This is a genomic window from Mesorhizobium sp. WSM4814 (assembly GCF_055811595.1).
The window spans coordinates 183698-297094 of record NZ_JBVVQT010000001.1 but is presented as its reverse complement, the minus strand read 5'-3'; the positions used below and the strand labels follow the sequence as shown (position 1 = coordinate 297094).

General features: G+C 60.6%; 104 protein-coding genes, 2 tRNA genes and 7 pseudogenes (2 of these 113 only partly in view). 55 read left to right on the top strand and 58 right to left on the bottom strand.

Annotated elements, in window-relative coordinates; genetic code table 11:
- The 6 genes and pseudogenes from AC0L2V_RS01310 to AC0L2V_RS01285 form a co-directional block, all read left to right on the top strand.
- Positions 1-515: pseudogene (locus AC0L2V_RS01310) on the top strand (helix-turn-helix domain-containing protein); it begins 462 nt to the left of the window's first position.
- 309 nt (positions 516-824) lie between these two features.
- Positions 825-1310: a type II RES/Xre toxin-antitoxin system antitoxin gene (gene parS, locus AC0L2V_RS01305; protein WP_473494936.1), complete on the top strand. Its 486-nt coding sequence runs from the start codon at positions 825-827 to the stop codon at positions 1308-1310.
- Positions 1307-1816: an RES family NAD+ phosphorylase gene (locus AC0L2V_RS01300; protein WP_473508294.1), complete on the top strand. Its 510-nt coding sequence runs from the start codon at positions 1307-1309 to the stop codon at positions 1814-1816. The genes parS and AC0L2V_RS01300 overlap by 4 nt, the downstream gene beginning before the upstream one ends.
- A 156-nt stretch (positions 1817-1972) precedes the next feature.
- Entirely contained in the window at positions 1973-2434 is a 462-nt protein-coding gene (locus AC0L2V_RS01295; RefSeq protein ID WP_473519229.1) for a DUF4126 domain-containing protein, read from the top strand.
- Complete coding sequence (locus AC0L2V_RS01290; protein ID WP_473508293.1) at positions 2431-3807, top strand: FAD-containing oxidoreductase; 1377 nt, start codon at positions 2431-2433, stop codon at positions 3805-3807. The genes AC0L2V_RS01295 and AC0L2V_RS01290 overlap by 4 nt, the downstream gene beginning before the upstream one ends.
- 133 nt (positions 3808-3940) lie before the next feature.
- Positions 3941-4996, top strand: a complete 1056-nt coding sequence (locus AC0L2V_RS01285) for a peptidase M14 (RefSeq protein ID WP_473508292.1) — start codon at positions 3941-3943, stop codon at positions 4994-4996.
- Between the two features lie 43 nt (positions 4997-5039).
- On the opposite strand, the gene AC0L2V_RS01280 is transcribed toward AC0L2V_RS01285, so the two are convergent.
- Entirely contained in the window at positions 5040-5219 is a 180-nt protein-coding gene (locus AC0L2V_RS01280; RefSeq protein ID WP_473508291.1) for a hypothetical protein, read from the bottom strand.
- Positions 5220-5294: 75 nt separating this feature from the next.
- Here AC0L2V_RS01280 and AC0L2V_RS01275 point away from each other — a divergent pair, with 75 nt between their 5' ends.
- Together AC0L2V_RS01275 and AC0L2V_RS01270 are read left to right on the top strand one after the other, a co-directional pair.
- Positions 5295-7484 carry an anthranilate synthase gene (locus tag AC0L2V_RS01275; protein ID WP_473508290.1) on the top strand — a complete coding sequence of 730 codons (2190 nt, stop codon included), beginning with the start codon at positions 5295-5297 and terminating at the stop codon, positions 7482-7484.
- Between the two features lie 28 nt (positions 7485-7512).
- The gene (locus tag AC0L2V_RS01270) at positions 7513-8442 is read left to right on the top strand and encodes a cation diffusion facilitator family transporter (protein WP_473508289.1); all 930 of its coding nucleotides are present in this window, start codon (positions 7513-7515) and stop codon (positions 8440-8442) included.
- A gap of 396 nt (positions 8443-8838) precedes the next feature.
- Here the strand turns inward: AC0L2V_RS01270 and AC0L2V_RS01265 are convergent, their stop codons facing one another.
- Entirely contained in the window at positions 8839-9948 is a 1110-nt protein-coding gene (locus AC0L2V_RS01265; RefSeq protein ID WP_473519227.1) for a hypothetical protein, read from the bottom strand.
- A gap of 111 nt (positions 9949-10059) precedes the next feature.
- On the opposite strand from AC0L2V_RS01265, the gene AC0L2V_RS01260 reads away from it, so the two are divergent.
- The 3 genes and pseudogenes from AC0L2V_RS01260 (at position 10060) to AC0L2V_RS01250 (ending at position 11662) form a co-directional block, all read left to right on the top strand.
- On the top strand, positions 10060-10497 hold the full coding sequence (locus AC0L2V_RS01260) for a DsrE family protein (protein WP_473519393.1): 438 nt from the start codon (positions 10060-10062) through the stop codon (positions 10495-10497).
- A gap of 166 nt (positions 10498-10663) precedes the next feature.
- Positions 10664-11313, top strand: a pseudogene (locus AC0L2V_RS01255) (SDR family NAD(P)-dependent oxidoreductase).
- A gap of 46 nt (positions 11314-11359) precedes the next feature.
- Entirely contained in the window at positions 11360-11662 is a 303-nt protein-coding gene (locus AC0L2V_RS01250; RefSeq protein WP_473519226.1) for a putative quinol monooxygenase, read from the top strand.
- A 214-nt stretch (positions 11663-11876) separates the two neighbouring features.
- On the opposite strand, the pseudogene AC0L2V_RS01245 reads toward AC0L2V_RS01250, so the two are convergent.
- Positions 11877-12223, bottom strand: a pseudogene (locus tag AC0L2V_RS01245) (ISAs1 family transposase); the annotation flags it as partial.
- A 177-nt stretch (positions 12224-12400) separates the two neighbouring features.
- Between AC0L2V_RS01245 and AC0L2V_RS01240 the strand changes: the two are divergent.
- The 3 genes from AC0L2V_RS01240 to AC0L2V_RS01230 all read left to right on the top strand — a co-directional run bounded on the left by AC0L2V_RS01240 (position 12401) and on the right by AC0L2V_RS01230 (position 15620).
- The gene (locus AC0L2V_RS01240; protein WP_473519225.1) at positions 12401-13135 is read left to right on the top strand and encodes a methyltransferase domain-containing protein; all 735 of its coding nucleotides are present in this window, start codon (positions 12401-12403) and stop codon (positions 13133-13135) included.
- Positions 13136-14022: 887 nt separating this feature from the next.
- The gene (locus AC0L2V_RS01235; RefSeq protein ID WP_473519223.1) at positions 14023-14367 is read left to right on the top strand and encodes a hypothetical protein; all 345 of its coding nucleotides are present in this window, start codon (positions 14023-14025) and stop codon (positions 14365-14367) included.
- A complete protein-coding gene (locus AC0L2V_RS01230) occupies positions 14367-15620 on the top strand; it encodes a hypothetical protein (RefSeq protein ID WP_473519222.1) in 1254 nt (417 codons plus the stop codon). The genes AC0L2V_RS01235 and AC0L2V_RS01230 overlap by 1 nt, the downstream gene beginning before the upstream one ends.
- Here AC0L2V_RS01230 and AC0L2V_RS01225 read toward each other — a convergent pair.
- The 18 genes from AC0L2V_RS01225 to AC0L2V_RS01140 form a co-directional block, all read right to left on the bottom strand.
- Complete coding sequence (locus AC0L2V_RS01225) at positions 15601-17325, bottom strand: hypothetical protein (protein ID WP_473519220.1); 1725 nt, start codon at positions 17323-17325, stop codon at positions 15601-15603. The genes AC0L2V_RS01230 and AC0L2V_RS01225 overlap by 20 nt on opposite strands.
- A complete protein-coding gene (locus AC0L2V_RS01220; protein WP_473519218.1) occupies positions 17319-17768 on the bottom strand; it encodes a hypothetical protein in 450 nt (149 codons plus the stop codon). The genes AC0L2V_RS01225 and AC0L2V_RS01220 overlap by 7 nt, the downstream gene beginning before the upstream one ends.
- A 150-nt stretch (positions 17769-17918) precedes the next feature.
- The gene (locus AC0L2V_RS01215) at positions 17919-19118 is read right to left on the bottom strand and encodes a glycosyltransferase family 4 protein (RefSeq protein WP_473519216.1); all 1200 of its coding nucleotides are present in this window, start codon (positions 19116-19118) and stop codon (positions 17919-17921) included.
- Positions 19119-19128: 10 nt separating this feature from the next.
- Entirely contained in the window at positions 19129-20241 is a 1113-nt protein-coding gene (gene wecB, locus AC0L2V_RS01210; protein WP_473519214.1) for a non-hydrolyzing UDP-N-acetylglucosamine 2-epimerase, read from the bottom strand.
- Positions 20242-20411: 170 nt separating this feature from the next.
- A complete protein-coding gene (locus tag AC0L2V_RS01205) occupies positions 20412-21314 on the bottom strand; it encodes a dTDP-4-dehydrorhamnose reductase family protein (protein WP_473519212.1) in 903 nt (300 codons plus the stop codon).
- A gap of 125 nt (positions 21315-21439) precedes the next feature.
- Complete coding sequence (locus AC0L2V_RS01200; RefSeq protein WP_473519211.1) at positions 21440-22468, bottom strand: polysaccharide biosynthesis protein; 1029 nt, start codon at positions 22466-22468, stop codon at positions 21440-21442.
- Positions 22469-22481: 13 nt separating this feature from the next.
- Positions 22482-23660 carry a glycosyltransferase family 4 protein gene (locus tag AC0L2V_RS01195; RefSeq protein WP_473519209.1) on the bottom strand — a complete coding sequence of 393 codons (1179 nt, stop codon included), beginning with the start codon at positions 23658-23660 and terminating at the stop codon, positions 22482-22484.
- A gap of 194 nt (positions 23661-23854) precedes the next feature.
- Complete coding sequence (locus AC0L2V_RS01190; protein WP_473519208.1) at positions 23855-25369, bottom strand: capsular polysaccharide export protein, LipB/KpsS family; 1515 nt, start codon at positions 25367-25369, stop codon at positions 23855-23857.
- Positions 25366-26427, bottom strand: coding sequence for a pseudaminic acid synthase (pseI, locus tag AC0L2V_RS01185; RefSeq protein WP_473519206.1), 1062 nt, complete (start codon positions 26425-26427; stop codon positions 25366-25368). The genes AC0L2V_RS01190 and pseI overlap by 4 nt, the downstream gene beginning before the upstream one ends.
- 20 nt (positions 26428-26447) lie before the next feature.
- Positions 26448-26954 carry a UDP-4-amino-4,6-dideoxy-N-acetyl-beta-L-altrosamine N-acetyltransferase gene (gene pseH, locus AC0L2V_RS01180; RefSeq protein WP_473519205.1) on the bottom strand — a complete coding sequence of 169 codons (507 nt, stop codon included), beginning with the start codon at positions 26952-26954 and terminating at the stop codon, positions 26448-26450.
- Positions 26947-28068, bottom strand: a complete 1122-nt coding sequence (pseG, locus tag AC0L2V_RS01175; protein WP_473519203.1) for a UDP-2,4-diacetamido-2,4,6-trideoxy-beta-L-altropyranose hydrolase — start codon at positions 28066-28068, stop codon at positions 26947-26949. The genes pseH and pseG overlap by 8 nt, the downstream gene beginning before the upstream one ends.
- Entirely contained in the window at positions 28053-28841 is a 789-nt protein-coding gene (locus tag AC0L2V_RS01170; protein WP_473519201.1) for an SDR family NAD(P)-dependent oxidoreductase, read from the bottom strand. Before AC0L2V_RS01170 ends, pseG begins: the two co-directional genes overlap by 16 nt.
- Positions 28841-30478 carry an aldo/keto reductase gene (locus AC0L2V_RS01165; RefSeq protein ID WP_473519199.1) on the bottom strand — a complete coding sequence of 546 codons (1638 nt, stop codon included), beginning with the start codon at positions 30476-30478 and terminating at the stop codon, positions 28841-28843. The genes AC0L2V_RS01170 and AC0L2V_RS01165 overlap by 1 nt, the downstream gene beginning before the upstream one ends.
- The gene (pseC, locus tag AC0L2V_RS01160; RefSeq protein ID WP_473519198.1) at positions 30475-31632 is read right to left on the bottom strand and encodes a UDP-4-amino-4,6-dideoxy-N-acetyl-beta-L-altrosamine transaminase; all 1158 of its coding nucleotides are present in this window, start codon (positions 31630-31632) and stop codon (positions 30475-30477) included. The genes AC0L2V_RS01165 and pseC overlap by 4 nt, the downstream gene beginning before the upstream one ends.
- A gap of 53 nt (positions 31633-31685) precedes the next feature.
- Positions 31686-32921 carry a lipopolysaccharide biosynthesis protein gene (locus AC0L2V_RS01155; protein WP_473519197.1) on the bottom strand — a complete coding sequence of 412 codons (1236 nt, stop codon included), beginning with the start codon at positions 32919-32921 and terminating at the stop codon, positions 31686-31688.
- A 575-nt stretch (positions 32922-33496) separates the two neighbouring features.
- Positions 33497-34774: a sugar transferase gene (locus AC0L2V_RS01150; RefSeq protein ID WP_473519196.1), complete on the bottom strand. Its 1278-nt coding sequence runs from the start codon at positions 34772-34774 to the stop codon at positions 33497-33499.
- 169 nt (positions 34775-34943) lie between these two features.
- Entirely contained in the window at positions 34944-35504 is a 561-nt protein-coding gene (gene nusG / locus AC0L2V_RS01145; protein ID WP_473518251.1) for a transcription termination/antitermination protein NusG, read from the bottom strand.
- 407 nt (positions 35505-35911) lie between these two features.
- Entirely contained in the window at positions 35912-36496 is a 585-nt protein-coding gene (locus tag AC0L2V_RS01140; protein WP_473519195.1) for a biotin transporter BioY, read from the bottom strand.
- A 110-nt stretch (positions 36497-36606) separates the two neighbouring features.
- On the opposite strand from AC0L2V_RS01140, the gene AC0L2V_RS01135 reads away from it, so the two are divergent.
- Positions 36607-37515: an MBL fold metallo-hydrolase gene (locus AC0L2V_RS01135; protein WP_473519194.1), complete on the top strand. Its 909-nt coding sequence runs from the start codon at positions 36607-36609 to the stop codon at positions 37513-37515.
- Between the two features lie 37 nt (positions 37516-37552).
- Here AC0L2V_RS01135 and AC0L2V_RS01130 read toward each other — a convergent pair whose 3' ends face one another.
- From AC0L2V_RS01130 to AC0L2V_RS01110, 5 genes are all read right to left on the bottom strand, one after another.
- A complete protein-coding gene (locus tag AC0L2V_RS01130) occupies positions 37553-38401 on the bottom strand; it encodes a phosphorylase family protein (RefSeq protein ID WP_473519193.1) in 849 nt (282 codons plus the stop codon).
- A gap of 115 nt (positions 38402-38516) precedes the next feature.
- On the bottom strand, positions 38517-39308 hold the full coding sequence (locus tag AC0L2V_RS01125; RefSeq protein ID WP_473519192.1) for an ABC transporter permease: 792 nt from the start codon (positions 39306-39308) through the stop codon (positions 38517-38519).
- The gene (locus tag AC0L2V_RS01120; protein WP_473519191.1) at positions 39301-40188 is read right to left on the bottom strand and encodes an ABC transporter permease; all 888 of its coding nucleotides are present in this window, start codon (positions 40186-40188) and stop codon (positions 39301-39303) included. Before AC0L2V_RS01120 ends, AC0L2V_RS01125 begins: the two co-directional genes overlap by 8 nt.
- Complete coding sequence (locus AC0L2V_RS01115) at positions 40185-41222, bottom strand: ABC transporter ATP-binding protein (RefSeq protein WP_473519190.1); 1038 nt, start codon at positions 41220-41222, stop codon at positions 40185-40187. Before AC0L2V_RS01115 ends, AC0L2V_RS01120 begins: the two co-directional genes overlap by 4 nt.
- A 28-nt stretch (positions 41223-41250) precedes the next feature.
- The gene (locus AC0L2V_RS01110) at positions 41251-42291 is read right to left on the bottom strand and encodes an ABC transporter substrate-binding protein (protein ID WP_473519189.1); all 1041 of its coding nucleotides are present in this window, start codon (positions 42289-42291) and stop codon (positions 41251-41253) included.
- Positions 42292-42437: 146 nt separating this feature from the next.
- On the opposite strand from AC0L2V_RS01110, the pseudogene AC0L2V_RS01105 reads away from it, so the two are divergent.
- Positions 42438-42572: pseudogene (locus tag AC0L2V_RS01105) on the top strand (hypothetical protein); the annotation flags it as partial.
- Positions 42573-42731: 159 nt separating this feature from the next.
- Positions 42732-43487 (top strand): substrate-binding domain-containing protein, encoded by a 756-nt coding sequence (locus AC0L2V_RS01100; RefSeq protein ID WP_473519392.1) that lies wholly within the window; start codon positions 42732-42734, stop codon positions 43485-43487.
- Between the two features lie 89 nt (positions 43488-43576).
- Here the strand turns inward: AC0L2V_RS01100 and AC0L2V_RS01095 are convergent, their stop codons facing one another.
- Entirely contained in the window at positions 43577-44359 is a 783-nt protein-coding gene (locus tag AC0L2V_RS01095) for a DUF1499 domain-containing protein (protein WP_473519188.1), read from the bottom strand.
- A 78-nt stretch (positions 44360-44437) separates the two neighbouring features.
- A complete protein-coding gene (locus tag AC0L2V_RS01090; protein WP_473519187.1) occupies positions 44438-46066 on the bottom strand; it encodes a fatty-acid--CoA ligase in 1629 nt (542 codons plus the stop codon).
- 196 nt (positions 46067-46262) lie between these two features.
- Between AC0L2V_RS01090 and AC0L2V_RS01085 the strand changes: the two genes are divergently transcribed.
- A complete protein-coding gene (locus tag AC0L2V_RS01085) occupies positions 46263-46619 on the top strand; it encodes a hypothetical protein (RefSeq protein ID WP_023797902.1) in 357 nt (118 codons plus the stop codon).
- A gap of 163 nt (positions 46620-46782) precedes the next feature.
- The gene (locus tag AC0L2V_RS01080) at positions 46783-47172 is read left to right on the top strand and encodes a DUF427 domain-containing protein (RefSeq protein WP_473519186.1); all 390 of its coding nucleotides are present in this window, start codon (positions 46783-46785) and stop codon (positions 47170-47172) included.
- A gap of 86 nt (positions 47173-47258) precedes the next feature.
- Here AC0L2V_RS01080 and ppdK read toward each other — a convergent pair whose 3' ends face one another.
- Positions 47259-49937, bottom strand: coding sequence for a pyruvate, phosphate dikinase (ppdK, locus tag AC0L2V_RS01075; RefSeq protein WP_473519184.1), 2679 nt, complete (start codon positions 49935-49937; stop codon positions 47259-47261).
- 143 nt (positions 49938-50080) lie between these two features.
- Between ppdK and AC0L2V_RS01070 the strand changes: the two genes are divergently transcribed.
- Together AC0L2V_RS01070 and AC0L2V_RS01065 are read left to right on the top strand one after the other, a co-directional pair.
- Positions 50081-50284, top strand: a complete 204-nt coding sequence (locus tag AC0L2V_RS01070) for a hypothetical protein (RefSeq protein ID WP_473519183.1) — start codon at positions 50081-50083, stop codon at positions 50282-50284.
- Between the two features lie 54 nt (positions 50285-50338).
- Positions 50339-50413 (top strand) — tRNA-Gln (locus AC0L2V_RS01065).
- A gap of 75 nt (positions 50414-50488) precedes the next feature.
- On the opposite strand, the gene AC0L2V_RS01060 is transcribed toward AC0L2V_RS01065, so the two are convergent.
- On the bottom strand, positions 50489-52864 hold the full coding sequence (locus AC0L2V_RS01060) for an aminotransferase class III-fold pyridoxal phosphate-dependent enzyme (protein ID WP_473519181.1): 2376 nt from the start codon (positions 52862-52864) through the stop codon (positions 50489-50491).
- Between the two features lie 73 nt (positions 52865-52937).
- Positions 52938-53990, bottom strand: coding sequence for an agmatinase (gene speB / locus AC0L2V_RS01055; RefSeq protein ID WP_473519179.1), 1053 nt, complete (start codon positions 53988-53990; stop codon positions 52938-52940).
- Positions 53991-54148: 158 nt separating this feature from the next.
- Between speB and AC0L2V_RS01050 the strand changes: the two genes are divergently transcribed.
- The 6 genes from AC0L2V_RS01050 to AC0L2V_RS01025 all read left to right on the top strand — a co-directional run bounded on the left by AC0L2V_RS01050 (position 54149) and on the right by AC0L2V_RS01025 (position 61118).
- Positions 54149-55249 (top strand): ABC transporter substrate-binding protein, encoded by a 1101-nt coding sequence (locus tag AC0L2V_RS01050; protein WP_473519178.1) that lies wholly within the window; start codon positions 54149-54151, stop codon positions 55247-55249.
- 72 nt (positions 55250-55321) lie between these two features.
- Positions 55322-56362, top strand: a complete 1041-nt coding sequence (locus tag AC0L2V_RS01045) for an ABC transporter ATP-binding protein (RefSeq protein ID WP_473519176.1) — start codon at positions 55322-55324, stop codon at positions 56360-56362.
- Between the two features lie 2 nt (positions 56363-56364).
- Positions 56365-57216, top strand: coding sequence for an ABC transporter permease (locus AC0L2V_RS01040; protein ID WP_473519175.1), 852 nt, complete (start codon positions 56365-56367; stop codon positions 57214-57216).
- Entirely contained in the window at positions 57216-58010 is a 795-nt protein-coding gene (locus AC0L2V_RS01035) for an ABC transporter permease (protein ID WP_473519391.1), read from the top strand. The genes AC0L2V_RS01040 and AC0L2V_RS01035 overlap by 1 nt, the downstream gene beginning before the upstream one ends.
- Before the next feature lie 130 nt (positions 58011-58140).
- The gene (locus AC0L2V_RS01030) at positions 58141-59811 is read left to right on the top strand and encodes an amidohydrolase (protein ID WP_473519174.1); all 1671 of its coding nucleotides are present in this window, start codon (positions 58141-58143) and stop codon (positions 59809-59811) included.
- Between the two features lie 344 nt (positions 59812-60155).
- Positions 60156-61118 (top strand): LysR family transcriptional regulator, encoded by a 963-nt coding sequence (locus AC0L2V_RS01025; protein ID WP_473519173.1) that lies wholly within the window; start codon positions 60156-60158, stop codon positions 61116-61118.
- Positions 61119-61225: 107 nt separating this feature from the next.
- On the opposite strand, the gene AC0L2V_RS01020 is transcribed toward AC0L2V_RS01025, so the two are convergent.
- Positions 61226-62998, bottom strand: coding sequence for an SLC13 family permease (locus tag AC0L2V_RS01020; RefSeq protein WP_473519172.1), 1773 nt, complete (start codon positions 62996-62998; stop codon positions 61226-61228).
- Positions 62999-63487: 489 nt separating this feature from the next.
- Here AC0L2V_RS01020 and AC0L2V_RS01015 point away from each other — a divergent pair, with 489 nt between their 5' ends.
- On the top strand, positions 63488-64057 hold the full coding sequence (locus AC0L2V_RS01015) for a peroxidase-related enzyme (protein WP_128174323.1): 570 nt from the start codon (positions 63488-63490) through the stop codon (positions 64055-64057).
- Between the two features lie 2 nt (positions 64058-64059).
- Positions 64060-64449 (top strand): rhodanese-like domain-containing protein, encoded by a 390-nt coding sequence (locus AC0L2V_RS01010; protein ID WP_287219980.1) that lies wholly within the window; start codon positions 64060-64062, stop codon positions 64447-64449.
- 19 nt (positions 64450-64468) lie between these two features.
- On the opposite strand, the gene AC0L2V_RS01005 is transcribed toward AC0L2V_RS01010, so the two are convergent.
- The 4 genes from AC0L2V_RS01005 to AC0L2V_RS00990 form a co-directional block, all read right to left on the bottom strand.
- A complete protein-coding gene (locus AC0L2V_RS01005) occupies positions 64469-65005 on the bottom strand; it encodes an RES family NAD+ phosphorylase (RefSeq protein ID WP_473519171.1) in 537 nt (178 codons plus the stop codon).
- A gap of 48 nt (positions 65006-65053) precedes the next feature.
- The gene (locus tag AC0L2V_RS01000; protein ID WP_473519170.1) at positions 65054-65743 is read right to left on the bottom strand and encodes a hypothetical protein; all 690 of its coding nucleotides are present in this window, start codon (positions 65741-65743) and stop codon (positions 65054-65056) included.
- A gap of 256 nt (positions 65744-65999) precedes the next feature.
- Positions 66000-66257, bottom strand: a complete 258-nt coding sequence (locus tag AC0L2V_RS00995) for a hypothetical protein (protein WP_473519169.1) — start codon at positions 66255-66257, stop codon at positions 66000-66002.
- Between the two features lie 108 nt (positions 66258-66365).
- Positions 66366-67259, bottom strand: a complete 894-nt coding sequence (locus AC0L2V_RS00990; protein WP_473519168.1) for a complex I NDUFA9 subunit family protein — start codon at positions 67257-67259, stop codon at positions 66366-66368.
- A gap of 665 nt (positions 67260-67924) precedes the next feature.
- On the opposite strand from AC0L2V_RS00990, the gene leuA reads away from it, so the two are divergent.
- The 4 genes from leuA (at position 67925) to AC0L2V_RS00970 (ending at position 73274) form a co-directional block, all read left to right on the top strand.
- Complete coding sequence (leuA, locus tag AC0L2V_RS00985; protein ID WP_473519167.1) at positions 67925-69661, top strand: 2-isopropylmalate synthase; 1737 nt, start codon at positions 67925-67927, stop codon at positions 69659-69661.
- 182 nt (positions 69662-69843) lie between these two features.
- Positions 69844-71616 (top strand): hypothetical protein, encoded by a 1773-nt coding sequence (locus tag AC0L2V_RS00980; protein WP_473519166.1) that lies wholly within the window; start codon positions 69844-69846, stop codon positions 71614-71616.
- 104 nt (positions 71617-71720) lie between these two features.
- Complete coding sequence (locus AC0L2V_RS00975) at positions 71721-72524, top strand: alpha/beta fold hydrolase (protein WP_473519165.1); 804 nt, start codon at positions 71721-71723, stop codon at positions 72522-72524.
- 126 nt (positions 72525-72650) lie between these two features.
- Positions 72651-73274, top strand: coding sequence for a hypothetical protein (locus AC0L2V_RS00970; RefSeq protein WP_473508238.1), 624 nt, complete (start codon positions 72651-72653; stop codon positions 73272-73274).
- A gap of 110 nt (positions 73275-73384) precedes the next feature.
- Here AC0L2V_RS00970 and AC0L2V_RS00965 read toward each other — a convergent pair whose 3' ends face one another.
- Positions 73385-74299, bottom strand: a complete 915-nt coding sequence (locus tag AC0L2V_RS00965; RefSeq protein ID WP_473508236.1) for a metallophosphoesterase family protein — start codon at positions 74297-74299, stop codon at positions 73385-73387.
- A gap of 53 nt (positions 74300-74352) precedes the next feature.
- On the opposite strand from AC0L2V_RS00965, the gene AC0L2V_RS00960 reads away from it, so the two are divergent.
- A complete protein-coding gene (locus AC0L2V_RS00960; RefSeq protein ID WP_128174317.1) occupies positions 74353-74853 on the top strand; it encodes an NUDIX domain-containing protein in 501 nt (166 codons plus the stop codon).
- Position 74854: 1 nt separating this feature from the next.
- Here AC0L2V_RS00960 and AC0L2V_RS00955 read toward each other — a convergent pair whose 3' ends face one another.
- Positions 74855-75844: a glutathione S-transferase family protein gene (locus AC0L2V_RS00955; protein ID WP_473519164.1), complete on the bottom strand. Its 990-nt coding sequence runs from the start codon at positions 75842-75844 to the stop codon at positions 74855-74857.
- Positions 75845-76154: 310 nt separating this feature from the next.
- Between AC0L2V_RS00955 and AC0L2V_RS00950 the strand changes: the two are divergent.
- The 7 genes and pseudogenes from AC0L2V_RS00950 to AC0L2V_RS00920 all read left to right on the top strand — a co-directional run bounded on the left by AC0L2V_RS00950 (position 76155) and on the right by AC0L2V_RS00920 (position 81271).
- Positions 76155-76647: pseudogene (locus tag AC0L2V_RS00950) on the top strand (GNAT family N-acetyltransferase).
- A 215-nt stretch (positions 76648-76862) separates the two neighbouring features.
- Positions 76863-77624 (top strand): 3-hydroxyacyl-CoA dehydrogenase, encoded by a 762-nt coding sequence (locus tag AC0L2V_RS00945; RefSeq protein ID WP_473519163.1) that lies wholly within the window; start codon positions 76863-76865, stop codon positions 77622-77624.
- 6 nt (positions 77625-77630) lie between these two features.
- Positions 77631-78260, top strand: a pseudogene (locus AC0L2V_RS00940) (CaiB/BaiF CoA transferase family protein); the annotation flags it as partial.
- A gap of 134 nt (positions 78261-78394) precedes the next feature.
- A pseudogene (locus tag AC0L2V_RS00935) lies at positions 78395-78778 on the top strand (CoA transferase); the annotation flags it as partial.
- A gap of 105 nt (positions 78779-78883) precedes the next feature.
- Positions 78884-79645, top strand: a complete 762-nt coding sequence (locus AC0L2V_RS00930; RefSeq protein WP_473519162.1) for a HugZ family pyridoxamine 5'-phosphate oxidase — start codon at positions 78884-78886, stop codon at positions 79643-79645.
- A gap of 173 nt (positions 79646-79818) precedes the next feature.
- Entirely contained in the window at positions 79819-80157 is a 339-nt protein-coding gene (locus tag AC0L2V_RS00925) for an ArsR/SmtB family transcription factor (protein WP_091594634.1), read from the top strand.
- A gap of 310 nt (positions 80158-80467) precedes the next feature.
- On the top strand, positions 80468-81271 hold the full coding sequence (locus AC0L2V_RS00920) for a TrmH family RNA methyltransferase (protein ID WP_091594637.1): 804 nt from the start codon (positions 80468-80470) through the stop codon (positions 81269-81271).
- A gap of 29 nt (positions 81272-81300) precedes the next feature.
- Here AC0L2V_RS00920 and AC0L2V_RS00915 read toward each other — a convergent pair whose 3' ends face one another.
- Both AC0L2V_RS00915 and AC0L2V_RS00910 read right to left on the bottom strand, forming a co-directional pair.
- Entirely contained in the window at positions 81301-82449 is a 1149-nt protein-coding gene (locus AC0L2V_RS00915; RefSeq protein WP_473508230.1) for a coiled-coil domain-containing protein, read from the bottom strand.
- A gap of 148 nt (positions 82450-82597) precedes the next feature.
- A complete protein-coding gene (locus AC0L2V_RS00910) occupies positions 82598-83206 on the bottom strand; it encodes a DUF1134 domain-containing protein (RefSeq protein ID WP_023797936.1) in 609 nt (202 codons plus the stop codon).
- A 357-nt stretch (positions 83207-83563) separates the two neighbouring features.
- On the opposite strand from AC0L2V_RS00910, the gene chpT reads away from it, so the two are divergent.
- Positions 83564-84193 carry a histidine phosphotransferase ChpT gene (chpT, locus tag AC0L2V_RS00905; RefSeq protein ID WP_091594641.1) on the top strand — a complete coding sequence of 210 codons (630 nt, stop codon included), beginning with the start codon at positions 83564-83566 and terminating at the stop codon, positions 84191-84193.
- Positions 84194-84439: 246 nt separating this feature from the next.
- Positions 84440-84808, top strand: a complete 369-nt coding sequence (locus AC0L2V_RS00900; protein WP_473508229.1) for a response regulator — start codon at positions 84440-84442, stop codon at positions 84806-84808.
- Positions 84809-84933: 125 nt separating this feature from the next.
- On the opposite strand, the gene ctrA is transcribed toward AC0L2V_RS00900, so the two are convergent.
- Positions 84934-85629: a response regulator transcription factor CtrA gene (ctrA, locus tag AC0L2V_RS00895; protein ID WP_006203583.1), complete on the bottom strand. Its 696-nt coding sequence runs from the start codon at positions 85627-85629 to the stop codon at positions 84934-84936.
- A gap of 450 nt (positions 85630-86079) precedes the next feature.
- On the opposite strand from ctrA, the gene AC0L2V_RS00890 reads away from it, so the two are divergent.
- Complete coding sequence (locus AC0L2V_RS00890; RefSeq protein WP_029349790.1) at positions 86080-86457, top strand: flagellar export protein FliJ; 378 nt, start codon at positions 86080-86082, stop codon at positions 86455-86457.
- A gap of 413 nt (positions 86458-86870) precedes the next feature.
- On the opposite strand, the gene sciP is transcribed toward AC0L2V_RS00890, so the two are convergent.
- Positions 86871-87146, bottom strand: coding sequence for a CtrA inhibitor SciP (gene sciP, locus AC0L2V_RS00885; RefSeq protein WP_006203587.1), 276 nt, complete (start codon positions 87144-87146; stop codon positions 86871-86873).
- Between the two features lie 273 nt (positions 87147-87419).
- On the opposite strand from sciP, the gene mnmA reads away from it, so the two are divergent.
- A complete protein-coding gene (gene mnmA / locus AC0L2V_RS00880; protein WP_473508228.1) occupies positions 87420-88610 on the top strand; it encodes a tRNA 2-thiouridine(34) synthase MnmA in 1191 nt (396 codons plus the stop codon).
- Positions 88611-88664: 54 nt separating this feature from the next.
- Here the strand turns inward: mnmA and AC0L2V_RS00875 are convergent, their stop codons facing one another.
- Positions 88665-89630 (bottom strand): Gfo/Idh/MocA family protein, encoded by a 966-nt coding sequence (locus tag AC0L2V_RS00875; protein WP_023797942.1) that lies wholly within the window; start codon positions 89628-89630, stop codon positions 88665-88667.
- A gap of 329 nt (positions 89631-89959) precedes the next feature.
- Between AC0L2V_RS00875 and AC0L2V_RS00870 the strand changes: the two genes are divergently transcribed.
- Positions 89960-90036 (top strand) — tRNA-Met (locus AC0L2V_RS00870).
- A 244-nt stretch (positions 90037-90280) separates the two neighbouring features.
- On the opposite strand, the gene AC0L2V_RS00865 is transcribed toward AC0L2V_RS00870, so the two are convergent.
- Positions 90281-91207, bottom strand: coding sequence for an ABC transporter substrate-binding protein (locus AC0L2V_RS00865; protein WP_473508227.1), 927 nt, complete (start codon positions 91205-91207; stop codon positions 90281-90283).
- A gap of 263 nt (positions 91208-91470) precedes the next feature.
- Here AC0L2V_RS00865 and AC0L2V_RS00860 point away from each other — a divergent pair, with 263 nt between their 5' ends.
- Positions 91471-92334 carry a hypothetical protein gene (locus AC0L2V_RS00860; RefSeq protein WP_473508226.1) on the top strand — a complete coding sequence of 288 codons (864 nt, stop codon included), beginning with the start codon at positions 91471-91473 and terminating at the stop codon, positions 92332-92334.
- 47 nt (positions 92335-92381) lie between these two features.
- On the top strand, positions 92382-92969 hold the full coding sequence (locus tag AC0L2V_RS00855) for a YceI family protein (RefSeq protein WP_473519161.1): 588 nt from the start codon (positions 92382-92384) through the stop codon (positions 92967-92969).
- Positions 92970-93101: 132 nt separating this feature from the next.
- Here the strand turns inward: AC0L2V_RS00855 and AC0L2V_RS00850 are convergent, their stop codons facing one another.
- The 10 genes from AC0L2V_RS00850 to AC0L2V_RS00805 all read right to left on the bottom strand — a co-directional run bounded on the left by AC0L2V_RS00850 (position 93102) and on the right by AC0L2V_RS00805 (position 102585).
- Positions 93102-93836 (bottom strand): FCD domain-containing protein, encoded by a 735-nt coding sequence (locus AC0L2V_RS00850; RefSeq protein ID WP_473508224.1) that lies wholly within the window; start codon positions 93834-93836, stop codon positions 93102-93104.
- Between the two features lie 107 nt (positions 93837-93943).
- On the bottom strand, positions 93944-94798 hold the full coding sequence (gene fghA / locus AC0L2V_RS00845) for an S-formylglutathione hydrolase (protein ID WP_473519160.1): 855 nt from the start codon (positions 94796-94798) through the stop codon (positions 93944-93946).
- Positions 94799-94927: 129 nt separating this feature from the next.
- On the bottom strand, positions 94928-95656 hold the full coding sequence (locus AC0L2V_RS00840) for an ABC transporter ATP-binding protein (RefSeq protein WP_473519159.1): 729 nt from the start codon (positions 95654-95656) through the stop codon (positions 94928-94930).
- Positions 95649-96383, bottom strand: a complete 735-nt coding sequence (locus AC0L2V_RS00835) for an ABC transporter ATP-binding protein (RefSeq protein ID WP_473508221.1) — start codon at positions 96381-96383, stop codon at positions 95649-95651. The genes AC0L2V_RS00840 and AC0L2V_RS00835 overlap by 8 nt, the downstream gene beginning before the upstream one ends.
- Positions 96380-97348: a branched-chain amino acid ABC transporter permease gene (locus AC0L2V_RS00830; RefSeq protein WP_473508220.1), complete on the bottom strand. Its 969-nt coding sequence runs from the start codon at positions 97346-97348 to the stop codon at positions 96380-96382. The genes AC0L2V_RS00835 and AC0L2V_RS00830 overlap by 4 nt, the downstream gene beginning before the upstream one ends.
- On the bottom strand, positions 97348-98214 hold the full coding sequence (locus AC0L2V_RS00825) for a branched-chain amino acid ABC transporter permease (protein WP_473508219.1): 867 nt from the start codon (positions 98212-98214) through the stop codon (positions 97348-97350). The genes AC0L2V_RS00830 and AC0L2V_RS00825 overlap by 1 nt, the downstream gene beginning before the upstream one ends.
- Positions 98215-98275: 61 nt before the next feature.
- Positions 98276-99484, bottom strand: a complete 1209-nt coding sequence (locus tag AC0L2V_RS00820; protein WP_473508218.1) for an amino acid ABC transporter substrate-binding protein — start codon at positions 99482-99484, stop codon at positions 98276-98278.
- A 316-nt stretch (positions 99485-99800) separates the two neighbouring features.
- The gene (locus tag AC0L2V_RS00815; RefSeq protein ID WP_473508217.1) at positions 99801-101060 is read right to left on the bottom strand and encodes an NAD(P)/FAD-dependent oxidoreductase; all 1260 of its coding nucleotides are present in this window, start codon (positions 101058-101060) and stop codon (positions 99801-99803) included.
- 15 nt (positions 101061-101075) lie between these two features.
- Entirely contained in the window at positions 101076-101393 is a 318-nt protein-coding gene (locus tag AC0L2V_RS00810; RefSeq protein WP_473508216.1) for a 2Fe-2S iron-sulfur cluster-binding protein, read from the bottom strand.
- Between the two features lie 10 nt (positions 101394-101403).
- On the bottom strand, positions 101404-102585 hold the full coding sequence (locus tag AC0L2V_RS00805) for a cytochrome P450 (protein WP_473508215.1): 1182 nt from the start codon (positions 102583-102585) through the stop codon (positions 101404-101406).
- 101 nt (positions 102586-102686) lie between these two features.
- Between AC0L2V_RS00805 and AC0L2V_RS00800 the strand changes: the two genes are divergently transcribed.
- The gene (locus AC0L2V_RS00800; RefSeq protein WP_091594674.1) at positions 102687-103628 is read left to right on the top strand and encodes a LysR family transcriptional regulator; all 942 of its coding nucleotides are present in this window, start codon (positions 102687-102689) and stop codon (positions 103626-103628) included.
- A 106-nt stretch (positions 103629-103734) separates the two neighbouring features.
- Here the strand turns inward: AC0L2V_RS00800 and AC0L2V_RS00795 are convergent, their stop codons facing one another.
- The gene (locus tag AC0L2V_RS00795; protein ID WP_091594910.1) at positions 103735-104277 is read right to left on the bottom strand and encodes a cupin domain-containing protein; all 543 of its coding nucleotides are present in this window, start codon (positions 104275-104277) and stop codon (positions 103735-103737) included.
- A gap of 61 nt (positions 104278-104338) precedes the next feature.
- On the bottom strand, positions 104339-105493 hold the full coding sequence (locus AC0L2V_RS00790) for an alcohol dehydrogenase catalytic domain-containing protein (protein WP_091594912.1): 1155 nt from the start codon (positions 105491-105493) through the stop codon (positions 104339-104341).
- Between the two features lie 245 nt (positions 105494-105738).
- On the opposite strand from AC0L2V_RS00790, the gene AC0L2V_RS00785 reads away from it, so the two are divergent.
- The 5 genes from AC0L2V_RS00785 (at position 105739) to AC0L2V_RS00765 (ending at position 111258) form a co-directional block, all read left to right on the top strand.
- Complete coding sequence (locus AC0L2V_RS00785; protein WP_473519158.1) at positions 105739-106587, top strand: fumarylacetoacetate hydrolase family protein; 849 nt, start codon at positions 105739-105741, stop codon at positions 106585-106587.
- Between the two features lie 104 nt (positions 106588-106691).
- A complete protein-coding gene (locus AC0L2V_RS00780; RefSeq protein WP_473508212.1) occupies positions 106692-107591 on the top strand; it encodes a VOC family protein in 900 nt (299 codons plus the stop codon).
- 79 nt (positions 107592-107670) lie between these two features.
- Complete coding sequence (locus tag AC0L2V_RS00775; RefSeq protein WP_473508211.1) at positions 107671-108552, top strand: alpha/beta hydrolase; 882 nt, start codon at positions 107671-107673, stop codon at positions 108550-108552.
- A 32-nt stretch (positions 108553-108584) separates the two neighbouring features.
- Positions 108585-109622 (top strand): Ldh family oxidoreductase, encoded by a 1038-nt coding sequence (locus AC0L2V_RS00770; protein WP_473519157.1) that lies wholly within the window; start codon positions 108585-108587, stop codon positions 109620-109622.
- A 64-nt stretch (positions 109623-109686) separates the two neighbouring features.
- Positions 109687-111258, top strand: coding sequence for a bifunctional 3-(3-hydroxy-phenyl)propionate/3-hydroxycinnamic acid hydroxylase (locus tag AC0L2V_RS00765; protein WP_473508209.1), 1572 nt, complete (start codon positions 109687-109689; stop codon positions 111256-111258).
- A 73-nt stretch (positions 111259-111331) separates the two neighbouring features.
- Here AC0L2V_RS00765 and AC0L2V_RS00760 read toward each other — a convergent pair whose 3' ends face one another.
- Positions 111332-111949, bottom strand: a complete 618-nt coding sequence (locus tag AC0L2V_RS00760; RefSeq protein WP_473508208.1) for a TetR/AcrR family transcriptional regulator — start codon at positions 111947-111949, stop codon at positions 111332-111334.
- A gap of 56 nt (positions 111950-112005) precedes the next feature.
- Positions 112006-112362 carry a DoxX family protein gene (locus tag AC0L2V_RS00755; RefSeq protein WP_419694531.1) on the bottom strand — a complete coding sequence of 119 codons (357 nt, stop codon included), beginning with the start codon at positions 112360-112362 and terminating at the stop codon, positions 112006-112008.
- Positions 112363-112632: 270 nt separating this feature from the next.
- Between AC0L2V_RS00755 and AC0L2V_RS00750 the strand changes: the two genes are divergently transcribed.
- Positions 112633-113397, top strand: partial view of an alcohol dehydrogenase catalytic domain-containing protein gene (locus tag AC0L2V_RS00750; protein ID WP_473519390.1) — the 5' portion only. Its footprint extends 345 nt past the window's final position; the window shows 765 of its 1110 coding nt (coding positions 1-765); its start codon is at positions 112633-112635; the stop codon falls past the right edge of the window.

Here is a 113397-nt window from a genome sequence, read left to right as displayed (position 1 = left end):
TCGTGACCTCGGCCGGTGTCGCCGCCGGGCTCGACTGCTGTCTCCACATCATACGGGCTCGCTATGGCGCGGAGGCGGCACTCCGGCTTGCCCGGCAGATCGTGCTTTCTCCTCATCGTCAGGGCGGGCAGGCGCAGTTCATAGAACGCCCCATCGCCAGGACCGGCAATGCCGACCGCTTCGCACAGGCTCTCGACACCGTGCGCAAGACGTTGCACGCGACGCACAGCCTGGACAGTGTCGCCGCTACCGCCGGCCTCACCCGCCGGACCTTCACGCGCCGCTTCCAGAAAACAATCGGCACCAGCTTCGGCGACTGGCTGACCGATCAGCGCGTCGCGCTGGCGCAGCGGCTGCTGGAAGCAACGGAAAAATCAATGGACATGATTGCCTTCGAGGCCGGCTTCGGCAGCGCAACCTCGCTGCGCCAGCATTTTGCGGCGCGGCTCAGAACCACGCCCGCGCAGTACCGCCGCGAATTCTCGAAGAACGCTCAGGAGCGCGTCGCAAGATAGCTCCAACTCATGTTGGAAATCACCGTCGATGTCGGCGCTGCCCCTCATCTGCCTGCCGGCATCTTCTCCCCGTTTAGTGACGGGAGGCTGGCCGCAACCTCGGTACCCTTTCTGCAACGCTGGTGATTGGCGAAATCGCCGATGACGGCATCTTTCTCCCCGTCACTATACGGGGAGAAATGCCCGGCAGGGCAATGAGGGGCAGCGCAAGCCTGAAGCATTATCTCTGCTCTCGATCCTGCTCGCCCTTGAAAGCGTCGCGTCACCTGTCATATATTGAAGCGACAGATGACGTTAGGAGGCGAGCCCGTGGCGACGGCATCGAAAAAAACACCTGCAGCGCCAAGAAACAATGAACTGCAGAAGGTGGCCAGATTGCTCGGTGGCGCCCGCATCCTGTCGCGGCATCTCCGGAGCGCATTGGACGCCCATGAGTTGCTTGTTCACGGCCTGCCAGGTTCGGCGCTGGACCATCTGCTTGGGCAACTCGTCTTCATCCAGAAGACTGATTCGCTCGAGAAGGCCGTCGGCATGAGCTTGCGCACCTACCAGCGTCGTAAGGACGCCCCCTCCAAGCCGCTCAGCCAGGACCAGAGCGGACGAACCTGGAAATTCGCCGAGATCCTGTCGAAAGCGACCGACGTGTTCGGTTCACAGGCGGAAGCCGAGCAATGGCTGGAGCGCCCGGCGATCGGGCTCGACCAGTGCCGTCCCATCGATCTTCTGGCAACCCCGGCCGGTGTCGAGCTTGTGCAAGACTATCTCGAGCGGCTTGAATACGGCGTTTATGCATGACGCCGCTGCCGGCGGCACTTGGCGGCTCCGACCTCGTTGGCTGGCGTCTCGATCAGGCTGCGTTTGCGCCCACATGGGACAGTGGCGAGGGCGCATACAGGGTCGGCGGACGATGGAACAGCAGGGGCGTGCGCGCAGTCTACTGCTCAATCGATCCTTCGACGGCGATTCTCGAGGTCGCAGTCCACAAAGGTTTTAGGGCGCTCGACACGATTGCGCATGTGATGACGGCGGCGATAGTCAGCGATGTCACGGATGTGCATATCGTCGACCCTGCCGCCGTTCCGAACCCTAACTGGCTGCGTCCGGGCATTCCGAGTTCCGGGCAGCAGGCATTCGGCGACGATCTTCTCAAACGGCACCGGTTCGTGGTGATTCCGAGCGCAGTATCCCTGAATAGCTGGAATCTGATCTTCGAGGCGAACGTCGCGAAGGGCGCCTATGGCATGAGGACCCAGGAAGCCTTTGCGCTCGATACGCGATTGCATCCGCCTCCTGCTAAATGACCGTGCTTATCTCGCTGCTTCGCTACCCTGCTGTTTCAATAGGGTGTCCATGAAAATCGTATAACGTCAGAGATCGCAGGCCTCTGGTCAAATGCCGAACCTATGCTAGCCTGCCCCGGCTGGGCTGTCCCAGGCCGTGTGATCGAGGGGTCAATCATGCTGTACATCCTTGCACTTCTGATCGGCGTCGTTGCCGGTCTTCGCGCCATGACCGCGCCTGCCGCCGTCGCCTGGGGCGCCTGGCTTGGCTGGCTGCCGGTCGCCGGAACCTGGGCCAGCTTCATGGGCCACTGGATCACCGTCGGCATCTTCACCATCCTGGCCATTGCCGAACTGGTCACCGACCAGTTGCCGTCCACGCCGAGCCGCAAGGTGCCGCAGCAGTTTGGCGCGCGCATGGCTGTCGGCGCCTTCACCGGCGCGGTGATCGGCGCGACCGGCGGCGCCACCGTCGGCGGCCTGATCGCCGGCGCCATCGGCGCGGTGATCGGCACGCTGGGCGGCGCCGAGCTGCGCAAACGCCTGGCGCTGGCTTTCGGCAAGGACCAGCCCGCCGCCTTCATCGAAGACGCGGTGGCGATCGTCGGCGGTCTGCTGATCGTGGCGGCGGTGGCATGACGGCAAAGCCATTCGACGCCATCATCATCGGCGCCGGCCAGGCCGGCCCGCCGCTCGCCGGCCGGCTGACGGCGGCTGGCATGAGCGTGGCGCTGATCGAGCGAAAGCTGGTCGGCGGCACCTGCGTCAACACCGGCTGCATGCCGACCAAGGCCATGGTCGCCAGCGCCTATGCCGCGCATCTCGCCCGCCGCGCCGCCGACTACGGCGTGACGCTCTCCGGTCCGGTCGGCGTCGACTACAAGGCGATCAAGGCCCGCAAGGACAAGGTGTCGGACAACGCCCGCGGCAACCTCGAGAGCTGGATTGCCGGCATGGACAGATGCACGCTTTTTCGCGGCCATGCCCGCTTCGAGACGGCCGATACCGTGCGCGTCGGCGACGACCTGCTGAGCGCCGGGAAAATATTCATCAACACCGGCGGCCGCGCCTCGGTGCCTGATCTGCCGGGCGTCGACGACATTCCGTTCCTGACCAACTCGTCGATGATGGATCTCGACGTGCTGCCGCGCCATCTCGTCGTCGTCGGCGGCAGCTACGTCTCGCTCGAATTCGCGCAAATGTTCCGCCGTTTCGGTTCACAGGTCACGGTGATCGAAAAGAGCCCGCGGCTGATCGGCCGCGAGGACGAGGATGTCTCGGCCGCCATCCTGTCCATCCTCGAAAACGAAGACATCACGGTTCATCTCGGCGCCGGCGACATCGGCTTCGCCAGGCAGGGCAGCGACATCGTCGTGACTTTCACCGCCGGCAAGGCGCCGGCTGTCGGCTCGCATGTGCTGCTGGCAGTAGGCCGGACCCCCAACACCGACGATCTCGGCCTCGACAAGGCCGGCGTCGAGGTCGACAAACGCGGCTTCATTGTCGTCGACGACCAGCTTCGCACCGGCGTGCCCGGCATCTGGGCGATGGGCGACTGCAACGGCAAGGGCGCCTTCACCCACACCTCCTACAATGACTACGAGATCGTCGCCGCCAATCTGCTCGACAACGACCCGCGCAGGGTGAGCGACCGCATCGAGGCCTATGCGCTCTATACCGACCCGCCGCTCGGCCGCTGCGGCATGACCGAGGCAGCGGTCAGAAAGTCCGGCCGCCGCGCGCTGGTCGGCCAGCGGCCGATGACCCGCGTCGGCCGTGCCGTCGAGAAAGGCGAGACGCAAGGTTTCATGAAGATCCTGGCCGATGCCGACACCAACGAAATCCTCGGCTGTTCGGTGCTCGGCCCCGGCGGCGACGAGGCGATACACTGCGTGCTCGGTCTGATGTACGCCAAGGCGCCGATCAGCACGCTGGCGCGCGCCATGCACATCCACCCGAATGTCTCGGAACTTCTGCCGACGATCGCCCAGGAGTTGAAGCCGCTGGCGTAGGCCGGGCAGGCGTTGGACCAGTATGTCCGCGCCCGGCCGAGGAGAGCCTTGCGCCCATAGCGCCGAAAGCTGGACCAATCGACAGCGTAGCGGCGAAAGGGCATGTGTTCGGCTTCTTTCCAGGAGTCGTATCATGCAGAAATCGATCGAGCGCATTGCCGGCGACAGCGAGGGCGTTTCCTACGAATTCCCAGTGTTTCGTTTCGAAGGAACGGACAAGGCGGCATCCTCGGCCTATCTGCAGGCCGCACTCCATGCCGGCGAACTGCCGGGCGTCGTCGCCATCGACGCGCTGATGCCGATGCTTGAAAAGGCCGAAGCCGAAGGCCGCATCAAGGGCAATATCACCGTCGTGCCGCAAGCCAATCCGATCGGCCGCGCCCAGTATCATTTCGGCGAGCACCAGGGCCGTTTTCACCTGGGCACGCGCACCAACTTCAACCGCGGCTTTCCGCTGCTGGCCGCGCCTGACGTAAAATTGTTGCCCGACACCACGCTTGGCACTGCCGATCAGCGGCTGAAGAGCCGGCTGCTGCAGCTGTCGATCGGCCACGACATCGTGCTTGACCTGCACTGCGACGACGAGGGCCTTGCCTACCTCTATGTCCACACCAGCCTGTGGCCGGCGAGGGCGGATTGTGCGGCGGCCATGGGCGTCGATGCGGTGATCCTGTGGGATGAAGATACTGACGGCACCTTCGAAGGCGCCTCAATCACGCCGTATCTGAACCTCCCTGCCGAGGTGGCGCGGTTCGACCGGCGCGTCGCCACCACGGTCGAGTATCGCGGCATACTCGATGTCGACGGCGCTCTGGCCGGCACCGATGCCGAAGGGCTCTATCGGCTGCTGGTGGGGCGCGGCGTGGTCCTGGACCAGGCCCTGTCCACGTCCGGCAGCTTCACCGGTTTCGTTGCGCCGCTCGAAAACATCGACATGATGCCGGCGCCGCGGGCGGGCGCGGTCCTCTATGCCGTGAAGCCCGGCGACCGTGTGGCAAAAGGCGCACTGCTCGCCACCATCGTCCATGCGCCGGGTGAAGCCGGCGGCCGCACCGAGGTGCTCGCGCCCCAGGCAGGCATCATCCTGACACGGCGTTCCCGGCGCATCATCCGCGCCGGCGAAGATCTGCTAAAACTGGTCGGCGACAGGAAAAGCGCCGATGCACGGTCGGGAACGCTGGAGGATTGAGGGCTCATGCCCTTCTCCATGCCCTCGCCCTTCTCCAGCCCCCTCATTGAATCCAGTTGCGCGGCCGTTCAATCGCCGCTATTGGAATCGCCATGAACATGCGCTCGATCAAGACCGTTTGGTGGTGGGCTCGCTGACAGCGGCCTGTTCGAACGCGTGCGCGTGAAAAATGGAAGATGGCCGCAACGGAATGTCCGGGCGGCCATTTGTTTTTCAAAGCCATGCCCCGGGTCCGTTGCCCCCAAGACGCTGAACTATCCAAGACGCTGAAAAGCCCAAGACGCTGATGGAGACGGCAATGACGACGAAAATTCTGGAGAACGGGGCGGAGCGCTTCGTCACGGCGGGTGGCGTGACGATTACCCGCGAGCGCCATGACCGGCCTTACCAAGGCGCGATCGACGCCTATGTCGACGGGCTGAATTCGCGCCGCGGCGCCGTGTTTTCCTCGAATTACGAATATCCCGGCCGCTATACGCGTTGGGACACCGCCATCATCGACCCGCCGCTGGTGATCTCGGCGCGTGGCCGCGCCATGCGCATCGAGGCGCTGAACAGCCGTGGCGAGATGCTTCTGCCGGTGGTCGGCAAGGCGCTCGACGGCCTTGACGAGGTGACGATCGCCGAGGCGTCGAAGCGACTGATCCGCCTCGACGTGGCCATGCCAGGCCGTGTCTTCACCGAAGAAGAACGCAGCCGCGTTCCCTCCGTCTTCACCGTGCTGCGCGCCATCACCGCTCTGTTCAAGACGGAGGAAGACGCCAATCTCGGTCTCTATGGCGCCTTCGGCTACGATCTCGCCTTCCAGTTCGATCCGGTCGACTACAAGCTCGAGCGCCAGCAAGGCCAGCGCGACCTCGTGCTGTTCCTGCCCGACGAGATTCTGGTCGTCGACCACTATTCGACAAAAGCCTGGACCGACCGCTACGACTATTCCAGCGATGGGTTTTCGACGCAGGGATTGCCGCGCGACGAAATCGTCGAGCCGTTCAGGACCGCCGACCGCATCCCGCCGCGCGGCGACCATGAGCCGGGCGAATATGCCAATCTGGTGCGCAAGGCGATGCAGAGTTTCAAGCGCGGCGACCTGTTCGAGGTGGTTCCCGGCCAGATGTTCTACGAGCGCTGCGAGACGCCGCCCTCCGACATCTCCCGCAAGCTGAAGGCCATCAACCCCTCGCCCTATTCCTTCTTCATCAATCTCGGCGAAGGCGAATATTTGGTCGGCGCCTCGCCCGAGATGTTCGTGCGCGTCAACGGCCGCCGTGTCGAGACCTGCCCGATCTCCGGCACGATCAAGCGCGGCGGCGACGCCATTTCCGACAGCGAGCAGATCCTGAAGCTGCTCAATTCGAAGAAGGACGAATCCGAGCTGACCATGTGCTCCGACGTCGACCGCAACGACAAGTCGAGGGTCTGCGACCCGGGCTCGGTACGCGTCATCGGCCGCCGCCAGATCGAGATGTATTCACGGCTGATCCACACCGTCGACCACATCGAGGGGCGGCTGCGCGAAGGCATGGACGCTTTCGACGCGTTCTTGTCGCATGCCTGGGCGGTCACCGTCACCGGCGCGCCGAAATTATGGGCGATGCGCTTCATCGAGCAGAACGAGAAGAGCCCGCGCGCCTGGTATGGCGGGGCGATCGGCATGGTCAATTTCAACGGTGACATGAACACCGGCATGACGCTTCGCACCATCCGCATCAAGGACGGCATCGCCGAGGTGCGCGCCGGCGCCACGCTGCTCTTCGACAGCATTCCCGAGGAAGAAGAAGCCGAAACCGAACTGAAGGCATCCGCCATGATCTCCGCCATCCGCGACGCCAAATCAGGCAATGCCGCCGACACCGAACGCGCCACCGCGCGCGTCGGCGACGGCGTCAACATCCTGCTGGTCGACCACGAGGACTCCTTCGTCCACACGCTGGCCAATTATTTCCGCCAGACCGGCGCCAACGTCTCGACCGTGCGCACGCCTGTGCCGGACGAGGTCTTCGACCGGCTGAAACCCAATCTCGTCGTGCTGTCGCCCGGTCCCGGCACGCCGAAGGATTTTGACTGCGCCGCCACCATCAAGCGGGCCCGCGCGCGCGACCTGCCGATCTTCGGCGTCTGCCTCGGCCTGCAGGCGCTGGCCGAAGCCTATGGCGGAGAGCTGCGGCAGCTGCACGTGCCGATGCATGGCAAACCGTCGCGTATCCGCGTGTCGAAGCCGGGCATCATCTTTTCCGGCCTGCCCAAGGAGGTGACGGTCGGCCGCTATCACTCGATTTTCGCCGATCCGGTCCGCCTGCCCGACGGCTTCGTCGTCACCGCCGAGACGGAAGAAGGCGTCATCATGGCCTTCGAGCACAGCAAGGAGCCGATCGCCGCGGTGCAGTTCCACCCGGAATCGATCATGACGCTCGGCCACAATGCCGGCATGCGCATCATCGAGAACATCGTTGCGCATCTGCCGCGCAAGGCCAAGGAAAAGGCGGCTTAGCTCCGGTTTCGGCGGCCGGAAGCAATCGATGACCGCTATTGATTCGAAAAACACCGCCAAGCGCAAGGTCGCCAGCCTCGCCTTCTGGTCGATCATCGTCGCCTTCGTCGTGCTCGGCCTGAAGCTGGCGGCCTGGTACGTCACCGGCTCCGTGGCGCTGTATTCGGACGCGCTGGAATCGATCGTCAACGTCATTGCCTCTGCCGCCGCCTACTGGGCGATCCAGGTCAGCCACAAGCCGGCCGACCAGGATCATCCTTTCGGCCATCACAAGGCCGAATATTTCTCGGCTGTTTTGGAAGGCGTGCTGATCGTGCTGGCAGCCCTGCTGATCCTCAACGAAGTGTGGTGGTCCCTGCGGCATCCCGTTCCGCTCGAACAGCCCTGGACCGGCCTCGCCATCAACGGCGTCGCGACGGTGATCAACGCCTTCTGGGCCATGACGCTGATCCGTGCCGGCCGTGCCGAAAAATCACCGGCACTGGTCGCCGACGGCAGGCACATCATGACCGACGTGGCGACCTCGGTCGGCGTGTTCATGGGTGTGGTCGGCGCCGTGCTGACCGGCTGGCAAGTCCTCGATCCCGCTCTTGCCGTCATCGTCGCGCTGAACATCCTGTGGCAGGGCTGGCACGTCATCGGCTCGTCGATGAACGGACTGATGGACCGCGCCGTCGACACGCAGGAGCACATGCGCATTCGCGACATCATCTCGGCCAATTGCAAAGGCGCGCTGGAAGTCCACGATCTGAAGACGCGGATTGCCGGCCGCGCCACCTTCATCGAGTTCCACCTGGTCGTCGACGCCGACATGTCGGTGGGCGCCAGCCACGTCATCTGCGACCGCATCGAGGATGCGCTGAAGGCGGAAATCCCCTCGGTGCGCGTCACCATCCATGTCGAGCCCGATGACGAGGCAAAACTGCCCAGGGGCACGACCGCCGTGCCGTTCGCGTGAGATGGTTCACGCAGTAACGCTGCACAGGGGATTTGAGGGGTTGGAGGCTTGCCGACAGGCAACAGCCATCGTTCGTTTCAGCGGACTATCGCAAACGCTGGAGATTGGCCGAAGCCTCCCCAACTTCGTCATCCTTGGGCGAAGCAGGAGCGAAGCTCCGTCGCGGAGACCCTGGGATCCATGCCGTAACCTTAGTCGGCAGCGGAGCAGAATTCAGCAGCGCAGCAGCGCTCTGAAGTCACGGCATGGATCCTGGGGTCTGCGCCGCGTCGCTTCGCTCCTTGCTTCGCCCCAGGATGACGAAGCGATGGCTGTTTTCCGCCGATCACCACCTGCGAGCGGCCTGACCAGAACACCTTTGCCTTGTTCATACGCCGTCCTTTCTGGCCCGAAATCTCAACGCGCGCAGGCAGCCTGCGGCATCGGCTCCAGCCGATAGACCTTGTCGTCGGATGCGGTCTCGCCGTCGGCCGCCTTCGAGCACAGGTCGACGATCGGCAGGCTGCTGTTGGGATTGGCCAGCATCATCGTGCCGTTGGCGCCGCGGCGCAGATAAATCTCCCTGGCCGCGATGTCGCAGGAAAAGTCGCTCGTCTTTCCGCTCGCCACACAGCGCCACTGGTCCGCTTCGCCGTCACAACTGTAGCTCTGCGTGACCTCTACGGCATTCTGGCGCGTGGTGACGGAAACTTCTATGTCGGCGCCATCAGGCCAGCTTGCCGTCTCGCCGTCCTTGGCGAAGGCGGCCAGTTCGATCGGGCCCCGGAAAACCCGGATGCTGTGGGTAAGCTGATCGGGATGCGAGCCGAGATGCGCGGCATCGTAGTCGCGCCCGTAGCAGAACGGCTGGTCCGGTTTCAGCCGCTCGCGCAGCGGTGCTCCCAGCCCCGGATCGACCGGATCGATGCGCGCGAATTCGGCCTTGCAGGTCTCACCCGGCATGCGGTCGAGCCGGAAGCCGTCGTCTTCCGTGCCGAGTGCCTGCCTGGAAAACTCCGTTTCGCCAAGTTCATCCTCGGCGCCGGCATCGAGATAAAGCTTGCGATGCACGCCGGAGACGATCAGCCGGCCTTTTTCGTCGACGTTCACCAGGGCCATGGTGCGGTCGCATTCCATGCCGCAATGGATCTCGCCCGATTGCGGATCATCCTTGCCGCACCAGCCGCCGACCCATTCGGGCTTCTTGGCGCCGCGCACCGTCGTCGCCAAAAAACCGTTGTAGCCGGACGGACCACTGCTCGGCTCCTCGTTCGGAGGGCTGACCGGATCGCCGCCAAAATAGAAGAAAATCCGTCCCACCTTCTGGTTCGGGTGCAGCTTGAGATGCGCGGCATCGTAGATACGCCCGAAACAGCCATCCTTGCCGTCCGGGCTGAGTTCGGTGAGTTCAGGCGTATCGTCGGCAAGGGCCGTGCCGGCGACAGCGGCCAGCAAGGCGCCAGCAAGCCCGGCGCCCACAATGGTCTTCCCCACAATGGTCTTCCCCCGAATGGTCTTCGATGTCATGTGCCCCTCCTCGCCCGACCCCTCTTCGCCCGACCACGACGTAACGTCAATTTATGCTAGGATCGAGGCCGAAGCCACGCAATTTGCGCGGACATGCTGGAGAACGACATGATGCGACGCCGCGATATTTTCCGCGTGGCCCTTGCCGGCGCCGCCGGTCTTCTCGGGCTGCGCCAGGTCGAGGCGGCGGCCATGGCAGAGGAAAGGCAAAAGGTCGCCTATCACCTCAGCGATCTCGACAAGGTCGGCTTCGTGCTTGGCAATATCAGGAACCACTATGACGGCACCGGCGGCAAGGTCGACATCGTGCTGGTCGTGCACGGACCGGCACTCGCCGCCTTCAAGTCGAAGAGCGCGTCGGCTGCCATTTCCAGCCGTTTTTCCGGCCTGGTCCGCGACGGGCTGGCCCCGCATGCTTGCGCCAACACCATGCAGGGCATGGACGTTGCGCTCACCGATCTGCTCGACGGCTTCCATGCCGCCGAGACCGGCGGCGTCGTCAAGCTCGCCGAATTGCAGCGCCAGGGCTACGCCTATTTGCGGCCCTGAACCTCTACGGACTCGGACATGAGCACGGCGAGCCCTACGAAGAGCAGGAGAGCCCCGGAGGAATGCCAGCCACCACAACCGCCCCAGACACCGCCACACGTGTCACCTCCGCCCCTGTCACCTCAACCCTTGTCGCCCCCACTTTGGCGACCTCGCCGGCAAGGCGGTGCTGGTCACCGCGACCGGCATCGGGGCGGCACTTGCACTGGCTTACGCTGCGCAGAAATGCCGCGTCGCGCTGCATTACAATTCAAGTCGGCGAAAACCTGGCCAAAACCATCCGCAACGGCGGTGGCGAGGTGTTCCCGGTCCAGGGCGATTTCTCGTTTCCTGCCGATGTCGAGCGCGTCGTCGACGCGCACCATTTCGGCCGGCTCGATGGCCTGGTCAACAATGCCGCCTCGGCCGCGTGCCCTAGGCCGAACTGAGCGAGGCGCATTGCGACGCGGACCTCAACGCCCGCTCCGTGCTGACCGCATCACGCCAGGCGATGCCATGGCTGAAGCGCCAGGGCGGCTTCATCGTCAACACCTCGTCGATCGCGGCACGCAATGGCGCCGGCGGCGGCGCCGGCCTTTATGGCTCGGCTCTCTCCAATGTGACCCGCGGCCAAGGAACTGGTCGGCTCGCGTCAACGCGGTGGCGCCGGGCACCATCGCCTTCCATGAGCGCTATTCGACCGAGGAGCAGGCCATGGTTGCCACATTCCGCAGGGCCGCGCCGGCACGCCGCAGGATTGCGCCGGCGCCGTTCCTCTCCACCGCCCTGTTGAGCGGTTACATCACCGGGCACGACGGTGGCCAGTTGATGCCGTGAGCGGCGGCCTGCATACTTGTCGCAGCAAGCAACGGAGAAACCGGCAATGTATGGTCTGATCGGCAAGAGGCGGGCGACGCGCGGCCAGCGCGACGCAATGATGGACGTCCTGCTGGCCAGCACCGGCGCCATGCCGGGCTGCCTGAGCTACATCATCGCCACCGATCCGGCCGATGCCGACGCGATCTGGGTGACCGAGGTATGGACCGACCAGGCAAGCCACAAGGCTTCGCTGCAATTGCCGGAAGTCCAGGCGGCGATTGCCAAGGCGCGACCGATCATCGCCGGGTTTGAGTTCCAGGTCGAAACGCATCCTGTTGGTGGGTTTGGGTTGGCTGAGGCGGGATAGGCTGACGGGACAGCGCCCCCCTCTGTCCTGCCCTCTTTGCCAAGACATCTCGCCCACTTGGGGGGAGATCGGCCGCCGTCCCGGCTTTCGCCAATCTCTGATGGTGCAAGAGTGGGCGGGACACTGAAGCTGCCAATCTCCCCCCTCGTGGGGGAGATGTCCGGCAGGACAGAGGGGGGCGCGAAGGATCGCTACGCAAGGCGACGCGTGCGTTGAAGACGACGTCGAGGGTCCAGTGCAGAGCGTTCTCCAGTGGCCGCGCACGGCATGAGCGGCCCGTTCGGCTCGGGGAGCGATAAGGTACTGCGTGTCGAAGCGGGTTTGTCCTTCAGTCCAGTGCGCGAGCTGACTCGCACGATGGTTGGTGCGTCTGGCAGGCGCAGTTCGCGGGAAAGCGGCGCTGGCCTTGGAGCCAGCCAGCTCGCGGGAGACGGTGACGGTGCGCTGCTTGATGCGGCCATGGCACTTGTCGAGATCGACGAAGCTGTCGAGGCAATCGGCGGGAGCGTCGTCGAAATAGCCCTCGATCTCGGCTCTGAGCGCCGGTTGGTTGGCCTTGACAAAGCGACCTGTTAGAGAACGGCGAAAGTATGCCCGTGCCTGGACACCGCGTGGCCAATCATACGAGTTTGTGTCGGAGATTGAACTTGCCGCGAATTCTCTCGGATTTCCTTCGGGTGGCAATTGACTAGATGATCTTCGGCGAGATAGGCCGATGCGACTGTGAGGAGAATTTCGATGAGCCAAAATTTCCTGCACCGGACTTATCCAGAGATGATCGCGGGGGGCTTCTCACGCGTCGACGGGACCATACAGTTCTATACAAGGGTTAATGCTCTGCTTTCGGAGGATATGGTCGTCGTTGACTTTGGGTCCGGGCGCGGCGGATGGTTCTCTGATAGCGACCTGACATATCGAAAATCGTTACGAACACTTCGGGGCAAGGTCAAGGAGGTTGTGGGTGTCGATGTCGATCCAGTCGTGAAAGACAATCCGTCGGTTGATCGTGCCCTTGTGTTCGACGGCCATCGCATCCCTTTGGCGAATGCGTCTGTTGATATCATCGTAGCAGACCATGTCTTTGAGCACCTCCCGGATCCCGCCGTAACGGCTGCTGAACTGGACCGCATACTCGTGCCAGGCGGCTGGATTTGCGCCAGGACGCCGAACAGGTTCGGCTATGTGGCCGTAGCCAATCGAATTATCCCAGAGAGCATAAAATCAGGGATTCTTCATTTCGCACAGCCCGACCGCAAGGATGAGGATGTCTTTCCAGCCCACTACCGATTGAACACTGAACAGGCGTTTCGAAAGCACTTTCGTGACTATGAGATAGCCGTATTCGCATGGGATGCCGAACCTAACTATCATGGTGGCAAGGCGCTACTCTTCCATCTAATGCGTGCGTGGAGTGCGGCGGTGCCGACAGCCATGGGTAATGCGCTGATGGCCTTTATGCGGAAACCACTTTAGCTTCAGGCCGTGCTAGCTGCGATCTTGCCGCCTTTGATGATGACGACCTTCGGCCGGTTCAACGACACCGTTGCTTCGAATAGTGTGCCCGAGTAAGGTCGTCAGGGTCTCGGTCTTGAATGGAGAAACGCGGTGAATTGCCGAAGCCTTCCGGGAAATGAGCACAGTGGCTAAGGCGGGGGGTAGTGGCCGTTGTTCGCTCGACGGCTTTGCAACCCCCGAGTCGCCCGCACAATTTTGTCGCCAGCAGGATCACATATGTCAGACGAGCCACATGCAGTTAAGCAGACTGAGAATCTTCGAGAAAAGAAGCGGCCCGACGTGGTCTTTTTCGACCCTTGGGAGAAGCACTTCGTTTCCCAGAACGGACGTAGTGATTTCCAGAAGGCTCTAGAATCATCGGTAAGAAACGAGTTTTAGTTTCTGTCCCCGATTCGGATCACGTTTGGTGTCGCTGCGGGTAGCGTGATATCAAAGCCCGACAGTAACTAACCGCGGCCTGGTCGTTCCACCTTACGCCTGCCGACAGGTTGTGCGGTTTCGGATTTTGGGCAAGGATCTGCGCCGCGGTGAGGTGCCGATGGGGGATACAAGGTCGAGACGATAGAAGGCGAAGCCGTGCTGAAAAGCACGGAAGTACAATCCTGCGAAGCCGGCTGCGACCCGGCCGGTCGTACCGGGCCGTGCTGGCAACGGAATTTGGCTACGGGTCGCCCATACCGCCAGCGGCCGGACCAGCGAGTCCCTGTCTGCGTGAACTGCCACCTTTGATGATGACGACCTTCGTCAGATTCAACGACTCTGTTGCTTTCGAACGGTGTGCCCGAGTAAAAGGTCGTCGCGGGTCTCAGTCTTTAATGGAGAAACGCAGAGGATTGCTGGACCGAATGAGGAATACCGACCAAGAAGAACCCCGCGCAAAGGCGGCTGAACGTGCCATGTTTTATGTGGTGGTCGCGATGCTTGCCGCGATGGTAGGCTGGAGCTTTGTCCCTCAGAACCCAACTGCTCCAAGTGAAAAACGGCCCGGGTCCGTCTATTCCGAGGCTAGTCTCAACGAAATGCAGGGCAAATTGGTGAGCCGGGGTTCACGTTGCGACAAGATCGAAACAGCCGATCCGGTTAGCGAGACCTTGGACACAGTGACCGTCACCGTCGCCTGCGAGGGCGACAGGTCATACAATCTCACGCTGTGGTATAACGGTTCATTCAGCGTCGATGAGATCGACTGATGCCGACTACATCGAGCCCCATGCACTACTTTTATTGCCTGGTTTTGTTGTCTGTGGCAGCGCTGGCAAGCCTTGCGGGTTACGATCAGCTGTTTCTTGCCGTCATAATTATGGTGACGGTCTACCTGGCTTTCCTGTGTGACCGGGACAACATCTTCCAGATGACGTTCATGTGCGGACACTGCGCCTTCTTCGCGTATCCGGTGATCCTCTATGGCTATTTCGGCGTCCCGATCAGCGGCTACGCTGTCGTTCTCTGTTCAGTCGGCACACTCGCCGCCATCATGATGTCGAACGCCGCGCCAGCCTATGCCAGAACATACGATCGCTTTAACGTGAGCCTGCGCACCTATCTGGTGCTATTCGCGGTCTACATCGCGCTGCTCTTCGCCACGAATGGTTTTTCCTACCTTTACACGATCCCCTATCTGGTGATCGCGTTTCACCTGCTCTCGCTTGGCAGTCCGCGCCGTCTTGTCGTCGGTGTGGCCTACGCTTTGGGGGTGGCAGCCGTTGTGGCTTACTTCGTCCTCTTCTCGTCCGGTTTCGGTCGGCTCGCGCTTGCGGCACCAATCTTCATCATGACCCTCATGCTGCTGAACTGGCTGGGAATGCCGTTCAGGAAAACCGCGCTGCTGGGGACAGTGTTCGTCGGCGCCTTTCTAGGCAGCCTGATCCGTTCTGATATCTCGTGGAATCTCGACTTGATCGCTGATGTCGCGCTCAAGGATTCGATTGCCACCCCGATCACGATCCTCGACGTGATCTATCACCGAAGCCTTACCGGATATGAAGTTCGGCTCGCCGGCTGGTTTGATCAAGTGTCTCTCTTCTTCCTCGCTGCCGTCCCTAGGGCATTATGGGATGGCAAGCCAAACGGCTTCGGCTTTCAATACACGCTCGACAACCTATCTCAGGATCTTGTGAACGCTGGCTACTCGATTGCCGCAATCTTTCCCGGTGAGCACGTATACTATCTGGGGCCGGTTCTTGGCGTCGCCGGCATGCTGGTGGCAGTAGCCATGATCTGTGGCCTGTGGCAGTTCCTGTGCCGGTACATGAACGGATATCTAGCCGTTGGCATCGCCATCCACCTGCCTACCTTTTATTGGGGCGGGCTTCAGGCTTATGCGGGAAGAAACCTGTTCTGGCTATTGCCGATCCTGGCGGTCGCAGTCCTGCTCCAATTTCTGCAGCGTCCGAAAGGGCTCTTCAGCCCACGACATCAGAAGGTCAGATATACCTTACCTTAACGACGCCCTTTACCATTTCAGCGGTCCCGGTGAACTTCAACATCAAAGCTGTTCCGCTCGGAATCTGGTAGCCCATTTCCTTTCCGATCAAGATGCGCTTGTAGCTCTCCGCAGCCAGGATCGTGCCGCTGCCATAGCTGGTCGTGTCGGCCTGGTCCCGGAGGTCTGCCGTCAGGTCGTGCGCCGCAGCGACGTAGCGCTCGATCTCAATGCATGAAATCTGGGTGTGGTCACCCAAAGCCGGGAGGTTGACCGTTGTCATGGCTTTCGGAAGTGACCCCGTGTCGCCGCGGACCGCAATGATCTGCTCCATCATCGTGACGGGCTTGGTGATATCGCCCATCCGGGTTTGGATATTGGCCATGTGGTCAAGATCCTGGCCGCGAAACTGAATGTTCACATTGTGCTGGTGGTGGGTCTGGTCGCGATCGGTGACGTCTTCTTCGTAGGTGAAGCCCCACACCTCTCGCGCGTCAAGGAACCCAGGCTGCCCAGCAGTGACAGCGTCGAGTACGCCAACGATCTTCCCGCCCTCGGACTCGACATTTTCAAGCACAAAACGGCATCCATTCCACAGCTTGAACTGCGTCAGCGTGTTTGGGATTTCACCATTGTTGACGATCACGATGTTTTTCAAGGTAACCTGGGGAAAGTTGCTGCCGTTTATATAGGCGGCTGAACGATCCAGGAGAGGGGCATGGCCACCGGCCCCATTGTCCCACAGTTCCATCTTTTGACCTTCGAAGTGGATACCGGTGCCGACACGCTGCCACACCCCAGGGCTGGTTAGTTCAAACTGGACGAGCTTGCCATGGAAGACGAAGCTCCCGCCTTTCCAATTCGCGAGAAATCCCGCCTTGCACAGGAAAACCGCTGCCTCGTCCTTGTTCTTGATGGTGGCCAGCTCTGGATTTTCGTAGCGACAGTTCCAGAAATTCCAGTTCACGGCCTGTTGATTGGCGCATTCAAAACCGTAGTAGCATTGCGCAAAGGTGCAATCCATGAAGGTGAATTCGGAACACATCACCGTGCCGCCGATCGCAAATACCTTGAAGAAGTTGTAGAAATTCACGCGGTAGAAAAACCACGAGCGCAGCATTCCACCACCTTCTGCCCCGCTCTCTGTGACGGTCAGCCCTACCTGCTCATCATCGACCCCGCTCGATCGGAGGGTCAAATCCATCCAAACGACGAACTGCGAATGACGGCAGGAGAGAGTGGCCGAGGATCCAGCAAATTCGATGATCGTGTTGTCAATTCCAGAGCCGCGAATTGTAAGACCAGTCAGACCGGTAAGGGGCGCGAGCTCAGTTGCCCCGTCTATGACCAACACTCCCGGGGGGAGAACAACCGTGCGGCACTTGAGGCGCCCAACCCCGTCCACAAGGCCGGTCTGGGCAGCGCCGACAGCGGCGGCGAAGAGCGCGCCGTCCCTCGCGTTACCGTCCATCCTCGGGTTGAAAGCTGCGAATTCTATCTCATCCCGGGCATTCGGAAGGACGTACAGCTTCACGCCGTCGTCTGTTTTCAAGTGATGGTCGGCCGCCCCGGAGGCGGCCACCCGGTACCGAAAGCCCCGCACTTCCACCACGTCGCCGGCGCGGGCGCCAGCATTATTGGTCGAGGCTTCGGATGAAGTCGGACCCAATCCAGCGGCTATGGCTGCCCCTGCCGATAGTGCACGGCGGCGGGTGACTTTCAACACGCTTGATAAGCCGTCCCCTGGCTAGGCTGGCCGCAGAGAAAGCCCCTTTGAGTGAGAACAGCAGCCAGGTCACCACCGTCCGGCATGAAACACTGGACGACCACTTTATCCCCCAGCTTCGATCCGGTCTTGCCGTCGCATGGGGTGCCTGAACCAACCGGTTTACAAGTCACAACCATCCCTTGGAAATCTCGTCGCGCCGCTTCTGTTACCATGTCACGCAAAGCCGGAGACTTTGTCGACGCAGCACCGCACAGCACGATCTTATGGCCCCCCATCCGCAGATCGTCTATCGAAGAGATACCGAGCTTTCCGGTGAAAGGCGCAAGCGCCGCACTCGGCGGTGGGCGTCGATTGTAGGCCTTGTGCTGCGAGGCGGTGAAAGCCATGTAGCCGACGGCAAATACCAGTGCGACAACAGGAATGACGATAAATTTGTTCATCGATCTTTGTAGACCCTCAATCACCATAGTGCCGTACGCCCATCCGACAAATACATGCGACCGCCAGTTCGGCCAACTATTTTACGAGAGGGAAAGGCGCTCCCACCTGGAACGGGAACTCAGCGCCCTCCCAAGGCGCAGATCTCGGCATTATGAAGATGGCGTGGAAAGCGCTTTTACGATCTGCGACACCGTCTGCTCAGCGGAGAACTGGCTATCGAACAATCGCCTACAGCGTTCGGGCAGATCGGCGTCAGTCTCTACTTGCACCAGCAACATTTCAGCCTTTGCCACCAGTTCATCCATCCGATCGTTCTGGCACACTTCGCCAACCCGCTCACTTCGGATCATATCGACCAGGTCATTGCCGGGGTTCAGTCGCACGAGCGCGGGAAGGCCACTTTGCATATAAGTCAGGAACTTGCCTGGTATGTTGTGTGATTTGTGGCGGAGATCCAACGAGACAATCCCAATCCGACACTGTGCGTAAAGGTCGGGGATTTCATCGGGGTGGATCTCATCGAAAAACAACACATTAGTGAGACCGCGAGCCTGCGCGATTTCTCTAAGTTTTCGAGCCTCACTCCCTCGACCGACCAGCAGGAAACCCACGTCAGCCCGGAAGGCCATTCTCTGAGCCAAGTCCAGTACAATGCCGACGCTTTGGGCCACACCCATGTTGCCCGCGTACACGAACAGCTTGCGCCCGGCCAACGGCGTCTCACTGACGCGGATCGAACAACTCACGTGTGAAGGTTTTCCCAGCCAGTTCTGCAATACCTCGAGGACGCGACCCGACTTCCGCCGCCAGCGATCGAAGTAAACCAGGTTGCCCGGCGTCTGTACGCCGATCACATCAGCCACCGAATACTGGTAGCGCGCGACGGCATCGAAAAACCGGTAAGGTAGACCGCGCCCCATCAGGCCCATATCAACCGCCCATTCGGGAAAGATATCGCGAATGATCAGATACCCCTTGCAGCCACTTTCGCGCTTTAGCGCGCTCGCCATTGGCCCATGGAAGATGGAAGGGGAATACCAGACAATTCCGTCCCATTGCTGCCCCGCCAGGGGACTTCTGCGCAAACTACGCAACATAACAAAAGGCATGACGAACTCATTCCAAGTACGCCGCACATAGCCAATTTCCTTTGTCGGCGGCGCTCGCAGGCGCAGAACCGTCACCCCATAAAGCTCTTCAATTGCCCAGGGGCAATCCAAACCGGCCTCTGGCAACATGACCGTCAGGCTGTGCCCTTGTCGTGCGAATTCTCGCGAAAGATCCCTCAGCTGCACCGCACCCGACGTTCGCAGTGGCGGAAAAGTATCGGCAATCAAAGCGATCCGCATCTATCGCCGCTCAGTACTTCTTCCACACAACACGGTTTATGTAATCAGTATAGCTGTGGATGATGCGCACCACCTTTTCGCTGACGTTGGGCACGTTATAGTCGGGAACCAGGCGAAGGCCGCGCTCGGCGCCACGCGGCTGGCTTTCCAGGATTGCAAGGCCTTGAGATACCCTGTCTACATCCAAGCCCACCATCATTACCGCCCCCTCCTCCATTCCCTCCGGACGCTCGTGGGCTTCGCGCAAATTGAGCGCTGGGAAATTCAAGATGGAGGACTCTTCCGTAATCGTACCGCTGTCGGAAAGAACCGCTTTCGCATTCATCTGCAAATGCACATAATCTAAGAAGCCGAAGGGCTTCATAAAATGGATCCTAGAGTTCACCTCCAACTGCAACGCGTCCAATCGCGCACGGGTTCGCGGGTGCGTCGAAACAATGAGTGGAACGTCGTGATCCTGCGCTATGCGATTGGCGATCTCGGCAATCCGGGTCATTTTATCTGGTGCGTCAACGTTTTCCTCGCGATGAGCACTCATAACGAAATACTTCCCTCTTTCAAGAGAAAGCTGCCTCAGGATATCCGATTTGTTGATCTCATCTATATAGTAATTCATGACCTCAAGCATCGGGCTGCCCGTCTTTATAATTTGATCGGGTGCAATCCCTTCTCGTAGCAGGTAGTCTCGCGCGATGTCGCTGTACGTCAAATGAATGTCAGCAACATGATCAACTATTTTTCGGTTTATCTCTTCCGGCACCCGATAATCGAAACAACGATTTCCCGCCTCCATATGAAAAACAGGAATTCTCAATCGTTTGGCGGCAATAGCGGCGAGACAGCTATTTGTGTCTCCAAGCAGCAAAACCGCTTCCGGCCGCCGTTCCCGAAGCAACTTGTCGGTCGCCGTGATCACGCGGCCAATGGTTTCAGCAGCGGTGCTTCCAGAGGCTTTAAGAAATACATCAGGGCCGCGAATTTTAAGTTGCTCGAAGAAGACTTCATTCAACTCATAGTCATAGTTCTGACCCGTGTGCACGAGACATTGGTCACACGATTGATCCAACCGCTCGATAACACGTGACAATCTGATGATTTCGGGGCGCGTCCCGACGATCGTCATAACCTTTAGCCTATTCACCAATCCACTCCGCACATTAAAATTCTTAGGGCTGAACAATGCCTTGGTCTACTACCTAAGGCCGCTTTGAGCAAGATACTTGCCTCTGTTTTACAGTAAATCCGCGCAATACATCCGCCCGAAAAACTCTCTCAAAAGTGGAACCAAATCACCTACTTTTCAATGATTGATTCTTTGTATTTGAGATAGCCTTTGTGCATTTTTGATATAAGTTCTGGCCATGGGTCTGGTGAAAATCCCGTCTTACTTCTAAATTTCTCGGAGTTCAAAGAACGATTGACTATAACATTACCATCCGGAATTATTTCTATTTCCTTCTGGTAGACCTTCGCAATTAAGGATAAAAGCTCAAACTTGTTAATTGGATCGGCCGACACATGAAAGAGGCCACTCAATTCGTCACTTGGAATTACAAAATCGCTGATCACTCGCGCAATCTCGACCGCGGGCAGGCCAGAGAAAATAGCATTCTTGTAGCCCTTGACTTGGCCGTTCTGACTCAAGAACCAGTCTACAAGACTTTTTGCACTGTCCAGTTCGTGGCCGATTATTGACGTGCGGAGCGTCACCGCATTCGGGTAGTCAACCTCACCCAGAAACTTCGTTCTGCCGTACAAATCGTTCGCATCGGGAAAATCGGTTTCTAAATAATCTCCCTTGCTGCCCGAGAACACGCAATCCGTGCTCACATGCACCAAACGGGCACCGGCCACGCGGCAAAATTGAGCTAGGCGATGAGGGAGAGACGCGTTGATTGACAGCGAAGTGAGATGGTTACGCGAAGCGTCAAGCTGCTTGATGACACCAACACAATTTACCACGATGTCCGGTTTGGTGTCGGCAAACACGAGCACCAGATCCCCATCGTTTCCAACATCGATGTTGGAAATTAGCCCATCATGCTCGTGAGGGGCAAAATAAGACTTTTTGGACGGGGATCGGAGGGTTCCAAAGGTCACATAACGATGATCGGCGAAGAAGAAGCGGAAGACCGCATTTCCAAGCATTCCTCCAGCGCCCAGGACTAAGATTCTATTCGACTTCATGTCACGCATCGTCTTTCTGGTGCGAGCCTTAACCATACCGCTCAGAAATCTGTGCCTTGGACCGCCTATTCAGAGCAAAACAGACAGTTTTTCACCGGTCATTACAAATGGGGGCGAAGGTCAGTCCGTCCGCATCACTCTTCAGGTTCGACATGCTCACCACGGACAATAGCCTGCACAAACCGCAGCTTCATCAATAGCGCCTGCATTCCCTTGACATCCAACCTTGTGGTGTTGTGCGAGTTGTAGTCCGTCGAGTGCGAAATCTTGATCTCGCCCTGCTCGAAGAACTTTCCATAATTCAGATCGCGCAAATCCGGCGGCACTCGATAGTAGTCACCCAAATCTTCTGCAGCAACCATCTCCTCTCGGCTGAGCAAGCCCTCGAACAGTTTCTCGCCATGGCGCGTACCTATTATACTGATTGGGTGATCGGGAACTCCTAGCAGTTCAGTCAAGGCGATGGCCAAAGTTTCGATTGTTGCGGCCGGAGCCTTCTGCACGAAGATCTCGCCGGGATTGGCGTGCTCGAAGGCATAGAGCACCAAGTCGACGGCGTCGTCCAATGTCATCATGAAACGCGTCATAGTGGCATCGGTGATGGTGATCGGCCGCCGGGCACGAATTTGAGTGGCAAACAGCGGAATTACCGAACCGCGAGATGCCATCACATTGCCATAGCGGGTGGCACATATGACGGTATTGTTGCTTGAGCGCGACTTGGCAACGACGACCTTCTCCATCATTGCTTTGCTGATGCCCATGGCATTGATCGGATATACCGCCTTGTCCGTGCTCAGGCAGACCACGCGCTTCACATTGCAGTTTATGGCTGCTTCCAAGGTATTTTCTGTGCCGAGCACGTTCGTCTTGACGGCCTCAAGCGGGTAAAATTCGCAGGAGGGTACCTGCTTGAGTGCGGCAGCGTGATAAATGAAATCGACTCCGCGGACGGCGTTGAGAACCGATTGGTAATCGCGTACGTCCCCGATATAGAACTTGACCTTGGGACTGTTGTACTTCTTGCGCATGTCATCTTGCTTTTTCTCGTCCCGACTGAAGATGCGAATTTCAGCCAAATCGGAATCGAGAAAACGCCGCAGAACAGCGTTTCCGAATGAACCGGTACCGCCGGTGATAAGTAGGGTCTTGCCGGTGAACATCAAACGTCCTTTTCTAACTTTGATTGGCCGCGACAGAACGGAACATCTTCAAGGTGTCCGATCGTGCCTCGTCAGATCCGACGTAGCGTTTCGCGTATTCGATCGTAGCCATTTGGACCGATCGTTGCTGTCGAGTATCTCTGTCCGCTGCGACCGCTATTTGCTGTCGCCATACATCGATTGATCCGAGGGGGGCTACAGTGATTACCCCGGATGAGACCTCCCGCCAAGGTGTTCGATCACTTACCAGGACGGGCGTGCCGGCGCGCAAAGCTTCAAAGATGATATGCCCGAAATTTTCCCCCAGCGTAGGAAACGCGAACAGGTCATATGCAGCAAACATTGCGGAAACACCACCAGGCTCCAGCATTCCACGATATTCGACGCTGATATGGGAAGGGAGGCGTTCAATCATCGCCTGACAATTCCGCCAATAGCTCGCGTCCTCTATAGGGCCAAAGATCGCGAGTTTGACCTTGCGATCCACTCCAGAGAGAATCTCAAGGAGGCCAACCAAATTCTTCATCGGCGAAATACGAGATATGAAGGCAATCGCCAGTTCGCCGGCCATTTTAGACGTACGTTCCGACACATTGTAACAAACATCTCCCGCGGACACCGGATCGGCGGCGAGATGAATCTTGCTTCCCGCATGTCGAAACTGACGCAAGATATCTTCTGCTTCCGACGCGGTGGAGGCATGCCAATGCACATCCCGATACAGTCCAACCAGCCTGACGAAATCCAGATAGGTCCTTTTCTTGAGGCGCTTGATTGAGAGTGCGCCCGCAGAGAATTCGCCTCGCGGTGCAATGCAGATGTTCGCGCCATTTTTCCGGACCGCGCGTTGGTCGAGATAGATCGAAATAGATGACCTGTATCCAAAGAAACTGTTGAGATACAGAACGTCGAAACTGTGTGGCGCGGCCGCCTTTGCCATGCCCCTCGCGCCAAATGTGCTAGGCTCGGCATAGTATATTGGACCACTCGGGGTATGCACCCATTCATTCGCACGGATTCCCGAATACGGCTCATCCGACCCTAAATCACGATCCCTGGTGAAGATTGAAAACTCAACGCTACCGGCCAGAGCCTCGCGCATGTTGGCAAGCGTGCGAATCGGCCCCCCCCCTTTGAAGCCTGGCAAATAGAAATCCGCTACACACAGAACTTTAATTTCGTTCGACGTCATGCTCACACACGGACGATACGGCTGCAGGGTGATTTCGATCCGCCCTTTCAAAAAGATGACATAGAACGCCGCTCACGATCTCACCAATGCTCTCATCAGAGTTTCCCTGCCGGAAGTCGCGCGAAGCCACTTGCCGGAGTTCGTTTCACGAACAACGCCATCATCGTTCCGAAGTGCAGCTTGTGACCCGGCGTTTAGCCATCGCAAATATTCTCGCTCAGTTCAGGAGCTCGGTCCACATGGCCCGGTACGGCTATCTCTTTCCGTTTCAAATTGTTCAAATGTCCGAATTTTAGCAACTCACCATAGACATGCTTGGCAGCCTGAGCGGCGCCCTCGTGGCCAATCATAAGATTAAGTGTTCCCGGCAAGGTAGACAGCCAGTAGGCGCAGACGAAATCATGATTGTATTTTTCATCCCAACTTGTCGCCGAGGCCAGGCCATCCAAAATGGTGCGACGCAAGTCTGCAGGATTAACTACCCGGATGACGCCCTTATGAAACTCGTAGAATACCCGACCATACAGAAACACCCGCTTTTTAAGCAAAAGCGCTTCGTAGCCAACGGTGCTGGTGAGGGTGATGATCCCGGCCGATTGTTTGATCAACTGCTTGGTTGGCTCGTCAGGCCCCAGCAGCCTTACATTGGGAAGGGACCGGACGCGACGATAGAATTCGAGCGACGGGTACGCCCACGCGCTGATGTGATCCTTAACGTACAAGCGAACGCCTTCGGGCAGACTAAAGGCGATGTTGCGGATCACTTCATATTCATCGAGGTAAGCCCCAGCCAAGATGGATGTTGAGGCCTCAGGGTGGAAGTGGATCGGGTATAGCAGAAATCGCTCTCCAGTTACCGGTTTCTGGTACATGCGGCGAACCCTGCCGACTTTGAATCGACGACGCACATTGCGCAGCAAGAGGCCTATGTGCGTGCGTAGGGGGTTGCCGATCTGGAACGAATTGATACGACTGTCGAGCAAGTGACGAATCAGGGCCTTGATCCTGCCGATACGGTCACGCCTGAAATAGCGCTTAATCAATGCGACACGTTCCAGGCCATTGATTTTCATGTAATCGGGAACGATCGTCTCGATATTGGCGATGTAATTGTCCACCCAGTGGTGAACATTCGGTTCCACGGTCTTCTGCCCATTTTGGATTGCGGCAAACGCTTTCTCAACCGAGTCATCCGCTAACGGATCTGCAGAAACGGAGAACCGACCGGGCAGGCGAGAGCCGCCTAGGCCAATATAGACAGCCTTCCGTTTCTGGGCCACGAAGAGCGCGAAGTGCGCGAATGCATTGGAGACATTCTCATATAGAACGAAATCCGTTCCATGCTTGTCGAATATTTCCTCGAAATAGGTCAGCAGAGCACTTTTAAGTCGATCGAAGAAATCGAGATCGGCACAGTCTCCCCAGATCCCATAGGCCAGCGCACGCTCGAAATCGGAAAGCAGGGCAGAGTTCAGATCATATTCAGCATAGCGGGTAAGAATATCAAAATCGACATGATGGTTCGCAAAGAAGGAAGAAAAGTCGTAGATCTCGGTGAAGCCTACGGAATCCAAGCCGTTCTCCTCACGAGAAAACGCGCTATCGACAGCCACGACTACTATGGCGCCATCACTACGGAATTGCGCGGCGAGCGCGTTGAAAAAATGAAAGTAGTTCGGTCCGCTATTTGATAGAAACAATACGTTCATCTTGGGGGCCAGCCTTCAATCAATTCGGGGAGCACGGCCGTTGCGGAACGAATGTCCTGTGTCACTGTACGGCCCAATACTATTTCAAGATTTTTGGGCGCAAGTCCAAATCCTGGACGCACGCTGCGTATACTGTCTCGGGTGATGACATCACCTGCCTTCAGATCTCTCACAAAATACAGCGATCTGCGAAACTTGACATTCGCTTGCTCGCTCGATTTACGCCCATAGTCCACCTTGCCGAGCGCCTGCCACGCCGTTTTCGCGCTAGCGCACAATGCGGCCATTTCGGCAGGCTCCAGCGAGAAACTGTCGTCTGGCCCACCTCCGCTGCGGTCGAGGGTGAAGTGCTTTTCTATGATCGAGGCGCCTAAGGCCACGCTGGTGATGGCAGTAGTATTGTCGAGCGTATGGTCTGAAAGGCCCGTAACCAGCCCGAACCGCTCAATCATGTCGGATACGGTGTGTAAATTATAGTCTTCCGCCGGAGCCGGGTAACCGCTGACGCAATGCAGGATCGCCAGTTCCGTGCAGCCGCCTCCACGGGCGGCGTCGATTGCCTCTTGTATCTCTTCGGCGTCGGCCATGCCCGTCGAAATGATCATGGGCTTGCCGGTGCTGGCAGCGTATTTGATCAAGGGCAAGTCAACCGCCTCAAATGAGGCGATTTTGTAAGCGGGCGTGTTCAAGTCCTCTAAGAGATCAATCGCCGTACTGTCAAAAGGCGAACTGAAGATGGTAATGCCCAGCTTGCGGGCATGATCAAACAAAAGCTCATGCCAATCCCATGGCATATGAGCCTCTTCGTAGAGTTCATACAGCGAGCGCCCATTCCACAAACCGCCCTTAATCTGGAACTCCTCGCTGTCGCTGTCGAGGGTGATCGTGTCGGGCTTGTAGGTTTGGAGCTTGACGGCGTCCGCTCCGGCCTTTTGGGCCTCTCCGAGTATGCGTAACGCCGTTTCGATCTTGCCGTTGTGGTTCGCGGACACTTCGGCAATTACATAGGGTGGCTGATCCCTCCCGATCCGACGTCCGGCGATCTGGATAGAGGTCATTTGTGTTCTCCCAAGACGTTTCACTCGGCTTTCCAGTCGTTTCTGAGCAGCCCGAAGCAAATAAGGGAATGATACAATCCCTGGATGCGTTGTTGGTCGCGCAATATGCCCTCCTGGGTGAAGCCCAGGCGTTCGTGAAGCGCAATAGAGGCTTTGTTGAAATCAACGGCCTGGCCGCAGACCTTATGGAGGTTCAATTCGCGAAAAGCAAAACTTAGCGCTGCGGAGCCAAGTCTTTTCCCAGTTCCTTTCGCTGCGTCTGGGCCCGCGTAAAATCCCCAGTTCGACACCCCCCCGTCGGCAACATTGTCAAACTGCACATAGCCGATAGGGACTTCTCCATCCACAACTATCATCAGCCGCCGCGTTTTATCATTGCGCGCTTGGAAGAACCAATTGCGGTGCTCGTCCAGGCCGATTTCGTGCTGCGTAAACATGAAACGACGCACGTCCCAATGGTTTCGCCATGCCAGCACCATCGGCAGATCGTCAACAATCATGGGCCGAACGAGATAAAGCTCAGACATATCCACCGACCATCCGATCTGCAATCCGGGAAACGCCTTCTCCGTCCGTGATCTTTGCGGTTGCGTTGCTTAGGTCAAGGAGGAACTGACCAACTGTCCCTGACAACAGATGCTCTTGCAAACGGGTCGCAATTTGCGAAGCCTTCTGGACAGCCACAGCCGCGCCTGACCTTTGGAGTGCCGCGGCCACGGCATGCTGGTTGTCCGCCAATACCAATACGAAGCTGGGCAGGCCCATGCAGCAGCGCTCCCAAGAAGTGCTCCCAGCGGCGCCAATGGCAACGTCACTTTCGACCATCAAGCGAGCCATGTCGTTCACGCCGACCAGAACCTGGGTCGGGCGGCGCATTCCGGCCGCATGGACCAGCACTTGATCCAGCCAAGGAGCGTGAGGACCCATCACCACGACAATATGCAGATCGGGCGGCAGGTCGCAGGAATTGAGGGCATCAAGGACGTGTCCCGTTGCATTGTCCTTGTCGACGCCACCCATGGCAACCAGCAGCTGCCGTAGCCGGGGGACGTGTCGGCGGGCCAGACTCTCAGCGCGCAGCCGCGCGAACTCCGGGCGCAGCAGGGCAAAATGCGGGCCAAGAAGCGTGCGGGCTTTTGGCGGCAGAAGACTCGTATAGTCGGCTACATTTCGCCCCAGGCCCGGGTCCAGCAGCAAATCACAGTCATGCGGTCGATCAGCCAGATCGTCCATGACCATCAGCCGTCGGCAGTACGGGCGCAGCGCCTGTTCCCAGCGCCTGTCCAGAGCGTAGTGATCCACCACCAGCCAGTCGACCGCTCTCTGCAGGACATGGTGCGTGTGTTCAGCATCGGCCGCCCAGTCGGTTCCAAGCCAACAAGCATGGGCTGGGTCCTCAATTTTCCGCGCCGTATTGGACGGCATCAATACAGGCAGAGCTACTGTCGTATGGCCTCGCTGCATAATGGAGTCCAGAAGATTCCCATGGTGCGGCCGACAGATGAACAGGCATTCCGCCCCGCGCTCGCGAAGCGCATCGGCTAGCGTCAGGCAGCGCATCACATGGCCTGTCCCGATCTGAATCGAAGCATCGGCCCGAAAGCCGATGCGAAGTCGGCTTGCCATCACCAGGCGGTCCACCCGCCATCCACCCGGATGTCCGCGCCATTGATGAAAGTTGACGCCTGCGAAGCAAGCAACAGAACAGCTCCCTGGATTTCTTTGGCGTTGCCCACCCGCCTCAGCGGCACTTTATCAGCCAAGCGGCTCACAAAAGCTGATGACTTTTCCTGCACGGAAGGCGACGGAAAAGGTCCTGGTGAAACGGAATTCACCCTTATGCCTTCGGATCCAAACTCGCAGGCTGCATACTTCGTCCATTGCACGAGCGCCGCCTTCGCAGCTCCATAGAAGGGAGGGTTTGCTGTTCCTTCCGCATCGTAAACTCTGAAGTCGGGACTCACCGATGCATACATGGAAGCCACATTGATCACCGACGCATCACCTGAAGTGCGCACCGCGTTGCGTAGGCACGGGAGGGCAGCTTGCAGCAGGCTTTGCGCCGCCACCACGATAATTTCGTAGCTCTGCCGGTACGGCGTCTGACTAGAGGTCTCGATCGTTCCCGCGCCACCTAGATACGCATTGTTGATCAAGCAATGCAGTGGATTTGTGCCTCGGCGTTCGAAAAATTCCCTAACCGCTAATTCATCCAAAATGTCAAAAGCAGCAGTCCGTGCCTGGTAGCCGGCCTCTGACAAAGCAGTTACCAACTCCTGGCTCCGCTGCTCGGAGCGTGAATTCACAAGCACGCAGGCTCCTGCTTCTGCTAGGCCCCACGCCATCGCACTGCCAAGATGGCCCGTTGCCCCGGTAATCATGATATCGCGGCCTGACAACGAAAATCGTTCCATCAAACGCATAGCCTGTCCCGCATCCAAAGGGCAGGGTCTATGCTTCGAGCATCAATCTGCGGACGCGTTTCGCGTGCATACTGCACTTCTGAGACGTCGAGCGGCGGATTCGCAAGGCAGCCCAGATTTTGCGAAAGTTGATCAATCGTCTCCACGCCAATGACAATGCCATCCACCCAAGGAATCCCAGCAGCGAAAGCAATACTTAGATCTACCAGGGAAATCCGGCGGAACTTCTTTTGCATTTCATCCAACCAATTCCATAATATTTCTGGATTGCAAACGTGAGCCTTCCTCCAATGCTCAATGTCTCGACTGTTGATCAACCCTTGCAATAGAACGCTCCGGACGTGAACTGTTATATTTCTATCAGCCTTTGCTCGTTCGATATTCGCATCGTTGGCGTCCCATCGATAATCTAGAATGTTAAATGGAATTTGAAGGTGAGAAACGTCTTTATCATGTAGAGATAAATTCAGCTCTTCTGCGTTCTGGATTGAAACCCCTAATTTTTTTATTATCCCGCTATCACGATGTTCGATCAATCGTTTCCAAACGTCACCATTCCAGGCGTGCAGATGACTCGCGCGATGCAACAGCAAGGTGTCGAGTTTCTGAACACCCAAAGCGCTCATCGAGCGAAACAGGCTACGATCAACAAAGGCATTGATAGTCGCAGTTGACGCATCTTGGGGACAATCGTCGAGGGGTGCCAGTTTGGTAATAACGTGAACTCGATCTTGCCATCCACCAAGAAGGACATGCCTTATGACTTCCTCACTGTCGCCATAAGCTCTCGCCGTATCGATATACCTCACGCCATTGGCGATAGCAGTCCTGATAAGCTTGCGACTGACTTCCGAGCTGGGCTGGCCATTCGCGTTGGCGATACCATACTTAAAACCAAGCTGAGCCGTCCCCAATACGAGTTTGTTGCTAGGCCCATCGACTTGCGGTTGCAGGCCTGCCCCCTTCAGCCACCGACTAAGCTCTATTGCCCCTACGTCAATTGGATCGGCTATATCTCTGAATAGCTGCTCAACATGAAGGTAATCGTCCAGAACGTCGACAGTACACCGGCGATCTCCCATTTCTTCCTTTATGTACTTTTCAAAATAAGCCGGCCCAAACTTCCTTATTACGTATGGCGTAACATGCTCCAAATCATGCATTTCTTGGGCAAATCGATGAGCTTCTCTCAAATGGCATAAGCGCGTGACCTCTACGCTTACTCCATAGGGTAGGCCCGACCTGCTGCCGTTGCAGGCAAGATATTCAAGTTCTCGATTCAGAAAATCTGCTTCAATTTCATCTATGAGACTGCCGTCTGGAACGATGTTGTCCGCCGTCAAACGAAACACAATCGTCTCGTCCTCAAACTCACTTAGCGCCTCAACGTAACGCGCCAATGTATTTTCCAAGCTGCCTCTGTAGTACGGAAGGCCATAGCGTCGCAAAATACCGATAAGTACATCATCGCTCTCATGCGTCGAAGTGGCGACGATAACTTTTCGCCCCGTATTGGCGGCCCTTTTGGCCGCCAATACAACGATGGGCAGCCCTGCGATGGGTAACAAGACTTTCGCAGGCAACCTGACAGAACTGGTCCGCGCCTGTATAACGACAATACTGGTCATGCCAGGATCTGCTTCAAGGTCCCAACTACCTCGTCCAGTTCAGTATGGGTCAACGTCGGGTGCATTGGGATGCTGATAGCTTCCCGATAGTAGCGTTCGGCCTCCGGAAAATCGCCGTTTCGGAAGCCCATCTTCTGGTAGTAGGGTTGAGTGTGCACCGGAATGTAATGCAGATTGACCATAATCTGCCTGGCACGCAACGCCTCGAAAACCTCCCGATGGGAGGCGCCGATATTCTCCAGTTGCAGGCGGATCACATATAGATGATAGGCCGAATAGCCGTCGGGATGCTGCCACGGCAGGTTAAGTGGCAAATCGGCGAGCAGAGTATTATAATAGTCGGCGATCTCATGTCGCCGCTTCACGTAATGGGTCAGGCGATTGATCTGGCTAACGCCCAGTGCAGCCTGCATGTCGGTCATGCGATAATTGTAGCCGAGAGCCACCTGTTGATAATACCAGGGGCCGTCCATGGGCTGTGTCATAAGCGCTGGCTCTCGGGTGATGCCGTGGCTTCGAAGCAGACCCAAGCGGGTTGCCAACTCATCATTGTTGGTCAAGGCCATCCCGCCCTCAGCAGTGGTGATGATCTTTACCGGATGAAAACTGAAGACGGTGATGTCGCTGTATCGACAGTTTCCGATTGGCTCTCCCTTGTAGCGACCGCCGATGGCATGTGAGGCATCTTCGATGACCTTGAAGCCGTATTTCTGACCGAGAGCATGGATGGCCTCCATATCGCATGGCTGTCCGGTGTGATGGACAGGCACCACAATCTTCGGCAAACGGCCAACCATTTCAGCTTCGACGAGCTTTTCCGCCAGTGCTTTTGGACAGAGGTTGTAGGTGCGCGGATCGATATCCACAAAATCCACCCGAGCGCCGCAATAGAGCGCACAATTGGCCGTGGCTACGAACGTGTTCGGCGTGGTCCAGAGCAGGTCGCCAGGTCCGAGATCCAGCGCCAGACAGGCAATGTGAAGTGCCGATGTAGCGCTGTTGACAGCTATCGCATGAGTGCTGCCGGTATGGGCCGACACACTCTGCTCAAACGTCGGGATGTTGGGGCCTTGAGTAAGGTTGACGGACTTCAGAACGTCCACAACCGCATCGATGTCAGCCTGCGTAATGTCTTGTTGTCCATAGCGGATCATAAGGTTCTGACCGTGTTTGAGCAAAGTTTGAAGTTAAGCCATTGACTTCGGCGCTAGTGATTTCTGTCGATTTGATGGTAGGCGATGGCTTTCCAGACCATGATCAGCGTGAACGAGATCGTCATGCCGATAGGAACCGCCAGTTCAGCGTGACTTCCGCTCAGGCACCAGGTCGATACAACAAATACCGGCAACGCAGCAATGTGACTGTAGATAATGGGCTTGTCGGAACCACGGGCATAGAGAGCATAGTGGGGCACCATGCCGACGGCATTGATGATGGCCGCGAGCAGAACCCATGGATATAGGCCAAGGGCGTGCTGATAGACGGACTTGCCCACCCAATCCAGCAGGTAAGGCAGTGACGCCCAGCTTGCAAAGCCGAACACAACCGAAGTTGCCAGGGTCTGAAAAAAAATCTGTCGCACCTTTGCACGGGCAAGGGCGTATTCCTGATTGTGGGCATGGCTGATCAGTGCCGGGTAGCCGAATGAGAACACACCCGCGTCCAGAAACACCATCAACGTTCCAGCAACGCCGAGGAACAACACATAGGCACCAACCGTCTCTATGCCGCCGAGCGCCTCCATCCAGTACCGATCGGCTGTCTGAATACCCCGCAAGGCGAGGGTCGCAACCAAGAACGCCGTGCTGACGGAAACACCCTTCTTGACCCAAACCCAATCAATCGGCCTGGACCAACCACCAATATTTAGTTGCCCCAGCCTCCAAATACCCAGTGCTGCGGCGGCGACGCCTGCACATGCCCACAGCGCCATAATAACACCGAGGTTTCGACTTCCCGCATCCCCGATCATCAGTGCCACGATCGCAATCGCCCAGCTGCCTTGGCGCACGAATAACGTTATGCTGGCGGCCACTTGGTCCGATAGCACAATGAGCAGTCGGGCCACTTCCTGGTTGAAATGCTCTAACGCCAAAATTGGGACGAACCACCACAGCAGATACGCTGGCCAACCGGCGTAGATCAAGAACAAGACGAAGGCCGGGACTACAATCAAGTAGAGGAAGCAGCACAAGCCCAATTGTCCTTTTAACATACCTCCTCTCTGGCCTTCGGGAACTTTCAGAATTTCGCGCGAAACAAAGACGTAAAAATCCAAGCCGACCAAAAAAACACAATAGCCAACTGTGGCCGTGAAAAGCCCGTAGTAGCCGACTGAAGCGGGGTCGAGGTACCGGGCTAGGAAAAATACAAACAGAAATCGAATGAATAGCGTAGTGAAACGCAAAATGACGTTTACCAGCCGGGTCGCTCCGGCAGCCAACCGATCATTCCCCCGTCGCGCGGGCACTGAGCTTCTGTTCAACGGTCGCCAGCCTCGACTCCGACACGCACCGTCGCTCATTCATTGACCTTGCACGCGAAAGAAGCGCGAGAGTCGTAATACTAATAGTGGCAGTTGACTTCTCACAATAGCGGTCACCCACGTGTCCTCTTAGGCGTGACCCGCGTGTCCTCTTCAACTGCGAAACTCCTCCGCAAAAACTCGACATTTCTTGGTAAGCGCGTGTGAGAGGTCGCCTGCAGTACGTGGCCGCTCCCCCATACCGGACTCAGAGTGGGTTGTAAGCAGGATCCAGCGCGGGTCTTTCGCCGGAGCCGTTCCTCGAATCCCTGGGCAGGCAGGAAGTTAGCAAAATAGGCGCCGTCCTGGCCGGTAATGCCGGCGATAAGCGCTAACTTCCCGGTCGTTGTCGCTTCCGCGGTCTCAATAGGACAATATCTTCATCGCTGATTAGCCTCGGAACGGATCCTCGTCCAAAAAACGTGCTGCTCCGACCACCCCGGGACATCAGGTGAGTTAGCCTCGTCACATCAATCGTCGATCTTTGCCGCATGTCAACGCGCGCCAAAACCTGTCAGCATGGTTCGGATGGTACGAAACACAATCAGCACGTCGAGCCAAGGGGAGAAATTCTTGATGTAGTAGAAGTCGTAGTGAAGTTTTTCCAGGACATCGTCGACGGCCGCAACGTGGCCCTGGTTGACTTGCGCCCATCCGGTAATGCCGGGCCGAACGATGTGGCGGTATCGATAGAATGGCAGCTCGGCCTCGTACCACTTGGAGAGTACGAGTGCTTCCGGGCGCGGTCCGATCCAGCTCATCTCGCCACGCAGAATGTTGAAGGCCTGCGGCAATTCATCGATCCTGGATTTTCTCAAGAACTGCCCAAGGCGCGTGATGCGCGCATCGCCGGCCTTTGTGATGGCCTCTTCCTTTTCATCGCCAACCGGGGGGCCGAGTTTCATTGTCCGAAATTTGTAAACTTCGTAGATCTTTCCTCTGTAACCCATTCTCTCTTGCCTGAACAAGGCCGGGCCAGCTGAGTCAAATTTTATCGCTGCCGCCACGAACAAGAGCAACGGCGAAGAAACCACTAGAATAACTAGCGCAGATATCCAATCGACTGCCTGTTTAATCTTTAAATAAGCATGGTTTGGATTCAAAGATCCTAACGTATTTTCGGAAAGATGCTCTATTTCTACTCGGCCCGTAAGCGATTCGCTGATCTGCTTGACATGATAGACCGGCGTTCCCGAGAGCGCGCGATCGGCAATATACCGTTCCCATTCATCCGAAAGATCGGCTCGAAGGTCGGCCACCACACCGCTTGCATGTTCGACAATCGTCTCGGGCGAATGAATCCGGTGCCAACAAACGCCTGGTATATCTTCCAGCCTATCAACATCTCCTCCGGGGATTACTGCCAACCGGTATGGGTCGAGCCGCCGTGTGGCCAAGCTCAAGCCAAAATACCACAGGGTGGATTGAATGAAGCTCGCTGCGGCCTGAAACCGGCTATAATCAAACCTGAAAAAGAAGATAGCCATGAATACGAGGCCGTAAGTCAGGGCGAAGGTGGGCAGAATGTAACCAGCCGCCGCCACACCCGGAAAATTGCCGATGCGCTTATAAAGCAGGTAACCCGACGTGTGAGCGATGAGGGCAGCAAAGATCGTAACCTGCATGTTCGATGACCAAATCACATGTTGGCCGAACGACATGCGGATGAGCGCCGGGAACAGGATCGCGAATGTCAATCCGCCTAGCAATTGAAAGCGCATCCGAAGCAGAAGATGCCTCTGGTTGGGCAGGTTGACAGTTGAGGTGTTCAAATTCGTGAAGCCACTAACCAATTTAACTGATCATCCGCCAAGACAAGCAACAGATCTGCATTGCCACGTCCATCGACATCCTTCGGCTCCAAATGGCTACCGCACTCCCGGGTGAACCCGAGAGCCGACTTTGCAGCACTTGCACCGCATGACCTAGCGTCAGTTGCGGCTACGCGATCGCGACGAGTTCCCTTGAATCCATGTCAACAGGGATCTCGCCATTCATGATGGCAACCAGAACCCGGGCCCTTCCGGCCGGATCGAGCCGGTCAAGACGACCGATCATCTCCGCGAAAGGACCTGAAAGAATCCGAACCGAGGCGCCCGCAGTAAGGCCTCCGCTGAAATCAAGCAAGCCGTCCTTGCCAGTCAGGGCAATGAACCGCTCCACCAGCCCCGAGGGGACCGGCAATGGCCGCTCGCCCTGCATGATGAGGGAGCGCACACCGAACGTCCCGTTGACCGAGCGCCACCGCTGCAGCGCAACATCGAGGGCGATGAACATGTAACCTGGAAAATAGGCCGCCGGTCGCGTCTCGATGCGCCGGGCATGACGAATGGTCTTCTCGCAGCGAGGTATAAACGGTTGGAACCCCTGCAGCCGGAGATGCCGTTCGGCGACGTCTTCCTTTCCCGGAAAAACGCTGGCGGCATACCAGCGCGCTGCGGCGACCGCGGGCCGTTGCAACGATGAAGTCGCCTTGTCTGTTGTTTTTTTCGGGCTAATCACGCGTCTCGCTCTCGGCGGTCTTCGGCATGGTCGATGTCAAGGGTTACGACAGCGCAACGATACCGGTCGAGCAGCTATGTCGCGGGGATCAAGGCGGTTGGTCGATTTTTTGCTATTTGTCCATTAATTTTAGCTTTGCCTAACAAGCTACCGAGCCACATTATTTTTTAGCCACCCAACCACGGTATCGACCGATTTTTGCGCCGATGCGTAGCCGCCTGGTTACAGCGGCTCGCGACGAATCGCCGGCTGTTGTGGTCCTTAGCCCTTGGTCTTGACCATTGTGTGACGGTATCGTTAGCAAATCGTTGCACAGCAGATGCCGGCCAATTGGCGCCGCCCTGCGTTCCCGACGAGCCGTCGCTGAAACAGGATCATTCCTGTGCTTGCCGATCAGTGCTGAGAGTTCAGGGGCGCCTGAGCAGCGACCAGACGGCGGGCACAAGGCTCGCCGCCAGGGCGACCTTGATCAGGTCGCCGACGATGAAGGGCACGACGCCGAACTGCCACGACTTTTCCGGGCCGATGAGCAGCGCCAGCCAGGCAAAGCCCATCGCCATCATGATGATTTCGGCAACCAGCATCGCGTTGAAGAGCTTGACCGGATGGCGATCCCAGCCGCGATCGGCGGCCCAGCCGACGATCGCCGCCATGACGACGAAGCCGAAGAGATAGCCGCCGGTCGAGCCGAGCATGTAGGCAATGCCGATGCCCTTTTCAGGCGTGCCCTGGAAGACCGGCAAGCCGATGGCGCCCTCCGCCATGTAGAGAAGCAGCGTGGCGACGCCGAGGCGCATGCCGAATGCAGCGGATATCAGGAACACGGCCAGGGTCTGCATCGAGATGTCGACTGGTCCGAGCAGAACCCTGGTCTTGGCCGACAAGGTCAGCAGCAGCGTCCCAACGATCGCCAGCAGAAGCTGCGTCGCCAGGCGGGCCGCGCCCCTTTCAGGCAGAGCGAGAGAAACAAGCGGCGTCGTTGCAATTGCCATGGTCTTCCTCATTGCGGTCTGCCGCAGATCGCGGCCTTGCGTTTTCCTATATTGGCTTCCGTGCTATGCGGCAATCGGTTTTGCCGCCTCTGGAACAGGGCTGAACTGCCATGGCGCTGAAATTCGACACCGACTTCGACCCGGCCTACGGCCAGGGCGTGACCGTTGCGCCCGACGTGGTTCGGGTTACCGCGGAAAATCCCGGCCCGTTCACATTCTACGGCACCAACAGCTACATCGTCGGGCGGAAAACGCTGGCGGTGGTCGATCCGGGGCCGGATGACGAGGCGCATCTCAAGACATTGCTCGAGGTGATCGCAGACAGGCCGGTCAGCCACATTTTCGTCAGCCACACACATCGCGACCATTCCCCGCTGGCAGCGCGGCTGAAGCAGCACACCGGTGCAATTGTCCTGGCCGAGGGTCCGCATCGGCCGGCGAGGCCGCTGCGCACCGGCGAAATCAATCCGCTCGACGCCAGCGCCGACACCGCCTTCAATCCGGATGCCGCGCTTGCCGACGATATGGTGGTCGACGGCGACGGTTTTGCGATCAGAACGGTGCTGACGCCGGGCCATACCGCCAATCATGCAGCCTTTGCGCTGGAAGGAAGCGGTATCCTGTTCCCGGCCGATCATGTCATGGCCTGGGCGACCTCCATCGTTGCGCCGCCGGACGGCGCCATGGCCGACTATATGGCCTCGCTGGATCGGCTGATCGAGCGCGACGACCGCCTGCTGCTGCCCGGCCATGGCGGGCCGGTGGCAGCGCCGCGCAGCTTCATGCGCGAGTTGAGAACGCATCGCCGAATGCGCGAAAAAGCGATCCTGGAGCGGATCAGAAGCGGCGACCGGACGATCAAGGAGGTGGTCGCGGCGATCTACCGGGATACCGATCCGCGCCTGCACGGCGCGGCCGCGCTGTCGGTGCTTGCCCATCTCGAGGACCTGGTGGCGCGCGGCCTGGCGAGCACCGACGGCGACCCTGACATCGACGGCATTTTCAGCCTGCCTGGCTAAAAAATCCCGCCAGAACTCGCACTCGGCTCCTGAAAGCTCAGAACCGGCTGGAACGCTCTTCAGGTTGAGGCGACTTCAGACCCTGGCAAGAGCATTGCGGATTGGCCGGAAGTCGCGCGGCGGTCTCCAGCGCGACAAGCGAGGCTGTCATGGAGAGATTGGGCAGCACGTCCTCCTGCAGCAATTTCTGGCGGTTGCGGTCCATATAGTCGTTGAAACCCGCCGTGACGAACGCACAGGGCACGAAGCAGGCGCCGATCTCGCGCGCCAGGGTCGCCTCAGGGGCGATGGAGTGGTTGAGCACGTCCGCCCCCATGCCGCGATAGGCCAAGGCTTCGGCCGGGGTTGTCAGCCGCGGCCCATAACAATGGGCAGCGACCAGTTGCTGTTCGATGCCATGAACGCGGGATGGCCAATGGCGGCGGGCCGTCTCGGCCAGAACCGCCGCACATCTTGGACATACGATCTGCTTGCCCGAACAGTCAAAACTCTGGCGATCCGGAAGCAGTGAAAACGGGGTCTGCGTCAATTCGATGATGTCGGCGGGCACCACCATGTCGCCGGGCTGGATCGCCTTGTTGACGGCGCCAACGGTCGAGCAGGCGAGGACTTGCCGCACCCCCGCTTGCATCAACACCCAGAACGCGCGGCGATGGCAGGAATGGTCGATATGGTCGCGGGGATTGCCGTGCGAATACATGCACAACGCCCGCTTTGCTCTGCCTTCGGCTGAAATCGAGGCATCGAACTCGAGCAACTTCCAGTTGTCGGAACGACCGAAAGGCGTTTCAAAACTCATGTCGCGCCGCAGCGTGCGCACGCCCTCGAAGCCGACGTCTTCCGGGAAGGCAAGCCCCCAGTTTGCCGACCCGGTGATGATGGCCAAGCCTAGCTGAGGTATGTCAGTCGATCGGTCCGCCGGAGCACCGGCCGCGTGATGATTTTGGGGCATGCTTCCCATCTTGATCAGGATATTGGCTCGGTGAGGATTTTTGGCTCGGTCAGGATTTTTGGCGAAGGGCGACGATCACGACGACGACCACAACAATAGCGGTCCACAATGTCGAGATCGCCGCAATGGTCGGATCGATCTGATCGCGCAGCGAGATGAACATGAGCTTCGGCATCGTGCTGTTGCGACCACTTGCGACGAAGATCGAAATCACGGACTCGTCGAGCGACGTCAGGAACGCCATCAGTGTCGCCGACAACAGGCTGAGCCGAAGTTGCGGAACGATTATCTCGCCAATGGCCCTGGCCCAGTCCGCGCCGAGGCTGCGCGCCGCCTGAACCTGGTTCCAGTCGAAGCGAGCCAGGGCGGGCAGCAACACGATGCACGCCACCGGAACGGCGAGCACCACATGTCCGACCAGCACACCGAACAGCGTTCCGACCAGGCGTTGCGCCGCCAGCACAAAGAACAGGCCGATCGCCAGCAGGATCCCCGGGGTGACAGAGGGGGTGAGCAGAACGCCCTGGATGGACGCTGCGGTCTTGCCGCCCAGCCGATTCATCGAGATGCAGGCGAGCAGCGCAAAAGGCACCGCAATCAGCGCCGTCAATGTCCCAAGGATCAGGCTCGTCCTGAGTGCTGCCATCCACGTCGCCGAGCCGAAAAAATTCTCGTACCAGCGCAACGAGTAGGCGTGCGGCGGAAACTCGAGGAGATTGGACGCCGAAAACGAAAGCGGCACCACCACGAGCGTCGGCAACATCAGAAATGCCATGACAAGGACAGCAAAGCTCCACAGGACGATGCGGGCGAGCCGGTTTTGCGGATAGGCTTCAAGCATGGGAGGCTGCCGCTGCGTTCTGGGCCAGCAGGCGGCGTGCCGCCAGCAGCATCACACCGATCAGCGCCATCAGAACGAGGAGCAGAATGCCCAGGACGCTCGCCGACCCCCAGTCCTGAAAGGTCGATAGCGCACGCTCGATCCGGGTAGAGAGAGGATTTACCTTGCCGCCGCCAAGCACCGCCGGCGTGATGAAGAAACCGATGGAATAGATGAGCACGATGACCGAACCCGAGAAGATGCCGCCGGCCGAAAGCGGCATGATGACGGTGCGGATGACCTGCCCGAGCGTGGCTCCCATGCTCGCTGCCGCGCGAACGAGGTTTGGGTCGATATCGCGCATCGCGGCATAGACCGGCAGCAGAAAGATCGGCAGCATGTAGTGAACCATGCCGATCAGCGTTCCGGTAAAATTGTAGACCAGCGGCAAAGGCTCCGCCGTCAGGCCAGAACCAGTCAAAGCCGCGTTGACCAGGCCATCACGCCGCAACAGCACGAGCCAGCCATAGGTGCGCACCAGGATAGCGGTCCACAACGGCAGCATGACGAAGGCCATCAGCACATTGGCCACCCTTGGCCTGGCGCTGGCCAAGGCGAGTGCCAGGGGGATGCCCAGAAGAATGCAGATCGCCAGCGTGCCGAGGGACAGTTCGAGGGTGGTGACGAGCGCCGACCATGTCAGTCCGCTCGAAAGCACTTTCGCGTAGTTGCCGACAGTGTACTCACCGCCTGTGGTCAAAAAAGATTGCCGGATGATCCAAAGGATGGGCAATATCGCCGCCAGTCCAACGATGAACAGCGCCGGCAGCGAAAGCGAAAGAAAAAAACGCCTCTCGCGGCGCGCATCCGCCAGCAGCGCTGGATCCACAGTGACAGTCACGCCAGCGCTCCCGGTATGGCGTGAACCTTCGCTGCTGGTGCATATGCGGTCATCCGCTGACCGGCGGCAAGCTCGGCGCAGCCGCCGGCCAGCGCTGCCGGAATGCAGACAAGGACCTCCTGGCCACCGTCAAGCGCCAGCGTCAAAAGCCAGTTCTCGCCGCGGAACGCCTTGGCGCGCAGTATTCCTTCGAGAGCCACGCCGTCTGCCCCGACGAACTTGGCATCAAGGTGGAAGCTTTCGGCGCGAATCATCAGAGTATCGCGTGACGCTTCGGCGCCATCGATCCTGCGCACCGAGCCCGGCGGCACGATGTTGGCCTCGCCCATGAACTCGGCGACGAAGCGGGTCGACGGACGATCATAGATCCGCTGCGGCGTATCGATCTGCTGGATGCGGCCGGAATTCATCACCGCAATCCGGTCGGACATGATCAGCGCTTCGCGCTGGTCGTGGGTCACATAGATTGTGGTGATGCCCAGGTCATCGTGCAGACGCCGGATCTTGTACTGCATGGTTTCGCGCAGATTCTTGTCGAGCGCCGACAGCGGCTCGTCCATCAGCATCACGCGCGGTTCGAAGACGATTGCCCGCGCCAATGCCACCCGTTGACGCTGGCCGCCGGACAGCGCGGCAATATTGCGCTCCGCCAGGCCGTCCAGCTTGACGCGGGCCAGGGTGGCAAGCGCCCGCTGACGCGCCTCCGCTCTCGGCGTCTTGCGCAGCGCCAGCGGATACGCGACATTCGCCAGGACATTCATGTGGGGAAACAAGGCGTAATTCTGGAATACGATGCCGATGTCGCGTTTGTTCGGCGCCAGGCGGGTAATGTCGCGATCGCCCAACAACAGTTTTCCGGAATCCGGCCGGACAAAGCCGGCCAGAGCCATGAGCAGCGTGGTCTTGCCCGATCCCGATGGCCCCAGCAGCGTGAGGAACTCGCCAGCTTGAATGTCGAGCGAGACATCATCCAGTGCGACGTAGGACCCGTAAGCCTTGCTGACGCTGTCGATGGTGATCGGGAGCGACTTCATCATCTGCTCCAGCCTTGTCAGCCGAGACTCAGCGGGCCATCATCTCGTCGAAGGCCTGTTGGGCAGCCTCGCCGTTCTTGACCCACCATTGCGAATTCGAAAACACCGAAGTGCCGGCATTTTCAGGCGCGGTCGCAAGCGTCTTCAGACGGTCCTCGGGAATGAGGCCACCCTCATAGGCCGCAGGATTGACCGGGCCATAGGCGATGAAATCGGTCAGCTTCGCAACGCGCGCGGGCTGAGTCATCGCTGCGATGAGCTTCATCGCGGCTTCCTTGTTCGGCGCGCCCTTCGGCACCCCAAGGCAGTCCGTGCCGATGACCGACCCCTTGAACGTGTAGTCAGCCGCGCCGCCATCTTTTTTCACGGTCTCTGCCCGGCCGTTCCAGGTAACGACCAGATCCGCCTCACCGTCCTTCAGCAGCTGCGCGGACTGGGCTCCCGAGGTCCACCACACGGCGACATCCGGTTTGATCGCTTCAAGCCGCTTGATGGCGCGCTCCAGCCCTTCCGGCGTGCTGAGCACGGCATAGACGTCCGCCGGCGCCACGCCATCGGAGAGAAGCGCGATCTCGATCGAGTCCTGCGCATTGGCGCGCAACGCGCGGCGGCCCGGGAATTTGGCAACGTCCCAGAACTCGGCCCAGGTCTTCGGCGGGTTGTCGCCATAGGTCTTGGTGTTCCACGACAGGACGGTGCCATAGGAATCGAACGGATAGCAGTAGTCGGACGCGGCACCCTCCGGCACGGATTTGGCCTCGATGATCTTGTAGTCGAGCGGCTCCAGCAGCGATTGTGCGGCGGCCTGCGCGCCTTCCGGCGAGCCGAGGTGGATAATGTCGGTCGCAATTGCCCCCGAGGTGACCTGCATCTTCAAGGCGGCCAGGCCGTCGCTCAGGGTCTCCTCGCGGACATCATAGCCTAGCTCTTTTGCAGCAGGGCCCCACATTGCCTCTTTCATGGCGTTGCCATAATCGCCGCCTGCGGTCGTGATGGTGAGTGTTTGCGCGTGGACGGGCACGGCAGCCGAGATCGCGAATGCTGTTAAGGAAATGCGCAGCCAGGACATAGGTTCTCCTCCCCAACGTCATCAAATATTGCCTGAAATGGCCATTTATTTGTAATCGTAACGTTACGATTGCATCAGAACACGCAGGAGTCAAGCTGCTTGCCACGGGCGTTCGGATTGACCGGGATGTCGAATCCGGTAACGTTATGGCGGTCAGCAAGTCAGCCGGCGCTTTCGCAAATGAAGTCGGGCGAACAATGGCCAATCTAAAGCAGATCGCGGCGGAACTTTCCCTCTCGGTGACCACGGTGTCCCGCGCTCTGAAGGATGGGCCGGAAGTGCAGCCCTCGACCATAGCCCGCGTCAAGGAGGCGGCCAAGCGGGTCGGCTATCTGCCAAATCATCATGGTCGTGCGCTAAAAACCGGTCGAACGCTGACGCTGACGGCAGTACTCCCGATGGAGACCCGAGATCATCTGTCCGATCTGTTGAAGCTGCCTTTGATCGAAGGCATGACGCTGGCGGCGCGAAAAGCCGGTTATAGCCTGTCCATCTATTCCACCACGCCCGACGACGATCCCGTCGAGAGCGTGCAGCGGCAGCTTCAGGCGCGCAGCACGGACGGACTGATCATCACGCGTCTGGTGTCGGGTGATCCGCGCGTCAAGCTGCTGCTGGATCAACGCATGCCATTCGTCGCGTTTGGAAGAACCGACCTGGATACCGCGTATCCTTATGTCGATGTCGACAATGAACAGATTGCCTACGAGGCAACCCGACGGCTCATGGACAAGGGCTGCCGACGCATTGCACTGCAACTTCTGGTTCCGGAGGATCAGGGAAGCGCCATGCGTCTTTCCGGCTATGCAAGGGCAATGGCCGAGGCCGGCATTGCGATCGACCAAGCGCTGATCGGTCATGGCATGTTCACCATGGAATCGAGCGCAGCCTGGTTCGATCGCTTGCTGGCTTGCTCAGATCCGCCGACAGGCCTGGCATGCGCCAACGAACTCGGCCTGCTGGGGGCGCTGCACGCTCTTGGCAAAAGAGGTCTTGCGCCGGGGAGCGACGTCCACATCGTCACGCGCGACAGCACACGGCTGGCACGCTTCCTGCCGGCAAAGATCGAAGTTCATTCCGTCGATATGGCGGCTGTCGGACGCAAGCTTGTCGAAGTGCTGGAGAGCCGGATCATCAATCCGCTTGGGCCGGTGGAGACAATTTTGCTCAAGGGTGAATTCGAGCCGGCCGAATAGCCTATTCGCATACTCAACCCCTGATTGTATCAGCCGCATTTCTGTGGCGTCAAAGCGATTCCGCCTTGGCTGTAAAAATGCTCTGGACGTCACTCGGCCGGGGCCGTGCCGACCTGGCCGGCGACTTCCTGATCCAGTTCGGCCAGGAAATCCACGATGCGGGCCGCATTGTCGCCAAGGTCGTAGCGGCCGTAACGCGAGGCCGAACGCATGTCGACGAGGACCGCATCGCCATCGTCGGTCACACGGATGGCGACGTCGGCGGGAAGGCTGAGGATGAAGCTCCTGGCCAGGGCGTTGATCGTCACCTCGCTTTGCCCGATCGCCTGGGGAAACGGCGCCGCAAGCTGCCAGTCCCGACGACCGAGCACGGTTTCGACGGCTTCCAGAACCCGATCGAAAGGCAGTTGATAGCTGCGACTGGTGACCAGCGGATAGGTCTCGGCCTGCAGGCGCCGCTCGCCCGGGGTCGGTGGCGAAAGCGCGTTCATGTCTGCGGTCCGGGTGCTGGTGTCGAGCGCCGGCGGATCGTCGAAATCCGTCGAGATGTCCCTGAGCGGCGGAGAAGTCGCTGCCCAGTAGGCGGCAATGCCAAAGGGAACAAGCACCAGCAGTGCCAGCACCGCGCCGACGCTGAGATCGCGACCGCCACGGTCGCCGAAATTCCAAATTCTCGAAAAGGCAAGGCCGGCGAACAGCATCGCAAAGGCGGCAAGCAGCGCGACAATGCCGAGCACCCAAAGGAAAGCCGGCGTTTCAACAAGCTGATAGCGGTGGCCGGCGAGAACGGTCAGCAGCAGGACCGCCGAAAAAGCGCCTGTCCGCCGCGACCAGCCGGCCGCCCTCGACGTCTGTCGCTCGGGAGTTTTCATTATTTTCAGCACTGCTTCACCCCGGACCGGCGCTTAAGCCGTTCAGCGGCGGCTTGAAGGCGAAAGACGTCATGTCAGTCAGTCCGTCGGCAGGCGATAGTCCCTGAACTGCCGGCGCAAGGTTGTCTTCTGGATCTTGCCGGTGGCGGTGTGGGGAATTTCGCCGACGAAGGCGACGTCATCCGGCATCCACCACTTCGCCACCTTGCCGTCCATGAAGGCGAGGATATCCGTCTTGGTCGGCTCCCGGCCCGGCTTGCGGACCACGACAAGCAACGGCCGTTCGCCCCATTTCGAATGTTGGATGCCGATGGCGGCCGCCTCCGCCACATCCGGATGACTGATAGCGAGATTCTCGAGCTCGATGGTCGAGATCCATTCGCCGCCCGACTTGATGACGTCCTTGGCGCGATCGGTGATCTGCATGTAGCCGCCTGGGTCGATATGGGCGACATCACCGGTATCGAACCAGCCTTCTTCATCGAACTGTTCGGAGCCGATGTCGCCATAATAGGCACGCGCGACGGCCGGTCCGCGGACCTTCAGGCGCCCGAATGTCCTGCCGTCCCAAGGCAGTTCCTTGTCGTCGTCGTCGGTGACCTTCATTTCGACGCCGAAAGGCGGAAAACCCTGCTTGCTCTGGACGTCGAGCCGGGCTTCGCCCTCAAGCCCGGCATAGCCCGGCTTCATGGTGCACAGCGTGCCGAGCGGCGACATTTCGGTCATGCCCCATGCATGAATGACCTCGACATCGTAATTGCCCTGGAACTTTGCCGTGATCGCGCGCGGGCAGGATGAGCCGCCGATAACGACCTTGTTCAGATAGGGAAGTTTCTTGCCGGTCTCCTCCAGGTACTGCAGCAGCATCAACCACACTGTCGGCACGGCGGCGCTGAACGTCACCTTTTCGGTGTCGAGCAACTCATAGATCGAGGCGCCGTCCATCTTGCAGCCAGGCATGACCAGCTTGGCGCCGATCATCGGGCCGCTCTGGCCAAGGCCCCAGGCGTTGGCGTGGAACATCGGCACAACCGGCAGTATGGTGTCGCGCGAGGAGAGGCCCATCGCATCGGGCATCGCCGCAATCATGGCGTGCAGCACGTTCGAGCGGTGGCTGTAGAGCACGCCCTTCGGATCGCCTGTCGTGCCCGAGGTGTAGCACATGCCGGCGGCGGTGTTTTCATCGAAGGTCTTCCAGGTGAAGGCGCCGTCGGCTTCGTCAAGCCATTCCTCATAGGCAACAGCATTCGGCAGCGCCGTCTGCGGCATGTGCGCCTTGTCGGTCAGCACGACCACCTTTCTGAGCGATTTGACCGCGCCGGCGATCTTTTCAAGCAGCGGCACGAATGTCAGATCGACGAAGATCGCCTTGTCCTCGGCATTGTTCATGATCCAGGCGATCTGCTCGGGAAACAGGCGCGGATTAAGCGTGTGATAGATCGCGCCGACACCCATGATGCCGTACCAGGCTTCGATGTGGCGCGCCGTATTCCAGGCCAATGTGGCGATGCGGTCGCCAAGCCCAAAGCCATCACGCTCGAGCCGCTCAGCGACCCGCAAGGCGCGGCGATGAATTTCGACGTAAGTGGTCCGGACGATCGGGCCCTCGATCGAGCGCGACACAATCTCGCGTTCGCCGTGCTGCCTGGCTGCGTTGTCGATAAGCTTGTGGCAAAGCAGCGGCCATTCCTGCATCAGTCCGAGCATTCTTCTCCTCCCATTGGTTTTCGTTCCCCCACTGGTTTTCGCTCCATTGTGGGACGAACAAGCGGATTGTCCAGCCATGACCGGGCAGAAGCAGCCCATTGTTCGAAAAGGCAGGGAAAACCGCCACAATCCGGCCATTGTCGACATTAACTTTGATTAATGGTAGGGGTGTGATTGGCGAATGAAAGAGGTTCGCATGGACGCGCAGCTCGACGACAAAGCTCTCGAAGATTCGCTTGCCGAAAGCCTGGCCGATTTGGTGCCGGACGCCAAAACCGTTTCCGAGGACGAATTCGTCGAAGTCGTCGGCGGCGCCCTTGAGGCGGTCGGCGGCACGCTGCTGTTCAAGATGTGCGTTCAGAACGAAGGCGAAAGCCAGCACGTCGCCGCGGCTTGCGTCGGCGATGGCGGCAACCGCCAGTTCCTGCTTCTTACCCTGCCGACCGGCGGTGGTGCGCTCAAGGTCGAAACCGCGTCGCGAAGCACCAATCCTGTCGCCGGTATCGCCGCCGCCTATGCCGGGCTGATGGACGCCTTTCAGGCTGCCGCCTGATCGGTCATCAGCCTGATAGGGTCATCGGCCCTGATCGGTCATAGCCAAGCTCGATTTGACGAGAGATCCGGACAACGCCAAAAGGCGATGGAGCCGGCATTCGACAGCGGCCTTGCACATCGGGCACGCCCTACACATTTTAGGTCGTGCAAGGAGAACCGTCATGGACCAGATCGCCAATCCGTCACCCGGCTTTCAACGCAACCCGGATAAAGTCATTACCATCGAGCCGTACAGCGGAACTGTGACCGTACGCGCCGGCGACGCTGTCATTGCCTCGTCCAGGAGGGCCAAGGTGTTGACCGAACCCCCCTACCCCGGGATCCTCTACATTCCATTCGAAGACATCGATTTCGACCAGCTTCGCAAGACGGACTCGTCGACTCATTGCCCGTTCAAGGGCGATGCGAGCTATTGGAGCGTGCTGCCTGTCGCGGAAGCAGGCAAGGATGCGATGTGGGCCTATGAGCAGCCTTTCGACGAGATGATCGAAATCCGCGATCACGGCGCGTTCTATCCCAACAAGGTGACGGTCGAAGCCAAACCAGCCTGAGCAGGGCCAGCCTGAGCAGGGACGGCTCGCGGCCTGTCTCGCCGATCATTCATTCGGTGGCACGGCCATGGCCGATGCCGGCCCCCTTACCCGCGACCGTTCCTTGCAGCCTGCACCGCCGCCTGCGCGGCAGCCAGCCTGGCGATCGGCACGCGGTAGGGCGAGCACGACACGTAGTCGAGGCCGATCTCCTCGCAGAAATGGATCGACGCCGGATCGCCGCCATGCTCGCCGCAAATGCCGAGCTTGATCTCCGGCCGCGTTGCCCTGCCTTTTTCGGCGGCCATCCGCACCAGTTCGCCGACGCCTTCGATGTCGAGCGACACGAACGGATCCTGCTCGATGATGCCCTTCTGGCGATAGGTCTCCAGGAACGAGGCCGCATCGTCGCGTGAGATGCCAAAAGTGGTCTGGGTCAGATCGTTGGTGCCGAAAGAGAAGAATTCGGCCGCCTCGGCGATGACGTTTGCGCGGATCGCGGCGCGCGGCAGTTCGATCATCGTGCCGGTAAGATAGGTGATCTTGACGCCGGTTTCCTCCATCACGCTCCTGGCGACGGCATCGATCCGCGCCTTGACGTAGTCGAGCTCCTTCACCAGGCCGACCAGTGGCACCATGATTTCCGGGACCACCAGCGCGCCGGCCTTCCTGCCGGCCTCGACGGCGGCCTCGAAGATGGCGCGCGCCTGCATCTCGGCGATTTCGGGATAGGAAACCGCGAGCCGGCAGCCGCGATGGCCAAGCATCGGGTTGAATTCGTGCAGGGCCTCGGTGCGCTGCCTGAGCTTGTCGGGCGACACGTTCATGGCGGCGGCGACTTCGGCCACCTCTTCCTCGGTCTTGGGCAGGAATTCGTGCAGCGGCGGATCGAGCAAGCGGATCGTCACCGGCAGGCCGGCCATGATCTCGAACAATTCGAGGAAATCCGAGCGCTGCATGGGCAAGAGTTTTGCGAGCGCCGTCCGCCGGCCCTTTTCCGTGTCGGCCAGGATCATCTCACGCATGGCGACGATGCGGTCGCCCTCGAAGAACATGTGCTCGGTGCGGCAAAGCCCGATGCCTTCGGCGCCGAAGGAACGCGCCATGCGCGCGTCGAGCGGCGTTTCGGCGTTGGTGCGCACCTTCATGCGGCGCACGGCATCGGCCCATTCCATGATGGCGGCGAAATCGCCCGAGAGCTCCGGCTGCAGCATTGGCACGGCGCCTTTCAGCACCTGGCCGTTGCCGCCGTCGATGGTGATGATATCGCCCTTGCGGAACGTCGATCCCATCGCCATCAGGGTGCCGGCCCTGTAGTCGACGCGCAGCGAGCCGGCGCCCGACACACAAGGCTTGCCCATGCCGCGCGCCACCACCGCCGCGTGGCTGGTCATGCCGCCACGCGTGGTCAGGATGCCTTCCGCCGCATGCATGCCGTGGATGTCCTCGGGACTGGTCTCGATGCGCACGAGAATCGCCTTGCGGCCTTGCGTCTTGAGCTCCTCGGCATCGTTGGAGGAAAAGACGATCTCGCCGGTGGCTGCCCCCGGAGATGCGGGCAGACCGATGCCGATGACATCGCGTGCCGCCTTCGGATCGATGGTCGGATGCAGCAACTGGTCGAGCGAGGCCGGATCGATGCGGGCGACCGCCTCCTCCTTTGAAATGAGCTTGTCGCGCGCCATCTCGACGGCGATTTTGAGCGCCGCCTTGGCGGTGCGCTTGCCGGACCTCGTCTGCAGCATCCACAATTTGCCGCGCTCGATGGTGAATTCGAGATCCTGCATGTCGCGGTAGTGCTTTTCCAGACGGTCGGAGATGGTGACGAAAGACTGAAACGCTTCCGGCATCAGTTTCTGCAGCGACGGCTTGTCGGAGCCTGCGGCAATGCGCGCCGCCTCGGTGATGTTTTGCGGCGTGCGGATGCCGGCGACGACATCCTCGCCCTGCGCATTCACCAGGAACTCGCCATAGAGCATCTTTTCGCCGGTCGACGGATTACGGGTGAAGGCGACGCCGGTGGCCGAGGTCTCGCCCATATTGCCGAAGACCATGGCCTGGACGTTGACCGCGGTGCCCCAGCTTTCGGGAATGTCGTGCAGGCGCCGGTAGGTGATGGCGCGGTTGTTCATCCAGCTCGAAAACACGGCGCCGATCGCACCCCAGAGCTGCTCGTTCGGATCTTGCGGAAACGGTTTGCCGAGTTCCTCCTCGACCTTGGCCTTGTAGAGCGCGATCACGCCCTGCCATTCGATGGCGCTCAGTTCGGTATCGAGTTCATGGCCGAGGCCGCCCTTCTGGTCTTCGAGGATTTCCTCGAACACCTCATGGTCGAGGCCCATGACGACATCGGAATACATCTGGATGAAACGCCGGTAGCTGTCATAGGCAAAGCGCGCGTCGCCTGAATCGGCGGCCAGCGCCTCGACCGTCTCGTCGTTCAGGCCGAGATTGAGCACGGTGTCCATCATGCCGGGCATCGAAGCGCGGGCACCGGAACGCACCGAGACCAAAAGCAGTTTTGAGGGATCGCCGAAACGGCGCCCGGTCAGCCGGCCGATGTGATCCAGCGCGACCGCGACATCTGCTTCCAGCGAGGCCGGGTAGGTGCGGCCGTTGGCGTAATAGGCGTTGCAGACCTCGGTGGTGATGGTGAACCCCGGCGGCACCGGCAGGCCCAGGCTGCACATTTCAGCCAGATTGGCGCCCTTGCCGCCCAGCAGGTTCCTGTCGCCGGCACGGCCTTCTGCAGCGCCGTCGCCAAAGGTGTAGACCCATTTGGTCATGCTTGCTCTCCGGTTGCAGGAGATTGAAAAGATTGACGAAGCCAAAGTTCCGCCGTGTCCCTGCACGAGCGATATGATGCTGCAGTGCGAAAGGCAAGCCGTCGGCAAGCCAGCCGGCTTCTACAATCGATTAAGACAAAGCGATGACAAAAAGACTTGCGGCTCGACGGCCAGTTGAAGAGGACAAAACAGGAACTAAACGCCATGGGACTGACCGGAAACTCGATTGTCTGAAACTGCCGGCAAGCGATGGAACGATGGACAGGCTCAAGGCGACAGCAGACAATGATATGCGAACGCTGCGGGAAGCGGTGGATCAGTTCCGCGCCTTGCTATTCTCGCATTGAGCTTTCCGTCGGCTCGTCCTATAAGGCCGCGCGCAGCGGGCATGTTCCGGCTGTTGGGGCGTAGCCAAGTGGTAAGGCATCGGTTTTTGGTACCGACAATCCCAGGTTCGAATCCTGGCGCCCCAGCCAGACCTGGACCGGTCTATTCTGGACACATAGATTACGGTTTATGCCGGGACTATGACAGCTGCGCCCCTGATGCCGTCATCGCTGCGCTCTCAAGCCGTCGTCAAAAGCGCTGATGAAGACGTCAACTTCATTACGCGACCAGATCAGTGGCGGACGGAGCTTGAGGGTGTTGGGCGTCCCTTTGCCGACGAGGATGTTTCGGGCAAGCAGGTCTTCAATAAGGCGATCGGTTTGCTGAATTGCCGGCTCTTTGGTGAGGCGATCGGTCACCAGTTCGACGCCGGTCATCATCCCACGGCCGCGTATGTCGCCGATGATTTCGTACCGTTCAGCCAGGCGGCGCAGTTCATGCCGCAGATATTCGCCTGTCTCAGCGCTTCGCCTGACCAGGCTTTCTCGCTCGATGACATCAAGCACGGCCATGCCGGCCGCGCATGCGACGGTATTGCCGCCAAAGGTGCTGAACAGAAGCGGATATGTGCCATTGAGAAACCGCTCCATGAGGGCAGAGCTGAGAATAACAACGCCGAGAGGGTGGCCGTTTCCGACCGGTTTGCCCATCGTTATGAAGTCGACATTGTCGTCCTTTAGCCCATTTGCCCTGAACCCCCAGAATGTTCCCATGCGGCCGCAGCCGGCCTGCACCTCGTCCGCAATGACGAAGCCGCCCGCCGAGCGAACCTTCTCCGCAACGAGATTGAAATAGTTTTCAGGCGCCTGCAAAACCCCGCTCGAGCACAAGGCGGTGTCTACCATGAAGGCTGCGGGCCTGTGGCCTCTTTCGCTCAAGGTGGCGATCGCCCTGTCGGCGTCGGCGGCGTAGCTTTCAGCGGCTTGCGGGTCGCTGGCGTAAGGCCCCCTGTACATATCCGGTGCCATCAGAGTTTCAATTCGTTTGGGATGCTCATCGGCGGGAAGGTGACGCCAGCTTTCATTGGAGAGCGCCGTCGTGAGTTCGGTGCATCCATGGTAGGCCTGATCGATGATCAGGCCGCCACCATGTTTGCTGAGCGACGTGGCTATCTGCATCGCCAGGTCGTTGGCTTCGCTGCCCGAGTTGACGAAGACGCAGGTGTCGAGGTGATCGGGCAGGTCGGCAGTCAGACGCGCTGCGTACTCGACGGTCACGTCGCACATGTAGCGCGTATTGGTGTTCAGCGCGCTGGCCTGGCGGTAGATCGCTTTCGCCACATGCGGATGGCAATGACCAATCTGGGGGACGTTGTTGTAAACATCCAGATAGGCGGTGCCATCGGCGGCATACATCCAGGCGCCGTCAGCGCGTATGATGTGCAGCGGCTTCTTGTAAAAATGCCATATCGGTCCCAGGTGGGCTTCTCGGTCATGCCTGAGCAATTCATAGTTGTCTGCGAGGCGCTCGCCATCGTTCCCGATCGCGCCATAGACCGGAAACCGGCATGCCTGACGAAGCCTGCGGATCGCCTGCGCGCGACCCTGACCGCTCAGCAACGTCATCATTCGAGGATAGTGACTGGCGTCCTGGATGTGGCGGATCCCGAATTCATCCGTGGCTTCTCTCGCTTCCAGGATGACAGTGGCCATCGCGAGACGCAGCAGCATCGCATCGAAAATAAGATCGATCTCATTTTCTTCGAGCGGGTACGTCGAATCGAAGCCCGACGTCACGTCGCAAAGGTAAGCGATCGGATCGTCATCATATTTTGAGAATGTTTCGGAGGCAGCGACAATGTCCGCGACAATCGAATTATAGCCCATATCGCCGAAGTCGATGATACCCACCGGCAAGGCACTATTGCGGGGATCGACCAGGATGTTGCCGCCATGCGAATCCTGATGCACGACTTGCCGGCGCGTCTTCAGCAATTGAGGAAGGGTAAAGTGCTCGGCGCGATCGAAAATTTCACCGCACAACTGCCGAAGCTTTGCGTCGGAAATCTTTTCCAGCTGCGGGCGCAAGGCCAAGGCCCGCGAAATGTCCCAGAGATGCATATTGCTGCAGGCATAGGGGTGAAAGAAATCCCTGAGCGCATGGGCAAGCCGCCCCACCATGGCGCCGAAGTTATAGCGGGCCTCGGCGGAAAACGCTTCCTCAACCTGCTCCATGACTTCCCCCGAAAGGAAAGTAAGCACACGGATCATATGCCGTGCGCCGCGCCCGTCCTCGATCCATTCATAGGCAGCGCCCGCGCGGGAAGGAATGACGCGGGGCACGGGAAGAGCCGGATCCCGCTCAAAGATATGGTTGAGCGCCTTGACCTGCATATCGACGACGCCTGCAGGTTCGCTTGCATTCGATATCTTGACGACGATTTTTCGACCATCGGCGGCCTCGATACGCCAGGATAGATCGCGCTCGGAAGCCAGTTGCTTGTATGACCCCTCAATCCCGTAATGCCGCGCGACCACGCGCCTTGCGGCCTCCAGCGAAAAATTGGGAAGATTGCGAAGAAGCAGAGCATCGGTGCTCATTCTTGTACCCCTGAGGCCAACATATAGCCGAATGGGCAGCGCCGACGGACGAGAGGGCGCTGCCCTGTGAGCTTTAGACGCTGTTGTCTCGATCGCTCTTGACCATAAGGCAAAGTATCGTGTGCAGCACTTGCGCGGCGATTTGTGCAGTATTGGTGGTGGAATCGTACTGCGGCGCGACCTCGACCACGTCTCCGCCGACAATACTAAGGCCATCCAGGCCGCGCAGGATTTGAAGAACTTCGCGAGGCTGGAGGCCGCCGACCTCCGGTGTTCCCGTGCCGGGCGCAAAACCCGGATCCACGCCGTCAATGTCGAAGGAGATGTAGGTTGGGCCATGACCGACGATTTCGCGCGCTTTCTCAATCAGGCGCGGCAAACTGGCCTCACTGACATCTTCCGCATGCACCACTGTCATGCCGCTTTCATAGGAGAACTCCCATAGGTATTCGGCCGGTCCGCGAATGCCGATCTGAATCGTGCGGCGCGGGTCGAGGACACCGTCGAGAACGGCCAGCCGGAACGGGCCTCCGTGTTGAAACTTGGTTCCTTCGTAAGGACCTGCCGTATCGCAATGGGCATCGATGTGGATCATGCCCACAGGCTCGTTGGCACCGATCGCTTTCAGGATCGACGAGGTGATGGAGTGGTCGCCGCCAACACTGAGCGGGCGCACGCCGGCGCTGACGAGGCGGCGATAAAACGCCTCGATGTCGGCATGGCACCGGGCAAGATCGTAACGACTGTGCATCGGCACATCGCCGATGTCGGCCACCCTGGCCTTGCTCATCGGAGAAATCCGAAGGACATGGTCATAGGGACCGACCCGCTCTACACCGCGCAGCGCGCGTGGCCCGAAGCGGCTGCCATTCCGGTTGGTGACGCCCAAATCCATCGGCACGCCGACCAGTGCGATATCCAGTCCACCGAAATCGTCGGAATGTGCCGCCTCCGGCATGCAGGGCGCATCCAGGAATGTCGGAATTCCTGCAAATGGCCATTTGCGCTTGTCGCCGCCGGTGAACTGACCCAGGGCGACCTCCCGGAGATGCGGATCGAATATATCGCCCCCCGCGGCGTTGCCGTACTTCTCACGAAGGGCCTGGAGATGCGCTTGGTCGGTCATGGGCGAAACACTCCTGATGGAACAGCTCGACTTTAATGAGCGGAGATCAGGGTTTAGTTCGGGTTTTTCCGAAGTGACCGGGGTCATATCCCGATTTACTTCCGCAATGCGATCGTTGACGCTCTGTTGTTAATGGATGCCAAAAAAAGGGGAGCACCATGTTTAACGGCAGCATCATCAACAGGCCTATCCGGCGCCGTCAGCTTCTGACGGGGCTTTCCGCCCTGGGGCTGGCGCCGATGATCGGCGGTTTTCCAAACATAGCACGCGCGCAAGAGAAGAAGTTGCGCATTGGCGTGTATGGCGGATATTTCAAGGACACATTCGATGCCGAGGTTTATCCTGACTTCACCGCCGCCACCGGCATCGCGGTCGAGAGCGTGGCCGAGCCGACCGGCGAAGTCTGGCTGATCCAGCTCCAGCAGGCGGAAAAGGCCGGCAAGTCACCGGTGGATGTTTCGATGATGGCAGGGGTGCCGGTAATTCGCGGCATCAATTCAGGGCTTTGGGCGCCGCTCGACCCGAAAAAGATGCCCAATATGAAACACGTCAAGCAAAACCTGGTCAGTTCGACTGCCACCGGCGAGGTCGCCGCCGTCGCAGCCACCAGTTGGTACATCACCCTGGTTTCAAACACGGAGGTTTACAAGGAAGCCCCGACCTCCTGGAAGGATATCTGGGATCCGAAATACAAGGACAGCCTTGGACTGCTTGCCAATGTCGGCAATTCGTATCTTCTTGAAGTTGCGGCCAAGGTCTACTTCGGCGGCATCAATCATCTCGATACCGATGAGGGAATCCGCCAGGCGGCCGCGAAAGTGGGCGAATTGAAGCCCAATGTCCGTCTCTGGTACCGGGACGAAGCGCAGTTCGAACAGGCACTCAAGTCCGGCGAAATTCCGATGGGACAGTATTACCACGATGTGACCGGCCTGGCGATCAAGGACGGTTTCCCGGTCCGCTCCACCATGCCTGTCGAAGGGGGGATTTACGATTACGGCTCCTGGGCAGCCACGAAGTCGTCTGCACTGGATCTTGCACATGTCTATATCGATTACATGTCGCAGCCCTCCATCCAGGCAAAACTCGCCCGGAAGCTTGGCAGCGCCCCGGTCGTCGATCGTGGGCTGACAGATCTCACCGACGAGGAATTCAACGCCGTTTCCTCAAGCATCGACCCCATCACGCCGCATTACAAGATGCAGGCGCTGAAGACGGACTTCATCAACCAGGTCTGGAGCGAGATGCTGCAGGGCTGATCCGCCCTCGCATCGCAAAACAGGATCGCGACGCGGTGCTGCGCACCGCTCGCTTTGCCGGGAGCTAACCACATGTCTGGATTGGCGATCCACAAGATCAACAAGGCGTATGGTCCAGTCAACGCCCTGAGCAACATCTCACTCAACGTGGAAAACGGAAAATTCTTGTGCCTGCTAGGTCCGTCCGGCTGCGGCAAGTCCACCCTCCTGCGGATTATAGCCGGGCTGGAAAGCGCCTCCGACGGCAGGATCGTTCTCGATGGGAGCGATATTACCAAAGTCCCGGCCCATCTGCGGGACTTTGGCATGGTGTTCCAGTCACTCGCGCTGTTTCCTCATCTCTCCGTGGGCGAAAACATCGCCTATCCCTTGCGCATCCGTGGCGCGTCGAAGGACATCCAGAAGGCGGAAGTCGCGCGGCTTCTCAATCTTGTGCATCTGCCGGGCGTTGCCGACCGGGCCATTACTCAGCTTTCGGGCGGTCAGCGCCAGCGCATCGCGATGGCGCGAGCGCTGGCGTTGAAGCCAAAGCTGTTTCTTCTCGACGAGCCAATGTCGGCGCTGGATGCCAAGTTGCGCGAGGCCATGCAGGTCGAACTAAAACGTCTGCAGCAGGAGCTTGGCATCACGACCTTCCTGGTCACCCACGACCAGAGAGAGGCGATGACGACTGCAGACCTCGTGGTCGTCATGTCGGGCGGCGTCATCCAGCAGGTAGCGCCGCCGCTGGAGATCTATCGCAAGCCGGCGAATGCCTTCGTCGCGGATTTCATCGGCGCCGCAAATCTGATCGACGGCAAGGTCATCGCCAATGGACGCGTCAGCGTTCCCGGCGGCGAGGTCGCTGGTATGGATGCCCCCTCATCAGGCACCCTCACCTTCTCGGTTCGGCCCGAAGATCTCGAGCTGCGCGAGGAGGCAAGCGACAGCAGCATGTCCGGGCGCATCGCCTTCACCCGCCATCTGGGGGCAGCGGTCGAGGTCAATGTCGCTGTCCAGGGCATGTCCAAGGATCTGATCGTGGCACTCCCGCCGCGCAAGGAGAGCAGGCTGGCTGTCGGGCAGGCGGTGCATGTTCATGTTCCTGGCGCCGCCTGCGTCGTTCTGCGGTGAGCATGAGCGTCGCCAAACCCCAGTCGATGGCAGGATACCTGCCGCTTGCCGTTCCCGCAGCGCTGCTGATCCTGTTCTTCGTCGTGCCCTTTGGCTCGATGATCCTGATTTCTTTCTACAAGAATGCCGGTGGCGGCCTCACCGAGGCCATGCTTACCCTGGAAAACTATCAGCGTCTGATCAGCCCGTTCTTTGTCGGCCTGCTCATAGCATCCTTCGGCCTGGCGCTGGCCGTTGCAGCCATCTCCATCCTGATCGCCTTTCCGTTTTCTTATCTGCTGGTCAATGCGCCACGTTCGACGCAGGTGTTCTGGCTGATCTTCCTGTTGTCTGTGCTGTCGCTCTCGGAATCGATCATTGGCTTTGCCTGGTCAACGCTTCTGTCGCGGACAGCCGGCATCAGCAACCTGCTGGTGTTTGCAGGCCTGCTCGACAAACCGGCCTCCTATGCGCCTGGGCTGGGGGCGCTTGTCTCAGGCGTCGTCTACACGGCGTTCCCGTATGCGGTTCTCGTGCTCTACCCGATTCTGTCACGGGTGGACCCGCACATCGAAGAGGCCGCCCGGACGCTTGGCACGTCGCCGCTTCGCACATTCTTCATCGTCGTCCTGCCCATGCAGCGAAACACGATCATCACGACCTTCCTGATGATCATGGTCTTCACGCTCGGCACCTATCTGATGCCTCAGATCCTGGGTCGACCCCAACACTGGACGCTCTCGGTGGTCATCAGCGACCAGGCTCTCATGCAGTCGAACATTCCGTTTGCCGCGGCACTCGCGGTGTTCCTGGTGATCGCGACCATGCTCATCGTCGCCACTGTCGTCCTGTTCGGCCGCAAGGCGCGCGCATGATGACCCAGGCCCTGGTTCGCCGCATCTTCTTCAGCCTACTGGCGCTGATCATGGCGGCGCCGCTGCTCGTCGTCCTGGGCGTCTCCATCAATTCGAAGAAGTCGCTCACCTTCCCGCCGCAGGGTTTCAACATGGGTTGGTATCTGGATCTGTTCCGGATGCCGGATTGGTCGGGAGCCTTGCTCAACAGCACGATCATCGCGCTGTTTTCGGCAAGCTTTGCAGTGGCAATCGCCTTTCCGCTTGCCTGGTTCAATTGGCGCTACCGGCTCGGATGGGTCAAGGCCATCCTGGCGATCGGCCTGATCCCCTTCCTCCTGCCGCCGGTGATCACGGCAATGGGCTTCCTGTCTTTCTGGACGCAGACCGGCCTGTACGGGCAATACTGGACCGTCGTCGTCAGCCACGGCATCTTCCTCGTTTCCCTGCCGCTCGTGGCTTTAGCGCTCGGCTTCGGCTCGCTCGATGACAGCCTGTCGGAGGCAGCCGCGACGATGGGTGCGGATAACAGCACCATCCTCAGGACGGTAGTCCTGCCGCTGGTCCGCCCCTATGTGATTTCCGGATTTGCCTTCGCCTTTGTCGTGTCGCTGAATGAATATCTGGTGGCCTACATGACCGTTGGCCCCGTTCTCGAAACGCTGCCGATGAAGATCTTCAACTCGCTGCGCTATGGCTACACGCCGGTCATGGCCTCGGCGTCGATCTTTTTCGTTGTCGTCACCGTTGTCATCTTCTCGCTGGTCGCCCGGCTCGGTGACCTCCCGAGACTGCTCGGAGCACACACAAAATGACTGCATTTCGCAGGGCATTGGCCGATGCGACGCGGCCGCTTCGAGGTGACCGAGACCTGCCGCAACTTCACCGTTGAACAGCAACAGGCACGGCGCCAGGGGATACAGGCGCCTGAAAGAGGAAACACGCATGGCCGTTTCAGCAGACATGATCATCACCAATGGCCGGGTCATTTCGATGAATCCGGATCTGCCGCATGCGGAAGCGATTGCAATTGCCGGCGGTCGCATCCTGACCGTCGGCAGCAACAGCGAGATTGCCGCCTATCGCACGACCGGGACTCGGGTCATCGACGCGGGTGGCGGAACAGTGACACCCGGCATCAACGAAAGCCATATTCATCTATTCGGCGGCTCGGCGAAGCTCGACCAACTATCCCTCTTTGACGTGAAGGGATATGACGCGATGAAGGCGGCTGTCGATGCTTATGCAGCATCGAATCCCACCGAGCCGCTCTTGATGGCCAATGGTTGCGACTACACCATTCTTGGGAACGGCCGCAGCGTCGACCGGCACGTTCTGGACTCCATCCTGGCCGATCGGCCGCTCGCCGTGATGTCGCCTGACCACCATACTGTCTGGGCCAATACGATCGCGCTGACCAAGGCGGGACTTCTGGAAGGCCGCCGCCTTCCCTCCGGCAACGAGATCGTGATGGGCGGCGACGGCCTGGCCAATGGCGAGTTGCGTGAACACTATGCTTTTGATGACGTGATCGCACTTAGCGCCAACGGTGGGCGCGATATGCTGGGCTTGAGCACCGGTGACGAACCGAAACCCGTGCCTTCTGCTGCTGACCGGGCCTGTGATCGCGGGCTGCTGAAGCGCGGTCTCCAGCATCTGGCATCGCACGGTATCACCAGCTTCCAGAACATGGATGGCAACCGTTATCAGCTTGAATTGCTGTCCGAGATTCAGGCGGAGGGCGGCTTGATCTGCCGCGGGCGCGTACCTCTGCATTATGTAAGCGGCGACATCGATGAACAGATGGACAAGGCTGCACAGATGCGTGCTGAGTTCGGCGGAGAGTGGCTGAATTCCGGCACCGTGAAGGTGTTCATGGATGGCGTGCTCGATTCCCACACGGCAGTCATGTACGACGATTACGATGATCGCCCCGGCTGGAAAGGCGAGCCGCGCTTCGACCAGGCAATTTTCGACCACATCTGCATCGCAGCGGATAAGCGTGGCTTGCAGGTCGCAGTCCACGCAATCGGCGACGGCGCGGTGTCGAGCGTCATTGACGGGTTTGCTGCCGCGCGGCGCGCCAATGGCGCGCGCGACACCCGCCACCGGATCGAGCACATCGAAGTGGTGCGCGATGGCGACATTGGCCGAATGGCGGAGATGAAAATCGTCGCATCCATGCAGCCTACAGTTCCACCCGGCCAGATGGGCTTGCCACTCGAGCCGACGCTCTCGCGCATCGGAGCCAAAAACTGGGCGCGCGCTTACGCCTGGCGCGCTATCCGCGACGCTGGCATCGATCTCATCTTCTCTACCGATTGGCCGGTCTCTCCCGTCTCCCCCATCCTGTCGATGCATTCGGCGATGACACGCGAGCCATGGAGAGACGACCTTCCGGACAATCGGCAGACACTTATGGAAGTGCTCGACGCCTATACGGTACGGGGAGCCTATGCCGAATTCGCGGAGACCTGGAAAGGCCAACTAAAGCCAGGCTTTGCCGCCGACATCGTCATCTGGAGCAGCGATCTTGAAAGCCTTGATCCGGAAGCAATCGTAAACGTGGCACCGCTCTACACGATCTGCGCTGGCCAGGTGACTTACGCTGCATAGGTTCGTCTGCACAGAGGATTTGGTCTTTGACTGAGCCTGAAGGAGGCTGTGACGGTTGCCGCCGACCGATCTCCTCCTGCCAATCTCGAGGGTTTGCGATATAAGCCACCACGTCTTCGTCATCCCAAGGGCCAAGCAAGGAGCGAAGCGACGCGGCGCAGACCCTGGGATGACGAAGTGGAAGGATGGTTCAGCCAATCTCGAGGGTTCGCGATTTGCCACTGAAATTGGCTGAGAGGAATTGTCGACGGTCGCCGCCGATCGGCCCAACCTGTCAAAATCACCGTGCAGAGGAACTAGGTGGTGTGGGCGACAAAACGATCCAGAGTGGCGGAGGAGGAAAAATGCGCAAATCGGACAGCAATGCGCGCAGTGCGATCTCCGTCGACAATGCCGACATCCGTCTCATCCGCATTTTCATGCGGGTCGTGGAAGCGGGTGGACTTTCGGCAGCGCAAGCGGATCTGAACCTTTCGCTCTCGACCATCTCGGAGAAGATATCTGCACTGGAACAGCGCTTGGGGGTTACCCTTTGCAAGCGCGGGCGCGGCGGCTTTCAACTGACGGAAAGTGGCCGTCTGGTTTTCGATGAATGCCAGCGGCTGTTTGGCTCTCTGGATCTGTTCAGCCGCAAGGTGGCAGGCTTGCGCTCCAATCTTGGCGGCAGCCTTTCCATTGGCCTCCTCGACAACGTCATTACGGATCCCAGATCGTCTCTGGCGGAGACAATCGCAAAACTGGTCGAGGTTGCACCGGCGCTGCATCTTCTCATCGAAACCAAGTCGCCCGGAGAACTGCTGCGGGACGTGGTTGCCCAGAAGCTCGATCTTGTCGTCGGCAGTTTCCCGCGCATGGCGCTGGGACTTGCCTATATCGATCTCTATGAGGAGACCCAGAACTTCTATTGCGGCGCAGGACATCCGCTGTTTTCTCTTGCGGACCAAAGCATCGATATTGATCGGGTGCGCATGCACCGGATTATCGCACGCAGCTATTGGGCGGCGCGCGACATCAAGATTTTTGCGATCTCGACCCCGCACGCCACGGTGTCGAACATGGAGGCCGAGGCGTTCCTGATCCTGTCTGGATGCTATTTGGGCTACCTTCCGGACCACTATGCGGAGCAGTTCGTGCAAACCCGGCGGATCAGGCCAATTCGCCCGGACATTTTTTCTTACAGGGCCAAGTTTCAGATCGCCACCACGGAGGATTGGAAGAGCCGTCCGACTGTCAGAACGTTTGTCGAGATCATGTCCAACCAAATTAGGGATGCAGAAGCTGGCCGGAAGCGCCCCGAATGCAATTGACAACTCGGCAAGACGGTTCACATGCGTTTCCGGGCTCCGATCACCACCTGCGGGAAATATTGCGCGTAAGGCGACGATGCCGCCAGGATCGCACCGTCCGCCGCATATCAGTTCATCGGCCAAACGATCATGAGCATCGGCACGGCAACAATGACGACGAGGAACGATAGCGGCAGTCCCAGGCGTGGATAGTCGCTGAAACGGTAGCCGCCCGGCCCCATGACGAGCGTGTTGCACTGGTGGCCTATCGGAGTGAGAAAATCGCAGCCGGCGCCAATGGCGACTGCCATCAGAAATGCTTCCGGCCTGTAGCCGAGATCGCCGGCAAACGCGGCGGCGATGGGCGCCATGACCAGAACGGTGGCGGCATTGTTGAGGAATGGCGTAACGGCCATCGCGGCGACAAGGATGAGCGTCAATGCGCCGGGCGCCGGAAGAATGGTCCCCAGTTTGGCAAGCTCGCCGGCAATGACGCCTGTCGCCCCTGTACTGCGTAGCGAATCGCTCACCGGAATGAGAACGGCGAGCATGACGAGGATTGGACCGTCCAGTGATTGGTAGACGTCCCGGACCGGGATGACCTTGAAAAGCACCATCCCGACCGCGGCCGTAAAGAAAGCGACGGAGACCGGGAGCAGCCCGAGCGCAGTCGCCACCATGGCGAGAGCAAGGATGGTTACCGGCACAACACCTTTGCGGACGCTGCCAAGCAGGATAGCCCTTTCTGCCAGCGGCAGGCAGCCGAGTTCACGCAGTATCTCGGGTATCGTCGCTGCATTGCCCTGCAGCACGATGACGTCGCCCAGCCTCAGCTGGATTTCGGCCAGCCTGCGGTCGGGGCGCTCGCCGTGACGGCTGACAGCCAGGAGGTTGACATTGAAGCGGTGATAGAGGGCAAGGCGCTGGGCCGTCCAGCCGATCAACGGGGAGTTTTCACCGATGACGGCTTCGATAGCGACCAGCTCGCCGGCCGTATCATCCCCGCCGGCCCTGCTGCCCGTAACGCTGAGCTTGCCCTGGGAGACAAGGCGATCCAGCGCCCCTGGGTCGCCCTCGAGCAGCAGAATGTCGTGCATCTTGAGGACAACGTCGGGCAGTGGCGTCATCCGCATGGTCCGGTTGCGCAGGATCGACGTCACGACAGCATCGCCGCCGGAAAGCTTCATGAGGTCTGCGACGGTTTTGCCGAGCACAGTGGAATCGCGGACAATGCGGGCCTCTGTCAGGTAATTCTTGATATCGATGGCTTCATTCACCGACCCGCCCAGCTTTTCGCGCACCGGCAACAGCCAATAGAAAAACACCAGGAAGATCGTTCCTGCGGCGGCCAGGGCGGCTCCAACAGGTGTAAAATCGAACATTGTGAAGGCGGTGCCGGTCAGTTCCTCCCGCACCCGCGACACAACGACATTGGGAGATGTCCCCACCTGCGTCATGAGTCCACCGAGCAGCGACCCGAACGCCATAGGCATCAGGAATATCGACGGTGAAACGCTCGACCGGCGCGCGAACTGGAAAGCTATCGGGATCATGATCGCGAGCGCACCGATATTCTTTACAAAGGCAGACAGGATCGTGACCACGATCACCAGCAGCGCCAGTTGCGAGCGAACGCCCGACAGGTTCGGAGCGAAACGCCTGATGGCGACTTCCATGATGCCCGAGCGTGCGATGCCTGCGCTCACCAGCAGGGCACTGCCGACAATGACCACGATATCGTCGCTGAACCCGCTGAAGGCCTCGTCAAAAGGCACGATGCCAACCGCGAGTGCGGACAACAGTGCCGCGGCTGCAACCAGATCATATCGATACCGACCCCACACGAGCGCCGCCATCATTACGAAGATAACGGCGAACGACAGAATTTGCGGCGTAGTCATGTCTTCGGATGCCCCGCCGCTTGTGCGGCTGATCAGAACGGCCAAACCGCCGTTTTGTTGCTTTCGCTGGTCACGGCTTTGCTAGCACGGTTGCGTGCCTGCCAATAAGCCCGTGTCGAGCAATGTTCCCGACTTTCGCAGCCATGGTCCTGGGGTGACGCTTTTCAACCTGGCCGGCGGCTGGCCGCTCCGACTTTATAGCGATAGCTGTCATCCTCGCTAGTGCGCGCTGCGCGATGTTCGGCCGCGATCGACCCGCCGCTCTCCGCAACCATGCGATACACTGCCTCCACCCCGCCGACGATGTGATCGCGCGTGCGCACATAGTCGACGCAGGAGTCCCGCATCGTCCACAGCGATTGGAACTCGCGCGGCGACTGCGAGACCACCGCATCCTCGGCACTTCCAGCCCTTCCATGAGGCTCGCCGAAAAGCGTTCGATGGCCTAAAGCTGATCGCATTGACGGCCGTGCAAGGGAGAGAACACAGATGACCGCGCCCGCTATAAGCCGCTTCCCCGTTCCCGAGATCGCCGGCCTTCCCGACGACATCCGCGAACGGATACTCGCCGTGCAGGAGAAGTCGGGATTCGTGCCCAACGTCTTCCTCGTGCTTGCGCATCGGCCGGACGAGTTCCGCGCCTTCTTCGCCTATCACGACGCGCTGATGGACAAGCCCGGCCCGATCACCAAGGCCGAGCGGGAGATGATCGTCGTGGCCACGAGCAATGCCAATCAGTGCCAGTACTGCGTGGTCGCCCATGGCGCGATCCTGCGCATTCGCGCAAAGAACCCGCTGATCGCCGATCAGGTGGCCACCAACTACCGCAAGGCCGACATCACCCCGCGCCAGATGGCAATGCTCGATTTCGCCATGAAGGTTTCCGCGCGCGCCTACGAGGTCGGCGACGCGGACATCGCCGACCTCAAGATGCATGGCTTCACCGACGAGGACGCCTGGGACATCGCGGCCATCGCCGCCTTCTTCGCCATGTCAAACCGGCTGGCCAACGTCACCAGCATGAGGCCGAACGACGAGTTCTACGCGATGGGGCGCTGACCATGCCGAAGGGATACAAGGACCTGCTGGCCGACGCCGATGCGGTCGTCCGCTCGGTCGAGGCAGCGGACATGGCTACCATTCCCGACGGCGTTGTCATGGTCGACATCCGGGATCCGCGGGAACTGGAGCGCGAGGGCATGATCCCCGGCGCGTTCCATGCGCCGCGCGGCATGCTCGAATTCTGGATCGACCCGGAAAGCCCCTACCACAAGCCGATATTCGCCGAGCCCAGGACCTTTGTGTTTTACTGCGCGTCCGGCTGGCGCTCGCTGCTCGCCGCCAAGGTCGCGCAGGAGATGGGACTTGACGCGCGCAGCCTGCGCGGCGGCTTCTCGGAGTGGAAGAAGCGCGGCAATATCGTCGCCGAGAGACCGAGGAAGGACAGCTAGGCTCGACGACCGGCTCGCCCTATGGAGCCAGGCCGACACGGTAGCGTTCGGCGACCCGCCAGAACCAATCCTGGTCGAGGTCGATCTCGCGTGCCGCCTCCGCGATTGCATCTGCCGATCGCTCGAACAGCGCGTAGCAGACTTGGGCGTCGTCATGCCTGGCATGGTAGGCAATTCCATCAGCGCCAATTGGATGACCCGACAATGCGGTCGACCAAACCTGCGGCACGTCGTAGGGCAGTCCGCCCTGGGCGACTTCTGCGGTCGCCCCAAGGCGGGCGAGACCGGGCCCGGCAAGCCGGATCAATTTCAGGTCTCTTTGGACGATGAGGCGAACGTACGCCTTCCGCTGCAGCAGATCCGCGTCGATGAGCGTGTGCCCAGGAGTTCGCAGAAACGTCTCGGCGAACGCGCCGTTGATCTCCTTTGCGGCGTAGAGAACCCCATAGGAGGCGTCGGGAGCATTGAACCGCCCTTCGGTCGACCTGTCGAAGAAGATCGGCTCCCACTTGGCCGAGTAGAAGCGGTGAACCTCCTGCCCTGCCGGTAGCTTCACCAGTTCGGGCAGGCGGCCTGTCCAGGTCTGCGGGAGGGAGTGGCCCGCTCACGCCCCCTGCTCACCGTGCCGCCTCGCGGCTTCAAGCACGAGCTCGATCTGGCCGGATTTGAGAAGCTGGATGGGCTTGCGATTGCCCAGCCTTGCATCCGGCTGGGAAAGGAAGTTGAGCACCGCCCAGGAATTGCTGGTCTGCAAAGCCTCACGAACGGCTTTAAGCCCGGGTACAGCTGTGCCGTCGCGGTTGAACTGCAGCGTCGGATAGCTGCGACGGTTGCTGGGGCCGGGAACGGCAAGCAAGGAGCCGTCCTGCACTCGCTTGTCGATCGCCTGCCGGGAGACGCCGTGCAACAGGGTGCGGACCTGATCGAGGTCATAGGCACCGCCTGCGTCGCGCAGATCCTGCTGTGCAATACGGACACCTTCAAGCATCGCGCGGCTGCGCGCGTCAGGCTCGAATGCGGCCCTGTCCACTAACGGCTTGCGCTCAACCTGAGTATGCTGCGGGGCTCGCTCGACAACCTCGGTGATGCGAACCACACGACCGCGCACCGACTTCCTGATCGCGCTGACGGACTCCGGTTTTCCGGACACGATCGCCACATGTGCGCCGGCCGGCAGCTTGAACCCGGACAGCGCCTTGATCGGGTCACCCTTCATCGTGAACATTGTCAGCACGCCCGGGCCCTGTGTCTTCGCGGTGACGGCCGGTGCCTCGGCTCGCGTTTTGCCTGCCATGGGTTCTGCCTCCTGACGAGACAATATGGCGCTGCGAGCAACTTTGTCAACCTTGACAACCTTGACAATCAGTCTGGAATAGCCGCTCGCTGCCGGGAAAATTGCACCGTCTCGAACCGCATGTGGTCCTGCACAGGCTGGGCTTGCTCCACTGCCGCTGAGCGCGTCACCCATCACCATCAACGCGATCGCACCCGGCTATCTCGCGTGGACCCAGCAAATGGTGGAGCGAACTTGACGAAGCGGGGCCAAAGCATCAAGGCGCGCGATCGGTCAGCGCGCTTGCACCTTCCTCCGCGGCGCAATGTGCGCAGCAGTAGATGATGTCATCTTGTTCGACACCATGTCCGATGATCCGGCACCCGCAATGCGGGCAGAGCGGCGCAAGTTTCTGGATCGCGCATTCGAAGCTGTCGAACGCATAACTTTCCTCAGCCAGCGTCACTTCGAAAGCCTTGTCGTAGTCATTCCCGCATTGATCGCATCTGGCCATGGTTCTTTTCCTCTTCTTCATTGGTTCAAACTCGACCAACCCGCCGCATGGCGATAGGTTCCCGGCAGGATCGTAGAGTCCTGCCAAGGAGAGTCTTGCTAAATAAACAGGAGACCGGCCCGAGCAGCCTCACGCGCGCCGTTCGATCAAGCGGATCACCTCCTCGATGTCGCGCGGCGCGATGTCGAGTTCCTTCAGGCCCGGCGCGCCGATTGCGGCCACATTGTCGTGCCGCATAAGATCGACCTGGTTGCGCGTTATCGGCGCTCCCGGAAGGAGTTCCGCGACGCCGGCCAAGGCGTCCCACGCCGCAAACGGCACCGGCATCAGCCTGATGTGGGTATCGAGCTGTCGGGCGATCTCCCGCAGCAGTTCCTTATAGGTGTAGATGCGCGGGCCGCCGAATTCGAATATCGATGAGCCCTTGTGGTTTCGCCCGCCGATCAGCCGGCTGACTGCGTCTGCGACGTCTTCCACATAGACCGGCTGAAGCCGTGTGCCGCCATCGCCGAACAGCGGATAAACCGGCAGGAGACGTATCAGCCTGACAATCGTCGTGAGGAAAACGTCGTCAGGTCCCGTCATGACGGCGGGACGCACAATGATGGCGCCGGGAAATGCGCTCGCCACCGCCTCTTCTCCGCGCCCACGTGCCCTGATGTAGTTCGAATCCGATTGAGGATCGGAGCCGATCCCTGAAATCTGGACGAACCGGTCGACCTCGCCAGCGCGCGACGCGGCGGCAAGTTCAGCTGCGGCTTCCACATGCACGCGCTCAAACGTCTGGGCGCCCTGCTCGACGTAGAGACTGACGGCGTTCACGATCGCTTGTGATCCGTCAATGGCCGTCCCGATCGAGGACGCATCCAATATGTCCGCCTCGACGGCTTCGGGCGGCCTTGCCGTTGAGGAAAAAACCTGGCCCACACGAGCCGGGTGGCGGGATGCGGCGCGGACCGTGAAACCCCTTTCCAGGAGCCGCTTCACGATCCGGCGCCCGAGAAAACCTGTCCCGCCGAACACAGTGACGATCCGTTCTGTGTTGAGTCGTCAGGATCCATTTGCCTCGCTTTTCCCTTGGCTTTGCGTGCCCGCCGAGCGCCTGCCGCAAGGATCGCCTCTGGCCGGCGTACAACCCAGCCCCTTCGAACACCGGGACGGTTGGAGAACAACGCAGGAACGCTTTTTGTTCCAGTCGGCGCCGGGTTCGATCGAGAGACGGCCAATGTCGCTATGGACGGCGAGTGTTCGACGCTGGGTTGCCATGCTGTCCGTTTCATCCCCAGCCTCCATGCGCTGGCAACAAAACCGGACAACTCCTGTGCTACCTAATCCGGACAACTCATCTGCTTACGACACTGTCGTTCGGCCCCACTTGCCTCGCTTTGGCTGCTCCTGTATGAAAACCGCCATGACCAACCGCGCCACCTCCGTCGCTTCCCGTCAGACCGGCTTTGCCGGCGAGACCGTGCGCGCGCTTGCTTCCGCTCTGCTGCTGCTCGGCCTTATCGGCGATCGCCGGGTTCGCTGAAGGAGCGCCCGGCGGTCGAACCGCCGCTCACGCGCATGCTCCTTGGCCAGTCTCAAAATTGGCAAGTCACATCTAGCGAATGAACATCTGGTAAAGGCGCCGCTCGGCACCAAATCCGCCTGAAGGCGGATCCCACGAGCCGCCGGGAGAGACGACAATGAACGCACGAGAAGAGATCCGCTCAGAAAGCGGGGAGATGGGCAAGGATGCCAAGGGCATGCCGGAGGCAGCCCGCAAATACCAACCCTACCCGACCGTCGGTCTCACCGACCGCGTGTGGCCTTCGAAAGTCATCGACAAGGCGCCGATCTGGTGCTCGGTCGACCTGCGCGACGGCAACCAGGCGCTGATCGATCCGATGGGCCACGAGCGCAAGGCGCGCATGTTCGCCCTGCTCCTCGACATGGGCTTCAAGGAGATCGAGATCGGTTTCCCGTCGGCCTCGCAGACCGACTTCGATTTCGCCCGCTGGTGCATCGAAGAGGGCAATGTATCAGACGATGTCTCGCTGCAGGTGCTGGTGCAGTGCCGGCCGGAACTGATCACCCGCACTTTCGAGGCGCTGCAGGGCGCCACCAACCCGATCGTGCATTTCTACAATTCGACCAGCGAACTGCAGCGCCGCGTCGTCTTCGAGAAGGACGTCGCCGGCATCAGGCGGATCGCCACCGATGCGGCCAAGATGATCACCGACATGGCAGCGAAGGCCGGCGGCTTCTATCGTTTCGAATATTCGCCGGAGAGCTTTACCGGCACCGAGCTCGAAGTGGCGCTGGAAATCTGCAACGCCGTCACCGAAATCATGAAGCCGACGCCGGAAAACAAGCTGATCATCAACCTGCCGTCCACGGTCGAGATGTCGACACCCAACATCTATGCCGATCGCATCGAATGGATGTGCCGCAATCTCGACAACCGCGAGAACCTGCTCATTTCGCTGCATCCGCACAATGACCGCGGCACCGGGATCGCCACCACCGAACTCGGCCTGATGGCGGGCGCGGACCGCGTCGAAGGCACGCTGTTCGGCAATGGCGAGCGCACCGGCAATGTCGACATCGTCACGCTGGCGCTCAACATGTACACGCAAGGCGTCGATCCCGAACTCGACTGCTCCGACATCAACCGGATGAAGGACGTCTACGAATATTCGAACCAGTTGAAGATCCCCGAGCGCCATCCCTATGTCGGCGAGCTCGTCTACACCGCCTTTTCCGGCTCGCACCAGGATGCCATCAACAAGGGCATGAAGGCGTTGCGCAAGGCCAACACGCCGTACTGGGAAGTGCCCTATCTGCCGATCGACCCGGCCGATGTCGGGCGCAACTACGAGGCGATCATCCGCATCAACTCGCAGTCCGGCAAGGGCGGCATCGCCTATGTGCTGCAGGCGGACTACGGCCTCAATCTGCCGCGCAACCTGCAGATCGAGTTCAGTCAGGCGATTCAGGCGATCACCGACGCCGAAGGCAAGGAGGTGCCGGCCAAGCGCATCTACGGGCGCTTTCTCGAGACCTACGTCGATCAGCCCGGCGCGCGGCTGAAATTCCTCGACCACCACACTTATCCCGATATCGAGATCAAGGGGCGGCGCGCGGTGGAGGCGATCATCCTCGACAGCGGCAAGGAGGTGACGATATCAGGCTCCGGAACCGGCCCGATCGACGGCTTTGTCGACGCGCTGTCGCGCTATGTCGGCGTGCCGATGTCGGTGCTCGACTATTCGGAGCACTCCATGCAGCGCGGCTCGAATGCCTCGGCCATCTCCTATGTCGAGATGGAGCATCCCGGCGGCAAGCTGTTCGGCGCCGGTATCAACACCAATATCGTCGCCGCTTCGCTGGAAGCCGTGGTTTCCGCCGCCAATCGCATCGTCGGCGGAAAGGCCGACTAGAGGAGCTGAGCTGGAGCAAGATGACCCCGGATGGTATCATCCTGCTCCAGTCTTTCGCGCCATTAACCACCGGAATATTATCCGGTGGGGTACGCGATCGCATAATGGATGCATGCTTGTAAGGCAGTACAGGCGCTATATGATTGCGTCTTAACCTGTGCCGACTTCGAGAGGATCGACACTTGCAGCATGCCACGCCTGCCGCCCCCGCAGTGCGCGAGACGCTGGAGCGATTGCTAGCCAGCGAAACGTTCGGGAGATCCGAACGAGCGCGTAAGCTGCTTCGCTATCTGGTCGAGCGCGAGCAGGCAGGCGAAGCCGACAAGCTCAAGGGCTTTTCCATCGCGATGGATGTTTTCGGCAAGGACGGCGATTTCGATCCGTCGACCGACGCCGTGGTGCGGGTGCAGGCGGGCAGGCTGCGCGAGCTTCTGCAGCATTACTTTGCCAATGAGGGTGTTGCCGAGCCGATCCGCATTGCCATTCCGCGTGGCGGCTATGTTCCATCCTATGAACTCAACGCGATCCGCCTGCCGGTCGAGCCGGCGTCGGAGAAACACACCGAGGCGGCGGCCACCTTGCCGGAATCGCCCGAAGAACCCGGCATGGCCGCACCTGCCGCATCGTCCCCCGTCGTTCGCCAGCCGGCACCCTCGCTGCTGCGCCATCTCCAGTTCTTCTGGCTGGCGATCGCTCTGGTCATCGCCATGCTGGGCGTGCTGATCCTTCGTCAGGGAGGCAGCGCATTGCTGGCCGGAAGCGATGCCGCGCCGACGATTGAAAATGCGGTGGCAACCGGCAGCATTGCGCCATGGGCTCCGGCTGAAAGCCTTCCGCTCGTCTACATTGCGGTGAAAACCAACAGTGCCGAGGCTGCCCGCGTCGCCGCATCGCTGCGCGCCGGCCTCAGCCGCTTCGACACGGTCAGCTTCATCGGTCGCGATGCTGACGGCCAGCCCGATCCGGTCGCCGATGCGATCAGCTTCGTATTCGATGTCTTGCCGGGGCCAACGGCAGGCGATGTCACGCTGGAGCTTCAAAGCGTGGCGACCGGGCGGGTCCTGCTGTCACGCAACTTGACTGCCGCCGACAGCACACCCTCCACCGTCGAGGACAGTGTCGCCGGCATTTTGAGTTCGGCCGTTCCCGCCTCGGGCGCGATCTACAACTATATCGAACAGAGCGGCCTTCAGACCGGCCTGACGGAATGTCTGCTGCTCAACGACAAATACTATCTCGACCAGGGCGCCAAAACCCATGAGGCTGCCTATCGCTGCCTCGAAATCCTGGTCGATCGGGATGCGAAATCGTCGCTCGTCTTTTCGGAGCTGGCGACCCTGCATCTCGAGGCGGGCACAGATCACTACGCCTATCCAGCCGGCGCAACGATCGAACAGGCGATGTCGCTGGCGCGTCGCGCCGTGCAGATGGGGCCGACCAGCCCCTATGCCCACCGTGCCTATGGCTATCTCAATTCCCGCCTCGGCAATTCGGAGGAATCGATCCGCTGGATGCGCAAGGCCTACGAACTCAACCCTTACGACCTCAGCATGGCGGCAGCTTACGCCTACGGGCTGATTTTCGCCGGCAGGTACAGGGAGGGAACGCCGATCCTTGCTCACGCCGCCGAAACCTCCAGCGCCCATCCGACCTGGTGGGATTACGGGCTTTTCGTCGGCCAGTTCATGGCTGGCGATATGAACAAGGCCGCGCTTGCCAGCGATGCGCTGCAGGCGACGCCGACGAAATCGCACTATCTGGCAGCGCGGCTGATCACCGCCAAGACCGCCGGCCGCGATCAACTGGCGCACGAACTTCTGGACGAGTTGACTGTCAAGTTCCCGAAATTCGCCGCCGATCCGCGCGCGGCTTTTGTCGAGCGGAGATACCCCGCAGATCTGACCGAGCGGCTGGTCGAGGCTTTGCGTGCCGCCGGGCTCAGCAATGCCAGCTAGTCCTTGCGACCAGAACGGCCGATCGCGAAAATTTACTGGCCATCGAACCTGGTACAAGACGCAATCCCGCCACATCCGAATTCGCGTAAAACCATAGAATTTTCATGATTTCATCGCTTTACGCTGCCGAACGGGGCGCCGGCCCGAAGACGGTTGTATTTCTGCATGGCTTCGGCGGTTGCCACGGCGACTGGCACGAGGTGATTTCGACACTGGCACCTGATTCACGGACGCTGGCCTATGATCTTCCGGGCCATGGGCTGTCCCTCGATTTCCCGGGTGGCGGTCCGGCCAAGGCGGCCGCCCGGGCTGTTCTGGCAGACCTCGCCGCACGCAGACTCAGGAGGGTGCATCTCGTCGGCCATTCGATGGGCGGGGCGGCGGCTGTGCTGATGGCACTGGCCGAACCCGCAAAGATAGCCTCGCTGACGCTTCTGGCGCCGGGCGGGTTTGGCACTGAGATCAATGGCCCGCTGTTGCGCCGTTACGCCGCAGCAGCCGGCAAAAGTGAAATTCGCGCCTGCCTCGCCGCCATGTCCGGACCGCAAAGCCCGCCCTTGGAGCGCATCGTGGATGTGCTTGGCGACATGCGTGCCCGTCCCGGCCAGTTGCACAAACTTGTCGAGATCGCGGCCGCCATGACCAGGGATGATCGGCAGGGCGTCATCCCGCGCGAACGGCTCGAAACCCTGGCTATGCCGGTGATTGTGGTCTGGGGGACCGATGACGCGGTGCTGCCCTGCAGCCAAGCCGATGGTCTGCCGGCGCATTTCCACCTGCACCACGTGTCGGAGGCCGGCCATATGCTGGTCGAAGAAGCGCCCGGCCTGATCGCCGAGATCGTCCGCCACAACATGAAACGCCGCAGCAGGCCGCTTCGTCCAAACTCCGCTCCCGCAGCGGGCTGATCCCTGTCAAAGCGCGGCTTCGGGCCGGATTTTGCAAGCCGCCTATCGATCTCACAAGTGCATTTTGCTGCATTTTGCCAGCGACTGTGTTAATTCGGTGTTAACCAAACCCGCGAGGCAACGCCGATGAAGGATGCAGCCGAGACCATAAGCCAGGCCGATCAGTCGCGAAACTTGTCCGACGCCATCCGCGACGTGAAAAACGCCTTCGCCGACCGCGACGACGTCGTGGTCGACATGCGCGAGGCGCATCGCATGCGGCTGGAATTGCTTGCCGCCGAACTCGCGCCGATCTTCGCCGACGTGCCCGCCGACATGGACAATTTCGACTTCGCCGTCTCGTCCGGGCTGCAGCCGCGGCTCTGGATCGACGCCGTCAGCCATGTCGCCATGGGGCGCGACCGCCGCACCTATCGCTTCCTCAAGGACACGCGCATCGGCCGCGTGGTGCTCGCCGAATCGACCGAGATGAAACCGGTTGCCGATCAGGTGACGCGCTACGTCGCGGAGCGCGTCATCGAACGCCAGAGAATGCTGGAAGGCGGGGTCGAGCAGGCTGTCGCCGGCCTGAAACGTGCCTTGGTCCCGGAAGCCGAGCCGCCGCTGCGATCCATCAAGCGCCGCAAGCGTTGGTCAGCCTTTCTCTCCGGTCTCGGCCTGATCGCTGCCGGCGCCCTGGTCGGGCTGGCGGTATCGATCGTGTTGTTCTGGGACCGCCTCGTTGCGATGGGACTGAGTTTTGGACCATGATCCTGAACCGAAGGTCCGCGTAACGAAAAGTGGAAACCGGTTTTCGGAAAAGATCATGGTCAAGCAAAAAGATAGAGCCCCATCCCGATTCCATCGGGATGGAACAGGCTCTAGGCCATAGCGTCCGCGCCAAGCTCCACAACCTCGAGATCGGCAGGCGGGATGGCCGGCCCGGTCAGGCCACGTCGCGTCAGCCTGAGCCGCCAGTTGCCTATTTCACCATCGATCTCCAGCAGATTATATTGCGCCGCTGGACGCCTGCCGCCTGGCGCCTGGCCTGCGGCAGCGACGCCGACCACTGGAATTTTGGCGCCGCGCCCATTGATCGAGAACAGCGTCGGCTCGTGCGAATGGCCGTGCAGCACAAGCTCGGCCCCGTGCCGCTGAACGACCTTTTGGAAGCGGGCAATGCCGAACAGCCGCTTGGGTTGCGAAACGGCGCCGCGCACTGGCGGATGGTGGATCATGATCACCCGGAACAGCCCCCGTTTGGCCGTGGCATCGAGCATGTCGCGCAGCCTTTCCGCCTGGTCTTCCAGAAAAAAGCCGTTGGCCATGAACGGAGCCGTCGCCCGCGCCGTCGTGACACCGATCAGCGCGACGTTGCTACGCACGCGCAGATAGGGAAAGGCTTCGCGGTCGACCGGCGTATTGACGCCGTCGCCGGTCATCCACGCCGTCCACGACCGGCAGGACTTGTCGAAAGCACCGGGCACATAGGCGTCGTGGTTTCCCGGAACGACCGACACATCGTCGGGGGAGCCCAGCGTCTCCAGCCAGTGCTTGCCCATCTCGATCTCGCCATCGAGCGCCAGATTGACCAGATCGCCGGTGACGGCAAGGTGATCGGGTGCGCTCGCCTTGATATCGGCGACGATCGTGTCGATGACGGCGTCGCGCATGTGGCGGCGGCGATTGCGCTGCCAGTTGACGTAACCGACCACCCGCTTGGAGGCGAGATCGCGATAGGTTACACCGGGAAGCGGTCCCAAGTGGATATCGGAAATATGCGCGAGCCTGAACATCCCTCCTTCATAAGCGACGCGCGCGCTGCTTTCCACCCACGGTTTCGTGGGTGATGATGCGGCCCGATCCGGAGCAAGCTTTCCGCCAGACCGGCTGGCCGGGTCTCAGGGCAAGGCTGTTTCATCTGTACTTCGTGCTGCGGCGGCCGATGACGCTTGGGGTGCGTGGTTTGATCCACGATCGCAGGTCCAATTCCGTCTTCCTCATTCGCCATACCTATGTACCGGGCTGGCAGCTTCCCGGCGGAGGCGTCGAGCTGGGCGAGACGATGATCGAGGCGTTGGCGCGCGAGCTCTCCGAGGAGGGCAATATTGCATTGACCGCGCCGCCGGTGCTGAAATCGATGCATTTCAACCGTCGGGCCAGCCGCCGCGACCATGTCGGCCTATATTTGGTCGAGCAGTTCAACCAGACGGCGCCGAAGCTGCCGGACCGCGAGATCGCCGCAGCCGGCTTCTTTCCGCTCGACCGCCTGCCGGAAGCAACCACGCCGGCCACGTTGCGGCGGGTTGCCGAGAATTTCAGCGGCGCCGCGGCATCGCCCTACTGGTAGATCACGCTGCCTTCCTGAACCGCGCCCGATCATGCGGCGCCGCGTAGTCCAGTTCCGGCCCGACCGGCACGATGTGCGTCGGGTTGATCGTTGCGTGGCTGCCGTAATAGTGCGTCTTGATGTGGTGCAGGCTCACCGTGCCGGCGACGCCCGGGACCTGATAGAGGTCGCGCAGATAGTTCGACAGGTTCGGATAGTCGGCGATGCGGCGCAGGTTGCACTTGAAATGGCCGACATAGACCGGGTCGAAGCGGACCAGCGTGGTGAACAGCCGCCAATCGGACTCGGTGATGCGGTCACCGACGAGATAACGCTGGCGAGATAGGCGATCCTCGAGCTGGTCGAGCGCCGAGAACAGTTCGCCAAACGCTTTCTCATAGGCCGCTTGCGTGGCGGCGAAGCCGGCGCGATAGACGCCGTTGTTGACCGAGGGATAGACCAGAGCGTTGACCGCGTCGATTTCGCCGCGCAGTGCTTTCGGATAGAAATCGAGGCCGGCATCGCCCCATTCGTCGAAGGCTGAATTGAGCATCCGAATGATCTCGGAGGACTCGTTGCAGACGATTGTCTGTTCTCGCCTGTCCCACAGAACCGGCACCGTCACGCGGCCGGAATAGGCGGGATCGGCCTTGGTGTAGATTTGATGCAGGAAGTCGAGGCCGTAGAGCATATCGCCGGTGGCGCCGTCCTCGGCCAGGAAGGTCCAGCCGTTGGCGCCCATGAAATGATGGACGACCGAGACGGAAATCACGTCCTCGAGCTTTTTCAGTGCCCGAAAGATCAGCGTCCGGTGTGCCCAGGGACAGGCAAGCGAGACATAGAGATGGTAGCGCCCCGGCTCGGCCTTGAAGCCGCGCGTGCGGCCTTCGGCCGGCCTGCCGTCAACCGTGACCCAGTCGCGCCATTGCGACTGCGCCCGCACGAATTCGCCGTCGCTCGCCCTGGTGTCGTAGCCGCTGTCCTGCCATTTGCCGTCGACCAGCAATCCCATGTGGTGTCCTTTCCTCTTCGTAGGGATTTAGGCACAAACCGACGATGCGAAAATCGCCAGGCGTTGAACAGTTCGTCAATCGCCCGGTGCGGCAGACGAATGGCGGCAAACGAAGGCGGCAAACGAATGGCGGCAGCAAACGGCCGATTGCGGTGGCTGAAGATTGATGCTAGCGGAAAATCCGCATGTTTGACTTTGCTTTGATCCGGTTCGACCGACGACGAAAGGGCGCCCGCGCTTGATGAAGCGCTGACTGGCGAACGCTGCCGTTTGCAGCAAACCTTTCTCCGTCTACCGGAACGCAAAGACCATGAGCCTTGCCGACGTGAAATACCTGCCGGAAACTCCGGCGCATGACCCCGAAATCGAAGCCATCAACGACGAAGCCTTCGGGCCGGGCCGTTTCGTGCTGGGCGCCTACAAGATCCGTGAGGGCGGCCCGCATGAACGCGCTCTGTCCTTCGTGGCCGTTGATGGCGATATCGTTGTCGCCTCTGTGCGCATGACGCGCAGCGCGGCCGGCGTACAAGAATCTCGGCATTGGCCGCCGGCTGGTGGCGATCGCGCTGGAGGCCACCGCCAAGGCCGGCATGCCGGCGGTGATGCTTGTCGGCGACGAGCCCTATTACGGCCCGCTCGGCTTCAAGAGAATCCCGCGTGGGCAAATCTCCATGCCGCGCCCGGTCGATCCTGACCGGCTGTTGTCGCATGAGATCGTGCCGGGCGCGATGGCACGGCTGGTGGGAGAGGTTTGCCACGCCGATCAGGCAAGGATTGCCGCGCAAATCGCCGCGATGGCGTGACCATCCGGATGCTGTTGCGCAGTCCTGTCGGGCTTCGTAGCATGTGCCCGACTAAGGTGTGTTGAGATTCAGGTCAGGCCGAGCCGAAAACGGTGGTATTCGAGAACCGGAGCGGAGCGTACTTTTGGGTACGTGAGCACCGGAAGCGCAGGAGACCACTGTTTGTAGGCCGGCCTCACCTGAATATCAACACAGCTTGGATGGAGGACGCCGACATGAACCCAAACGGCCAGATTGCGATCGTCACCGGCGGCGGCTCCGGCCTCGGCGAGGCGACGGCACGTGCACTGGCCGCAAAGGGTGCCGGCGTTGCCATCCTCGACCTCGGCATCGAGCGCGCGGCGAAGATTGCGGCCGATATCGGCGGCATCGCCATCCACTGCGACGTAAGCAGCGCCGATGGCGGTGCTGCTTCAGTGGCGGAAGTGGTAAAAAAGTTCGGCGAACCCCGTATCCTGGTCAATTGCGCCGGCATCGCCATCGGCATGAAGACGATCGGCAAGGACGGTCCGCACCCGCTCGACCAATACCGCAAGGTGATCGAGGTCAATTTGATCGGCACCTTCAACATGATCCGCCTCGTCGCCGACCAGGCCGCGAAGCTTGAGCCGCTGGACGGCGGCGAGCGCGGCGTCATCGTCAACACGGCATCGGTCGCCGCCTTTGACGGTCAAATCGGCCAGGCGGCCTATTCAGCCTCCAAAGGCGGTGTCGTCGGCATGACGCTGCCGGTGGCGCGCGACCTTGCCCGGTCGGGCATTCGCGTCTGCACCATCGCGCCCGGCATCTTCAAGACGCCGATGATGGCCGGCATGCCGCAAGAGGTGCAGGATACGCTCGGCGCTGCGGTGCCCTTCCCGTCCCGTCTCGGCGAACCTTCCGAATATGCAGCCCTTGTGCTGCATATCATCGAAAATCAGATGCTCAACGGCGAGACCATCCGCCTCGATGGCGCCATCCGCATGGCGCCGAAGTAGCCGACCATGAGTGCCGAAGTCGCCCTTCAGGCGAAGACCGGCCCGCTCGCCGGCCTGACTGTGATCGAGATGGCCGGGCTTGGACCGGTGCCGCTGGCCGGGCTGATGCTGTCGGAGATGGGCGCCGAGGTGCTGCGCATCGAGCGGGCTGGGTCGAGCCAGCCATTTCTGGCGCTGCCGGACGAATACGACATCGACTGTCACGGCCGCTCCATCCTGCGGATTGACCTGAAGCGCTGGGAAGGCGCCGAACTGGTGCTGCGCCTTGCCGAAAAGGCCGACATGCTGGTCGAAGGGTTTCGTCCCGATGTCATGGAGCGGCTTGGTCTCGGGCCGGATGCGGTACTGGCGCGCAATCCAGCCCTGATCTACGGCCGCATGACGGGGTTCGGCCAGGACGGTCCGCTATCGGGACGTGCCGGCCACGACATCACCTACCTCGCCTATTCGGGTGTGCTGCATGCCATCGGCCAGCAAGGCGGCCGGCCGGTCCCACCGCTCAACCTTGTCGCCGACTACGGCGGCGGCGCCATGATGCTGGTCGCCGGCGTACTGGCCGCCCTGTTTGAGCGCTCGCGCTCCGGCAAGGGTCAAGTGATCGACGCCGCGATGACCGAGGGCGCTTCAATGCTGGCGACACCTGTGCACGCCCTGATGGCGGCGGGCCTGTGGAGTGACACGCGTGGCGCGAACCTGCTCGATTCCGGCCGCCCTTTTACGACACCTATGAGACCGCGGACGCACGGCACCTCGCCGTCGGCTGCCTTGAGCCCCGGTTCTTCGCCGAATTTGCAAGACTGCTGCCGCTCGACCAGATTTTTGTACGCGGCCAATACGACAGGACTTTGTGGCCGCAGATGCGGGCCGCCATTGTCGATCGGGTCGGGCAGAAATCACGGGACGACTGGGACCGTCTCTTTGCTGCAACCGATGCTTGCGTCGCACCGGTCTTGTCGCTGCGGGAAGCCAGGGATCATCCGCACAATCGCGCTCGCAACGCCTTCTTGAAGTCGGGTGCGCTTGAGCGCCCCGCCCCGGCGCCGCGCTTTTCGCTTTTCGCGCTCCCGGCCGACGCTTGCCGCCATGCCGGCCGATCACGATTGTCAGGCGGTGACGGTGCTGGCACGCTTCGGCCTTTCGGAAAGCGAGACTGAGGCCCTTTTCAAATCTGGGGCCCTTTTCAAATCTGGGGCCCTTGTCAAATCCGGTGTGATAGGTTGATAACTGGAGAGCAAAGATCAGCTTAAGACGGTGTGGATTTGAACGATCGAAAGAAGGACGTGATCCGCGAGACCGACGCCGAAGCGATCAGGCTGGCGAAGACGCTGATCCGCAGTGCCCGTTTCGGCGCGCTGGCGGTGATCGAGCCCGGGACCGGTTCGCCGCTGGCCAGCAGGGTTGGTGTCGCCACCGATATCGACGGCACGCCGCTGATCCTTGTATCGATGCTGTCCGCCCATACCGGCGCGATCCTTTCCGACCCGCGCTGTTCGCTGCTTGTCGGCGAGCCCGGCAAGGGCGACCCGCTGGCGCACCCACGGTTGACGCTCGTCAGTCGGGCGGCACGGCTTGAGCCTGGATCCGACGAGCACGCCCGCGCCGAACGGCGCTATCTCAACCGCAACCCCAAGGCGAAGCTCTATGCCGGTCTTGGCGACTTCTCGATCTTCCGCCTTGAGCTGGAGCGCGCCAGTCTCAACGGCGGCTTTGGCAAGGCCTACCTGCTCGAACGCGCCGATCTGGTCACGACCGCGCCGATCGTCGAAGAGCTTGCCGCTGGCGAACAATCCGCCCTCGACCATATGAATGCCGACCATAGCGACGCAATTGCCGTCTACGCGCGCCACTTCGCCAAGGCGGCGGGCGACGGCTGGGTCGTCACCGGCTTTGACGCCGACGGCATGGACCTGGCATTGGGCGACGATATCTGCCGGGTGTTCTTTCCCGAGCCATTGAGGACCGCGCGCGAGCTCAGGCATGTTCTGGTCGACATGGCAAAAACCGGCCGAGTGGCGGATTAAACACAGTCCGACAGTTAATCGCGTCGGGTCGAAAGCAAGTCTTGAGGTTTGTGCGAGATGTTCTACGCTTTCCCGGTAGCGTTGAATCGCCAGCGCACATTCGCAAGTGAGCCTATGGAATCAGACGCTATTGCCCCCATAGCGCCGGAGGAGCAGGAAGGTATGGGGGATCGATGGTCTCGAAAAAGCTAATCGCCAATGCCGAATCAGCGGCTTCGTTTCTGACGCTGATGGGCAACGAGAAACGACTGTTGATCATGATCTACCTGGCCGACGGTGAAATGTCGGTCGGCGCTATTGCCGAAAAGGTTCTGCTCAGCCAATCCGCCCTGTCACAGCATCTAGCCAAACTGCGGGCGCTCGATCTCGTCGAGACCCGGCGCGACCGGCAGATGATCTACTATTCCTGCAAATCCGATGCCGTGCGCGAACTTCTCAACACGCTGGACGGGATTTTCGGCGAGGGTGAGCCATCGCAGATGGCATACCGCCCGCGTCGCTCCGGGACTTGACCGGCCAATGCATGTCGCCCAAAGCCGGCAACATGCATAACTGGTCCGAGCGCCCCTTGCCTCGCTGACGACTCCTGATGCATGTCGCGCAAAAGCATGCCCGTGCAGCGGTTTTGCGATAACGACATGCATAAAACAACAACCTAAAGCGCGTCGCGAGAGGTCGGTTGAGGTCGGTCGAACGCGACGCGCTTTTGAGCGACTTGCGTCCACTTGGACGCAGAAGGTACGCTCTGACACTTTGGATCCACGCGTCGTGCTGTCGCAAAACCCACCATGATCGGGCCGATGCGGGTCAGTTGAGGCAAGCATGCGCAGCATTCGTATCGACGACCCGCAAGACCCGCGCGTCGCCGCCTATCTCGACATTCGCGAGCGCGATCTTGCCGGCCGGCAGGGTCGTTTCGTTGCCGAAGGCAAGGTGGTGCTCGAAATGCTGCTCGCAGCCAAACGCTTTACCGCCGAATCGGTGCTGGTGCTCGAAAACCGGCTGGCAGGCCTCGACGCAACCCTGCGCAAGGCGCCCGCGGACCTTCCGGTCTACGCGGCAGCAAGCGAGGTCATGGACAGGATTGCCGGCTTTCACATGCATCGCGGCATATTGGCGATCGGCCGCAAGGGCGAGGCGCAGCCTGCAGAGGCCTTGCTGGATGCCCTGCCCGCCCGCGCGTTGATCGTCGTGCTGGTCGGCATCGCCAACCATGACAATATGGGCTCGATCTTTCGCAACGCCGCCGCCTTCGGCGCCGATGCCGTGTTTCTGGACGCGACCTGCTGCGATCCCCTGTACCGCAAGGCGATCCGCGTTTCGGTCGGCGCCGCGCTGAAAATTCCTTTTGCCTCCTTCGCTGAGACCGTCGGCTTTACCGCGGCGCTCGATCGGCTGGGCTTCGGCCAATTCGCATTGTCGCCGCGCGGACAAACCGACATCCGCGATGCGAAAAGGACCGAACGGCTGGCACTCTATCTCGGCACTGAAGGCGAAGGCCTGCCCGAGATGCTGCTCGCCCGCCTGCGGACGGTGCGGATCGATATGACGGAAGGCTTCGACAGCCTGAACGTCGCCGCCGCGTCAGCCATCGCCTTGCATCATTTCTCGGCAAGCAGGACCTGAGCCGCAGAAGTCAGCATCACTGCCTGGGCTCAATGCGCCGATTCGGCCTGCTGCAGCGCCCGCACGCGATCGGCAAGGCTGCGTTCACCGCTTCCCGGTGGGTTGGGTGCCGCAAGAACCTTTGCGATCGGCGATTCCGGCCCGTCGAGCTTCGCCGTCAGAGCTACGACCTGCGCCGCCAGGTCGCTCATCTGCTCGCGCAACGCAGCGCTGGCGCCTTCGGATCTGGATACCGCGTCGGCGGCAAGATCCGTTTTCAGCCTCTTGTTCTCGCTGGCCAGTGCCGTCAATCTCGCCTCCAACTGCTCCCGGTCGCTGTCGAGCTTGGCGATAGCTTTTTCCATATCGCCCTTGACGGCCACATCGGCCTGACCGCCTTGCGCTCCGACGAGACGCACCGCTGCCGACGCATTTTCCACGCTTTCGCTTTTCAGCTTTTCGCGAAGCCGCGCGATTTCCTTTTCGCGGCGTTCAAGCTTGTCCTCGCGATCGGCAAGCGTGGCGAGCAGGCGCTCGATCTTCTTGTCCAGTTCGCCGGTCCTTTTCTTCTCGGCTTTCAACGCGTCTCGCGCGGCCTTGCTCTCGGCCGCGATCTCCTGTTGGCGCCTGTCGGCCTCCTTGCGCTGGCCGCGCAGCACTGAAATATCATCGGCCAGCTTTTGCAATTCGGATTCGCGCGCCACAAGTTCGATCTGACGGCTGCTGGAAGAAAAGCTGGCGTCGTCATACATGTGCTCCAGTTTTTTCAGCTCGAGCACACGCTTTTCCAGGGCATGCTCGGTTTGAGCAAGCCGATCCGACAAAAGCTGCAACTGGTCTTTGCGCTGCCGAAGGTCTTCGCCCTTGGCCTCGAGCGCGGAAAGGGCGTGTTCCTTGTCCTTCCGCTCGAGCGCCAGTTCCTTCAGTGCTTCGCGGCCACGGCCGATCTCGACAAGCTGTTCGGCCGATTTCTCGCGCAACGCCTTGACGCTCATCTCAAGCCGACGTGTCGCCATGGCGAACTCGGCGCGGATGCGATCCTTCTCCGCCTGGATCTCGGCCAGCGTCAGCGGCATCGAGCCCTCGATGCGTTTACGGGTCAGCATCACGGCCCGCCGCCAGATGGCCGGAGCAATCATCAGCGCCAGAAAGCCGGCGCAGAGAAAGCCGAGGACAAAGAACAGGACCGACTGAACCAAGGTGACTATCCGTTATGAACGGCAAACAACCGTAAGGGACTGTGCCACGTTCGCATGACGGAATTCCAGTGCCGCGGCAAGGGTCTGCCGCAGCATTGTTCACACCGTCGATCCTGGAAACAATCGCGGTGACGAGGCAACCGCTTGCTCAGAATGGATTCCAGGTTGCGCGCTGGGTAAGCTTGAGGTAGCCGAGATTGACGCCAAGCCGGGCTCCGACGCCGGTACGGATCGGCACCAGCAGCACATTGTTGTTCTTCATCACGTTGAAGCCGACGCCAGCCACGAGGTAGGCGGAGCCGGCAAGGCCGCCGAAACGATTGTAGAGGCTGTTCACATCGTCGAGATTATAGACCAGCATCATCACCCGCGAGCCCTCGCCGCCAAAATCCCAGCCGAGCGACGGGCCCTGCCAGAACACTTTGTGATCGCCGGCATTCTTGGTGTAGAGTGTGCCTTCACCATAGGTCAGGCCACCGATCAGGGCGCCCGAGCCCTCCTCCCCAAGCAAATAGCCATTGGGCAGGCCATAGGAGGAGAAAATCTTCTCCACGACGGTGGCGAGCCCGCCCGACGTCGCACCGAAGAATTTATGACCGGAATCGACGATCTCCTGAGCGGTGTATTCCTGGGCCCGCGAAGGCGAGGTTGAAAAGACGACAAGGCCCATGAGAGCGATCGCCATTGAGAAGACACGGAGAAAGCTCCGGTCTGTGAAGACACGGAAAAAACTCCGGTCGTAGTATCGGGAAAACATGCTTCCAATCTCCGTCAGGGAGCACTTTCGCCGACGCCTCGCATCCGTGCGGCTCTTTGGTGGCCGTTAAGGATGACTGTTAAGGACAAACTATGCCGTAATCCTTTTTCAACCATTAAGCTTTCACATGAAGATGGCGGTTCGTAGGCTGGTTTCGCGCTGATTTCGCGTCGGCCCGCAGTATCCGCACCCTGCGTGAACACACCATTTTCGATAGCGACAATTCCGGATTTGTTGCTGCACGCTCAGGCGCTGTGTATTCAGTAGGCCTTGGGAGAGCGAGCGTGATTCGTGTGGACAGGCGTGATCATTGATCGCCCGGCCATCTCCAGTGAAATTTTGCAGGGACTTTCGCCGATGGCCGAGCTTTTCACCCTTTCCGCACCCGATCTCGCCGCGCTTTTGTGCAGCCGGGTCTGCCACGACATCATTTCGCCGGTCGGCGCCATAAACAACGGGCTTGAGCTGCTCGACGAAGGCGGCGCCGACGAAGATGCCATGAAATTGATTCGCCAGAGCGCCAGAAACGCTTCGGCCCGCCTGCAATTCGCCCGCATCGCCTTCGGCGCAGCCGGTTCTGCCGGCATGATGATCGACACCGGCGATGCCGAGGCCGTTGCGATCGCCTTCTTGAAGAACGAGAAGCCGGAACTGATCTGGAATGGACCCCGTGCGCTGCTGCCCAAGAACAAGGTAAAGCTGCTGCTCAACCTCATTCTCGTCGCCAACGCTGCCATTCCGCGTGGCGGCAAGCTTACGGTCACGCTTGAAAAGCTCGACACGGAACCACGCTTTGCGCTCGCCGCGAGCGGTCCGATGCTGCGCGTGCCGCCCAAATTCCTGGAGCTCCATTCCGGCAACAAGCCTGAAGAACCGATCGACGCGCATTCGGTGCAGCCCTACTACACACTGCTTTTGGCACGCGAGGCGAACATGACAATATCGATCCACGCGACCGCAGAAGAAATCGTTCTCTCGGCTGCTTGAATTTACTAAGAAATGATTGAAAAGAACAGATAAGAGTTTTTAGACAATATTTACTGCACCATCACGGTCGAATGAAATGAACCCCAAAGGCTAGTTCGGCCGAAGCATCGGTCAAGAAGTTTCCGTAAAAGCTGTTCTTGCAAAAATTTTACCTATCGGCTTTTCAGCTTCTTTACCGGATTGACCATACGGTGCCTTCCAGACCGCGACGCTGCCGGATTGCCGCATGGCAAAGAGGGCCCGGAAATGAAACGCTGCATGTTCATCGACGATTCGAGCGTCATCAGGAGGGTTGCAAAACGCATCCTGGGTGGTTCCGACATGCTGGTCATCGAAGCTGCCAGCGGGCTTGATGCGGTTGAGATGTGCACTGCCGACATGCCGGATATCATCATTGTCGACGGCGCCTTGCCGGACATGCAGGCCGAGGACGTCATTCGCCGCGTACGCGCCATGGAAAGTCCGATACAACCCCAGATCCTGATTTTGCTGGTTGAGGTCGACGTCGCTTCGATCATGCGGGCAAAGCGCGCCGGCGCCCAAGGCTATCTGCTGAAGCCGTTCACTCGGCCGCAACTTCTCGAGCGCTTCCGCACCTTGAGTTTTGCCGCCTGATTCGCCGCCGCTGGCGCATGGCCGCGGAAATCGGCGCTCCAATATCTGCGACATGACATAAAAACGCAAAATCCGGCCGAAGCCGGATTTTTGTCGGAAGAATCGATCGGATCGGCGTCGTCAGCTCAGGCGCTGACGCGGATGTCTTCCGGCTCGCGCAGCACGTAGCCGCGACCCCAAACCGTCTCGATGTAGTTCTGGCCGCCGGAAGCAGCGTCGAGCTTCTTGCGCAGCTTGCAGATAAAGACGTCGATGATCTTCAGTTCCGGTTCGTCCATGCCGCCGTAAAGGTGGTTGAGGAACATTTCCTTCGTGAGCGTGGTGCCCTTGCGCAGCGAGAGCAGCTCCAGCATCTGGTATTCCTTGCCGGTCAGATGCACGCGCTGGCCACCGACCTCGACGGTCTTGGCATCAAGGTTGACCACCAGGTCGCCGGTGGTGATGACCGACTGGGCATGGCCCTTGGAACGCCGCACGATGGCGTGGATGCGGGCGACCAGTTCGTCCTTGTGGAACGGCTTGGTCATATAGTCGTCTGCGCCGAAGCCGAGGCCACGTACCTTGTCCTCGATGCCGGCCATGCCGGAGAGGATAAGGATCGGCGTCTTCACTTTGGAAAGGCGAAGTGTTCTCAACACCTCGTATCCCGACATGTCGGGGAGATTAAGGTCGAGAAGGATGATGTCGTAGTCGTAGAGCTTACCTAGATCGACCCCTTCTTCGCCAAGATCGGTCGTATAGACATTGAAACTTTCCGATTTCAGCATCAGCTCGATGCTCTGTGCGGTCGCACTGTCATCTTCTATCAGCAGAACACGCATTTCATTCCCCTTTTCTGCTGCCGGACCATTTCACGACCCGTCCAGGACCGGAGCAGTGATTGCCTGAGCAGAGGCTGCCATCGAATGGTTAACAAAACCTAATTCCGTGCCGTTGACGGTACCAGATTTTTTAACCCTTTTCTACACCTTGTTGAATCTAATAGCGAATCTAAGAACCAAACCGCTAATGCAAAACATTAATAAGCCAGACTAAGTGACTCCAGGGACTCGCTAGCCGTGCTTCCGCGTCGGGGCCGGAATTTTTACCCGGCCTTAAGTCCTGAGCCGTATGATTAACAATGCCCGTAAACGAATGGTTACCGCCGGCAAAAAACTTTAGGAATTTGTTTCCCATAGTTCTGGTAAAGTCGGTGGAAGCGGGTCGAAGCCTGAGTTTGCCAGGCGGATTAGACGATATGTGCAGGTGTGCGTTTCCAGGAGTACCGAATCATGAAGTCACGTGAAAACCTCGTTCGGCTGAAGCAGTTTCAGGTGAACGAGAAGCGGCGGCAGTTGCTGCAACTCGACATGATGATCGCCGAATTCGAGCGCATGGCTGTCGAACTGGAACTCCAGATCACTGCCGAAGAAAAGAAAGCCGGCATCACCGACATCAACCATTTTGCCTATCCGACCTTCGCCAAGGCAGCACGCTTGCGCCGCGACAATCTCAGAAATTCGCAAAGCGACCTCGCCCAGCAGCGTAGCGTTGCCGAATCACTGCTCGGCGAAGCCGAAGCGGAGCTTTCCAAAGCAGAAATGCTCGAATCACGCGACACCAAGATCCGAGACGCCGAGACCGGCGGCCGCAGCGCCATGATCGGCTGAAAACAAGGCTTTAAGGCCGGTCAGCACCCAGCGATCAGGTCGTTGCCCATCTGGAATGTCGCCGCTCATTGGTCGAGCAACTGCCAGTTTCAGGCCTACGCTGCCAAATCCCCTTGATGCTCCGCGACCGCCCGCATCTGGGCTGATGTCGGGCGCAGGCGATTCCGGCCAGGACTTTATCTGATTGAGCAGCCCACCAGGTTCCGGCCGAGTTCGGCTCGGGGCCGGCCGCGCAGGCTTGCGGAACTCGGCAAGGTCGACGCGAAAAATGCTTGCTCCAAGAAGCAGGCGCTGCTCATGCCTGTTGTCAGCCCGATCGGCAGGTGGTGCTGACCGTCTGAAGCAGAGAAAACCCTGTCGGCAAAGCAAAAAGGGCGCGGATTGCCGCGCCTTTTGACATCCTTGAACCAGCCCTAATGCCGATATTGCTGGATGCGCGTTGTGCGCAGGCCGGCAAGGCCATATTCATCGATCGACGCCTGCCAGGACAGGAATTCCTCGGTGGTCAGCTTGTAGCGCTGGCATGCCTCTTCGAGACTCAGCAGCCCGCCCCGTACAGCCGCCACCACTTCCGCCTTGCGCCGGATAACCCAGCGACGTGTGTTCGTCGGCGGCAGATCGGCAATCGTAAGGGGGCTGCCGTCAGGCCCGATAACATATTTGACGCGCGGTCTAACAAGATCGGTCATCGTACTCTCTACTAAAAACTCAAAGACCCAATCCCCACCACATTACCGCCACAGCTTTAAAATTTGCCTAAGCGATCCCTAATAGCTAGGTAAGGATCATGAACGCCGCGTTAGTCTTTTCGTCGGCATTTGAGGCATCTGCCCAGCAAGCGCCCGAATCCGTTCAAAAAATCGGCCGGTTCGCGAAGCTGGCGCACCCGGAAAGCTTGACCTATATTCCGGCCATTGGCATTCAGGCGCCGTCATCCAGGCGCCGTGCAGAACGAAAGAACCATGAACAGCCTCGACCTTCCCGGACGCCCCGAAGATACCCGCATCGTTGTCGCCATGTCGGGCGGCGTCGATTCGTCGGTTGTTGCCGGCCTTTTGAAGCATGAAGGCTATGATGTCGTCGGCGTCACGCTGCAGCTCTACGACCATGGCGCGGCAACGCACCGGGCCGGCTCGTGCTGCGCCGGCCAGGACATCGACGATGCCCGCCGCGTCTCCGAAACGCTCGGCATTCCGCATTATGTGCTTAATTACGAGGAGCGTTTCCGCAAGGCGGTGATCGACCCCTTCGCCGAGAGCTATGTGGCCGGCGAAACGCCGATCCCTTGCGTTTCCTGCAACCAGACGGTGAAATTCGCCGACCTCCTGGCGACCGCCAAGGAACTCGGCGCCGAGGCGCTGGCCACCGGCCATTACATCCGCTCCGGCGCCAACGGCGCCCATCGCGCGCTGTACCGGCCGGTCGACGCAGATCGCGACCAGAGCTATTTCCTGTTCGCCACCACACAGGCGCAGATCGACTACCTGCGCTTTCCGCTCGGCGGCCTGTCGAAGCCGCAGGTTCGCGCCATCGCCGAGGAAATGGGGCTGACGGTCGCTGCCAAGCAGGACAGCCAGGACATCTGCTTCGTGCCGCAGGGCAAGTACTCCGATATCATCGCCAAGCTGAAGCCGACTGCTGCCAATCCGGGCGACATCGTCCATATCGACGGCCGCGTGCTCGGCCGCCATGAAGGCATTTTGCGCTACACGATCGGTCAGCGCCGCGGCATCGGCATTGCCTCGGGCGAGCCGCTCTACGTCGTCCATCTCGACGCCGACCGGGCCCGCGTCGTCGTTGGCCCGCGCGAGGCGCTGGAAACGCACAAGATCTATTTGCGCGACATGAACTGGCTGGGCGACGCTGCGCTGACAGATATTCCGGCCACCGGGCTGGAGCTTTTCGCCAAGGTCCGCTCGACACGCCCGCCACGCCCGGCCGTGCTGCGTCACAACGCCGGGATCACTTCGGTGGAACTGGTCGACGGCGAGTCCGGTATCGCGCCCGGCCAGGCCTGCGTGCTCTATTCCGACGACGGCAACGAGGCCCGCGTTTTCGGCGGCGGCTTCATCGAGCGTTCCGAACGCGGTGCCGAGGCCGAGGCGATGCTGACGCGGCTAGCGGCCCGGCCGACGCAGATTCCCGCCGAATAGACGATAATCCCGATCTATCGGGATCGATCAGGCTCTGATACAGCCGCACTTCTCTCAGGAAGACGATCCGGTGTGGGCAACCGTGCCAGCGGTCAGGATACGCAGCACCCTGATGGCTTCCTCGCCGCTGGTACGCGGTTCTGCCCGCGTCTCGATGCACTGGATGAAATGCTCGAGCTCTCGCGTCAGCGGCATGCCCTCGCCCACTGCAACATAGGACGGCTCGTTGGTGGTGAAGGCCCATTGGCCGCTGTCTTGCCAGACCGCGTGGCGGTAGACGGCGAGCTTGCGCTCCCACGGCTCGACATCGTCGAACACCGCCATCGCCTTGGTGCCGACCACGGTCAGCCGCCGTTCGCGGTAGGGATTGAGCCGCGACGCGAATAGGTGGCTGCGCAGACCGTTGGGAAAGCGCATGTGCAGATGCGCGAAATCGCTGAGATTGTCGAGGAGCGCTGCCCCTTCTCCACGCACCTCGATCGGTTCCGTGCCGGTGATGGCCAGGATCATCGACAGATCGTGCGGCGCCAGGTCCCACAGCGCATCGTTCTCGGTGTGGAATTTGCCGAGCCCGAGCCGGTGCGAATGGATATAGCGGACCTCGCCGAGCTCGCCATTGTCGATCAGCGCCTTCAACGTCTCGAAGGCGGGATGAAAGCGCAGCACATGACCGACCATGAAGACGCGGCCATTGTCGACCGCCGCCTTCACCGAACGCTCGGCATCGGCCACCGTCAGTGCGATCGGCTTCTCCACCAGCACGTCCTTGCCGCCCTGGACGGCGCGCACCGCCATATCGGCGTGGAACTGCGGCGGCAGCGCCATCACGATGGCGTCGATGTCGCTGCGCACGAACAGCGCCTCCGGCTCGATCGCCAGGCAATCCTGCTCACTGGCGAAACCTTCGGCGCGGGCAGGGTTGACGTCCGAGACCGCGTGCAGCGCGCCGAGCGCCTTGAGGGTGCGGATGTGGTTGCTGCCCCAGTATCCGCAACCGAGGACTGCAATGCGCGGTTTCATCATTCCAACTCTAGAATTTCGTGGCCGAGACATAGCGGCGCGCCCCGCCGAACTCAACCCGGCATTTCTGTGCCCGATTGTCTGCCCGGCAAAGCTTTTCGGCCATCAGAGCGAGGTGCGTCCGCCTGGACACACAAAGTACGTCTCAAGACCGTGAAGCTTGGCGACGCGACAGGATGCGATAGAGTGTGGCGCCAGACCGGCTGCATCGACACCGGCTGCATCGATGCTTGACAGGCTTGGCGTCCCAACCTTATATCCGCCCGACCTTGGCGAACGCTTCGACATGCCCTCTGATTTGAGGCGGATTTCGGGCCTTTCGCCGCCCTGGCGGGGTAGCTCAGTTGGTTAGAGCACGGGAATCATAATCCTGGGGTCGGGGGTTCAAGTCCCTCTCCCGCTACCAAAACTCCTTAAATCATTGATATATCGAACAAATCTATGCAAAATGGTAGCGCCTCCGTTTGAAACTGATCAAGAAGTAACGTGGCGCCCTCGTTTTCAAGCGCCAGGTGATTTCAGAGTCGAGGAAGAGCAGCACGCGTTTTACTCCTCCCTGAAAGCGCGCTTGATCCGATCAGCAAGGGCTGCACGATAAAAGACAACATCGTGCGCCTGCCGGTGGAAAGATTTTCGCCGGCCGCTGGTGATCAGGCGGCGCCTTCCAGATAGCGCCTGTCGAAGACGCCCTCGGCAGCATCGCACTTCGACTTGTCGAGCAGGTTCGCCCTGACCATCAGGTCGATCGTCGTCTTGAGCGCCTTGTCTGGCACGGCCAGGCCCTGCGGCCACATGCCCATGCCACGCATATATTCCAGGCCCCGTCGCGCCAGGGACTCGCTGTCGGGTGTGGTAATGCGCTGGAAGATCGGCAGGGTGATGCCATGGTTGGCCGCGTCATTCGTGACCGAATGCGCCTCGATCAGCGCCTTGAGGAAGCGGGTCACGAGATCGCGGTTCGCTGCCAGCCAGGATGCCTTGCCGATGACAGCGGTGAAGACGATCTCGGAGATTGCGGCGCTGACTTCCCCGAGCAGATTGTAGCCCTGGTCCTGCGCGAGGAAATTCCATGGTGCGGGCTGCGGAGCGCAATCGATTTCGCCTGCCTGCAGCGCCTCCCACCGCTTGGTGTGAATGCCGGCCAGGGCAAACTCATAATCGCCGGGGTAGTGCAGCCCTGCCGCGGCCAGCACGATCTGCGTGTAGATCGCGGTGCCCTCCGTCAGCGAGGACGTGCCGACTTTCTTGCCCCTCAGCTCGGCAAGCGAGCCGATGCCCGGGCGCGCCACGATCGACATCGGCAAGCGCACGGCGTTGGCTGCCACGATACGCAGCTCTCCTCCCCTGACGAAGTCGGCAACGGCGCCTTCCGGCGGCGTAATCGCCAGATCCGCTTCGCCGTCGAGAACGGCCGCGGTCGCCTTTTCGACGCTGCCCATGCGCTTGTAGTCGATCCGGATGCCGTGCTTTTCGAAAAGGCCCTGTTCGTCGGCGACGAAGACAGGAAGCCAGTTGAACCCCTGCGCCCCGCCCGCGAGCCGAAGATCGGCGAGGCCGGCAGATTCCTGGTCAGTCATGGCGATATCCTCCGTTGAAACTCCGGCGCAGGCACTGGTCTCTGGCGAGATGCGGTTCGGTTCTACGGCCGTGATGCCGTGCACATTGACAGACGCATAATAATTGAGATACTATATAGTATCTAAAAAACATACGGTATGTCAATATACCGAACGAAGGAGTCGGCTGATGCAACATCGAGCCGAAGGAGGAAACATGCGCCCCACCAAGAGTGTCGCCGATATCAGCAGCCGACAGTTCGACGCGCTGCGGAACAGCTGACATGAGCGGCCTGGCGCGATCGCCACAGGAAGCGATGATCCTCGGCATTGTTACGGCTGGTTTGCTGGCGCTTGTGGCAGCAGGGCTGCTGCGCTGGCTTCGCGCCGGGAAGCTCTGGACGGACCTCCTGGTGCCCGCTTCCTTCCTCGTCGCTTACTGGCTGGCCTACAACAAGGTGCCGTCTTTCCCGCCAGTAGGTGCGGTCAACAAGGTCTTCTTCGTCGCCGCGATTGGAACGGCGCTCGGTATCCTGGCCGAGGCCGTCGGCCGTGGCATGCTGGGTCGCGCACTTGCCCTTGCCCAGCCGATCGCGTCCGCCGCGTATATAGGAGCGGCTCGGCTGCCCGATGCGCTCCCGGAAGTGGCGGTGGCCGCGTTATGGGGCCTACTGGTGATGCATGGCCTTTCCGGTGGAACAGACCGGGCCGAGGACGAATCCGGCACAAGGCACGCCGCCTTGCTCGGCATCGCATGCGCCGGATTCGCGCCGATCGCGCTATTGGGGGCATCGTCCTCGAGCTTCCAGCTCAGCCTGCTTTTCGCAGCCGCCCTAGCGGCCATTGTCGCCACCAATATCTCAAATCCGGATTTCGGATTCCGCTCCGCATCCCTCTTGGGAGGAGCAGGTGGCATGATAGCGGTCGCGCAGACCGTCACGCTGATCACGCGCAAGACCGACATGCCGGCGCTGGCCGTGCTGTCATTGGTCTTTGTCGCGCCCTTTGTCGTCGATCCGGTTTTGCGCCGGATCCGCGCCACGAACAAAGCCGTCCGCCTCGCCGCATTTGTCGGGATTTGCCTGCTGCCAGTCGGCGCATCCCTGGCGATTGTGATCGCGCGGTATGGCTCAAGCTTCCCGGTATGACCCGGAAGAGAACTGTCGGAAACCAGTTTAGGGAGGAAGTTACACCTATGTCGAAACTACTGCGGACCACCTTGCTTGCCGCCACGATCGCCTGGTTGCCGCTAGCCGCCGAAACAGCCGCGGCCGGGACGTTCGAAATCGATCCCGTGCATTCGGGCATTGCTTTCTTCATCGACCATCTCGGCTTCTCGCAAGTGATAGGAACGGCGAAGGAGTTCTCGGGCACGTTCGCGTTCGACGCCGCCCACCCGGCTGACAGCAGCCTCGACGTTGCAGTGAAAGTTGCCGGCATCTCGACCAACAACAGCCAACGCGATAGCGACATCCAGGGCGCCGACTGGTTCAATGCAACCGAGTTCCCGCAGATCACCTTTGTCGGGCGGGAATTCAAGGCGGTCGATGCCAAATCCGGAACGATCATGGGCGATCTCACGATCGCAGGGGTGACAAAGCCGGCCACGCTGGACGTCACCTTCAACAAGGAAGGCGAGAACCCGTGGGACAAGAGCCACGTCGTCGGCTTCAGTGCGCGAACTTCGATCAAACGCAGCGACTTCGGCATGAAGGCCGCGCTCGGAATGATCGGCGACGACGTGAGCCTCGTGATTCAGGTTGAAGGGCGTGCCGGTTCATAACTCACGGTGACCATCCGGCAGGCTGTCGCCTGCCGGATGGTCCTCGATGGAAGCGGGTCCCATCGGCAGTGTTCGTTCAGGCTGGTTCGCCACCATCACCCACGGATTGCGCCAAGTGAAACTTGCCGTGGCCTACTCGGCGGCCACGGGATCCGGACGCCTGAAGGCATCGGCCGTCCCACCTTGCGCGAAAAGGTGGCTTGCATGAGCAATGACGTTCTCGGTCGTCTCGCGGATATGCCGGTCGACCAGATCCTGCGCCGTGGCCGTGTCGCGGGCGATGACCCTGTCCATGATCATCTTGTGCTCGACGTCCTTTGCGCGCCATTGCGGGCGAAACTGAGAGGACATCCTGCGATAGCGGTGGGCGCGCTCGAAGAGCTTCTGCCGGATTTCGAGCAGATTGGGCGAACCGCATGCAGCGACCAGCGACAGGTGGAACGCACTGTGCAACGTGGCCCATTCGTCGGAGAGATAGTAGCTCGCACCAAGCCGGCTTTGCAGGCGGTCCATCCGATGGAACGCAGCCATGATGTCCGCCTCCCAGCGATCGTCGCCACGATCGATTGCCAGCTTGATGCACTGCCGTTCGACGAGCACGCGGACATCCGTCAGATCGTTGAGATCGAACAGCGAGACTGGCGCGACCAGGAACCCACGCTGCCCCTCCGCCACAACCAAGCCTTCGGCCACCAGCCGCGACAAGGCCTCGCGCAGAGTGGAGAAGCTGACTTCATACAACTCCCTCAACGTCTCGAAGCGCAGCTTGGATCCGGGTTTCAAGGCACAGCTGATGATGTCGCTCCGCATGCGCGCCAACACATCCCCAGCGCGTGTCTCTCCGGCGGGCTTGAGACTGTTACCCATGCATACGACTCCGCATTGAATTATCGCGGAGATTACTGCGGATTTTCGAAATAATCAAACCTCCCGCGTCGAAGCGGCGCGATACCGGCCAGGGCGGCGTGTTGGCCTCAGCCGTCAAGCAACAGCCTCTCAGCATGCCAGCGCAGATGGTCGTCCATGAAGCTCGAAATGAAGAAATACGAATGGTCGTATCCATCCTGCATGCGCAGTGTCAGCGGAATGCTGGCCTTGGCGCAGGCCGCCTCCAGGAGCCAAGGCCTTAGCCCGTCATTCAGGAACCCGTCCGATGTCCCCTGGTCGACGAGAAATTCCTGAAAGCGGTGCCCATCCTCAATGAGCGATGTGGTGTCGTAGATCCGCCACGCGGCTTCATCCATGCCGAGGTATTTTTCGAGGGCCGGCCTCGACCAGCCGGCTGTGCTTGGCTGCACGATTGGCGCGAAGGTCGAGCAACTCCTGAACCGCTCCGGGTTTTTCAAGGCGATGGTCAGTGCGCCGTGTCCGCCCATCGAATGGCCCGTGATGGCCTGGCGCGACATGTCTGCCGGAAAATTCGCAGCGATCAACGCCGGCAATTCCTCGACGATGTAGGAATACATCCGGTAGTTCTCGGCATAAGGCTGCTGCGTCGCATCGAGATAAAAGCCGGCGCCGCAGCCAAACTGCCAATTGTCCTTCTCATCTGGGATGTCGGCGCCGCGCGGACTGGTGTCCGGACAGACGACAATCAGCCCCAGTTCGGCGGCCATGCGCCTGTATTCGCCCTTGTCCATGACATTTTGATGGGTGCAGGTCAGTCCCGACAAATACCACACCACCGGGCAAGGCGTTTCCCGGGCCTGTGGAGGCACGAAAACGGCAAACGACATGTCGCAGGAGCAACTCGTCGACAGGTGCGAATAGACGCCCTGCACCCCGCCATGGGATTTTGCCTGGGAGATCGTCTTCGTGGGGTCCGGCATGTAGTCTCCACCAATTTCAAGCGCCAATGATAGCCATCTATGGCATCCGCCGCGGCCGCGGCAACCCTGGTGGATCAGGTTGCCCGATATTGGGCGGCACCAGCAGATCGTTGGCGTGCGGCAGTTGCGCTAATGCGCTGCCGCCGCGGCGGCGTCGCCGAGGTAGGCACTCATGATTTTTGGATCTTTGAGCAGGTTTGGCGCCGTGTCCTCTCCGACGATCCTTCCCGTCTCGATCAGGTAGCCGCGATCGGCGGTCTTGAGGCTCAGCCGCGCGTTCTGCTCGACGAGCAGGATGCCGAAACCTTCGGCGGCGATGGCGGCCAGTGACTTGAACAGCTCCTTGGCCAGCAGTGGCGACAGGCCGAGCGATGGCTCGTCCAGCATCAGGATGTCCGGCTTCGACATCAGCGCCCTGCCGATCGCGACCATCTGCTGCTCCCCTCCCGACATCGTCTGCGCCAATTGGCGACGGCGTTCGGCCAGCCGGGGGAACAGCCCGTAGACAAAATCAAGCATCTTGCCCGCGTCAGGCTTTGCGCGCCTGGCATGGCTTCCAAGCCGCAGGTTCTCCGCCACGGTGAGTTCGCCAAAGATGCCTCGGCCTTCCGGGACGAGCGCGATCCCCTCCTCCACCATCAGATGGGCGTCGAGTTTCGTGACATCCTTGCCGTTCATGACGATCCTCGTGCCGGCCTCCGTCCCGACGAGCCCGGCGACAGCGCCGAGGAAGCTGGACTTTCCCGCGCCGTTGGCACCCAGGATGACGCAGATCTCGCCTTTGGAAACGCGTGCGGAAACGCCTTCGAGCGCAACATGGCGTCCGTAGCGGACGCCGAGATTGGACACCTCAAGCATCGTCGTCGTCCCCCAGATAGGCGCGGACAACCTCCGGGTCGGCCAGGACGCTGGCCGAGATGCCGTCGGCGATCTTCGTACCGGAATTCATGACGACGCAGCGTTGGCAAAGCGAGCGGATGGCATCCATCACATGCTCGACCATGATGATCGTCCGGCCCTGCGCACTGATCTCGCGGATGAGCGCCATGCCGATCCTGAGTTCGCTGGGGTTGAGGCCGGCGAGCCACTCATCGAGGAGCAGGACATGAGGGTTGCTCGCAAGGGCACGGGCGAGCTCTATTCTCTTCTGGTCGATATAGGTCATTGCCGCCACGGGAATCTCCTCGCGGCCCTTCAACCCGACGCGTGCCAGCAGTTCGCGGGCAAGCGTCAGTGCCTCGCCGCCCCAGAGCCTGTTGTGCCCGAAGACGGCGCCGGCGACGACGTTCTCCACCGCGCTCATGGACGGCAGGACGCGTACCAGCTGGAAGGTCCGGGCAACCCCAATCCGGGCGATCTTGTGGGCTGCCAGTCCGGCGATGGGCTGTCCGGACAGGAGAATATTGCCCGATGTCGGCGACAGCGCCCCCGATATGAGGTTGAGCATCGTGGTCTTGCCTGAACCGTTCGGGCCGATCAGTCCCAACAGCTCACCCTGGGCGACCTCGAAACTCACATCGTTGACGGCGACGAGGCCGCCGAAGGCCTTGCGCACCCTGTCGATGGCCAGCAAAGGAACGCTCATCTCCCCTCCTCCACGGTCGTTGCCAGCAAGCTCTGGTCGGTTGGACGGCGACGACGGAACAGGCTTTCCAGCTGGCCCGTGACACCGTCGGGAAGCACATAGACGATCGACAGGAAAGCGATGCCGACGATCACCGCCGTCTGGTTCGGGAAGTGGCCCGAGATGAAGTCCATCACCAGGGTGAAAGGGACGACGCCGACCAGGGGACCCCACAGGCGGCGTGTCCCGCCGAGCAGAGCCATGATGACCACGAGGAACGATGTCATCGGATTGAAGGCCGCGTCCGGCGTGATGTAGGAATAACGAGGCGCCATGATTGCGCCGGCCACGGCAATGAAGGCCCCCGAGACCGCGAACAAGATGATCCTGGCGCGAGCGGTGTCGACGCCGACATGACGCGCCACGGCCTCGTCATTGCCGATGATGCGCAACGCCAGGCCCAGCCGGGACCTGTTGATGAGCCACCCGGTCATGAACACGATCACCGTCAGCGCAAGCAGCATCCAGTAGAGATGCGCCTCGGTGAGATCGGTGAAGACGTATAACCCGATCGTGCCGCCGAAATTGGTTTGTACCCAGGTCACGATCTGGCCCATGAGTTCGGCAAGGCCTAGCGTGAAGATCACGAAATAGACTCCTGAGAGCCTGAGGGTCGCCAATCCGACCAATATGGCCAGCAAGGCGCCGGCTGCGACCGCGATGAGGATGAGCGCCGGGAAAGGCAGGACGTCGATGAAGATCGCGACCGAATAGGTCCCGACGCCGAAGAAGGCGGCGCTCGCCAACGAGACCAGGTGCGTGGACCCGGAAAAGATCGCCCAGGCCGTGCATATCGCCGCATAGAGCATGATGTTGACGCTGACCGACAGCCAGAACCCCTCGGTGACCAGGGGAAGAAAGGCCAGCACAGCCGCGCCGCCAAGGCCGGCACCAACAGCCAGAAGTTCATTGCGCGGAATGTTCATCACGCCGGCCGCTTTCCGAAGATGCCCTGCGGCCGGAACAGCAGAACGAGGATGAAAAGGGCGTAGTTGGCCGCCAGCGTCAGCCCCGGGTCCAGCAGGCTGGCGACGAGCGTCTCGGTCAGGCCAAGCACGAGGGCTGCGAGAACCGCGCCACGAATGTCGCCGACACCGCCCATGATCACGATGATCAGCGCCTTCATGGTGAACAGCACGCCCATCGACGTGTTGAACGTGTAGAAGGTCGACAGCAGCGTGCCGGCGCAGGCCGTGATCGAGCCTCCCAGGGCAAAAGCAAAGGCCGCCGTCCGGCGCACATCGATCGCCACGAGCCTTGCGGCGCGCGGATCGACGGCGACGGCTCGAACGGCCGTGCCGCGGTCGGTGTGGTAGAGGAAGACGTAGAGAGCGGCGGCGATGACGGCCGCGGCGACAAAGGCCACGACGCGGTTGAGGCCGAACGAGTCGCCCATGATCGAGAAGGGCTGGGCGAGGAACTCATAGTTGAAATAGGACCCGCCGAAGGCCTGCAGCATCAGCCCCTGGAACAGGAACAGCAGTCCGAAAGTCGCCAGGATCGAATCGACCTCGAGCATGCCTCGGTTCCTGGCCCGCTTCACCAGAGGCTGCATCAGCCAGGCATAGATCAGCCAGTTGACGACGAAAGCGCCGGGGCCGATCACCAGCAGGCCAAGAAGCGGATTGATGGCGTAGCCCGCATACAGCCAGAATGTGACGAAGCACGCGGCGACGAGCGTCTCGCCATTGGCGAGGTTCATTATGCGCGCCACGCCGTACTGCAGCGTGAGCCCGAGGGCGATGAGCGTATAGGTGCCCCCGAGGAGCAGGCCTGTCAGCAGGATGAGCATTGGTATTCTCGCGGTGAGGGCCTGGCGCCACGAGGACGCCGAGGCCCCTGGGAGGATCGGATCAGTTGCTGGGCCAGACGGGCTTGATCACTGGCTGCTGCACGCCCTGGAGGTTCCCGGTCGCCCTGACGCCATGAACGACGCCATCGCTCCACTGGCCCACCGTCCAGTTGTTGTTGTTGATGTTGTTGTCGAAGTGGACATCGCCGATGACGGTCTTGAAGGTGCCCGACTGGATTTCCTTGTTGAGCGCTTCCTTATCCAGGCTGCCGACGTGCTCGACGGCCTGTTGCAGGATCTCCAGGCTGGCATAGGCCACCGGGCTTGCCCACCAATCGGCTTCCTGGCCCGTCACCTCGAGGTGCTCCTTGCGATAGGCCTCGAACACGGGATCGCTGGCATTGACACCGCCCATGATCAGGACCCCGTTGGCAGCGGCGCCGAAGCGCTTTCCGTAGGCGTCGAGATTGCCGCCGACGCTAACGAAGAATGCCTTGACGTCGAACTTCTGCAACTGCGCCTGCTCGGTGAGAGCGAAGCTGTCCGGCGGGTAGGAGTAGGCGACGAAGGCGTCGGGGTTCGCCGCCTTTGCGCTTGCTATCACGGGAGCGACGTCCTGGTTGCCGAGCGGATAGGAGCTTTCGTAGACGGTATCGAAACCGGCCTGCTTGAGCGCTGGCTTGCCAGTCTTGATCATTTCGAGGCCGAAGGCATCGGAGACGTTGACCACCGCGACCCGATTGCCGATCTTGCCGGCGTCGCGCAGATCCTTGAGCGTGCCGACGATACCGTCGGCGATGCCCTGTGCCGGACCGAGCAGCCAGAACGTGTTCGGCCAACGCTTGACGAATTGGTCGAGATCGTTGGCATTGCCGGTGGAGACGATCTGCGGGTAGCCATATTTCGCGATCAGCGGGGCGGTCGCGAGATTGAGGCCTGTCGAATATGGCGGGATGATCAGGTCGACCTGGTCCTGGGTGGCAAGACGCTGAATGTTCTTGACCGCCTCTTCCGGCGACGACTTGTCGTCATACTCGACGATCTCGATCGGCCGCATCTGATCGCCGACCTTGAGGCCGCCGGCCTTGTTCACTTTCTCGACCCACAGCTTGATGTTCGGCCAAAGCACGCCTGACGCGCCGCCCGCAAGTGGCCCGGTCTTGGATGCGCTGACGCCGATCCTGACCGGGTCCTGCGCCGTGGCGGCGCCGATTGTGCCGACCGCCAAGGCCGCCGAAAGCATGAGTACATTGAAACTGCGTCGCAACATCGATTCCTCCCAGTTCTGGCTGCAGTGGGCGCTTCCCTCTCGCCTCGCGGCTCGCGAGAACGAGTTGATCGCCCGATCCTCTAGCGAATTGCTTAGGCCATTATCCTCCGATGATCCAGCTAATTTCGTAATATCTAATATTTTCGTTATTTTGGCGAGCGAAGCCCGACCCAAGGCGACTTGGCCGGAGCACGAGGCTGCGCCGTCCAAAACCGCTTCCGCCTCACATCACCAAAATACCAAATAGTATTCAGATACTAATAAGAATGTCAACATTAAAAATCTGCCGGTGCGTCCCTACCCCTCCAGGTCGGCCTCATTTCGAGCTCGCCAGGGCCTCGAGCGCCAGCGCCGGATCCGCTACCTGAGCAGGGTCGAGGCTGGCCGACACGGCAAGGAGGCGCTTTCCGATCAGATAGTCGCGCGGCGCATTCAGCCCATCGACGGCGACGAACTGCCCCTCGCGGTAGTACCAGTGCGACCGTCCTGGGCCCGCCCCCTGCCTGACAACCACCGTATCGCCCGTTCTGGACAGGCCGGCGATCTGCAGCTTGAGATCGAACTGATCCGACCAGAACCACGGCTTCGGCTTGTAGGGCTGGCGCGCGCCCATAATGTTGCGGGCGACCAGGTCAGCGCTGTCGATGGCGTTGCCGACGCTCTCCATCCGCAGCGCTCCTCCCGGCAAGGAGAAGTTGGCGCAGTCGCCGGCAGCCCAGATGAACGGATCGCCCGTGCGCCCGTACGCGTCGGCAGCGATACCGTTGTCGATAGCGAAACCCGCCTCTGCAGCCAGCGTCGTTTGCGGCATGCCGCCGATTCCCGCCACGACGACGTCGGCGGCGATGATCGTGCCGTCGCCGAGCCTGGCGCCAGTAACGCGATCAGCGCCGAGCAACTCGCTCACCGCCCTGCCGAGATGGAACGTCACGCCCCTGGACCGGTGAAGGTCTTCCACAGCCCTCGCCGTTTCCGCCGAAGCCACCCGTGCGAGCGGCCGATCGGTGGCTTCCACGACATCCACTGTCGTGCCGAGCCCACGCGCGACGGCGGCGATCTCGAGGCCGATATACCCACCGCCGATGACAAGGAGCTTGCCACGCGTTTCGAGCGCAGGCCGCAATGCATCGATGTCGGCGAGCGTGCGGATCGTGAAGATGCCCGCAAGGCCGCGCGAAATCGCCTGCGGAAGCTTTCGGGCGGTCGCTCCGGTTGCGAGCACGAGACGGTCGTAGGCAAGCATGCCGCCATCGGCGAGGCATACGCGCCGCCGACCGCGGTCGATGGCTGCGACGCGCGTTCCCAGTCGCAACGCGATCCGGTTCTTTGCGTACCAGTCCTCCGCTTTCAGCTTCAACCGGTCCCGCTCGAGTTCGCCAAGAAGATATGCCTTGGACAGCGGAGGACGCTGGTAGGGAGCATCGGCCTCGTCCCCGATCAGGGTGAGCGACCCGACAAAACCGTTCGCCCGCAGCTTCTCGGCCGTCGACAGGCCGGCCTGTCCGGCGCCGACGATCACGATGCTGCTTTCGTTGCCGGGTATGGCGGCGGCGGGATGGTCGACGTCGTGGAGCATGGCCAGCCGCAACCGCTAGGCGGCCGGAATGCGGACGGAAACGTTATCCAGGGCGTCGCTGACCTTGATCTGGCAGCTCAACCGGCTTCCAGGTTCACGCGGTGCTTCGGCGAAGTCCAGCATATCGTTTTCATGTTCGCTGATGGGCCCGAGCCTCGACATGATGTTCTCGGGAAGCACGACATGGCATGTGGCGCAGGCCGCCGAGCCGTTGCATTCGGCGATGATGCCCGGAACGCCGTTTTCAAGCGCGGTTTCCATCAAGGTGCGGCCGCTCTGGGCCTCGACGGCGAGCTCGGCGCCGTCGGCGAGGAGGAACCTGATCTTCGGCATGAAACTCTCCTCAAGCGTCCCAGACAACGGGCATGTGCGTGGGGCCACGAAACACCCAGCCCCGGATGCGGACGTGGTCCGGATTCTTGAGCCTGAGATTGCGCAGCCGCTCGAACACCGTCGGCACGGCGATCTGGCTTACCAGCGCGCGCGACACCCATGTCCCGGCGCAGAAATGCGATCCGGCGCCGAACGCAAGGTGGGATTTCTTCTCCCGGAAGATGTCGAATTTTTCCGGATCGCTGAAACGGCGGTCGTCGTGATTGGCGGCGCCGACGCACAGACCGACCTGCTCGCCCTTGCGGACCAGCGTCCCCGAGATCTCCGTGTCGCGGGTCAAGCGGCGTGGATACATGCCGATCGGCGAGATCCAGCGCACCGCTTCTTCGAAGGCCTGCCCCCAGAGCGAAGGCTCGGCGCGAACGCGCGCGAGCTGATCCGGGTTCTGCAGCAGGCCAAGGATCAGCGTAAGGATCGAGTCGCGGGTCTCGTTCAGCCCGCCCCCGATCGCGACCTTAATGTTGGCGTAGATCTGCTCGACCGTCTGCGGAGGATCGGCCTGGAGCATCGAAGACAGCATCGAAGGATTTGGATTGTCCCGATGATGGGGAAGCATCCTGTCGACGGCGCTCTCGACGCCGCTGGCTGCCTCCCTCGCCTTACGGGCGATCTCCGGGTTGTGCGAGTAGTTGCCGGAACCGTCGATCAGCGACTGCGACCACAGTGCCATCGTGCGCCAGTCGACGCCGTCGAAACCCAATATGTCGGCCAGTGCGCGTGCCGCGATCGGCGCGGCGAGTTCGTCGAAAAGTTCGGCCTCGCCCCTGTGCTCGATCTGCGAAATAACGTCGTCGCAAATGCCCCGCATGGGGTCGGCCCAGCACCGCTTGACGACACCAGGCCGCAGGCTCGGATCCATCGCCGCCCTTTCGCGGGCATGATCGTCGCCGTCCTTGCGCATCAGGTTCGGCCCGATCACCGTGTTCAGCAGCGACTGCGGGTTGATGGAGGAAAACGTCTCGGGGTCGCGTTCGATGGCCATGATGTCGTCGAAGCGCGTGACCATCATGATGTTGGCTGCCTCGACCTTGACGACCGGCCCGAGGTCGCGGACGCGCTTGAAGACCGGATACGGATTGGCAAGCAGGTCTTCGAACGCAACGTCGTCGACCACTTTCACGGCTTCGCTCATGATTTCCTCCTGTCGGGGAACGGCGTACGAAATCCACGTGTATTCAGCAATGCGATGAGTTAGATAGATGTCATCGAAAATTTGCATGTAGGAGGATAGCAATGCTGCCCGACGAGCTTGCCAGTGTGGACTTCGCGGCCTTGCAGACGCTTGTTGCTGTCCAGGACCGCGCCTCGTTTTCGGACGCCTCCCAGCTTCTCGGCGTCAACCAGTCCACCATAAGCTACGCCATCAAGAGGCTGCGAAAGGCCTTCAACGATCCGCTGTTTGTCCGCCAGGGCAATTCGATCGTGGCAACCGATAAGGGCGAACAGCTGGCCCAGCAGGCACGCGGCATCCTTGAGCAGATGGCGGCGCTTTCTTCGCCGTCGGGTTTTGACCCAGCCACCGCCGTAGGAAGCGTGACGGTGTCCTGCAACCATCATGAGCGGATGTTTCTCATTCCGGACTTTCTGCGGCGCGCGCAGAAGGAGGCGCCGCAGGCGACGATCCACATTTTCGAGTCCGCCGTCGACGGCAAGCAGCAGTTGAAGGAGAACACCTGCGATATCGTGCTTGGCCCGGTCTCGATTCTCGGGGACATCTACTACCGTAGGAAGATGTTTTCGGATCACTATGCGTGCGTCATGGACCCGGCGCACGAGCTCACGCGCGGAGCACTGACGCTTGAGCGCTATTGCGCCTCGCGGCATGTCGCGGTCACCCATAACGGGCGCTGGGAGGCTCTCTATTTCGCCGCGCTGCGCGCCAGGGGTATCGAGTTGGAGCCGGACGTCACCGTCTCCAGCCATGACATACTGGAACGCCTGATACCGGCCTCCGAATTGGTGGCGACGATTCCGTATCGACTGGCGCGTCGCCTTTCGGACAGGCTCGCTTTGCGTCCCTTCCCGATGGACGTCTTCATCCAGGTCGACATGTACTGGACCGAGCGCACGCACCACTCCGGCCTGCACCGCTGGGCCCGCCAGATCCTGGCCGAGGTCGCCGAGAAGAATCTCGGCGACGGGGACCGCCAACGGCAAGACGAGATGATCGCCTGACGGGCGGACAGTAAGCCTGGGCAGATGAAGCCGGTGCCGCGCAAGCGGAGCGCACTTTGCCAGCCAGACCACGCTGGATGGACGATCCGCCCGGGAGCGACAACACCTAGACCGTGGTCGCTCCGAGCATCACGACCGAGATCGTCACCGGCTCGGCGAAGGGATTGCGCCAGGCATGGCGCGCGCCCTGCTGCACCACCGTATCGCCCTGTGTCAGTTCGACGGTCTTGCCGTCGTCAAGCTCGAGGACAAGCCGGCCCTTGACGACGGTGACATAGTCGACCGTCGGCGTCTGGTGCATGCCGGGATTGTCCATCTCGAAGCGTTCGGCGATGCCGGGCGCGGCCTTCAGGTGCTCCGGACCCGCCAGTCCGGGCTTCCAGTCGGGCGACATCATCACGCTGTCCGGCGGAAAGGTGATCATCCAGAACACCGAACCTCCGACCGAAGCGAGCATCGTGCTCTCGCTCGCCATCGGGTCGGCGCCGTCCCGTCTGGCCAGATCCGGCGTCCCGTCGATCTTCCACTGCGGAGACGAAACCAAACCGGGCGTGTGCTGGAGCGCCATCTCGCGCGGCGAGGAACCGTCGCTGATGAATACCGATTTTCCTGCGGCGTTCTTTCCGGTGACAACGCGGCGAATGGTCATGTCTTGATCCTCCCAGACAACATGGATACTATTCGGTATCAGCATACCCAAACGTATGCAATTACGGATGGATCACAAAATTCGAAAACCCGCCATGGCGCTGGGCGATGCCCGAGATGGCCTCATTGACCTTGCTCATGGGCGTCGCCTGGGTTTCCAGGAGATCGAAGCTGACCTTGCCGATCCCGACGAGGTCGGCCATTTCCTGGCCCTCGGATGTCGTCAGCCAAGCCGAACCGATAAGACGCTGGTTGCGGTCCATCATCATGTGCACGTCAATGGGAACCGCACCCATCACGGCGCCGATGTCGACGGCGATACCGCCGCGGCGCAGCGCCCTGAGGCCCGCCAGGAAAGGCTCTTGCGGCGTGCCGGGACCGTTGCAGTCGATGAAGGCGTCGACCCCCTCGCCATGCTCCGTCCTGGAACGGGCCCATTCGTCGGGCGATCCGTCGTCAAGCGAATGTGTCTCGATGATGCCGGGCGCCAGCGCTTCGATCTCCTTCAGCAGCTTCCTGTCGCGACCGGTGCCGAGAATCTTCTTGACCCCGAACGACGGGCCGAACACTGCGATCGATATGCCGAGCGTGCCGGAGATGCCATTGACAAGGATCGTGTCACCGGGACCGACCTGCGCTTTCTTCAGAGCGGAATAGCCGGTGCCCATGTAGCCGAGCCGCGCCGCCTGATCGAAGGTCATGTTGTCGGGCAGAGCCACGATCGCCGACGCCGGCGCGGCCATGTACTCGGAAATACCGCCGACCGGGTAGTCCTCGAATGTCTGGAGCGCTTCATGGCTAAAGCCGAAATAGCCCTGGAAGGCGTAATGGCGGCAGGAGATCGTGTCGCCGCGCCGGCAATGACGGCAAGAGCCGCAGGAGCGCCCCGGATTGACGTAGACCCGATCGCCGGGTTTCAGACTGTGGACCTGGCTGCCGACCGCCGCGATCTCGCCGGTCGGGTCGAGGCCGAAAATCGCTGGGAGCGGCGGCTGCGGCATGTGGGGAAACCAGGTCGGCCACATCGCCAGGATGTTGGCGAGGTTCGGCACGATGCCGCACGATCTGACGCGAACGAGCACGTCCATCGACCCAAGCTTCGGAACCGGCACTTCCTCGATCCTCAGCTGACCGCCGATCTCGTGCATGCGCGCGGCCTTCATCGTCTGCGGAATTGCTGTCACGTCGATACCTCCCGTTCGCTCAAACCAGCGCATGCCGAGTTTCTCTCGCGCATGGGCCTCCTCCCGAGGCCAGACCGGTGATCGCATAGATTTTTCGAAATATCAATATTTTTTCGTAACTTTGTGGGGATGACCAAGGACTCGGCACCACGCCCAGGCAACGGTCAGACCATTGACCTGAGGCCGGGCCACTTGTCGCCTTCTTACGATGGGCTTGCCTATTTTCGAAAATCCGGTTTACTCCAAAACGGAAGTGCCTGCTTTTAAGGTACGTCGTAATGGGTGAGCCTTTGAAATTCGCTTCTTTCGTCGAACGCAACGGTGCCGGCTACGGAATGGTTGACGGTGAAATCATCCTGCGGCTGGATTCTGTTCCCGGCGCACCGCCAGATCTCAAAGCCTATCTCGATAGCCGGTTTCCCGACCTCACGCCCGATGAACGCGATCTCGAAGCCTTGCCGCTGGCTGAGGTCAGCCTGCTGCCGCCGATTCCCAACCCAGGCAAGATCTTCTGCGTCGCCGCCAACTTCCGCGAGGGTGACAAGCCGACGCCGCAGTTCCCGCTGCTGTTCATGCGCCACGCGCAAGCACAGACCGGCCATGGAGGGGCGATCCGGAAGCCGGCGGTTTCCGACAAGCTGGATTTCGAGGGTGAGTTGGCGGTGATCATCGGCCGCCGCGCACACAAGATCGTGCGCGGCGAAGCAATGGCGTACGTCGCCGGCTATTCATGCTTCAACGAGGGGAGTGTGCGCGACTGGCAGAAGCACTCGAGCCAGTTCACGCCCGGAAAAAACTTCTACCACAGCGGCGCGTTTGGTCCCTGGATGGTCTGTACGCGCGAGATTCCGGACCCGGCTCGCCTCCTTCTGGAGAGCCGGGTCAATGGCGTGAGCAGGCAGTCGATCGCGATCGACCGGATGATCTTCGATATCCCCTGGCTAATCTCCTACATCTCGACATTCGCCCCGCTCGACCCTGGCGACGTCATCGTTTCAGGCACGCCATCAGGCTTCGGCGCAAGCCGCAATCCGCCTGAATTCCTTTTCCCTGGCGACGAGGTCGAGATCGAGATCCAGGGCATTGGAACGCTGCGAAACACCGTGATCTCGGATCAGTCGCCCTAAGATTTCGTAATAATATCTTTTTTTCGAAATTTGTTGCCGTGGAGCCGAGTTTGATCTAAGGAGATCGCCAGGACCACGCTGCGGCCATAGGAAGGAGACTGGTGATGCACCTGGTGTTTGGGGTCGGTCACATAAAGCTGAATGTCCGTGACGTAGACGCCGTGATCCACGACTCGACGGAGATTCTCGGCCTGCGGGTCACCAAGCAGGCGGCGGGGGAGACATGGCTGAGCTCGAACGGCCGCGAAGCAGAACTCGTGCTTCTCCATTCCGAGGAGAATTCCTGCCACACGATCGGGCTCGAAGCGCTGACTGAGGAGGCTGTCGCGGAAGCCGCCTCGCGTGTCGACGGCGCCGGCTGCCGGATCCTCTCGCGCGAACCCAGCCTGGCGTGCTGCGATGCCGGCATCACCTTCGCGACGCCGGACGGTCTGCGCTTCGAGATACACACCCCGGCGCGCGACGACATGTACAATCCGCGCTACCCGACCAACGGCATCAAGCCGCGGCGGCTCGACCACATCAATCTCATCACGCCCGACCCGGTCGCCACGAGGCAGCAGCTCTCCGAAATCTGCGGCATGCGGCTCACCGAGCGCATGGTCAACGAGGCTTTGAGCTGGATGCATGGCGGCAACCGCCAGCACCACATTCTGGGTCTGGTGAAGGGTCCGGTCGGGCTTCACCACTACTCTTTCGAATTCAGCCACTTCAGCGACTATTGCCGGCTTGGCGACATTCTCGACGGGTTCGACCGCCAGGTCCTTTGGGGGCCGGGCCGCCATCGCCCGGGCGACAACACCTACGCCTATTACCTCGATGCCAGCGGCGCGATGGTCGAGTGCTCCGGCGCCATGCACATGGTCGCCGACGACGCCCACTTCGTACCCAACGTCATCACCAATTTGGAGCGCCCGGGAAACGTTCGCCAGATGAATGTCTGGGGTTCTCCCGCCCCCCAGGAATGGCGCGAGCACCATTTTCCATTCGCCGGGATCGACTGATCCGCAGGGCTCGGCGGCAGACCACACAGGCAAGCAAGGCGAAGCAGCTCGGGGCGCTGCTACGGATAGGAGATAGTTTATGCAGGAAAAACTGACGTTCGAATCCGACGGCCTGAAACTGTCGGCGGTTCTGCACATTCCCGACAGCCACCGTCCCGGACAGAAGCTGCCGGCATTCATCGTCTGCCACGGCTTCGTCGGTTCCAAGGACGAGTCGCACGCCCAGATCCAGGCGGAGATGATGGAGACGTTCGGCTATGCCGCGCTGCGCTTCGACTTCCGCTGCTGCGGCGAGAGCGAGGGCGAGCGCGCCCAGGTGCGCTGCTTCGATCAGGTCGCCGACGCAAAGAACGCGCTGACCTTCCTTGCCGGGCGCCCCGAGATCGACCCGAAGCGGATCGGCATCACCGGCCACAGCTTCGGCGCCGCGGTTTCGGTCTATACAGCAGGCGTCGACGAGCGGTTCGCCTGCGTCATCTCCTCATGCGGCTGGGGTCACGGCGAGCGGAAGTTCCGCGGCCAGCACCCCACGCCGGAGGCCTGGGAGCGCTTCATGGGCCTGCTCGAGAAAGGCCGCGAGCACAAGCGCGCGACGGGCGAGAGCCTGTGGATCTCGCGGTTCGACGCCGTGCCGATCCCGGAAAAATTGCGCAAGAATCTGTCGCCCAAGGCGATCATGGAAATCCCGACCGAGACGGCATGGAGCATGATGAACTTCAGGGCGGAGGACGTGGTTGCCAACATAGCGCCCCGGCCTGCCCTGTTCTTCCACACCGCCGACGACATCATCACGCCGACCGAGCAGTCCATCCGCCTGTTCGAGAAGGCCGGGCAGCCGGCCGAGCTGATGCTGATTTCGGGCACCGCCCACTTCCCGCTCGCACCGGAGGACGCGCCGCGCACCAAGATGATGCTCAAGGGCTGGCTCGACAAATTCTTCCCGGCAACGCCGACAGTTTGAGGTCGATGCGGCCAGACAAGGAGACATTCGGCATGCCCGTCGCCCAGGAAAACGAACTGACCGATTTTGCGACCGCGCTGCTCAATGCTGCCGGCTATACGCCGGACGAGGCGTCACAAACCGCGCGGCTGCTGGTGTGGGCCAATCTGCGTGGCGCGGATTCGCACGGTGTTCTCAGGATCCCGCGCTACATCGAGATGATCGAGACCGCTGTCGTGTGCGCCGGTCAACAGCCGACGCTGATCCGGGAGTTCGGGGCGACCTGCGTCTTCGACTACGGAAAGGGGCCGGGCGCGGTCGCCATGATGCACGCGGCAGGCAAAGCCGCCGATCTGGCGGAAGCGTTCGGCATCGGCTGGTGCGGCGCCCGCGATGTATCCCATGCCGGCGCGATCGGCTATTTCACCACCAAATTGGCCGAACGCGGGCTCATCGGCATCGCCATGACCGCATCGAGACCGCTCATGAGCTATTTCGGCGCAAAGGGCGAGGCGCTGTCGACCAATCCGCTGTCGATCGCCATTCCGCGGCCTGGCGGCGCCGATCCGATCGTGCTCGACATGTCGACTGCCGCCGTCGCGTTCGGCAAGATCATGGCGGCCAAGGATTCAGGCAAACCGATCCCCCGAGGCTGGGCCATCGATGCCAACGGCGTCGAAACGCAGGATCCGCATGAAGTGGCAGCCATACTGCCGATGGCCGGGCCGAAGGGATCCGGTCTGTCGCTGATGATTGAAATTCTGTCGAGCGTGCTGGTGGGCAACGCCGTCATCGCGCCGTTCCTGCGCGGCGAGAAGAACGGCGGCTTCAATGGCCTTGTGCTTGCCATCAATCCGGCGGCCTTCGGCGACAGCTCGTCCTTTCTCGCCTCGGTGGAAAGCCTCGCCGGCGCGATCCATGCGCTCGATCCGGCGGTCAGCTCCGATGGCGTCAAACTACCCGGCGAACGCGGCTTCCAAACCGGGCGGGAGCGCACCGCCAACGGCATTCCGCTGGCGAAGGGCACGGCCAGAAACCTCGCCGATGCAGCCGTCCGGCTGGGGCTCACGGTGCCGGCCTTCCTGCAGTGATGCCAAGTGGCAGCCCGCACCAAGCCAGCCAACAAAGGACCGAAACCAGCGGGGGGTCTCACTGATGACGCAAGATGAGGCGGACGTCGTGGTGGTCGGGCTCGGCCCGGTCGGCATCACCTTGTGCAATCTTCTTGCGGCAGCAGGCGTCAGGGTGGAAGGCATAGACGCCGCTGACGACGTCTATGCACTGCCTCGCGCGATCGGCATGGACCACGAGGTGATGCGGATCTTCCAGAACATCGGCGCGGCCGACGCCGTGGCCGCAGCGACGGGGCACTATCGCCCGTCGGAATATAGGTCCGCCGATGGAACCCTGTTGCGCCGGTTCGAGTCCCCTGCCCAGCCCTACCCGCTTGCCTGGCCGCCCTATCTGACTTTCCTTCAGCCGGATCTCGAAAGGGCTCTGCGCGCCAATGGCAAGAAGTTCCCCCACCTGACGCTGCGCACGGCAACGGAACTCGTCGGCCTTGAGAACCCCGATAGACCGATCCTGACCTTGCACGACAAGGCGAGCGGCGAGCGCACAAGGCGCGCGCCCCGCTATGTCGTCGGTTGCGACGGCGCGAACAGCTTCACACGGCGCGGGCTCGGCGTCGCGCTGGAGGACCTCGACTTCGACGAACCCTGGCTCGTGGTGGACATGATACTGGAGGACCAGCAGGCGCCATTGCCAGAGACCAACGTCCAGTTCTGCAATCCCGCGAGGCCGCACACGTATGTGTGTGGGCCTGACCAGCTACGCCGCTGGGAGTTCATGATCCTGCCGGATGAAGATCCGGCGGAGGTCAACCGCCCGGAACGTATCTGGCAATTGCTTTCGCCCTGGCTTCGGCCGGACCAGGCCAGGCTGTGGCGCTCGGCGACCTACAACTTCCACGCCCTTGTTGCGGAGCAGTGGCGCGTGGGCAGCGTCTTTCTAGCCGGCGATGCCTGCCACATGACCCCGCCTTTTCTCGCGCAGGGAATGGTGCAAGGCATCAAGGATGCAGCCAATCTCGCTTGGAAGCTGGCCCATGCGATCGGCAGCGGATCGGAGCACCTCCTCGGCACCTACCAGGCCGAGCGCAGACCGTTCATGCGCGAAGTCATCGACATCACCAAGCGGCTTGGACAGTTCATCTGCGAGCGGGATCCGGACAAGGCTCAGGCGCGCGATGCCGAGATGGCCGCGGCCATGCGCATGGGCCAAGGTGTTCAGATCCGGCAGAACCTCTTTCCGCCCATCCGTCATGGACTTGTCGCCAGCAACATCGATGGCTCGCCGAGCCCTCGCGCCGGTGAGCCATGTCCTCAACCCTGGATTATCGGGCCTTTCGGCCGGAAGCGGCTCGACGATGCGTTGCCGCCAGGGTTCCAGCTTCTCATCGCTGGCGACATGGACCCCTCGCCCACCCTCCTGGACAAGGCGCGACAGGTGGGCATTGCCGTGCATCGCGTGGCGCAGGAGAAATCCTGCCCTTCGCTGTTGGTGGAAGAGGACCGCGTTCTCGCCGACTGGCTAACCGCGAAGGGCGCGCGCGCCGCCCTGGTGCGGCCGGACCATGTGGTCTTCGGTACGGCCGCGGACACGCGGGGGACCGAGCAGCTCGTGTGTCAACTCCAGATGATGCTGGTGGCGGCACCCGACAAATGACGTGTGCTTGCGTCGCGCGCCTGAACGGGCCTCGACTGCGAGCCGGAACTGGCCGGTGCGAATCGGAAGCGCCTTATTTGCGGGCTGGCTGCTTCATGTGGCGATAGAGGTGGGCCAGATGCATCGAGGTGAGCGTCGCCCGCACCATCTCGCCCGGTGAATCGTCCTTCATGAAGCTGGAGAGGCCGCCATAGATGAGTTCCAGAACGACGCCGCCCACATAGAGTGGTTCGATATCGGAACCGCCATAGGGAAAAAGCTTTGCCGACAGCAGCTTGCCCAGACCTTCCCACTGGTCCTTGAACAGGCGCAGATGCCGCTCTTCCAGTGTGTTGTCGCGGCGGGCGATCCGCAACAGGTCGATTGCAAGCGTTCCCCAGCGCTTGTCCTTCGCTCTCTGGTTGGCCCAATCGCACATCGCATCGATGATCTTTTTCGGGTCGTCGTAGCCGTCGAGCAGGCCGGTGAGTTCGACCACGTCGCCACCGGCATGGCGCTCGAGCAATTGAAGGAAGATGTCTTCCTTGTTCTCGAAGTTCGAATAGAAGGCGCCCTTCGAATAGCCGGCTTCTTCCGCGATACGTTCGATGGTGGCGCCGGAGTAACCATCGCGAGCCACGACATCGCTCGCCGACAGCAAAAGCTTCTCACGAGTCAGAGCCTGGCTCTGTTCGCGCGTCAGTCGCGGCATCCGCTATCCTCCAAGCCATTCATTGAGATACCCTTGGTATCCGAATCGGCCGAAATTTAGAAGGCCGAAACAATACAGGCAAGCGCCCAAAAAATCGGGTATTCGGGACCCATCAACTGCCAGCGCCAACGCGGGCCATTGATGCGCACCACGGCATAGGCTGCGCCCAGCAAGACGGCCACGCCGCACGCCGCAGCCCATCGCGGATAGATGCCGAACACCATTCCAACGGCGGCAACGAACTCCAGCGCAACCGTCAGCACGATGAAGGGCTTTCCTGGCTTCAGCCCGGCGGCCTCGAACGTCTTTGTCGCCTTTTCGAAGTTCCTGATCTTTCCGATGAAATGCGGAATGAACCAGATCCCGCACAGAATGCGCAGGAGATCGATTGGCGTTAGCATGAACTCCGGCACTGATTCCTCCATGTAGAACGTCGATCGGACCGCCCGGCCCGTCCTCCCGTTCCTGATTGTCGTTTGCGGCGACGTTCTCCCAGCCAGCGGAGCGAAAGTGTTCGTCGCCAACCCAACCGGCGCGGCGTTCGCCGGACATTTTCCCCAAATGCTGTCGCCCTTGGAAAATGGCTCTTGCGTCACCCAATCCAGATACTATACGGTATCCACAGTCTAGGAGGAATGTCAACGCGGCATCTCCGCGATCCGGTCAATTGGGAGGAACAGACGATGACGATCATGATGCGGGCGGCACGGCTTCACGCCGTGAACGAGCCGATGCGTGTTGAGGACGTGGCGAAGCCGGTGGCGTCCGGCACGGATGTGGTCGTCGAGGTCAAGGCCTGCGGGATGGTACCCAATCTCGCCAACGTGCTGAACAACTGGGAAACCTGGTATCCGCATCAGCCGTTGCCGATGAAGCCGGCGATCTTCGGCCTCGACCCCGCGGGCATCGTGCATCAGGTCGGTGAGCAGGTCGTGGCGATCAAGCCCGGCGACCGCGTGTATGTGAATCCGTTGCGCTCCTGCGGCGCGTGTCATGCCTGTGTCAGCTGCCATCAGGCGAAGTGCGAATACTTTACCTTCAACGGCTATTTCGGCTTCAACAGGAACAGCCTGGAAATCTACAAGCGTTATCCGGAAGGCGGCTTCGCCCAGTTCATGCGCGCGCCGCAGAATGCGATCGTCAAGATCCCCGACAACATGACCTATCCGCAGGCGGCCCGCATGGGCTACCTCGGCACGGCCTATTCCGCGCTCAAGAAGTTCGGCGTACCGGCCGGCAGATCGCTGATCATCAATGGTGCGACCGGCACGCTGGGCGTCGGCGCGACACTCTTCGCGCTCGCCATGGGCGTCTCGACGATCTACGCGGTAGCACGCGGCAAGCCCCTGCTCGAGCGGCTGAAGCAGCTTGCCCCGAACCGGATCCAGACTTTCTCCAACCAGGACGGGAAGGTCGCCGACTGGGTCCGCTCGCAGACCGGCGGTCTC

Excerpts from the sequence above, each read along its gene's own strand:
- AC0L2V_RS01300 (WP_473508294.1), top strand. The coding sequence starts at position 1,307 with ATGACGCCGCTGCCGGCGGCACTTGGCGGCTCCGACCTCGTTGGCTGG.
- AC0L2V_RS01295 (WP_473519229.1), top strand. The coding sequence starts at position 1,973 with ATGCTGTACATCCTTGCACTTCTGATCGGCGTCGTTGCCGGTCTTCGC.
- AC0L2V_RS01290 (WP_473508293.1), top strand. The coding sequence starts at position 2,431 with ATGACGGCAAAGCCATTCGACGCCATCATCATCGGCGCCGGCCAGGCC.
- AC0L2V_RS01285 (WP_473508292.1), top strand. The coding sequence starts at position 3,941 with ATGCAGAAATCGATCGAGCGCATTGCCGGCGACAGCGAGGGCGTTTCC.
- AC0L2V_RS01280 (WP_473508291.1), bottom strand. The coding sequence starts at position 5,219 with ATGGCTTTGAAAAACAAATGGCCGCCCGGACATTCCGTTGCGGCCATC.
- AC0L2V_RS01275 (WP_473508290.1), top strand. The coding sequence starts at position 5,295 with ATGACGACGAAAATTCTGGAGAACGGGGCGGAGCGCTTCGTCACGGCG.
- AC0L2V_RS01270 (WP_473508289.1), top strand. The coding sequence starts at position 7,513 with ATGACCGCTATTGATTCGAAAAACACCGCCAAGCGCAAGGTCGCCAGC.
- AC0L2V_RS01265 (WP_473519227.1), bottom strand. The coding sequence starts at position 9,948 with ATGACATCGAAGACCATTCGGGGGAAGACCATTGTGGGGAAGACCATT.
- AC0L2V_RS01260 (WP_473519393.1), top strand. The coding sequence starts at position 10,060 with ATGCGACGCCGCGATATTTTCCGCGTGGCCCTTGCCGGCGCCGCCGGT.
- AC0L2V_RS01250 (WP_473519226.1), top strand. The coding sequence starts at position 11,360 with ATGTATGGTCTGATCGGCAAGAGGCGGGCGACGCGCGGCCAGCGCGAC.
- AC0L2V_RS01240 (WP_473519225.1), top strand. The coding sequence starts at position 12,401 with ATGAGCCAAAATTTCCTGCACCGGACTTATCCAGAGATGATCGCGGGG.
- AC0L2V_RS01235 (WP_473519223.1), top strand. The coding sequence starts at position 14,023 with ATGAGGAATACCGACCAAGAAGAACCCCGCGCAAAGGCGGCTGAACGT.
- AC0L2V_RS01230 (WP_473519222.1), top strand. The coding sequence starts at position 14,367 with ATGCCGACTACATCGAGCCCCATGCACTACTTTTATTGCCTGGTTTTG.
- AC0L2V_RS01220 (WP_473519218.1), bottom strand. The coding sequence starts at position 17,768 with ATGAACAAATTTATCGTCATTCCTGTTGTCGCACTGGTATTTGCCGTC.
- AC0L2V_RS01215 (WP_473519216.1), bottom strand. The coding sequence starts at position 19,118 with ATGCGGATCGCTTTGATTGCCGATACTTTTCCGCCACTGCGAACGTCG.
- wecB (WP_473519214.1), bottom strand. The coding sequence starts at position 20,241 with ATGACGATCGTCGGGACGCGCCCCGAAATCATCAGATTGTCACGTGTT.
- AC0L2V_RS01205 (WP_473519212.1), bottom strand. The coding sequence starts at position 21,314 with ATGCGTGACATGAAGTCGAATAGAATCTTAGTCCTGGGCGCTGGAGGA.
- AC0L2V_RS01200 (WP_473519211.1), bottom strand. The coding sequence starts at position 22,468 with ATGTTCACCGGCAAGACCCTACTTATCACCGGCGGTACCGGTTCATTC.
- AC0L2V_RS01195 (WP_473519209.1), bottom strand. The coding sequence starts at position 23,660 with ATGACGTCGAACGAAATTAAAGTTCTGTGTGTAGCGGATTTCTATTTG.
- AC0L2V_RS01190 (WP_473519208.1), bottom strand. The coding sequence starts at position 25,369 with ATGAACGTATTGTTTCTATCAAATAGCGGACCGAACTACTTTCATTTT.
- pseI (WP_473519206.1), bottom strand. The coding sequence starts at position 26,427 with ATGACCTCTATCCAGATCGCCGGACGTCGGATCGGGAGGGATCAGCCA.
- pseH (WP_473519205.1), bottom strand. The coding sequence starts at position 26,954 with ATGTCTGAGCTTTATCTCGTTCGGCCCATGATTGTTGACGATCTGCCG.
- AC0L2V_RS01170 (WP_473519201.1), bottom strand. The coding sequence starts at position 28,841 with ATGGAACGATTTTCGTTGTCAGGCCGCGATATCATGATTACCGGGGCA.
- AC0L2V_RS01165 (WP_473519199.1), bottom strand. The coding sequence starts at position 30,478 with ATGACCAGTATTGTCGTTATACAGGCGCGGACCAGTTCTGTCAGGTTG.
- pseC (WP_473519198.1), bottom strand. The coding sequence starts at position 31,632 with ATGATCCGCTATGGACAACAAGACATTACGCAGGCTGACATCGATGCG.
- AC0L2V_RS01140 (WP_473519195.1), bottom strand. The coding sequence starts at position 36,496 with ATGGCAATTGCAACGACGCCGCTTGTTTCTCTCGCTCTGCCTGAAAGG.
- AC0L2V_RS01135 (WP_473519194.1), top strand. The coding sequence starts at position 36,607 with ATGGCGCTGAAATTCGACACCGACTTCGACCCGGCCTACGGCCAGGGC.
- AC0L2V_RS01125 (WP_473519192.1), bottom strand. The coding sequence starts at position 39,308 with ATGCTTGAAGCCTATCCGCAAAACCGGCTCGCCCGCATCGTCCTGTGG.
- AC0L2V_RS01115 (WP_473519190.1), bottom strand. The coding sequence starts at position 41,222 with ATGAAGTCGCTCCCGATCACCATCGACAGCGTCAGCAAGGCTTACGGG.
- AC0L2V_RS01110 (WP_473519189.1), bottom strand. The coding sequence starts at position 42,291 with ATGTCCTGGCTGCGCATTTCCTTAACAGCATTCGCGATCTCGGCTGCC.
- AC0L2V_RS01095 (WP_473519188.1), bottom strand. The coding sequence starts at position 44,359 with ATGAAAACTCCCGAGCGACAGACGTCGAGGGCGGCCGGCTGGTCGCGG.
- AC0L2V_RS01090 (WP_473519187.1), bottom strand. The coding sequence starts at position 46,066 with ATGCTCGGACTGATGCAGGAATGGCCGCTGCTTTGCCACAAGCTTATC.
- AC0L2V_RS01085 (WP_023797902.1), top strand. The coding sequence starts at position 46,263 with ATGGACGCGCAGCTCGACGACAAAGCTCTCGAAGATTCGCTTGCCGAA.
- AC0L2V_RS01080 (WP_473519186.1), top strand. The coding sequence starts at position 46,783 with ATGGACCAGATCGCCAATCCGTCACCCGGCTTTCAACGCAACCCGGAT.
- ppdK (WP_473519184.1), bottom strand. The coding sequence starts at position 49,937 with ATGACCAAATGGGTCTACACCTTTGGCGACGGCGCTGCAGAAGGCCGT.
- AC0L2V_RS01070 (WP_473519183.1), top strand. The coding sequence starts at position 50,081 with ATGACAAAAAGACTTGCGGCTCGACGGCCAGTTGAAGAGGACAAAACA.
- AC0L2V_RS01060 (WP_473519181.1), bottom strand. The coding sequence starts at position 52,864 with ATGAGCACCGATGCTCTGCTTCTTCGCAATCTTCCCAATTTTTCGCTG.
- speB (WP_473519179.1), bottom strand. The coding sequence starts at position 53,990 with ATGACCGACCAAGCGCATCTCCAGGCCCTTCGTGAGAAGTACGGCAAC.
- AC0L2V_RS01050 (WP_473519178.1), top strand. The coding sequence starts at position 54,149 with ATGTTTAACGGCAGCATCATCAACAGGCCTATCCGGCGCCGTCAGCTT.
- AC0L2V_RS01045 (WP_473519176.1), top strand. The coding sequence starts at position 55,322 with ATGTCTGGATTGGCGATCCACAAGATCAACAAGGCGTATGGTCCAGTC.
- AC0L2V_RS01040 (WP_473519175.1), top strand. The coding sequence starts at position 56,365 with ATGAGCGTCGCCAAACCCCAGTCGATGGCAGGATACCTGCCGCTTGCC.
- AC0L2V_RS01035 (WP_473519391.1), top strand. The coding sequence starts at position 57,216 with ATGACCCAGGCCCTGGTTCGCCGCATCTTCTTCAGCCTACTGGCGCTG.
- AC0L2V_RS01030 (WP_473519174.1), top strand. The coding sequence starts at position 58,141 with ATGGCCGTTTCAGCAGACATGATCATCACCAATGGCCGGGTCATTTCG.
- AC0L2V_RS01025 (WP_473519173.1), top strand. The coding sequence starts at position 60,156 with ATGCGCAAATCGGACAGCAATGCGCGCAGTGCGATCTCCGTCGACAAT.
- AC0L2V_RS01020 (WP_473519172.1), bottom strand. The coding sequence starts at position 62,998 with ATGACTACGCCGCAAATTCTGTCGTTCGCCGTTATCTTCGTAATGATG.
- AC0L2V_RS01015 (WP_128174323.1), top strand. The coding sequence starts at position 63,488 with ATGACCGCGCCCGCTATAAGCCGCTTCCCCGTTCCCGAGATCGCCGGC.
- AC0L2V_RS01010 (WP_287219980.1), top strand. The coding sequence starts at position 64,060 with ATGCCGAAGGGATACAAGGACCTGCTGGCCGACGCCGATGCGGTCGTC.
- AC0L2V_RS01000 (WP_473519170.1), bottom strand. The coding sequence starts at position 65,743 with ATGGCAGGCAAAACGCGAGCCGAGGCACCGGCCGTCACCGCGAAGACA.
- AC0L2V_RS00995 (WP_473519169.1), bottom strand. The coding sequence starts at position 66,257 with ATGAAGAAGAGGAAAAGAACCATGGCCAGATGCGATCAATGCGGGAAT.
- leuA (WP_473519167.1), top strand. The coding sequence starts at position 67,925 with ATGAACGCACGAGAAGAGATCCGCTCAGAAAGCGGGGAGATGGGCAAG.
- AC0L2V_RS00975 (WP_473519165.1), top strand. The coding sequence starts at position 71,721 with ATGATTTCATCGCTTTACGCTGCCGAACGGGGCGCCGGCCCGAAGACG.
- AC0L2V_RS00970 (WP_473508238.1), top strand. The coding sequence starts at position 72,651 with ATGAAGGATGCAGCCGAGACCATAAGCCAGGCCGATCAGTCGCGAAAC.
- AC0L2V_RS00965 (WP_473508236.1), bottom strand. The coding sequence starts at position 74,299 with ATGTTCAGGCTCGCGCATATTTCCGATATCCACTTGGGACCGCTTCCC.
- AC0L2V_RS00960 (WP_128174317.1), top strand. The coding sequence starts at position 74,353 with ATGATGCGGCCCGATCCGGAGCAAGCTTTCCGCCAGACCGGCTGGCCG.
- AC0L2V_RS00955 (WP_473519164.1), bottom strand. The coding sequence starts at position 75,844 with ATGGGATTGCTGGTCGACGGCAAATGGCAGGACAGCGGCTACGACACC.
- AC0L2V_RS00945 (WP_473519163.1), top strand. The coding sequence starts at position 76,863 with ATGAACCCAAACGGCCAGATTGCGATCGTCACCGGCGGCGGCTCCGGC.
- AC0L2V_RS00925 (WP_091594634.1), top strand. The coding sequence starts at position 79,819 with ATGGTCTCGAAAAAGCTAATCGCCAATGCCGAATCAGCGGCTTCGTTT.
- AC0L2V_RS00920 (WP_091594637.1), top strand. The coding sequence starts at position 80,468 with ATGCGCAGCATTCGTATCGACGACCCGCAAGACCCGCGCGTCGCCGCC.
- AC0L2V_RS00910 (WP_023797936.1), bottom strand. The coding sequence starts at position 83,206 with ATGTTTTCCCGATACTACGACCGGAGTTTTTTCCGTGTCTTCACAGAC.
- chpT (WP_091594641.1), top strand. The coding sequence starts at position 83,564 with ATGGCCGAGCTTTTCACCCTTTCCGCACCCGATCTCGCCGCGCTTTTG.
- AC0L2V_RS00900 (WP_473508229.1), top strand. The coding sequence starts at position 84,440 with ATGAAACGCTGCATGTTCATCGACGATTCGAGCGTCATCAGGAGGGTT.
- ctrA (WP_006203583.1), bottom strand. The coding sequence starts at position 85,629 with ATGCGTGTTCTGCTGATAGAAGATGACAGTGCGACCGCACAGAGCATC.
- AC0L2V_RS00890 (WP_029349790.1), top strand. The coding sequence starts at position 86,080 with ATGAAGTCACGTGAAAACCTCGTTCGGCTGAAGCAGTTTCAGGTGAAC.
- sciP (WP_006203587.1), bottom strand. The coding sequence starts at position 87,146 with ATGACCGATCTTGTTAGACCGCGCGTCAAATATGTTATCGGGCCTGAC.
- mnmA (WP_473508228.1), top strand. The coding sequence starts at position 87,420 with ATGAACAGCCTCGACCTTCCCGGACGCCCCGAAGATACCCGCATCGTT.
- AC0L2V_RS00875 (WP_023797942.1), bottom strand. The coding sequence starts at position 89,630 with ATGAAACCGCGCATTGCAGTCCTCGGTTGCGGATACTGGGGCAGCAAC.
- AC0L2V_RS00865 (WP_473508227.1), bottom strand. The coding sequence starts at position 91,207 with ATGACTGACCAGGAATCTGCCGGCCTCGCCGATCTTCGGCTCGCGGGC.
- AC0L2V_RS00860 (WP_473508226.1), top strand. The coding sequence starts at position 91,471 with ATGAGCGGCCTGGCGCGATCGCCACAGGAAGCGATGATCCTCGGCATT.
- AC0L2V_RS00855 (WP_473519161.1), top strand. The coding sequence starts at position 92,382 with ATGTCGAAACTACTGCGGACCACCTTGCTTGCCGCCACGATCGCCTGG.
- AC0L2V_RS00850 (WP_473508224.1), bottom strand. The coding sequence starts at position 93,836 with ATGGGTAACAGTCTCAAGCCCGCCGGAGAGACACGCGCTGGGGATGTG.
- fghA (WP_473519160.1), bottom strand. The coding sequence starts at position 94,798 with ATGCCGGACCCCACGAAGACGATCTCCCAGGCAAAATCCCATGGCGGG.
- AC0L2V_RS00840 (WP_473519159.1), bottom strand. The coding sequence starts at position 95,656 with ATGCTTGAGGTGTCCAATCTCGGCGTCCGCTACGGACGCCATGTTGCG.
- AC0L2V_RS00835 (WP_473508221.1), bottom strand. The coding sequence starts at position 96,383 with ATGAGCGTTCCTTTGCTGGCCATCGACAGGGTGCGCAAGGCCTTCGGC.
- AC0L2V_RS00830 (WP_473508220.1), bottom strand. The coding sequence starts at position 97,348 with ATGAACATTCCGCGCAATGAACTTCTGGCTGTTGGTGCCGGCCTTGGC.
- AC0L2V_RS00825 (WP_473508219.1), bottom strand. The coding sequence starts at position 98,214 with ATGCTCATCCTGCTGACAGGCCTGCTCCTCGGGGGCACCTATACGCTC.
- AC0L2V_RS00820 (WP_473508218.1), bottom strand. The coding sequence starts at position 99,484 with ATGTTGCGACGCAGTTTCAATGTACTCATGCTTTCGGCGGCCTTGGCG.
- AC0L2V_RS00815 (WP_473508217.1), bottom strand. The coding sequence starts at position 101,060 with ATGCTCCACGACGTCGACCATCCCGCCGCCGCCATACCCGGCAACGAA.
- AC0L2V_RS00810 (WP_473508216.1), bottom strand. The coding sequence starts at position 101,393 with ATGCCGAAGATCAGGTTCCTCCTCGCCGACGGCGCCGAGCTCGCCGTC.
- AC0L2V_RS00805 (WP_473508215.1), bottom strand. The coding sequence starts at position 102,585 with ATGAGCGAAGCCGTGAAAGTGGTCGACGACGTTGCGTTCGAAGACCTG.
- AC0L2V_RS00800 (WP_091594674.1), top strand. The coding sequence starts at position 102,687 with ATGCTGCCCGACGAGCTTGCCAGTGTGGACTTCGCGGCCTTGCAGACG.
- AC0L2V_RS00795 (WP_091594910.1), bottom strand. The coding sequence starts at position 104,277 with ATGACCATTCGCCGCGTTGTCACCGGAAAGAACGCCGCAGGAAAATCG.
- AC0L2V_RS00790 (WP_091594912.1), bottom strand. The coding sequence starts at position 105,493 with ATGCGCTGGTTTGAGCGAACGGGAGGTATCGACGTGACAGCAATTCCG.
- AC0L2V_RS00785 (WP_473519158.1), top strand. The coding sequence starts at position 105,739 with ATGGGTGAGCCTTTGAAATTCGCTTCTTTCGTCGAACGCAACGGTGCC.
- AC0L2V_RS00780 (WP_473508212.1), top strand. The coding sequence starts at position 106,692 with ATGCACCTGGTGTTTGGGGTCGGTCACATAAAGCTGAATGTCCGTGAC.
- AC0L2V_RS00775 (WP_473508211.1), top strand. The coding sequence starts at position 107,671 with ATGCAGGAAAAACTGACGTTCGAATCCGACGGCCTGAAACTGTCGGCG.
- AC0L2V_RS00770 (WP_473519157.1), top strand. The coding sequence starts at position 108,585 with ATGCCCGTCGCCCAGGAAAACGAACTGACCGATTTTGCGACCGCGCTG.
- AC0L2V_RS00765 (WP_473508209.1), top strand. The coding sequence starts at position 109,687 with ATGACGCAAGATGAGGCGGACGTCGTGGTGGTCGGGCTCGGCCCGGTC.
- AC0L2V_RS00760 (WP_473508208.1), bottom strand. The coding sequence starts at position 111,949 with ATGCCGCGACTGACGCGCGAACAGAGCCAGGCTCTGACTCGTGAGAAG.